Raw genomic sequence first — 109899 nt, 5'->3', positions numbered from 1 at the left:
TGTCGGCGTCGGCGAGTCCGACCGCGAGACGTGGGCGCATGTCACGCAGCCACGCGGCCAGGTGCTCGACGCTGCGCAAGCCGTCCTTGGGGCGGCCTCTCACCGCGTACGAGGTGTTGCCGAGTTCGATGGCCGGCGGTTCGCCCAGGAACGGAGCGCCGCCATCCGCAAGGTGTGCCACTTCCACCCTTCTAACGCTACATCCAGGTTGACAGCGTTATAAAACACACTGCATATTCTAATGGCACAAGAGGTTCGTAGCCGTTAGGAGCAGCTTTCCCGACGAACGGGCAGCCATGCCCGTCACGCAACGCGACCGCATCCACATGGAAGGTTCCGCATGAGCACACCTGCCCTGCAGACCGGGCACGTCGGTCTGAACGTGACCGATCTGGCACGTTCCACCGCCTTCTACCGCCAGGTCTTCGGGTTCGAGATCATGGGTGAGCAGACCGACGGCGACCGCAGATTCGCCTTCCTCGGCCGCGACGGCACCCTGCTGGTCACGTTGTGGCAGCAGAGCGGCGGCGTGTTCGCCACCGACCGGCCCGGCCTGCACCACCTGTCGTTCCAGGTGCCCGACATCGAGGCGGTCCGGCGCGCCGAGGCCATCCTGCGCGAACTCGGCGTGCGGCCCTTCCACGAGGGGATCGTCCCGCACGGCGAGGGCGCGTCCTCCGGCGGTGTCTTCTTCGCCGACCCGGACGGCATCCGCCTGGAGATCTATGCGCCGACCGGCGCCGACACCGCACCGGCCCCCACGAACGGCGCGCCGACGTGCGGCTTCTTCTGACCGATCCGACGGATGCACCTGTGCCCGGGCCGCGCGCCGCGGCCCGGCCCACGACGGGAAGGGATCGCCCATGCTCCACCCAGGCGAACGCTCAGTACAGCGCCGCGCCGGTCTGACCGTCGACGGATGGGGGTCGGCCGGCGCGGGGGCGGCCATCCCGCCGGTGGCGGCGGAATTCCTCGGGCAGCAGCGTCTCGCGGTGATCGCGGCCGCCGATGACACCGGCACGGCGTGGGTCAGCGTGCTCACCGGCCCGCCCGGGTTCGTCACCGCCCCCGACGACCGCTCCGTCGTGGCCGACCGGCTGCCCGGCGCCGGCGATCCGCTCGCGGGCCTCTTCGACGCCGAGCGGCAGGTGGGCATGCTCATGATCGAGCCGGCAAGCCGGAGACGGATGCGGGTCAACGGCCGGGCCCGCCGGCACGGCAGCCGGCTCCTCGTCCGCACCGAACAGGTGTACTCCAACTGCCCGAAGTACATCCAGACCCGCGCCCACGTCGACGACGTGCCCCCGGGAAGCAGGACGGCGCTCGTCACCGGCGAGCTCACCGCCGGCCAACAGCAGTGGATCGGCACGGCCGACACGTTCTTCGTCGGCACGTATGCGGAGGGACTGGGAGCCGATGCGTCACATCGCGGCGGCCACCCCGGATTCGTCACGGTGGCCGGCAGCCGCCGGCTGACCTGGCCCGACTACGCCGGCAACTCGATGTACATGACGCTGGGCAACCTCGAACTCGAGCCGCGCTGCGGGCTGCTGTTCCTGGACTGGGAGAACGGTCACACCCTGCACCTGACCGGACGCGCCCGCGTCGACTGGGACCCGGAGCGGGCGGCAGGGGTGCCCGGCGCCCAACGGCTGATCGACTTCGACGTCGAACGAGCCGTCCAGATTTCCGGTGGCATCCCGCAACGGTGGTCCTTCGGCAAGTACTCCCGGTTCAACCCCACAGCTGAGAAGGACTCATGATGCGTGTCCGTGTCGACATGGCCTTGTGCCAGACCCACGCCCAGTGCGTGTTCGCCGCCCCGGAGGTGTTCGCCCTCGACGACGATGACGAGCTGGTGTACGAGGCCACGCCTTCCGACGCGCTGCAGCCCGCCGTGGAGGAGGCGGCTCGCGCCTGCCCCGTGCAGGCCATCCTGCTGGACGACTGACCGGCGCGGCGCATCGCGATCGCCCCCGGTCCTTGCCCGCCTCCGCTAGCCGGGGAAACCGCGGTCCGTCATCTCGTCGAGAAGGCCGTCGAGGAGCCCACTCGGCGTTCGGTGTGGTCGGCGATCGCGATGAGGACCACGCTCAGGTCCAGATCAGGCATGCGGGCCTGTAGAGCGCGCAGGCCCGGCCAACCTCCTCCGTGGCGATAGACGCGATAGCCGGCGTGCGATCGGACCCTGCCCAGCCCGATCCGGTCAGCGGCGCAGCTGCTCGTTCCTGATGAGGGACGGCCCCTGACGCCACTCCTCGGCAGGCGTGCTCACCGCTTGGGCGGCTTGCGGTATGTGATCGGCTTGTCCCCCTTGCCGGGGAACGCCATGATCAGCAGGCGCTGGCCGCCGCCCTCGTGCGGTCCCTGCCACCTGAACCAGTCGTAGTGCACGCGGACCCGGTAGTGACCCGCGCGGCCGTCGAGCGACAGGTCGGGGAACTTCGTCCCGCTCATGTCGTCCCTGAGCACGATCTCGCCGGTGGGGCTTTCGTAGCCGACCTCGACGACCTGGTCCCAGCCTTTGGTCTCCACCGGCGGACGGCGGCTGTAGGTCTCCACCGTGACGCAGAGACGGTAGTCGGAGTGCGTGCGGATCATGAGGCGGCCGGGGAGGGCGGTCACCAGGCCGTCGGCCCCGGCCTGATCGAGCGAGTCGTCCTCGAACGGGTCCCCGCCGTCCTCGGTCGACTCGTACGTCTCCACGACCCCGTAGTCCGTCCACTGGGGCTCCTTCATGCGGATCGCCGTGGCCGGCTTGACGAGCGGGCGGTGGCGCGGGCTCGAGTCGCACATGCGCTGCGCGTCGGCCTGCCACTCCCGCACCTCCCGGTCCTGTCTGGCGGCCGCGGCCTCGACCGCGGTGCGGGCGCTGGGGCAGATCTCCGCGAGCGGGTGGGTCAGGGCGTCGCGCTTCAGCCCCTCCGTCGCCTGAAGGCGGGCGATCTCCTGGGGATCGTTGCGGGTGTAGATGCCGCACAGCCGGCGGGCGTGGGCGAGGATCACGGCGTCGGGCGTGGCGGCGGCGAACGTGATCAGGTCGGCCTGCCGGAGGGAGCACACGAATCGCTGGTCCCGGGTGAGCTCGGGCCGCTTGGGCTCGCGCGCCCACGTCTCGCGCGGATCACAGTCCTCGGCCGCGGTGACCGGGCCGCGAGCCTGGTCGGCCACGGGCACGAAACCGAGCGCGACCAGTGTGGCGAGCCCGGCCGGCAGCACGTGGTGGCGTACGCGCCGGGCGGGCGCGGCCGGGTACAGCGACAGCAGGAGCAGGGCGGAGGCGAGCAAGGCCGCGCTGTACCACGACGGGGAGATGCCGAAGAAGAGCTCACCATCCTCTCCCTGGGAGAACAGCCCCTCCGGATAGATCTGCGTGCCTTCGTAGAAGAAGTCGCCGAACTCTCCTGACACCGGCGTCGCCGTGAGCGCGCTGACGAAGCCCACGGCCGCGGCGATGGTCAGCGCCAGCGCCGCGATCCGCACGACGTGGCGGGTCCGGCGCAGGACGGCGGCCAGGATCAGCAGCGCCGGGCCGCCGACGCCGACGAAGACGTCCAGGACGAGCCACATCAGGGCGTTCCCGCTGCCCCCGTTCAGGCGGACGGTCTCCTCGACGACGCCCCTCGGGCCGATCCAGAGATACCTGCCGTGCGCGAGGTTGACGGCGGCGGGGATCAGCGGGAGCACCATCGCCACGGCGGGCAGCGGCCACCGCCTGGCCGCCGGCCGCGCCGGCGCCTGCCGGGATACCGGCGGTGGAAGGGGGTTCGCCAGCTCGTGGGCGGTCCGGGCGTCCCACACCAGCCCGAAGACGCTGACAGCGCCGAGGAGCGCATAGACCCTGAAGATGTCGGGGAACCCGCCGCCGCCGAAGGAGACGACCCCGTTCGGCTGGAGAACGGCCAGCACCTGCGCGATGACGCCTGTCCGGACGGTCGCCGCGCTCCAGCGGGGATCCCTGGCCTGGGCTGCCAGGATCGACACGGACCACGCCAGCCAGACATAGCCGTACCCATCGGCAAGAGCGAAGATCCTCGCGACGGAGTACAGGTCGAAAACCCCCGTGATCTCCTGGCCGATGCTGCTCACGCCGGCGACGGTCCCGACGACGAGCGAGAACAGCCGCGGCCCGCGGGAGACGGTGTCACGGAGCACCAGGAAGAACAGCCCCACGATGGCCAGCTGCACGAGACCGGAGACGATCCCCGTCACCGACCAGAACCAGTGAATCTCCCAGGCGAGAACCAGCGGAGCGCTCGCGATGCCGATCAGGCCGTTGCCGACGCCCAGGTACAGGGCGAGCCGCAGCAGGCCGACCGTCCCGCCCCGGGGCGCCGGTTCGCCGCGGGCCCGCCCGCGCAGCACCTGCCACAGGGCCCACGCCTGAAGTGCCCCGATGAGGATCAGGACGACTGCCGGCCCCCACGAGACGCTGATTGTGTCCTCGCCGAGGCCGGGGAACCAGCTCATACCGGAGTCGCGGGTGACGACGTTCCAGAGAAGCTCGCCCCGGCCGGTGGTCAGCGCGAAGGCGCCCAGCACCATGACTGCGGCCAGGTAGCCGAGCGCGATCAGGGCGGCGATCCTGCCGAAACGGTGGCGACGCATGGCCATCTCTTGGGGGGCGGAGCCGTCAAAGCGCCCAAGACTAGCGAGCCACCAAGAAGTTGATCAAGTCGTGGCGGGTGCGCGGCCGGCCGGCCGGCTCAGCGGACCCGGTCGTAGACCATGGCGATCTCACCCAGCTCGCCGGTCTCCTGGTGGGTGAGGGTCCACTTCGAAGCCGGCAGGCCGTCGTCGAACAGTCGCTGCCCGCCTCCGGTGATCTCGGGGCAGATCATGAGGTACAGCCGGTCGAGCAGGTCCGCCGACAGGAGCGGCTTGATGACGCTCGGGCTGCTGTTGACGAGGATGTCGCCCGCACCGGTGGTCCTGAGGTCGGTGACGACGTCCGCGGCGGGGGCGTTGACCACGCGGGTGCGTTCCCACGGGGCTTCGGTCAAGGTGGTCGAGAGGACCACCTTCTCCGTGTCGACCAGCCACGTGGCGTATCCGCGATCACGCGGATCGGCGTTCTCGTCGGCGGCGACCGACGGCCAGAACCCCATGAACCCCTCGGCGTTGATCCGGCCGAGCAGCGCCGTCGTCGCGCCCTCCCAGATGCGGTTCATGTGGTTTCGCGCGACCTCCGTGATCACATACGGAGCGAACGCCCCGAAATCGCTGGGCCCGCCGGGACCGTGGTAACGCCCGTCGAGGGAGAGGCTGAGGTTGGCGGTCACCCTGCGACCGGTCGGGTTGGTCATTGCGTGCTCCTTGTATCGGTGTCGTGCTCGGTGTCGCGCAGGTGCGCGGCGAGGGTCGCCGCGAGCTTGTCGAGGCTCTGGCCGAAGCCGATCTCGATGCCTGCGATGAAGTCCGCGGAGCCGACGGTGCTGCCGGTGATCCGCCAGTGGACGTCCAGGTCCGTGCCGGTGCTGCTGGGCCGGAGGTCGAGGTCGACGTGCGAGGTGAAGGCGAGGCTCCCGTCGGGCAGCAGCGGGGAGAGCCGGTACGCGAGGCGCTCCCCCGGGCGTACGTCGTCCACGACGCCCTCCGCGCGCCCGGCGACCACGTCGGAGCCGTCGGCGTCCTCGGCGTCGCGGTACTCGTGGATGATCCGCCCACCCGGTCGCGCCTCGAACACCAGCTCGGAGACGCGCAGGTCGTCAGGCGTCCACCAGCGGACGAGCAGGGGCGCCTCGGTGAGGTGGCGCCAGACCAGCTCGGGGGGTCCCGTCAGCGACCGGGAGAACCGGAACGAGCGGCCGTCGGCCCATCCCGGCTCCTTCGCGGCGAACCGCTCCGCGTCGAGGCTGAGCCCGTAGCGGTCGTACGTCTCGCGCGGGCCGCCGGCCTGGTCGGCGGTGTCGGCGAGCCGGCCGAGGGCGGCCGCCAGGTCGCGCAGGGGGGCGGGCTGGAGCGCGTAGACGCGGCGCCGGCCGGTGCGGTGGGAGGTGACGAGGCCGGCACGCTCAAGGGTCTGTAGGTGCTTGGTCGTCTGCGGCTGGCGCGCCTGGGCGAGCTGGGCGAGGACGCCGACCGGCCGGGGCCGCTCGGCCAACAGGCTCACGAGCCGCCAGCGGGCCGGGTCGGCCAGTGCGGTGAGGAGTGCGTCCATGCAGAGAAGTATTCTCCACAACGAATATTCGTGTCAAGGAATATCTAGAGCCGGCAAGTGTCCGGTGGCGCATCTGGCGCGACGCGGGCAGGCTGGGGCCGCGGGACGATGTCCGGAACGGCGACTCGGCTCCGACGTCCCTGCTGAGAGAAGGGAAACCGATGAAGTACATGATCCTTTCGTACGCCTCCCAGCAGGACTACGACGCCATGTCGGGCAAGGACACCGGCAAGCCGGCCTGGGCGCAGGAGGACGTGGCGGCCATGGTGGAGTTCATGGAGACGGTCAACCGGGAGCTGGAGGAGTCCGGCGAACTGGTCGAGACCCGTGCGCTGGCGGCGCCCGTACACACCCGCAGGCTCGGATCCCGCGGCGGCGCCGGCTTCGTCACCGACGGCCCCTACGCCGAGACCCAGGAGGTCCTGGCCGGTTACTGGATCGTCGAGTGCGAGAGCTTCGACCGGGCCACCGAGATCGCCGGCCGCCTGGGACAGTGCCCGTACCCGGGCGACACCTACAACGACGCCTACGCCGACATCCGGCCCGTCAGCGAGTCCGCCGGAGACATGGGGTTCTGATCGACGCCGCCGCGGCCGAGAACCTGCTGCGCGAGCTGGCGCCGCAGGTCCTCGGCGCGCTCGTACGCCGGTACGGGCATTTCGACATTGCCGAGGACGCCGTCCAGGAGGCACTGCTGGCCGCCGCCACGCAGTGGCCCGAGGAGGGCCTGCCGGACGACCCGCGGGCCTGGCTGATCACAGTGGCCGCGCGCCGGCTGACCGACCTGCTCCGCAGCGAGCAGGCTCGCCGGCGCCGCGAGGACGCGATGGCCGCCAGGGCACTGCCGGGCGACTGGCTGGCGCCGGCTGCCGACCAGCCGCTCGCCGCCTCGGACGACACGCTCGTGCTGCTGTTCATGTGCTGTCACCCGTCGCTGTCGCCGACGTCCCGGATCGCGCTCACGCTGCGGGCGGTCGGCGGCCTGACCACCGCGGAGATCGCCCGCGCGTTCCTGGTCCCCGAAGGCACCATGACGCGCCGCATCACCCGCGCCAAGCAGCGCGTCAAGGACAGCGGCGTGCCGTTTCGCCTGCCACGCGCGTCCGAGCGCGCCGAACAGCTCGGCGTGGTGCTGCACGTGCTCTACCTCGTCTTCAACGAGGGATACGCCAGCACGTCGGGGCCCGATCTGCAGCGGGCGGAGCCGGCCGCGGAGGCGATCAGGCTGACCCGCATGGTCCACCGGCTGCTGCCGGACGACCCCGAGGTGGCCGGGCTGCTCGCGCTCATGCTGCTCACCGACGCCCGGCGGCAGGCACGCACCGGTCCTGACGGGGCGATGATCCCGATGGCCGAGCAGGATCGCAGCCTCTGGAACTCCGCCCAGATCGAGGAAGGCGTCGAGCTCGTCACCGCGGCACTCACTCAGGGGCCGCCGGGACCGTATCAACTGCAGGCCGCCGTCGCGGCTCTGCATGACGAGGCGCGGAGCGCGGAGGAGACCGACTGGCCGCAGATCACGGCGCTGTACGAGCTGCTGATGCGGATGTCGGACAATCCCATGGTGGCGCTCAACCACGCCGTCGCCGTGGCCATGTCCCGCGGCCCTGAGGCCGGCCTCGAACGCCTCGAAGGACTTCGCTCCGACGGGCGCGTCGCGGGTGATCACCGAATGTACGCCGTCCGCGCGCACCTGCTGGAGATGGCCGGCGACCTGGCGGCGGCGCGGGACGCGTACGAGGCGGCGGCCAGGCGCGCCATGAGCTTTCCCCAGCAGCGCTACCTGCATGCCAGGGCCGCCCGGTTGCGGGACTGACGGGCCTGTCGTGAGCGGCTCCGGCTTGTGACGGCGGCCGGCGGCCGAGCTCGCCGGGCTGCCTGCGCGTCAGCTGTGGCCGGCCGGGTCGTCCGTGGGACGGGCGCCGCCGGGCCCTTCGGAGGCGTACTCCGCGGGGATGTCGAGGATTTGCAGGACGGCGCAGGCCAGGGTCTTGCCGGCACCCACCCCGATGAGCAGCACGTAGTCGCCGGGGGCCAGCGCCCCGTCGGCCAGCAGGTGGTCGAGGGCGACGAACTGGTCGCTGACCCCGAGATGCCCGATGCCGGCGCCGTAGTCCCAGGTGGTGTCGGCCAGGGTCAGCCCGAACCAGCTCGCCCGCTCCTCCACGTTGTCCCAGCGCCCGTGCGGGAACGCCACGCGCTCCACCTCGTCGAGCGTGATCCCCGCCTCCTTGAGCGTCCGTTCCACCAGCTCCATCAGCGCCCTCTGCATCGCCAGCATGACGCCGGCGCCGTCGCGGGCCAGCAGTCGCTTGCGGAACTCACGGTGCCGGGCGGCGAAGTCGAGCGGCCGGCCCACGGTCGCGTCCGGCGGGAACATCGGCACCCCGCCGTCGTTGACCGACTCGGCTTCCGGCAGCACGGTCACGTTGACCGACCGCACCTGCGCGAAGCCCGGGTCCGTGGTGACCAGCAGCGCGCACCCGGCGTCGCCCACCACGTAGCCCTCGATCATGCGCCACCGGTCGACCAGCGGGCTGCCGTGATTGTCGGCCCCGACCAGCAGCGCCGTGCCGCCCGGCCGCAGGTACCCGGCGGCGAGCTGCAGCGCGCCGAACATCCCGCAGCATCCCTGCCGCAGCTCGACGGCCAGGACGTCGCCGCCGACCAGGTGCTGCTGGAGGTAGTACTGCGGCTGCCAGCCCTCCGGCCCCTGATGCCAGACGTCGGCGTACAGCATGAGGTCCAGGTCGCGCGGCGACATCCCGCCGGAGCGCCCGAACGCGTGCCGGGCGGCCCGCAGCGCGAGCTCCGGAGCCGGTACGTCGCCCGCCACCGCCGCACCGCGCAGGCGGAAGTACTCCATCTCGCCGGCCGGATAGCGGCCCTCGGCGACGGCCGTCTCGATGCTGACCACCGGTGGCAGATGAACGCCGATACTGCGCAGGTAGATGTCGGATGTACGCATCCGTCCTCCTTCAGCGCGGCATGCCGCGGCGCGGACGTGGTGGAACGAACAACCCTCCGCCGGGAAGGACGAGCCTGCTGGAAGAGCTGCCGGGTTGCCGGTCACGGGCCGGCGGTACGTGTGACGGCCTCGCGACCTGAACGTTGACAGATGTGTCCTGGGCGGTCAGCGCCGATGGTAGTCGGAGAGATCATCCATGACCAGTGGTGTCATTCTTCGGGCGAACCATGGATAATCTTCACCGCCGATGATCACCGGCGTGCCGGAGCGGAGACAGCGATCGCGGGCCAGGTCTGTCGGGCGGCGTGCCGACACAGTGGTGCCACCGGCCGGAAGCACACCGGCCGGCTCATTCTTGTGCTCGCGGGCCTCACCGCGGTCGCTCCCCTGGCCGTCGACATGTACGCGCCCGGCTTCCCCGGCCTGGCCAGAGCCTTCGGCGCCCCGGCCTCCTCGGTCCAGCTGTCCCTGACGGCCTTTCTCGTCGGGCTCGCCGCCGGGCAGCTGCTCCTGGGCCCGGTCAGCGACGCGGTGGGCCGCCGCCGCGTCCTGCTGGCCGGCGCCGCGCTGTTCACGGTGCTGTCGCTGGCCTGCGCCGTCTCCCCCAGCATCGAGATCTTCGACGCCGCGCGGCTGTTGCAGGGTGTCGCCGGGGCGGCGGGCATGGTGGTCGCCCGGGCCGTGCTCACCGACCGCTTCCACGGCACCCCGGAGGCGGGTCGTCGCTTCGCGACCCTGTCCGCGATCGTGTTCATGGCCCCGGTGGCCGCGCCGGTGCTCGGCGGAGCCATCCTCGGCATCGGCTCCTGGCGCCTCGTCTTCACCGCGCTGGCGGGCTTCGGCGTCCTGCTGATCGCGGGGCTCCTCGCCTGGGTGCCGGAGAGCCTGCCCGCCGCCCGCAGGCGATCGGGCGGGGTGAGCGGCGTGGTCAAGGCCATCGCGATGCTCGCCGGGCGGCCCGCCCTCGTGGGGTACGTGCTCGCCTCGTCCTTCAACGGGGCCGCGCTCTTCACCTACATCGCCGGCTCGACGTTCGTCTTCCAGGACGTCTACGGCCTCTCGGCCACGCGGTACAGTCTCGTCTTCGCCGCCAACGCCCTCGGCATGCTGGCCTCCAGCGTCCTGTTCGGCCGCCTGTCCGCCCGCGTCCGGGCAGGCACCCTGTTCGTCGCGGGGCTGGCCGTGTCCGGCACCGGTACGGCGGCCCTCGTCGCGTCGCTGGCCACGACCGGCGGTTCCTTCGCCGTCACCTGGGCCTGCCTGTTCGTCACCGTCGCCGGCCTGGGCACGGCGCTGCCCGCCACCACGACCATCGTCCAGTCACTCGGCCACGACGCTCCAGGAGCGGCCTCCGGCCTGCTCGGCGGCAGCCAGTTCATCCTCGGCGCGGCCGCCTCCCCCCTGTCGGGTCTCCTCGGGAACGGCCGCACGGTCTCCATGGCGGTCATCATGCTGGCCGCCTTCGGCCTCGCCGCGCTGTCCCTCAGCCTGGTGCACGGGGCTCGGGGGCGTGCGGCCTCCTGGCGGCTTCGCCACTGAAAGGCGGGCCGCTGCGGAGTTCGTACGGCTTGACACATCTTTCGGAATGTGGGCGTAATAGCCGCCGCGTCGCGTGTCGCCGCCGGGAGGACGGACGGAGGCATGGAGGCGCCGAATCAAAGGGGATGACACCGTGGCCACTCACACCGTCGGTCGTGCCTGAGCACACCGCGCCCGCGCGTCGTCCCATGCCCCTTGCGGTGTCGTAGCACCCGCTCGCCTCGGCATGCCCGTGCGGGTCTCCCATGTCGTCGACACCCGCAACAAGGAGCCGGACTCAGCATGCCCATGGACTTCAACCAGCAGATCATCGACGAATACCGCGCCAACAAGGGCCAGGTCGGCGGCCCCTTCGAAGGAGCCCGCCTGCTCCTGCTGACCACCGTGGGCGCCAGGACCGGCGCCGAGCACACCACTCCGCTCGGCTGCCTGCCCGACGGCGACCGCATGCTCGTCATCGCCTCGGCCGGCGGCTCGCCCCGGCATCCGGCCTGGTATCACAACCTGCTCGCCAACCCGCAGGTCACCGTGGAGGACGGCGTCTGGACGTACCAGGCCAAGGCGGTCGTACTAGAGGGCGAGGAACGCGAGCGCGTGTTCGCCCGCGCCGTCGAGGCGGACCCGGGGTGGGGCAGGTACCAGGAACAGTCGGGCCGTGTCCTGCCGGTGGTGGCGCTGATGCCGATCGCCTTCCGGCCGCCCGCCGGCGCTCTCGGCGACGCGCTGATCACCATGCACGACGGTTTCCGCCGCGAGCTGGCCCTCATCCGCGCGGAGGCGGCCCGGTCGGGGCCCCGCGTGGCCGCGCAGCTGCGCGTCAACTGCCTGACCATGTGCCAGGGTCTGCACGGCCACCACTCGAAGGAGGACGCGTACATGTTCCCGGACCTGGAGAGCCGCCATCCGGAGCTGGCCGCGGTGATGGCACGGCTGCGAGCCGAGCACGAAGTGGTCGCACGGCTGCTCGACGAGCTCCAGGCGCTGCTGGCCGCCGACGATGTCGCCCCTGAGACCCTGCTGAGCGGGGTGAACCGGCTCACCCAGGAGGTGGAGGCCCACCTGGACTACGAGGAGGAGCAGCTCGTACCGCTGCTGAACTGATCTTCGGGAGTGCCGCGGAGGCCGGCTCCGGCTGCTGCAGCCGCTCGCGCAGGTCGGCCTGCTCGCCGAGGTGTCGCGGCTACGGTCGCGACCCCGGCAACGCGCGCCCAGGGCCTCACCCCGCCCTCCGAGCCATCCGGGAATCCGGTGTGCCTGGTCAGGCCCGACATCGAGCGTCTCACCGGCCGGCCGGAGCGCGGTCGCCGGTGGCCACGGCCGCCGGCTCACCCCCGCTGCCGGAGATCTCCTCGCCGCCGTGGCAACGCACCCCTCACCGCTGCGCCATATCACCGTCAGTGATCGTCACGTTACGTTCGGTGCGCAGGACGGTGGTGATCGCCCAGTCCCGGGACGACCCCCGGGAGCAGAGCGAAGGTGAGGTGGCCGAGATTCATCTGACTCCGCACGAACAGGAACGCCTGCTGATCCATGTGGCCGCGGACGTGGCCCGCAAGCGGAAGGAGCGGGGAGTTCTCCTCAACTACCCGGAGGCGGTCGCGCTGATCACGGCGCATGTGCTTGAGGCGGCCCGGGACGGCAAATCAGTTCACGAGCTCATGACCGCCGAAGAGAAGATCCTCTCCCGTGACGACGTCATGGAGGGCGTCCCTGAGATGATCACCGACATCCAGATCGAGGCGACGTTCCGCGACGGCACCAAGCTGGTCACCATCCGTGCCCCCTTCGCCGAGGCGGAAGCGGAGACGCTGGTCCATCCGGGGAAGATCGACCATCCTGAGGGCGCCGCGGAGGTGGCCTTCAACGAGGGTCGCGAGATCACGACGGTGACCGTCACCAACAGTGACGACCGTCCCATCCAGGTGGGCTCGCACTACCACTTCTACGAGGCCAATCCCCGCCTCAGCTTCGACCGCTCCGCCGCCTACGGCAAGCGCCTGCACATTCCCGCCGGCAGTTCCATCCGGTTCGAGCCCCGATGCACCCGGACGGTGCAGCTCGTGCCCATCGAGGGCAGGCGCATCGTCGCCGGCCTGCGCGGCGAGGTCGGAGGGCGGCTCGATGGATGAGTCCCTGACGGACACATCGGCGGACCAGCCCGCCGAGCCGGTGGCGGAGGCATCGTCGCGGGACGGCGGGCCGGGACCGGAGATCCCGCCGATAGAGCAGCCCCTCACCCGGACGCAGTACGCCGACCGGTTCGGCCCGACCGTCGGGGACCGCATCCAGCTGGCAGACACCAACCTGCGGATCGAGATCAGCGAGGACTGGTCGGGTGGCCCGGGACGCAGCGGCAACGAAGTCATCTTCGGCGGCGGCAAGGTGATCCGCGAGTCGATGGGGCAGTCGTGCGCGCCGCGCGACTCCGCGAAGTTCGGCGCCCCGCAGCCACCCGACACCGTCATCACCGGCGCGGTCATCCTGGACCATTGGGGCGTCGTCAAGGCCGACGTGGCCATCCGCGACGGCCGGATCGTCGCGCTCGGCAAGGCCTACAACGACGAGACCATGGACCGCCTGCACGACGGGCACGAGCGGGCCACGGACTTCCTGATCGGCCCCGAGACCGAGGTCGTCGCGGGCAACGGCAAGATCCTCACCGCGGGCGGAATCGACACCCACGTGCACTTCATCTGCCCCGAGCAGGTCCGCGAGGCCCTCGCCGCGGGGGTCACCACCCTGATCGGCGGCGGCACGGGCCCCGCCGAAGGCAGCACCGCCACCACCGTCACGCCCGGCGCCTGGCACATCGCCAGGCTGTTCGAGGCGCTGGACGCCTTCCCGGTCAACATCGGGCTGCTCGGCAAGGGCAGCACCATGTCCACCGAATCCCTCTACAACCAGGTGGAGGCCGGCGTCCTCGGGTTCAAGATCCACGAGGACTGGGGGGCCACCCCGGCCGTCCTGCGCCGCTGCCTGGAGGTATGCCGGGCGACCGGCGTCCAGCTGGCCCTGCACGCCGACTCGCTGAACGAGGCGGGCGCGGTCGCCGACACCATCGAGGCCATCGGCGACCACCCGATCCACGTCTTCCACGTCGAGGGCGCCGGCGGCGGCCACGCCCCCGACATGATCACCATGGCCGGCCTGCCGAACGTGCTGCCCGCCTCCACCAACCCCACCCGCCCCTTCACCGTCAACACGGTCAAGGAGCACATCGACATGGTGATGGTCTGCCATCACCTCAACCCGCTGGTGGAGGAGGACCTGGCCTTCGCCGAGTCGCGGATCCGGCCCTCCACGATGGCCGCCGAGGACATCCTGCACGACCTCGGCGCCATCTCGATCATGTCGTCGGACGCCCAGGCGATGGGACGCATCGGCGAGATGATCATACGGACGTGGCAGACCGCGCACGTGATGAAGGCCAGGCGCGGCCCGCTGGAGGGCGACCGGGCCGGCGACGCCGGGGCCGACAACCACCGCGCCCGCCGCTACGTCGCCAAGTACACGATCAACCCGGCCATCGCGCACGGCATCGATCACGAAGTGGGCTCGGTCGAGGTGGGCAAGCTCGCCGACCTGGTGTTGTGGGAGCCGAAGTTCTTCGGCGTCAAGCCGCATCGGGTCATCAAGGGCGGCCAGATCTCCTACGCGCAGGTGGGCGACGCCAACGCCTCCATCACCACCCCGCAGCCGGTCCTGCCCCGGCCCATGTGGGGGGCCACGGGGCGGGCGCCGGGCGCCAACGCGGTCAACTTCGTCACCGAACAGGCCATCAGGGCCGGCTTGGCCGAACGGGTCAAGGTGAGCAAGGAGTTCAAGGCGATCCGCGACACCCGCAAGGTCTTCAAGGCCGACATGCGGGAGAACAACGCCTGCCCCGCCATCCGCATCGATCCCGACACCTTCGAGGTGGAGATCGGCGGAGCGGAGGCCAAGGACGTCAAGGCCGAGATCGACGACCAGCTCGTCGACGGCAATCAGTTCGCCGACACGCTGCCCATGGCCCAGCGGTACTTCCTCTTCTGATCACCGCCACCGGATCGACCGCCGTGACAGCCCCATGACGGGTGACCCACGAGGATCGACCGACGTGAACGAAAGGTGAGCCACGCACGATGAGCCGCGCCGCCCTGCTCGTCCTGGCCGACGGCCGTTTCCCCGCCGGGGGGCACGCCCATTCCGGTGGGGCCGAGGCGGCCGTCACCGCGGGACGCGTGCGTGACGTGGCGAGCCTGCAGGAGTTCTGCCGCGGCCGGCTGCACACCAGCGGCCTGGTCGCGGCAGGGCTCGCGGCCGCGGCCGCGGCCGGGTACGACCCGCTGTTGCTGGAGGAGGCGGCCGACGCCCGCACGGCCGCCCCCACCCTGCGGCAGACGTCGCGCAGGCTCGGGCGGCAACTGCTGCGGGCCTCCCGGGCCGCCTGGCCCTGCGCCGAGCTCGACGCCCTCGCCGCGGCACGGCCGCGGGGCGCTCACCAGCCTGTGGTCCTCGGCGTGGCGGCCCGCCGCGCGGGACTGACCCCGCTGGACGCCGCGTACGTGGCGGCGTACGAGAGCGTCGGCGGCCCGGTCACCGCGACCGTCCGCCTGCTGCGGCTGGACCCCTTCGACGCCGCCGCCGTCCTGGCCCGCCTGGCCGCCGACGTCGACCACGTCGCGGCCCGGGCGGCCGAGGCCGCACAGCGCGTCCACGCCGACGGGCCCGCCGCGCTGCCGGCCGTCTCGGCGCCGCTGCTCGACATCGCCGCCGAGCAGCACGCCGCCCGCCCCGTCCGTCTGTTCGCCTCCTGACCAAGCCTTCGACCCTCCGGGAGCAGCCATGCATCTCCACCACAGCGGTACCTTCCCCGAAGGCCACGTCCACGGCCCCGGCGGCTCCTTCGAGCGTCCCGGCGGCCGCCGTCGCGCCATGCGCATCGGCCTCGGCGGGCCGGTCGGCTCCGGCAAGACCGCCACCGTCGCCGCCCTGTGCCGGGCGCTGCGCGAGGAGTTGTCCATCGCCGTCGTGACCAACGACATCTACACCCGCGAAGACGCCGAGTTCCTGCTGCGCGAGGCCGTCCTGCCCGCCGAGCGCATCACCGCGGTCGAGACCGGCGCCTGCCCGCACACCGCCATCCGCGACGACATCTCCGCCAACCTCGAAGCCGTCGAGGACCTGGAGGACCACCTCGGCCCGCTCGATGTGATCCTCGTCGAATCGGGCGGCGACAACCTCACCGCGACCTTCTCCAAGGGCCTGGCCGACGCCCAGATCTTCGTCATCGACGTCGCCGGCGGCGATGACATCCCCCGCAAGGGCGGCCCCGGCCTGACCGCCTCCGACCTGCTCGTCATCAACAAGACCGACCTCGCCCCCCACGTCGGCGCCGACCTGGCGGCCATGGCCCGCGACGCCAAAGCCCAGCGCGGCGACCTGCCCACTGTCCTGACCGCGGTCAAGACCCCGGGCGGCATCACACCCGTGGCCGACTGGGTCCGCCGGCGCCTGGCCGATTGGAGCGGTGGCCCCGCATGACCCTCGCGCCCTCTCCGCCCGCAGCGGCCCAGCGCACCGCGCCCGGCGTCCGCGCCACCGCCCGCATCCGGGCGACCCGCGCGCGCGACGCCACCGTCCTGCCCGTCCTCGCCGGTGACGGCCCCTTCGACCTGCGCCGCGCCCGCCCGCACGGCAACCAGGCACGAGTGTGCATCCTCGGCACCATGAGCGCCCCCCTCGGCGGCGACCGGCTGCGCATCGAGGCCACCGCCGAACACGACGCCCACCTGCACATCACCACCGCCGCCGCCACCATCGCCCTGCGCGGCCCCACCACCGAGCACGCCGCCTACGACGTGCGCCTGGCCGTGGCCGAGCGGGCCAGCCTGCACTGGCTGCCCCGGCCGCTCATCTCCGCCGCCCGCAGCAACCTGCGCCAGAGCTGCACCATCGACCTGGCCGCGACCGCACGACTCCTCCTGCGTGAGGAAATCGTCCTCGGCCGTGTCGGCGAGCCGCCGGGCCGGCTCGCCACCCGCCTCACCGTCCGCCGCGACGGACGCTCCCTGCTGGAACAGCACACGATGTACGGCGCCGGCGCACCCGGCTGGGACGGCCCCGCCGTCCTTGCCGGCCACCGCGCCGTCGGCCAGATCCTCGTCGTCGACCCGGCTTTGGACCGGCAACCGCCCCACGCCCGGCTGCTCGGCGAGGACCCGGCAACCGGCCAGGCCGTGCTGGCCCCCCTGGCGGGCCCCGCCATCCTCGTCACGGCTCTGGCCCCCGACACGCTGCACCTGGGCCGCCTGCTGGACGCGGCGCAGCAGGTCTTGCGAGCCGTCGCCCCGTCTCCGCAGCCGGCCACGGCTGACCAACACAGCGCGGAGGCGTGCTCGCCGGCCCGTCCGGTGTGAAGGTGTGAACAGGTGAACGCCGCCGCGCTCGGGTAGCAGGCCCGTCAGCAACGGCCTCCCTCATCAACGGCTTTCAGGCGCGGCGGCTCTTCGACGGCGACTCGGCCGGCTTCCTGGCCCGGAACCGGTCAGGGAGCGGCGACGTCGATGTTCTTGGCCTGCATGTCCTTGTTGTTCAACATTCTCCTGCCCATGGCCCTGCCCACGCCCGGCATCCGCATCACGCGCATCATCCCCGCACGCAGGAGATGCTCCTTGCGGTCGTGCGGGGTGAAGATGCGGCGTCCGGGCAGGGCACTGTCCTGCTGGAGGTGGATGAAGGGCCTCATCTGTGTCTCCCAGGCCCGTAGCGCGCCGGGCACGTCGCCGGGGTGGCGTTGCAGCATGGTGCCCAGCAGTTCGCCGCCGGCAAGGCCGCTGGAGGCGCCCATGCCCGCGTACAGGGTGACGCACCAGGCGGAGTCGCCGATCAGGACGGTCCGGCCCCGGTGCCAGCGCGGCATCTTGACCTGGTGCACCGAGTCGAACAGCGCGTCGGGGGCCTGCTCATAGCGCGTCAGCAGCCCCTCCAGCAGCGGGCCGGTGGGTTCGGGGCCGAAGGCGGCGCGGATGGACTCGATCGGCGGGCGGCGGAACTCGGCGTCGATGTCGTGGGTGCGGTAGGAGAACAGCAGGCTCGGGGCATGATCGGCGAACGGGAAGGCCCACACCGAACGGCCCGGCTCGGCCAGGGTCAGGCCCTCGCGCGGGCCGAAGCCGTCGACCGGGCCGTCCAGCACCGTGGCGCCGACCATGTAGTTCAGCGGGTGCAGGTACTCCTCGGGGCCGAAGACGAGATCGCGCACAGTGGAGCGCATCCCGTCGGCGCCGATCACCAGGTCGAAGCGCTCGGTGACGGTGGTGTCCGCGGCGGTGTCGTGCAGGGTCACCTCCGCCGCGGAGTCGTCCTGGGCGATGTGGGTGGGCACGGTGGAGTAGCGGATCTCCACATCGTCCGGCAACGCCGCGAACAGTGCCCGCTCCACATCGCCGCGCAACAGCGGGCGGGGGCCCGCGGCCATGGCGAAGGGGTTCATCCCGGGACGGCGGCGCCCCCTGCGGTCGACGTCGTAGGAGACGACGCCGGGGCCGCCGCGGTCGCCCATGGCCTCCAGCACGCCCAGCCGCCGGGCCGAGGCGATGCCGGCGCCGAACAGAGCGATGAAGTATCCGCCTGAGCGGCGCGCGGGCGCCCGTTCCACCACCACCGGCTGCCATCCGACCTGGCACAGCCGCAACGCGGTGGCGATGCCGGCGACCCCGAGTCCGACCACCAGGGCCCGCCCGCCCTTGCCCGCCTCCGTCATGACGACTCCTCTCCTAGGCTCCCCGCCATGCTATACGGCAAACTGACCGAAACGGTCCAATCGGTCAGTCATCTCGGCAGTCCGTTCCGGGCCGGGGAGATGACCGGCCCAGGGCAGTTCGAGATGCCGCACGGAAACCCGCGACCGAAGATCGCTAGGCGTCGCGGCGCAGCGTGAACCAGAAGGTCGGCACCGGGTTGGTGCCCGGTGTGACGTCGAGCAGCTCCCAGCCGGTGAACCTGGCGCGGAGTTCGTCGGCTGTGACGCCCGCCGCCCACGACTTGACCTCGGGGATCGGATTGCCGAGCGGCTCGGGGCCGTACCCGAACATCAGCAACCGAGCCCCGGGAGCGGCGCGGTGGGTGAGCCCGGCGGCGTAGGCGTCACGGCGGTGCAGCGGGATCCCGCAGTAGCAGCTCAGATCGAAGAACAGGTCGAAGGGGCCGGGCACGTCCAGCTCGCCGAGGCGGGTGGCGTCTCCGTGCAGGAGGCGGACCGCCACCCTCGCCGCCTCGGCCTTCTCCCTGGCCTGATCGACGGCGCTGTCGATCAGGTCGACGGCCGTCACCTCCCAGCCGTGCCGTGCGAGGTAGATGGCGTTGGTCCCCGTGCCGCAGCCGAGTTCGAGGGCGCGGCCGGGCGGCAGCGCGCCGTGCCCCTCCACCAGGGCGACCAGTTCGGGCGGCGTCACGCCGGTGTCCCACGGTGCCTTTCCGGTGCGGTAATAGGCCTCCAGCGCGCGGTGGACGGACTCCTCCTCCTGGTCTCGCTGCGTCGGGGCCACGTCCAGGTCGGGCCTCTGGGCGGCGGCGGGCTGGTCCATCGTCGCCGCCAAGTTATTAGAGTTGAACTCTAGTGTCATGCACTAGAGATACACTCGCCGCATGGATGGAGTCAAGCGGACGGACAAGCGAGCCGAGCGCTCACGCCGCACCCGCGAGAAGATCGTCGAGGCGGCTCGCGAGCTGTTCGTCGCGCAGGGTTACGGGGCGACGAGCCTGCAGGAAGTGGCGGACCGGGCGGGCGTGGCCGTCCAGACGGTCTACTTCGTCTTCCACAACAAGCGCACGCTGTTCAAGGACGTGGTCGACATGTCCATCGCCGGGGACGCCGAGCCGGTCGCCACCATGGATCGTGAGTGGTTCCGCGCCGCGTGCGCCGAGCCCACCGCAGCCGGGCAACTGCGCGCGCACGTCCACGGCACCCGCGAGATCCTGGGCCGGGTCGCCCCGATCATGCCGCTGATCGCTGCTGCCGCGGCCACCGACCCTGAGATCGCCGCGCAATGGCCGGACGGCCCCGACCCGCGTTACACCGTGCAGTACGCAGCGGCCGAAGCCCTGGCCGGCAAGCCCGACGCCCGTCCCGGCCTCTCCGTCGAGATGGCGGCGGACCTGCTGTTCGGCCTGCTCAGCCCGCAGCTCTACCTGATCTTCGTCCGCGACCGCGGCTGGTCACCGGACAGGTGGGAGGAGTGGGCCCGCACCGCCTTGACCTCCCAACTCTGCGCCGATCCCGGCTGAGCAGGCGGACGTTTCACGATCGTCCGCCAGCCGCGATGCCGGCGACCGACCACCGGGCCGACCTCCCGCGGGCCGGGGCCTGCCTGATGCACCGCTTTAGTACTATCGGGCATAGTTGTCAGCACTCGACGCCCGTGACGGGTGGTCGGTTTCTCGAACACCGGGCAGCGGCAGCGGGAGGAGGGGGCACATGGGCGGATCGGCCCGGCGCCTGCCTCTTTCCTGGCTGCGATGGCTGCTGCCGGTCGTTCTCGCGCTGGGCGTGTGGGGCATGCACACGCTGGGGCACGTGTCCTCGCACCACGGCCAGGCCACCACTTCGAGTTCGCACGCTCCGGCGGACGCGGACAAGGCGGCGAGGACGGCGCCCGGCGAGACGATGCCGATCCACCGCACCACCATCGAGCCGATCCCGTCCGCCGACGCGTCCGGCGGACTCTCGGCCGGTTCTGGATCACCGCCATGGCTCGATCCGACCGTCGTGTGCCTGGCCGTGCTGTCCTCGGTCGTCGTTCTGCTGCTCATGGCGGCACAGGCGGCGGCCTGGCGGTGGACGCGGAAGATCGCCGGCAGCACAACCTGGGCCGGCGGGGTGGCCAGGTCGCCCCCGCGCCGCCTGGCACCGCCCCTGGCGAGCCTCTCGGTGATGCGTACTTAGGCCGAGCCATCCCCGGACGACCTGGCGGTCGACCGGGACGCAGGCTCATGTACCTCGTTCACCGGAGAGAGCACCATGTTCATCGACATCAGGAAGAACTTCGCTGCCGTGATCACGTCGGGAGCCGTGCTGGCCCTGCTCACGGCGTGCGGAGGCACGGACAACGGCTCCATGGGCGGACACGACGCCTCCACCATGTCCAGCAGCGCACCCGCCACGACCTCGGCGAGCGCGCGGCCGGAGGCCGTGGCCAACGACGCGGACGTCATGTTCGCGCAGATGATGATCCCGCACCACCAGCAGGCCGTCGACATGGCCGACCTGGCCGGCACCCGGGCCGCGGACAAGGCGGTCAAGGACCTGGCGGAGAAGATCAGAGCGGCCCAGGATCCGGAGATCCGGACCATGCAGGGCTGGCTCACCGCCTGGGGCAAGCCGATGCCCTCCGGCGGCATGAGCCACGGCATGCCCGGAATCATGTCCGAGGAGGACATGACGAAGCTGGAGAAGGCCAGAGGCACCGCTTTCGACAAGCAGTTCCTTCACCTGATGATCATGCACCACGCAGGGGCGATCGAGATGGCACGCACCGAGCAGTCACAGGGTTCCGACCCGGAGGCGAAGGAGCTCGCCGAGACCATCGAGACCGCCCAGCAGGCCGAAGTCGAGCAGATGAGGGAGATCCTCGCCCGGCTCTAAGCGTGAACATCGGCTGCCCGGGTTGCTCCCGGGCAGCCGGCGGGCCTGTCGCCACAGGGAATCGGCAGGTCAGAGCGTGAGGAGCGAATGGCAGTGGTGGGCGAGGAAGGAGCTGAAGCCGGGCACCAGCGCGACCGTCGCCGGGCCCACGAGCAGCATCGCCACCGTCAGCAGCCCGGCGACGCGCTCGCGGCGGCCGAGCGGCGCTTCGGGGTTCAGCATGCGGCGCACGCGCGTGAGCGCCGTCTCGCCGCCCGCGCCGAGCGTGGCGGCGGGCACCCGGCCGGTGGCCAGGCGGACCAGGGCGGCGGCGAGCTGCGCGCGGGGATGACGGCGGGCGGCGACGTCGTCGGCCAGCAGCTCGATCAGCCGGGCGATCTCCGTCCTGCCCCGCTCGAACAGCGGCACGCCGGGAAACGCCCTGGCCAGGGCCTCGGCACCGGCGAGCGCGAGGTGGTGGCGGCCACGCAGGTGCGCCCGTTCGTGCTCCAGCACCGCGGCGACCTGCTCGGGCGCCAGCGTGCGCAGCGCACCGGTGGTGATGACCGCCTGGGCGCGCCTCCCGGGCACGCAGTACGCCAGCCTCTCCTCGTGGTCGATCACGATCGCGTCCAGGCCGGCGTCGCGCCGGCCCAGCAGGGCGAGCAGCGCCGCGTGCTCGCGACGCTCCATCCCGGCTCGGAGCAGGACAACCGCACCGCAGCAGGCCACCCTTGCCGGCACCGCACCCGCCACGAGCAGGACCGCCACGCCCCCCGCGCTCAGCCCGGAACCGTCGTTCAGCATGGCGGCACACACCTCGAACAGCCCGGCCAGACCGTGCCCCACCATGTCGGCGGGAACGGCGAAGGCCAGCGCGGCGAGCACGGCGGACGCGACCACCGACACGCCCGCCGCCTGCCACAACACGATCGCCAGCCGCGGCGCCCGGTCCGCCCAGCTCGCGACCCAGCCGGGCCTGGGCAGCCAGATCGCGGCCACGATCGTGTAGAGCGCCAGGACCACGGCGGCGCTCATGCCGGCCGCCCCTTGGGCGGGAAGACCTGCAGCGCCGCCTCCAGCGCGGCGGCCTCCTCGGGTGTGAGCCGCTCGAGGAAGTGCACGAGCGTGGCGGCCTGGTTGCCGCCGCCCGCGAGCACAGTGCGCATCAGGTCGGCGGTGTACGCCTCCTTGGAGGCGACCGGCTCATAGACGTAGGCCCGGCCGACCGGCCGGCGCTTGAGCAGACCCTTGGTGTGCAGCTTGTCCATCACGGTCATCACGGTGGTGTACGCGATCGTCCGCTCCTGCTTGAGGTCCTCGAACACCTCGCGGACGGAGGCCGGCCGGCGTCGGGCCCACATCCGATCCATGATCGCGGACTCGAGCTCGCCCAGACCTCGTATCATGCCGCCGATGCTACCGGCGATCGTAGACGTGGCTGTCGCGGTGGCCCGGGCGGCGCCGTGCCTACGTGGAGGGGAGCCCCGATCAAGGATCGACTCGGTGCTCAGCCGGCGACCACCTCGTAACCGGCCTCTTCCACGACATCCCTGATCCGCTCGTCGTCGAGCGGGCCATCCGAGGTCACGGTCACCTGGCCGGTCGCCAGTTCGACATCCACCGAGGAGACCCCGGCGACCTTGCCGATCTCGGTCGTCACCTTGCCGGCACACCCGCCGCAGGTCATCCCGGACACCTTGTACGTGCTCGTGCTCATCGCCATGCCTCCCTGTTCATACCCCTACCGGGTAGTGGTCATGCGAGAGGGTACGCCGCGATGATCGCGGAGGCAAGGGGCAGGCGGCGGGGACCTGGGAGACTCAGGTCACATTGCGAGACATATACCCCGTATGGGTATTGTCGAGTCATGAGCGGACTCGACAGGATCACCATTGTCGGCGCATCCCTGGCGGGCCTCCGGGCCGTGCAGGCGCTGCGCCGGGAGGGCTTCGAGGGCGACGTCACACTGGTCGGCGCCGAGACGCATGTGCCCTACAACCGCCCGCCGCTGTCGAAGAGCGTGCTGCGCGGCGACGACGACGTCACACTCCCCGGCGCAGAGGAACTCGGGGACCAGTGGCTGCGTGGGCGGCAGGCCGTACACCTTGACGTCCGAAGCCGGACGGTCACGCTCGACGACGGCGCCGAGCTCGGCTACGACGGCCTGGTCATCGCCACCGGCGCACGCCCGAGACAGCTCGACGGGGTGCGCCGGCTCCGCACCATCGACGACGCGCTGGCACTGCGAGCGGAGCTGGAGTCGGGACATGAGCATGTAGTGGTCATCGGCGGCGGGTTCATCGGTGGCGAGGTGGCCTCCACCGCTCGGCAGCTCGGCCGGAAGGTCACCCTGGTCGACGCCGCGCCGTATCCCATGCATGCCGGGCTGGGTGAGGAGGCCTCGCGCTGGCTGGCCGCGCACCATGAGCGCAACGGCGTCGAGCTCGTCTCCCAGGCGCGGGTCACCGCCGTGGACGGTGGCCTGGTACTGCTCAGCGACGGCCGTTCCCTCGCCGCGGACCTGGTCGTCGGCGGCATGGGCGTGGTGCCGAACACCGAATGGCTGGACGGCGCCCTGGCCGTGAACGACGGCGTGCTGTGCGAACCGACGCTGTTCGCCCAGGGCACCGAGAACATCGTGGCGGCAGGGGATCTCGCACGCTGGCCGCACGGTCTCTTCGGCGGGGAGATGGTGCGCGTCGAGCACTGGTCCAACGCCAACGAGCAGGGCGCGGTCGCCGCCCACAACCTCCTGGCCGGACCGGAGAACGCCCAGCCATTCCTGGAGGTGCCGAACTTCGCCACCCATGTGCACGGCGCCCGCATCCAGACGGCCGGACTGCCGCATCTCGCGGACTCGGCGAGCATCGTCACCGGCTCACCGGAAGAAGATCGCTTCGCTGTGGCGTTCACCCGGGACGGTGTACTGGTAGGCGCCGTCGCCGTCAACTCCCCCAAGGAGCTGATCAAGCTCAAGCGGGCGATCACGGCACGCGAAACCGCCGCCCGCGACGCTTAGGAGGCCGCGCCGGAACTACTATGCCCTATAGGAGGAGGCGATCATGCCGGCCCAGCCCTGAACCGCCGTGACAGCCGACTTGTGTCATCACTCACCCACTTTCCTTATATACCCCGTACTCGTATGATGCTGACTCCACTACTAAGGAGCATCATCATGGACCACAGTGGTCACCAGTCCCCGGAACCCGCTCTCCCAGCGGAGCACGATCACCACACCGCGCCCACGGCCACCTGGGCGATGGCTGCGCAGGCGACGCTGCACTGCCTGACGGGGTGCGCCATCGGCGAGGTTCTGGGCATGGTCATCGGCACCGCCGCCGGCCTTTCCAATCTCGCCACCGTGGTTCTGTCCGTGGCGTTGGCCTTCGTGTTCGGCTATGCACTGACCATGCGCGGCGTGCTGCGGGCCGGGGTCGACTTCCGCACCGCGTTGAAGGTGGCGCTGGCCGCGGACACCATCTCCATCGCGATGATGGAGATCCTGGACAACGGGGTGATGCTGATCGTGCCTGGCGCCATGGACGCGGGCCTGGGCAACTGGCTGTTCTGGGTGGCGCTGGCCGGGTCGTTGCTCGTGGCCTTCGTGCTGACCACACCGGTGAACAAGTGGCTGATCTCCCGCGGCAAGGGTCACGCGGTGACACACCAGTACCACCACGGCCGCTGAGGACCGCCTCACGCCATGCGCGCCCGTAGAACGTCGGCGTGCTCCTGGTAAAGATCCGTACCGGCTCGTCGCCAGGATGCTCGACATGCGAGGATGCCTCATGAGCAAACTGACCGGACAGCAGATCGCGGACGAAGGGCTGGACGGGTGGGCATACCTGCTCGGCGGCCTGCAGGCCCGTATCCACACCAAGAACTTCGCGGCCGGGCTGTCGGTCGTCAACGCCATCGGCGCGGCAGCCGAGGAGATGGATCATCATCCCGATCTCAACCTGCGCTACACCCACGTAGACGTTCGGCTGACCAGTCACGACGAGCGCGCGGTCACGGACCGCGACATCCGGTTGGCCCGCGTCATCTCCTCCATCGCCGCCGACGCCGGGGCTCAGTTGGAAGCCTCGAACGTCTCCAGGCTCGAGCTCGCCCTCGACACCGCGGCCCGAGAGGAGATTCTGCCGTTCTGGGCCGCGGTGCTGGCGATGGAGCATCTGTCCGGCCCCGGCTTCGGCGACGAGCTCCGCGACCCGGCCGACGTTCTGCCGACCGTGTGGTTCCAGACGTCCGACAGCGAGGAACCTCGCCAGCGCTGGCATCTCGACGTGTGGGTGGATCCTGCGCAGGTCCAGCCACGCATCGACGCGGCGCTCGCGGCCGGCGGCACGCTGGTCAGCGACGCGGAGGCGCCGAGCTTCTGGGTGCTCGCCGACCCCGAGGGCAACCGGGCCTGCCTGTGCACCTGGCAGGCCCGTCGCTGAGAGCAGCCGGCATCGCTGCCGGCGATACGTCCGGGAGTGCGGAACGAACAGGCGGCCGTCGGCGCTGACCTTGCATGACGGGTCGACGGAAGCGCGCGCCCACCGCTGTCAGAGGCCGGCCTGTGCCAGGACGTTCGCGAGTCCAGATGCGTCCAGCCTGGTCGAGACGTACCAGGCGGTGCCCGCGCCTGCCCGGTGCCGGGTGACCGCCGGGCCGCCGCCGGCGTAGGTCACGGTCGCCGTGGCGCCGGTCAACTGGACGGTCTCGCTCCAGAAGGCGCCGGCCGTCCCGTCGGACAGCGCGACGGGGCTGGCCAGGGGGTGAAACTCCTCGACGCGGACGCCGAGCAGGTCGCGCAGCGCGCCGGGGTAGCCGCCCAGCCGGACGCGGGTGTCGGGGTCGGCGATGCCGCTGAAGTACGACACGATCAAGGTGCCCCCGCCCTCGACGTACGCGGTGAGGTTGGCGACGGCCTCGTCAGAGATCAGGTACAGGGACGGCATCAGCACCGCCCGATAGCGCGAAATATCGTGAGAAGGGTGGACGAAGTCGGTGGCGAGACCCCGCTGCCACAGCGCCCGGTGCGCCTGCTCCACCGAGGCGCGGAAGTCCATCCCGGTCACGGGCAGGGCCGGGTTCCGCAGCGCCCAAGCGGCCTCGTCGTCCCAGAGAATGGCCACCTCGGCCTCGGCGGCCTCGGCGGGCTCCGCAGGCGGAAGGGCGCTGAGCGTCCGGCCCAGGTCGGCGATCTCGCGGAAGACCCGGCTGTCGGCGCCCGCGTGCGGGACCATGCCCTGGTACCACTGCTCCGCCCCGCCCTGGGAGGCTCGCCACTGGAAATGCAGCACGCCGGTGGCCCCGCGGGCCACGTACTCCAGGCTGCGCCGCGCGTGCTCTCCCGGTTCCAGCGGGAGCGTCCCATCAGGGGTGTACATGGCCGCGACGCCCTGCTCCATCAGCAGCCACGGCTTCCCGCGCGCCCAGGAGCGGGCCAGGTCGGAGGCGAAGGCGACCTGGGCGAGCCCGCCGTCGCCGGGCTCGTCGGTGTAGTGGTCGATGCCCACGAGATCGACCTCGGCCGACCACTTCCAGTGGTCCAGCGGCGTCCACCCCGCCATGACGTAATTGGTGGTCACCGGCTGCCGCCCATGGACGCGCAGGATGTCACGCTGCTCGCGGTAGTGGGCGAGCAGGGCGTCGGAGCAGAAGCGGCGATAGTCGAGCAGGTGGGCGGGGTTCGACCGGTACTGGGTGGCCCGCGGTGGCATGATCTGCTCCCACGCCGAGTAGTGCTGGCTCCAGAACGCCGTGGTCCACGCGTCGTTGAGCGCGTCGAGGGACTCGTGCCGGTCACGCAGCCAGGCGCGGAAGGCCGTCGCGCAGTGATCGCAGTGGCAGTTCGTGCCGTACTCGTTGTGCACGTGCCACATGGCGGTCGCCGGGTGGGCGCCGTACCGCTCGGCGAGCACCGTCGCGATGCGGCGCGAGGCCGCCCGGTACGCGGGCGCGTTGACGCAGTAGGTGTCACGGCTGCCATGGGTGAGCCGGGTCCCGTCGGCCCGCACCGGCATCGCGTCCGGATGGGCCAGGCCGAACCAGGGCGGCGGAGAGGCCGTCGGGGTCGCCAGGTTGACCTGGATGTCGTTGTCGTGCAGCAGGTCCATGACGCGATCGAGCCAGCCGAAGTCGTGGACGCCCTCCGACGGCTCAAGCCGGGCCCAGGAGAAGACCCCCACGGTGACGAGGTTGACCTTCGCCTCCCGCATCAGCCGGACATCCTCCGGCCAGACGTCCTCCGGCCATTGTTCGGGGTTGTAGTCTCCGCCGAAATACATGCTCTCTCCAACTGGGGGTGTCGCGGCCGCTGATCAGTCGCTGCCGGTTACGTAACTCTGGATGGCCACGACCGCGCCGCCACGGGCCCATTCGCGAAAGTCGTCCACCTCGATCAGCACGTCGACCGAGTTCGCCTGGCCGCGCCGGTTCTCGCTGAGCGCCCGGTCGAGACCGTCCTTGGCGACGCGGGCCAGCTCCACACCCTCACCGGCCACGATCACCGTCTTGACCATGGAGAACGTCGCGACGTGGGCGATGAGCCTGCCGAGCGCGTCCGCGGCTTCGGTGACGACGCCGAGACACACCTTGTCCCCTTCCGTGGCCAGGCGCATCACCTCCTCGTACGTCACCGGCCGCCGCAGCCCCTGCCCGGCGGCGGTCACGATGGACCCGCTGGCCAGGTAGGCGGAGGCGCAGCCGCGGTGGCCTTCCCCGCACATCGGCCCGCCCGCGTTCAGCACCAGGTGGGCGAACATGCCGAGGTCCGACTCGGCCGCCGTCACCAGATGATCGTGTACGACCAGGGCGTAGCCGACTCCCGCCCCGATCGAGACGAGCGCGAAGTCGCGCAGCCCACGGGCCGCCCCGAACCAGTGATGCTGGTGACCGAGCGCCGCCACGTCGTTCTTGACCACGCACGGGATGCCCAGAGCCTGCTCCAGCAGTGACTTGAGCGGGACCTGCCGCCAGCCGAGAAACGACGAGTCGACCAGCCGCTCACCGCCGAGCTGGACCGCCGAGCGGGCGTCGCCGCCGAGCGTGACGCCGGCCCCGACCGGCGTCCGCTCGCCGCCGGCCAGCTCATCGAGCAGCCCTCTGATCTGGCGGCACACGGCCTGGGGGCGGTGGTCGGAGATCGGCTCGTCGCGGGCCGCGACGATCTGGGCGCGCAGGTCGGTGACGACCGCGTGGACGCGGTCCGCGGTCAGCTTGACGCCGAAGAAGCAGTGCTCGCCCGCGGCCACGTCCAGCGGGCGGGTCGGGCGGCCGTTGACCGGGTCGTGGACCACGTCGCCTTCGACGAGGAGCCCGGCGTCGACCATGGGCTTGGTCAGCCGCGTCAGGCTGCCGGTGGACAGGCGCAGCGTCCTGGCCAGCGCGGTCCTGGACTGCGGACCGTGGATGATGAGCTCCTTGACGATGGAGCGTGCCGCGTCGGGCAAGACGTCCCACATGCCGCACCATCCTTGGGGCTCCACCCGCATCAGCGCCAGCCCCTCTCACTTGATTTCGCGGCAAAACTAGCATGTCCACCACGTCACGAAGCGTTCACATAACACTCCGGAAATCTATGCACAAGTAGTGACATGCCTCTCACCTTCTCCCTAGGTTGGCTCTGTTGCAAAGCTCGTCCGCTTTGCAGGAAGAAGGCACGGATGCGTATCACGAGGCTCGCCGGCTCGATCGCGGTGCTCAGCACGGCTGCCGTCCTCGCGGCCTGCTCGTCGGGCACGTCGGGGAGCACCAGCACGCCGGCAGCGGCCACTGGGCCGGTCACGCTGGAGTTCTGGTGCTGGGGCACCACTCAGAAGCCCAAGGTCGAAGCGTTCAACAAGTCCCACCCGGACATCCAGGTCAGGCACACCGACGTGGGAGGCGGCACGGACACCGCCGCCAAGCTGCTCACGGCGACCCGGGCGGGCAACGGCCCCGACGCCGCCTGCATCGAGTACGACACCCTGCCTTCCATGATCGTGGCCGGTGCGCTGGCCGACATCTCCGCCCACACCGGCGACGTCAAGACCGCCTTCAGCCCGGAAGTGTGGAACCTGACCAGCTTCGACGGCGCCGTGTACGGGGTGCCGCAGGACGTCGGCCCGATGGTGCTGGTCTACAACAAGAAGCGCTTCCAGGAGCTGAAGATCGAGCCGCCGGCCACGTGGCAGGACTTCGCGAAGGTCGCGGCGGACGTACGCAAGAAGGACCCGGAGACCTACCTCGCGACCTTCGCACCCGCGGAGTTCGGCAACTTCGCCGGGCTGGCCCAGCAGGCCGGCGCGTCCTGGTGGAAGGTCCAGGACCGGACGTGGACCGTGGGGATCGCCGACCAGGCCTCCCTCGCGGTGGCCGACTTCTGGCAGGGGCTCATCGACAAGGACCTCGTCAAGGCCCAGCCGCTGCTCACCCCGGAGTGGAACAACAAGCTGAACAAGGGCAAGATCCTCACCTGGCCGAGCGCGCTGTGGGCGCCGGGCGTGCTGTACGGCATCGCGGAGAAGCAGGCGGGCGACTGGGCCATCGCGCCACTCCCTCAGTGGAAGGAGGGCGACGACCGGGTGGCCTTCCAGGGCGGGTCCGCGCTGGCCGTCACGAAGACCTCCAAGCACGCCGAGGCCGCGGCCACGTTCGCCAAGTGGATGAACACCGACAAGGCGGCGAACGCCGTCCAGATCGAGCTGGGCGAGTACCCGGCGTCGCTGGCCGGGCAGGAGGCCGCGAGAACCAGCGCGCCGCCCAAGCTGACGGCGAACCAGAAGGACTACTGGGACATCGCCACGAAGGCGGCCCAGCGCACGATTCCGCACATCAGCTGGGGCCCGAACGTCAGCACCGCCAGCAGCGCCTTCCAGGACGCCGTCGCCACCGCGGTCCGTGACCACACGCCGCTGCGGGACGCGCTGACGAAGACGCACAACCTCGTGGTGGCGGACATGAAGACCACCGGCTTCAAGGTCGCCGGCCCATGACCGCCCTGCCCAGGGCGGAGCGCAGGTCCCGGGCTCCCTATCTCTTCGTGGCGCCCGCCGTGCTGCTCTTCGTCGCCTTCCTGGCGGTCCCCATCGGCTACGCGATCCACCTCAGCGCGCGCGGCCTGAGACTGACCGGCAAAGGCATCTTCGGCACGCGCGAAGAGGTCTTCGTCGGGCTCGACAACTACGTCAAGACGCTCACCGATCCCGAGTTCTTCGCCGGCTTCGGCAGGCTCGCGATCTACGGCCTGATCAGCGTGCCGCTCACGCTCGGGCTGGCGCTGCTGTTCGCGCTGCTCCTCGACCACGCCGGTTCGCGGGCCAGGAGGTTCTCGCGCACGGCGATCTTCGTCCCGTACGCCGTACCCGGCGTGACGGCTTCGCTGCTGTGGGGCTTCATGTACCTGCCCTCGACCAGCCCGTTCAGCTACCTGACCCGGGAGCTGGGGCTGGGCGAGATCCCGTTTCTCGGGGCGGGCGGCATCTACCCGTCGCTGGCCAACATCGCGGTGTGGGGCGGCGTCGGCTTCAACATGATCATCATCTTCACGTCGCTGCGCGGCATCCCGCCGGAGCTGTACGACGCGGCGCGCATCGACGGCGCCTCCGAATGGCAGATCGCCTGGCGGATCAAGATTCCGCTGGTGGCGCCGGCCCTCGTGCTCACCGGGCTGTTCGCGCTGATCGGAACGCTGCAGGTGTACGGCGAGCCGACCACCGTGAAACCGATGACGCCGGAGATCTCCGGGGACTGGGTGCCCTTGATGCACATCTACCGCGACGCCTTCGTCCGCGACGACCTGGCGCTGGCCTCGGCCGCCTCCGTCCTGCTGGCGGTGGGCACGCTCGTGGTCTCGGTCGTGCTCCTGAAGGTCACCCAGAAGCGCGCGTTCGGAGGTATGCGATGAGCGCCGCCAACAGCGTGCTCACGCACCGGCGCGCCCAGATCCTGCCCACCGTCGTCCTGCTTCTCGGCGCGATCTACTGCCTGGTGCCGGTCGCCTGGGTGCTGGTGGCCTCGACCAAGTCGAGCGGCGAGCTGTTCTCGACGTTCACCTTCGCGCCAGGAACGGGCCTGCTGGACAACCTGCGCGACCTGTTCACCTACGGGAACGGCCTCTACCTGCGGTGGACGGCCAACAGCGCCCTGTACGCGGTCGCCGGCGCCGCGGCCTCGACCCTGATCTCGGCGCTGGCCGGGTATGCCATGGCCAAGTACGAGTTTCGCGGCCGGAGCGTCCTGTTCTACGCCATCCTGGCCGGCGTCCTCGTGCCCGGCATGACGCTCGCCATCCCGCAATATCTGCTCATGTCCGAGCTCGACCTGGTGGGCGGCTACTGGTCGGTCCTGCTGCCGAGCCTCATCTCCCCGTTCGGCATCTACCTGGCCAGGGTCTACGCGATGGCCTCCGTCCCGGACACGACGATGGAGGCGGCCAGGATCGACGGAGCGAGCGAGTATCGCATCTTCGGCTCGATCGGGCTGCCCATGATGGTGCCCGGCATGGTGACGATCTTCCTGCTGCAGTTCGTCGGGAGCTGGAACAACTTCCTGCTGCCCTACATCATGCTGTCGGACGAGACCAAATTCCCGATCACCGTGGGCCTGTACACCGTGCTCAGCAAGGGCTCGGGCCAGCCCACCCTGTACGGCATCGCCATCGTGGGCGCCGCCGTGTCGGTGATCCCGCTCATCGTCCTGCTGCTGACCCTGCAGCGCTTCTGGCGGCTGGACCTGCTCAGCGGAGGACTGAAAGGATGAAACCGCCGTCCATGGAGATTCTGCACTTCAGAGCCGCCGGCGTGTCCGTGGTGATCGAGTGCCCGCCCGATGCCCTGCCCGCGATCCTGCACTGGGGTCCGGACCTGGGCCCGCTCGAGGACGCGGCACTGGCCCACCTGGCGGCCGATCTCCGTCCGCGGCTCGACGCCGGCGTCGACGTGCCGGTACGGGTCCCGCTGGTGCCCGAGGCGCGTACCGGCTGGATGGGCCTCCCCGGCCTGTCCGGGCATCACCTGGGACAGAACTGGTCCCCCGCCTTCACCAGCGTCGTCTACCGGCGGACCGGGCGGACCCTCACCGCCACCGCCAGGGACGAGCACGCCCTCCTCTGCCTCACGATCGTCATCGAACTCGGCGACTCGGGCCTCCTGCGGGCCCGCGCGGACCTGCGCAACCAGTCCGAGTCCCCCTACAACCTGGACACGCTCAACCTCGCCTTCCCCGTACCCGGCACCCCCACGGACCTGTTCGACCAGGCCGGGCGGTGGGCCAAGGAACGCATCCCGCAGCGCCGCTCCCTCACCACCGGCATCCACCTGCGCGAGAACCGCCGCGGCAGGACCGGCCCCGACGCCGCCACCGTCCTGTTCGCGGGCACCTCCGACCTCGGCTTCCGGCGCGGCGAGGCCTGGGGCCTGCACGTCGGCTTCAGCGGCAACCACCGCCACTACGCCGAGCGCACCTCCAGCGGCCGGACCATGCTGGGCGGCGGCGAGCTGCTGCTGCCCGGCGAGATCATCCTGGCGCCGGGTGAGAGCTACGAAAGCCCCTGGCTCTACGCCACCTACGGGCGCGGCCTGGACGCCGCGGCCCGCCGCTTCCATGAGCATCTGCGCGCCAGGCCCGCGCACCCGTCCGGGCCCAGGCCCGTGATGCTCAACACGTGGGAGGCCGTCTATTTCGAGCACGACCTCGACCGCCTGCTGGAGCTGGCCGGCCGGGCCGCCAGGGTCGGGGTCGAGCGGTTCGTGCTGGACGACGGCTGGTTCCACGGCCGCCGCGACGCCCGGGCCGGGCTCGGCGACTGGACCGTGGACGCCGCCGTCTGGCCGGACGGGCTGACGCCGCTGGTCAAGCGGGTCAGGGAGCTCGGCATGCAGTTCGGGCTCTGGTTCGAGCCAGAGATGATCAACCCGGACTCCGACCTGGCCCGTGCCCACCCCGGCTGGATCATGCAGACCGGCGACCGCCTGCCGCCGCTCGCCCGCGATCAGCAGGTGCTGGACCTGACCAACCCCGAGGCGTACGCGTACGTCAGGACGCGGCTGCTCGCCTTGATCGGCGAGTACGACCTCGACTTCATCAAGTGGGACCACAACCGCGATCTCGTGGACGCGGGCTCCCCGGCGAGAGGCGGCCGGGCCTCCGTCCACGCCCAGACGCACGCCGTCTACCGGCTGCTCGACGAGATCAGGGCCGAGCACCCGCGCCTGGAGATCGAGTCCTGCTCGGGCGGCGGCGGCCGGGTGGACCTCGGCATCCTGGAGCGGACCGACCGCGTCTGGGCCAGCGACTGCATCGACCCGGCCGAACGCCGGCAGATCATGCGCTGGACCGGGCAACTGCTGCCGCCCGAGCTGATCGGCAGCCACATCGGCGCCGGCCGCTCCCACACCACCGGCCGCCGCCACGATCTCGCCTTCCGGGCCGCCACCGCGTTCTTCGGTCACTACGGGATCGAATGGGACCTCACCACGCTCACCGACGGCGAGCTGGACGACCTGGCCTCGTGGGTCGCCCTGCACAAACGGCACCGCCACCTGCTGCACACGGGCGTGGTGGTCCGCGTGGACGACGCCCCCGAGAGCGTGCAGGCCCATGGCGTCGTCGCCGCCGACGCCTCCGAGGCCGTCTATGAGATCGCCATGCTGGACCGCCCGTCCACCTGGCCGCCGGGCCGGCTCCGGCTGCCCGGGCTCGACCCGGCGACCGTCTACTCGGTCCGCCCGCTCATGCCCGTGGCCTCGCACGGGACCGCCCCGGCCTGGACGACCGGCGACTTCGCCCTGGCCGGCTCCGCGCTGGCCGGCTCGGGCATCGCCGTGCCGCCGCTGTTCCCCGACGAATCCGTGCTGGTCCACGTCGTCGCCAGGAGCCGCTGATCAGGTCGCAGGCGATCCGAGCCGCCCGGGCGTGCGAGCACGACGCCCGCCCGGCTGCCGAGGTGGTGTCTCGCCGTCGCCCTCCTGCTCAGAGGAGGCCGGCATCGCGGACTTTCATCGCGACCTGGACGCGGTTGTCGGTGCCGAGCTTGGCGAAGATACGGGTGATGTTGGCCTTGACCGTGGCGACGCTCATGTAGAGCTGCTGCGCGATCTCGGTGTTGGAACGGCCCTTCGCCACCTCGACGGCGACCTGCCGTTCGCGGTCGGTCAACGTGGCCAGCTCGCGCTGGGCCTCCTCGCGGCGCGGCTCGTGACCCCCGGTGGCGGCGGCGATCACCTGGTGGGTGACACTCGGCGACAGCACCGGCTCGCCGGCGGCCACGGCGCGGACCGCCGCGACCATCCTGGCCGGCGGGGTGTCCTTGAGCAGGAACCCGGCGGCACCGATGCGAAGCGCCCGCAGCACCATGTCGTCGGCGTCGAAGGCGGTCAGCACGAGGATCCGCGGCGGCTCCGGCCAGGACAACAGCGTCTCGGTCGTGGCCAGGCCGTCCTGGCCCGGCATACGGATGTCCATCAGCACGACGTCGGGCCGCAGCTCGCGGAGCACGCCGGTCGCCTCACGGCCGTCGCCCGCCTCGCCGATGATCTCCATGTCGGACTCGCCGCCCAGGATGAGGCGCAGGCCCGTCCGCACCATCGGGTCGTCGTCGACGATCACCACTCGGATCACGGGGTCAAGCCTTCCACGGCAGCTGGACGTCGAGGACGAAGCGCCTGTCGTGGTGGGCGTGCGCCATCGTGCCGCCCGCCATCCGGACCCGTTCGCCCAGGCCCACCAGGCCGAGCCGGCCACCGGGACCGGCGGACGCGCCGTAGGGCGTCGGGTTGGTCACGCGGATACGCAGCGCGTCGCCCGGCCGTCCGTCGAGCTCGACCACCACGCTGCTCCCTGGCGCGTGCTTGCGCGCGTTGGTGAGCGCCTCCTGCACAACCCGGTACGCGTTGCGCCCGGTCTGCGTGGGCAACAGGTCGCGCTGCTCGACGGTGTCGGCCACGACGACCTTCTGCCCGGCGGCCCGTACCTCGTGGAACAGCTCCCGCAGATCGGCCAGGGTCGGCTGCGGCGGCGCGGTGGCGCCGTCGGAGCGCAGGGTGCCGAGCACGGTGCGAAGCTCGTTCAGCGACTGGTGGGCGTTCTGCTGGATGGCCTGCGCGGTCTGCCGGGTCTGCTCGGGGTCGAGGTCGGTGCGGTAGGCCAGGCCGCCGGCGAGCATCGCCAGCAGCGACATGCGATGGGCCAGGGCGTCGTGCATCTCCTGGGCGATCTTCATGCGTTCGGCCAGCTTGGCCTGCGCGATGCGCTGCTGCTCCGCCAGTTCGGCGGCCAGGTCCGCGTCGCGCAAGGAACGCAGGTAGAGGCCGAAGACGGTCAGCCCGCCGAGGATCGCGGTGCTCGTCGTCAGGCTGATCACGGCGTGCTGCGCTGTGCCGCCCACCACCGATTGAAGACACATGCACGTCCAGAGCAGGACCGCGAGCGGGATGATCTGCCGCCGGCGGCGGTGCGTGCACAGGGACACGTACGCCACCAGAGCCGGGCCGGTCGCCATGCTGGACAGGGCGGTCAGCAGCGCGGTCACCGCGGCGATCTGCCACGGCCACCGGTGTCGCCACCGCAGGAGGACCAGCCCCAGCACGCTCGGCCCCGCGTCGAGCAGGGCGCGCGGCAGCCGCTCCGGATCCTTCATGACGACCCAGACCCAGATCGCGCCGAAGAAGAGCATCGGCACCAAGGCCGCGAGATAGCGCAGCGCGCTGCCCCACCGGTCGAGGGGCGGTCGATGGTCGGGGCAGTCGTGCACGCACCCAAGCCTAGGAAGGCCGCGGCAGTGCCCCTAGCGACCCGGGTCGATCGCCGTACCACCCTGGGTCTATCCGATCGTCGCCCTGCCTCCGATGAGGCAGCCGCCCTTCTCGCGATGCACTTGGTCACGTGATCGAGTTCAACCATGTCACCAAGAGCTACAAGGACGTGAAGGCGCTCGACGACGTGTCCTTCACCGTCGAGCCGGGCAGCGTCACGGGATTCGTCGGTCCCAACGGCGCGGGCAAGTCCACCGCGCTGCGCATCCTGGTGGGGCTCGGCCGGGCCACCTCCGGGTCGGCCACCGTGTCCGGGCTCCCCTACCACCAGCTGGAGCGTCCCGCCCGCCAGGTCGGCACGCTGCTCGACGCCGGCGCCCTGCACCCGGGCCGCAGCGGGCGCGAGACCCTGACTCTCGGCGCCATCGCGCTGGGGCTGCCCCGGTCGCGCGTCGGCGAGATGCTCGACCTGGTCGGCCTGACCCGCGCGGAGGCACGGCGCGCCGTCGGCTCCTACTCCCTCGGCATGCGACAGCGGCTCGGCATCGCGCACGCGCTGCTCGGCAAGCCCGGCGCGCTCGTCCTGGACGAGCCGGTCAACGGCCTCGACCCGCAGGGCATCCACTGGATGCGCGCGCTGCTGCGCGACCTGGCCGACGCGGGCTGCGCCGTCCTGCTCAGCTCCCACCTCCTGCACGAGGTGGAGCAGGTGGCCGACCACATCGTGGTGATCGGCCGCGGCCGGGTCCTCCTCCAGGGCACCGTCGCCGAGCTCAACCGCGGCCGCGGCCTGGAACAGACCTTCCTCGAGTTGACCGCGAACGCCGATCGGAGCCTGGCATGACCGTCCCCTTCCACCGCCTGCTGGCCGTCGAGACCCGCAAGCTCTTCGACACTCGCAGCGCCGTCATCCTGACCGCGGTCCTGCTCTGCCTGACGGTCGCGGCGATCGCCGGGCGCGGCCTGTACGCCGGCCCCGATCTGCGACGGCTGATCTGGACGGCCGGCATCGGCTACACCACCCTCCTGCCGGTGCTCGGGATCCTGACGGTGACGAACGAGTGGAGCCACCGCACGGCACTCACGACCTTCGCCCTCGAACCCCGCCGACGGCGGGTGATCGCCGCCAAGGTGGTCCCGCCGGCACTCGCCGCCGTGGTGGCCAGCCTGCTCGCGATGCTCGTCGCGGTTCCGGCGACCGCGCTGACCAGCGCCGTGCAGCACGTCCCGGCCCACTGGAACGCCACGCCCACGACGATGGCCGGCTGGACGGCCGCCAACGTGCTCTTCACCCTGATGGGGGTGGCCCTGGGCACGCTGCTGCTCAACGCCCCGGCCGCGATCGTCGTCTACCTGGCGAGCACCGGCGTGTGGAACGCCGTCGCCATGCTCGGAAGCGCCGGCGAGACGCTCGCGCAATGGCTCGACCTCAACAGGACCATCGCGCCGCTCGCCACCGGCGACTGGGCGGACATCTCCCCCGCCCGCCTCGCCGCCTCGGCCGCCGTGTGGATCGTCCTTCTTCTGCTGCTCGGCACTGCCCGTGTGTCGCGCAAGGAAGTGAAATGACAGCACATCAATGATGAGGGCACCTCCCGGCTCACGGGGTACGTCCCCGGGCATGCCGGAAGGACATCTCATTCACCGTCACGCCGCTGAACAGCGGGCGGACCTGGCCGGGCGAGCGGTGCGCGTGTCAGGGCCGCAGGGGCGGTTCGACGCGCGGCCGTGGGACGGGCGGATGCTGACGGAAGTGGAGGCGGTCGGCAAGCACCTGCTGTACCACTTCGAGGACACCCCCACCGTGCACGTGCACCTGGGCATGCGGGGGATCTTCCTGCGGTACGACGGTCCGGGCACATCGCCGCGGCCCGGGACGCGGTTGCGGTTGGCCACCGACGAGGTGGCCTACGACCTCATCGCCCCGTCCCGCTGTGAGGCGTTGGCGGCGGCGCAGGTGGCGGCGCTGCGGGGCTCGCTCGGGCCTGATCCGTTGCGCGCGGACGCCGTTCCGGAGCAGGCCGTGGCCCGGTTGACGGCCTTCACCGGGCCGGTGGGCGCGGCCGTGCTCGACCAGAAGGTGTGGTCAGGGATCGGGAACGCGTGGCGGGCCGAGTTGCTCTTCCTCGCCGGTCTGCACCCGAACGCCCGCGGCGTCTCCCCGGAAGCCGCCGGGCGGCTCTGGGACACCGCGGTCACGTACCTCGCTCTCGGCCGGGACGCCGGGCAGGTGGTGAGCGACCCGGACGCGCCTTCGGAGCGCTGGGTGTACCGGCGCGAGCACTGTCGCAGGTGCGGCGCACCCGTCCTGACCTGGCAACTCGCTTCCAGGACCGCATATTCTTGTCCCATGGAACAGCAGGAGTGCCGTTGACCGGCCTCCTCGACATCCGGCGTGTCTACGTCGAGCCCGAGGCGGCCGTCCTGCCGCGTGGGCGGGAGGTCCTCGCTCGATTCCCCGGCGCCGAGGTCGTCGAAGTGGAGAGCCACCACCGCATCCCGCAGTTGTACGGCGACGAGGCGAACGTGGCCCGCTGGGTGCGGATCAAGACCGAGGCGCTCGTGCTCGGCGTCAAGAAGTCGCTGACCGCCCGCCCCAACGGCCGTTCGGCCGACTTCATCGCGCCGTCCACGGCCAACGGCTGCGCGATGGCGTGCGCCTACTGCTATGTGCCGCGCCGCAAGGGCTACAGCAACCCCATCACGGTGTTCGCCAACATCGACAAGATCGCCGGCTATCTGCGGCGGCATGCCGGTCGCCAGGGCGACAAGCCCGAGCCCGATCAGGTCGATCCCCGTCTGTGGGTGTACGACATCGGCGAGAACTCCGACTGCTCGGTCGACGCCATGATCTCCGAGAACGTACGGGACCTGGTGGAGCTTTTCCGTGACCTGCCGAACGCCAAGGCCAGCTTCGCCACCAAGTACGTCAACCGCGACCTGCTCGACTGGGACCCGCGGGGGCACACGCGCATCCGCTTCAGCCTCATGCCCGCCGCCGACTCCAAGCTGCTGGACATCCGCACCTCCCCCATCGCCGAACGCATCGACGCGATCAACGACTTCGTGGCGGCCGGTTACGAGGTCCACGTCAACCTGAGCCCGGTGGTGGTCCGGGACGGCTGGCTGGAGGACTGGGCCGAGCTGCTGGACCGGCTCGACGACTCGGTGTCTCCCGAGGCCCGTGCCCAGCTCGCCGCCGAGGTGATCTTCCTGACCCACAACGACCGGCTCCATCAGGTCAACCTGGGCTGGCATCCCAAGGCGGAGGAGGTGCTGTGGCAGCCGGAGCTCCAGCAGGCCAAGCGCTCCGAGACGGGCGGCTGGAACGTCCGCTACCGCAACGGTCACAAAGGGCGCTATGTCACCGCCCTCACCGACCTGCTCGCCGCCAAGCTCCCCTACTGCCGCATTCGCTACGCCTTCTGAGAGCCAGCGCAACGCACACAGGTGTCGTTCCTCAGTCGAGCCGGGAGACCTGGTAATGGGTGATGAGCCAGCCCTCCCCGATCCGCCGCACCAGCACGCTGAGGTAGACGTGGAGGGTGGGGCGGTCCCGGAAGGAGAAGTCGACGGCCAGGTAACCGAGGACGAGGTCGTCAGCGGGGGCCCTGGTCTCCAGGATGCGGTACGCGGCCGTCAAGCCGGGTGGCTGGGAGGCATAGTAAGCGGCGATGCCCGGCCGCCCGACGTTGTAGGGGTGCAGCCCCTGGAAGATCGCGTCCTCGGTGAACAGGGCCGCGACCTGCTGGGGTTCGTGCGCGTCGATGCCGGCCTTCCACCGGTCGAGGATGTCGCGGAGGACCGTTTCCCGGTCCTTGTCACTGGTCATCAGGCTTCTCCTGTCGCTGGAACGGAACTCACATGGTTGGGCTCGGCGAGTGGTCCCCGGTCAGTGGCCGGCGCTCATGCCGCCGTCCACGTGGAGGATTTCGCCGGTGACAAAGGGGGCGTTCTCCAGGAAGACGACCGCGTCCACGATGTCCTTCGTCTCACCCATCCGGCCTGCCGGGTGCAGCGCCGCGAGGGCCTCGTGGGTCTCCTGTGCATGCATGGGGGTTTTGATGGTCCCCGGTGAGACGGCGTTGACGCGGATGCCGCGCGTGGCGTACTCGATGGCGAGGGACTTGGTGGCGGCCTGCAGGCCGCCCTTGGTCAGCGAGGCCAGCACGGACGGGACCCGGGAGTCGGGGTTGTCGACCAGGCTGGTGGTGATGCTGACGACGTGGCCGCCGCCCTGGGTGAGCATGCGCGCGATGGCGAGCTGGGTGAGGTGGAAGAAGCCGTCGAGGTTCACGCCGGTCACCACGGCGTAATCGTCGAGGGTGTAGTCGGTGAACGGCTTGGCGACGAAGATGCCCGCGTTGTTGACCAGGGTGTCCACCCGGCCGAATCGCTCGACGGCCGCGGCTGTCGCACGCTCGGCGGTGACACGGTCGGCGATGTCGCCCTGGACGGTGACGACGCCGGGGTCGTCCGAGGGAGCGATGGTGCGGGAGACAGCAACGACGGCGTAGCCCAGGTGGCGATATGCCTCGACGATGCCGGCCCCGATGCCCTGCGACGCACCGGTGATGATCGCGACCTTCTGACCGTGGTTGTTCATGATGACCTTCTCTGGTGGTCGAGGATGCTTCCGGACGAACTAGCCGACCGGTCGTCTATGACGGTAGACGACCGGTCTACAATCGTCAAAGTGAGCCGGCGCACATCCGTCCAGGGAGTGGCCCCAGCCTTTCGGTCGCATGCGACGAACCTTTTGACCTGCACCTCTCCACCATCGATGGTAATAGGCGACCGGTCTAGTAAAAGTAGATGACCGGTCGTACACTAGTAATGTGGGACGAACGAGTGACGCCAAGGAGAGAATCCTCAGCGCCGCGCAGATGCTCATCGAGCTGCGTGGCTACTCCGCGTTGGGTGTGGCCGAGATCTGCAAGGCGGCGGGCGTGCCGAAGGGTAGCTTCTACTACTTCTTCAGCTCCAAGGAGGACCTCGCCCTGGCCGTCATCGACGAGCACTGGGCCGCCCAGCGCAGCAACTGGGACCGTATCCTGCGCAGCGATGACCCGCCGCTCCAGCGCCTTCGGCAGCTGTTCGAGGCGACCCAGGCCGACCAGCGCGCCGGGCAGCAAAGCTGCGGCACCGTCTCGGGCTGTCTCTTCGGCAACCTGACCCTGGAGATGAGCAACCAGACAGAAGCCCTCCGTGTACGCCTGCAGCAGATCTTCGACGCGCAGGTCGACATGGTCGACAAGGTCATCGCTGAAGCCCGGGAGCGCGACGAGGTCATCGTCGCCGACACCCACGAGGCGGCACGATCCGTCGTCGCCCAGCTTGAGGGCCAAGTGCTCTTCGCCAAGCTCTACAACAACACCCAACGCCTCGACGCTCTGTGGACCAACTGCCTGGCCATTCTCGGCGCCACCGCATCCGTCGGCGGTCAGGAGGCGCCGGTGACCCCGGCGCGGTGAAGAACCTGCACCCGCCGAGGAGCACGCCTCCTCAGCGGGGTCGTTGAGGAGACGTTCGACCTGTTCGGAGTCCAGGGTCGCCATCGCTGCGCCGTTCGCGGCGACCAGGATGTCCAGTGGCTCGACGCCCTGCCGGAGCACGCCGTCCCGAACCCCCGCCTCGCCCTCCCCAGGCAAGAAGCTCCGAGCTGCGGGCTGCCATCCCGGGAGTTCCCGGCCGCAGCACGGGCTTCACGGCGACCATCATCACGCCCGAGAGCTCACGAGTCAGCGCCACGCCAAGGTTGTGACACAGGCACTCAGCCGGCCGATCAGGACAGGGCGGCGCCTGAACGCACAGGGACTTGGAGATACGGCTTTGCCCCGCGTTGAGGTAGGGCGCAGGCCCACCGGGCAGGCTGCGGGGGTGCACGGGGTCGATGCATGGCAGGGGGTCCCGGTCGCCGGCAGCGGATACGCCGGTGGCGCTTGCCCTGACCGTTCGCGGCGACACCGCAGGCGGTGGCCGCTGGTCCTCCGCCACCTGGCACGCCCAGCGGCAAACAGCGAAAGGAACACCGTGATGACTTCTGTGAGGGCCGACGCGTCCGGCCGATTCATGATCGGCGATGCTCTCCCCGTCAACCGCCTCGGCTACGGAACCATGCAGCTGACCGGCCCCGGCGTATGGGGACCTCCGGCCGATCCGGACGGGGCTGTGCGGGTGCTGCGCCGGGCGGCGGAACTCGGTGTGACTCTCTTCGACACCGCCGACTCCTACGGCCCGTTGGTCGCCGAGCCGCTGCTCCGCCGCGCCCTCGCCCCGTACGGCGAGGACATCGTCATCGCCACCAAGGCCGGGCTCACCCGGCAGGGCCCCGACAAGTGGACACCTGTCGGTAGGCCGGCCTATTTGCGCCAGCAGTGCGAGATGAGCCTGCGCATCCTCGGAGTCGACCACATCGCGCTGTTCCAGCTGCACCGCGTCGATCCAGAAGTGCCCCTGGAAGACCAGGTCGGCGAGCTGAAAGCGCTGAAGGACGAAGGGAAGATCGCGCACATCGGCCTGTCGGAGGTGAGCATCGACCAGATCGAACAGGCCCGCGCCATCGCCCCGATCGCTTCCGTGCAGAACCTGTACAACCTGGCCAACCGCACGGCCGAGAACGTGCTCGAGTACTGCGAAGACCATCACATCGCCTTCATCCCGTGGTTCCCGCTGGCCACCGGCGGCCTGGTGAAGTCCGGCGGACCGTTCGAGGAAGTCGCCTCCCGGCTGTCGGCCACGCCGTCACAGCTCGCGCTCGCGTGGCTGCTCCACCGCTCACCGGTCATGCTGCCCATTCCTGGCACCTCGTCGGTGGAGCATCTCGAGGAGAACGTGGCAGCTGCCGGCCTCCAGCTGACCGATGAGGATGTCGCCGAGATGACCGCGGCCGTCACGTCGCCGAGCTGACCCCTGGCGGCATAGAGATCATGCGCAGGGTGGTATGTGACCAGGCATTTCTTGACTCTGTGGATGGTAAGAACAAGCTTGTCAGCCATAGTTCTCACTGTCCGAGGCAAGGGGCAGAGCCATGTCTCAGGCGTATGACCCCCGCCACACGGCGGTTCTGCTGGTCGACCCTTACAACGACTTCCTGTCTGAGGGCGGCAAGGTCTGGCCGCGCGTGGAGTCCGTAGCGCAGCAGGTCGGGCTGCTGGATCACCTGCGCTCTGTGATCGCGTCCGCCCGGGAGACCGGCATACGGGTGGTGATCGTTCCGCATCGGCGCTGGGAGCCTGGTGACTACGAGACATGGGATCACCCCAACCCCACACAACGCGCCATCATGCAGCGGCACAGCTTCGCCCGCGGGACCTGGGGCGGGGAGTTCCACCCCCACTTCCAGCCGCAGCCCGGCGACGTCGTGGCCCGGGAGCACTGGGCGCAGAGCGGGTTCGCCAATACCGACCTTGACTTCCAGCTCAAGCAGCACGGCATCACCCATGTCGTGCTCGTCGGCCTGCTGGCGAACACCTGCATCGAGTCCACCGGCCGCTTCGCCATGGAACTCGGCTACCACGTCACGCTCGTGCGTGACGCCACCGCGGCGTTCCTCCCCGAGATGATGCACGCCGCGCACGAGCTGAACGGCCCCACCTTCGCCCACGCCATCATCACTACCAGGGAGCTCACCTCCGCATTCGAGGAAGCGGCCCCGTCCGTGCCGCGGACGCCGCCACAAGCGCAAGCGGGAAGCTTCGATGAGTGAGCGCCGCCACATCCGCCGTCCGACGCCCCGCCGGAACAGGTCGTCCCTGCTCAGCTGTCAGCCCTGTTGAGGATCGCACCTACGGGCCTCGGTGCTCGCGAGCGACGCATCCTGTCTTGGACGGCCACGGAGTTTCCCCGGGGCGACCCCAGGGCAGGATGCACGAATCTCATCATGTCGGCCTTGCTATGAGCACAGGGGGCGCAGGTCATGGACATGAAACTCGAAGTCGTCGTGGTGCCGGTCGCCGATGTCGACCGGGCCAGGGACTTCTACACGGGGCTCGGCTGGCGGCTCGACGCCGACATCTCCACCGGCGAGGACTTCCGGGTGGTGCAGGTCACTCCGCCCGGCTCCCCGGCCTCGATCATCTTCGGCACGTCGGTCACGTCCCAGACACCGGGCTCGGCCCAGGGCATCCATTTGATCGTGGACGACATCGACGCCGCCCACGCGGAGCTCAAGCGGCTCGGTGCCGAGCCGAGCGAGGTGTTCCACGACGCCGGCGGCGTCTTCCACCACGCGGGTGCCGACGCCCGGGTGCCCGGCCCGGATCCGCAGCGTACGAGCTACGGCTCGTTCCTGTCGTTCAGCGACCCGGACGGCAACGGCTGGATCCTGCAGGAGGTCACCGCCCGGCTCCCCGGACGGGTGGACCCATCGATCACCAGCTTCGCCTCGACGGCGGACCTCGCGGCGGCGCTGCGCCGCGCCGCTGCCGCGCACGGCGAGCACGAGGCGCGCACCGGCGCCGAGGACCCGAACTGGCCGGACTGGTACGCCGACTACATGGTGCGCGAACAGGCCGGAGGCGAACCGCCGTCATGAGCGCGGCCACCTACCGCGCCATCACGGTCACACCGGCCGGCGATCGGTACGAGCCGGCTCGACCAGCCCTTCACCGGCTGGTCCATCCGCGAACTGCTCGACCACCCGCGCCGGCGTGACGCCCACGCCCGCCACACGTGCCGGCCGCCCAGCGCCGCGAGCGCGCCCGCGTCCGAAGCGAGAAGGGCATTCGCTGGGGCCGCCGGGCCCTGGTCTTGCAGCCTGAAATCCTCCTGCTCACAGCACTGGGGACGCCGCTTCGGCTGTCGCCGTACGAGCCGGTGCACTGATGGGGCTCGGTTCATCCGGTGATGCTCATGCGGGTTCTTCCAGTTTGCGGGCGATGCTTTCCAGGGCGGACAGGTCCGCGGGCGAGAGCCGGTCGATGACGTGGCGGCGGACCGATTCCAGGTGGGCCGGGGCGGCGTCCTCGAGCGCCTCCAGGCCCTGCTCGGTGAGGACGAGATAACAGCCCCGGCCGTCGTCCGGGTCGGGCTCGCGCCGTACGAGACCGCGGGTCTCCATGCGGCTGGCGTGCCGCGACAGGCGGCTGCGCGACCAGCCCATCTTGGCGGCCTGCTCGCGCAGCGTGCTGGCGCGGCCCGGGCGCTCGGAGAGCGTGCTGAGCACCTCGTAGTCGGGGTCGGACAGGCCGATCGCGGCCAGGTCTTGGGCGGTGCGCGACTGGATCGCGATCATCATCCGCCGCAGGGCGCGCCAGGCGCGTTCCTCGTCCGCGTCGAGCCAGCGCACCGTCTCGCCGGACCATGTCTTTGACATGTAAACAAGTTACCAGCTAAGTTCGTTTCCATGTCAACGAAACCTGTGCGGGTCCTTGCCCTCGTGTGCAGCACCCGTCCCGGCGCTCTCGGCCCGGTGGTGGGCCAGTGGCTGATCGACACCATCGCGCCACGGGCCGCGGAGCTGGGCGTGGAACTCGTGCCGGTGTCCCTTGGCGACCTCGCCCTGCCGTTCCTCGACGAGGAGGACGTGCCGGCCGCCGGCGTCCACCGGCACGAGCACACCAAGCGGTGGAGCGCGATGGTGGACGCGGCGGACGGCTTCATCGCGGTCACGCCCGAGTACAACTACGGCATGCCGGCGGCCTTCAAGAACGCCCTCGACTACCTGGGCCGGGAATGGGCGTGGAAGCCGATGGGGTTCGTCAGCTACGGCAACACCTCGGCGGGCACCCGGTCGGTCCAGCACGCCAAGCAGGTGGTGACCACGCTGCGACTGGTGCCGCTGGGTGCCACGGTCGCCCTGCGCATCGCCGACACGGTGGACAGCGGGCGGCTCCGCCCGGACGCCGGCCGCGGCCAGGCCGCCATCGGGGTCCTGGACGAGCTCGTCCGCCTCGCCCACGCTCTGCGGCCGATGCGCGAGCGAACCCGCTCAGGTTCGGAGGCGACGCCGCTGCCGGGGTCGTACGTGAGAGCGCTGACCCCGGACGACGCTCCGGAGGTTCTGGTGCTCCAGCGCTGCTGCTGGGTGGAGGAGGCGCTGGCGAACGACACCCTGGCCCTCTCCGCCCTGGAGGAGTCGCTGGAGCAGGTACGCGCATGGCTGGCCACCTGGCAGGCCACGGGCCTGTGGCGGGACGGCCGGCTCCTGGGCATGGTGCGCACGCGACGCGTGGACGACGACTGGCACGTGGGCCGCCTCGGCGTCGTCCCCGACCTGCGCGGCCAGGGCGTGGGGCGCTGGCTGCTGCGCGAGGCCGAAGCCGCGGTCGACGCCGGGTGCCGCCGCATCGTGCTGTCCACCGGCGCCCGGAGCCGGCACAACATCCGCCTCTACCACGCCCAGGGTTACCGCACGGAGTCGTCCGACGGCGCGACTGCCTCCCTCACCAAGCCCGTGCCCGCGGATGGCGGCGTCGGCGTTCCTGACGAGGAGCTGACAGGGGCGGGATGACGAGACCGCTGCCCCAGGCGAACCCTGCTGGAGCCGCGGTCGACCACGCCGTCGCCGAGCCGACGTGGAACGTCCGGTGCTGCCGCTCGCGGCTCAGGCGCGTGGTCCGGCGCCGTGCAGCAGGGTGTCGATGATGCGGGCGGCGAGGGCGTCCGGGTCGGCGCCGTCCGCGTTGCCGTGCAGGGATTCACCGATGAGCGCGTAGTAGACCCGGCGCACCCAGTCGAGGTCGGCCGCCTGGTCGATGAGCTTGTCGTCCTGGGCCCGCTTCAGCACGGCGGTGCAGCTGCGGGCGATGTCCTGGTGGAGGGCGGCGGCCTCGCTGCCGGGGTCTGCCGGCAGCCCCAGCGCGAACGCCCAGGCGCCCTTGATCTCGAGCACGTTGGCGGTGATCCGGTGCATCGCCACCAGCGGCGGCGCGGTGTCGGGCCGGCCGTCGTCGACCGCCTGGGCGAGCTGGCGGGCCGCGGACGAGGCCAGCGCATCGACCAGCGCCTGCCGGCTGGCGAACCGCCGGTGAATGGTCGTGCGGGCCACTCCCGCGGCTGCGGCGATCTGCTCCATGGAGGCGCCCGGCTCCTGAGCGAGCACCCGCTCGGCCGCCTCCAGGATCGCGCGCACGCTGCGCTCCGCGTCCGCCCGCAACGATCGTGCTGCCGTCTCACCCATCACGCCTCCTGTTCGACCACTTATCCAGAAACACATTACATCGTTGATGCCGTCACCCAGTTATCTGCATCAGCTCTGTTGCAAATCGAAGGTTTGCTGGTACATTCTGCTTCCAGTTGACGCCGACTCAGGTGTCACCGGCCAAGGAGAACCACGTGCACAGCACCGCCCTCATCACCGGAGCGTCGTCCGGCCTCGGCAAGGAATTCGCCACCCAGCTCGCCGCCCAGGGCCACGACGTGATCCTGGTGGCGCGCTCCGGCGACCGGCTCACCGCCCTCGCCCAGCGCCTGACCGCCGAACACGGCGTCCGCGCCCATGTGCTGGTCCAGGACCTCACCGAGCCGGACGCCGCCCGCCGCGTCGCCGACCAGCTGACCACCCGCGGTCTGGACGTCGACCTGCTGATCAACAACGCCGGCTTCGGCACCTGCGGCCGCTTCGAGGAGATACCCGCGGCCCGCGACCACGACCAGCTGATGGTCAACGTCGTCGCACTCGTCGACCTCACCCACGAGGTGCTGCCCGGCATGCTGGAGCGCGGCCGCGGCGCGATCGTCAACGTCGCCTCCAACGCCGCGTTCCAGCCCTCCCCGTACTTCGCCGTCTACGGCGCGGCCAAGACCTTCGTGCTGAACTTCGGCCTCGCCCTGCGACAGGAGTATCGCCGGCGCGGCATCCGCGTGCTCACCCTGTGCCCCGGCCCGGTCGAGACCGCCTTCTTCGAGACCATCGGCACCCGCAACGCGGCCGTCACCGGCTCCATGACCACCCCCGAGCCCGTCGTCCGCGCAGCCCTGCGCGCGCTGGAGCGAGACCGCGGCTACGTCGCCCCCGGATTCAGCAACGCCCTCACCGCGCACCTGACCCCCCGCCGCCCCCGGACCCTGGTCGCCGCCATCGCCGAACGCATCACCCGCAAGGTCCTCACCCCCTCGGCTGCCGCCCCTTCGACCGTGGTGAAGCACGTCGCATGAGACCCTCCGCCGCCCCCGTCGGCGCGGCCTCGGCGATGCTGCTCGTCGGCACCTCCACCGCGGTCTCCGCCACCATCGCCGACTACCCGGTCTTCACCGGCCAGGCCCTGCGCTATGCCATCGCCGCGGCCATCCTGCTCGCCGTCGTAGGCCATCAGCGCCTGCCCCGCGTCCGCCTGACCGCACGTGACATGCTGCTCCTGATCGCGCTGGCCGCCACCGGCCTGGCCGGTTTCAACCTCTTCCTCGTCGAAGCCACCCGGCACGCCGGCCCCGCCATGATCGGCACCGTGGTCGGAGCCGTCCCCCTCGTCCTCGCCCTCGTCGGACCCCTGATGGAACGCCGGCGCCCGGCCCCCCGCACCGTCGGCGCCGCGCTCGTGGTGGCACTCGGCGCAGCCGTCGCCGCCGGCCTCGGCTCGGGCAGCCTGACGGGCCTCCTGCTGTCCTTGGGCGCGCTCGCCGGCGAGGTGGCGTTCTCCCTGCTCGCCATCCCCCTGTTGCCCAAACTCGGCCCCCTGAGGGTCGCCGCCTATCCCGCCGCCCTGTCCGTCCCCATGCTGCTGGCCGCAGGGCTCGCCCTGGACGGCACGGCCTCCCTGCGGCTGCCCACACCCGGCCAGGCAGCCGCCTTCGGCTACCTCGGCGCGATCGTCACCGCGGCCGCCTTCTTCCTCTGGTACGACGCGCTGCGCCGCCTCGGCGCCGACCGCGCGGGCCTCTTCGCCGGCCTCGTACCGGTAGGGGCGCTGCTCACCACCCTCGCGCTCGGCCTCGGCCAGGCAGGCCCCGCCGACGTCACCGGCACCCTGCTCGTCGCGGCAGGCGTCGTCCTCGGCCTGCGGCGACCGAAGGGCCGGTCACGGGATCGCCGCCGGGCCACGGACGCGGCCGAGCGAACGATCCCGGCTCCATCTCCATGAGGGCGCCCTCAACGAAAAGGGACATCAACTCGCGAAATGCCCTCTCAGCCCGGCGAAGAGGGCTTCGAGAACGCGGTCGACGTAGGCATGTGTCAGCTGTTCGTTGGTGATCAGGTATCTGAAGTACAGAGGTCCCGACAGGATCGCCATCGCCAGGTCCAGGTCGAAATCGGGTGAGATCTGCCCCTGCTCGCGCGCCCTTTCCAGCCTGGCCACGGTCTTGGCCTCCTGCGGGGCGATGAAGCGCTCGCTGAGCGCGGCGGCGACCTGGGGATCGTACTGGGCCTCGCCCACGAGCGCCCGGACCAGCGGGCCGAACGGCGGCCGGCCCAGCAGGTCGACGGCCGCGTGGATCTGCGTGCGCAGGTCGGCGACGATGTCGCCGGTGTCGGGGTAGTCCAGTCCCGATTCGTTCAACGACATGAGGGAATCGAGGAACAGGGCTCCCTTGGACGACCAGCGGCGGTAGATCGTGTGCTTGCCGACGCCGGCGCGGGCCGCCACCGCCTCGATGCTGAGTTTGGCGTAACCGATCTCCTGGCCCAGCTCCAGCGTGGTCCGCATGATCGCTACGGTCCGGTCGGCGCTCTTCTCCCTCATTTTCGCCACCATAGCAGCACGGCACGTGCCGTATTGACAGCTTTGACGCGACTCCTCCTTGTACGGCACGTGCCGTACCGGATAGGACTGGTCGGCCCCAACGGCGCCGGCAAGACCACCTCGTTGTCGATGGCGGTGGGCCTGCTCCGGCCGGATGCGGGCCGTGCCGAGATCTTCGGTGCCGACGTGTGGACGGACGCCGTACGGGCCAAGAGACTGATCGGCGTGCTGCCCGACGGGCGGCGATGCCCGAACGGCTGACCGGCCCGGAACTGCTGCGCTTCACGGGTCTGCTGCGCGGCATGGAGCGTTCCGAGGTCGATCGCCGGGCGGAGGAGCTGCTGGACGTCCTCGGGCTGGAGACGGCCGGCCGGGCCCTGGTGATGGAGTACTCCACCGGCATGCGCAAGAAGATCGGCCTTGCCTCCGCCCTGCTGCACGCGCCGAAGCTGCTGGTACTCGATGAGCCGCTGGAAGCGGTCGACCCGGTGAGCACGGCGACCATCAAGGTGACTCTGCAGCGGTTCGTGCGCGGGGCGGGACGGTGGTGCTGTCCAGCCATGTGATGGCCCTGGTGGAGCAGCTGTGCGACCACGTCGCGGTGATCGACGCGGGCCGGGTCGCCGCCTCGGGTCCGTTGGAGCGGGTGCGGGGCGGGCTGAGCCTGGAGGAGCGGTTCGTGAGCCTGGCCGGTGGCCGGCTGCCCGAGGTGGAGGAGCTGGCGTGGTTGGCGTCCTGATCCGGATGAAGCCGGCCGTCCAGCGCCATTCGATGAGCGGGCCGCGTGCCGCTCAGATGGTCTTCGGTGGTGTGGTGGGCCTGGCGCTGGCGGGCGCGGTCGTGCTGCTCGCCGGTCGGGACTATCCGGTGGCGTCGCTGCGGCTCGACCTGCTCGGTGCCGCGCTGGCGCTCTGGACGGCCGGCTGGCTCGTGGGGCCCGCCCTGTTCGGTGGCGGGGACGAGACCCTGCGCCCCGAGCACTTCGCCCTGCAGGCGATGTCCCCGCGCGCGTTGACCGCCGGCCTGGCCGCCGCCTCCTTCATCGGCGTCGCACCGGCGGTGACCCTGGTGGCGCTGGCCGGACTGGTGGTCGTGGCGACCGGGCTCGGGGCGACGGTGGTCGCCGTGGTGGCGGTCGTCCTCCAACTCGTCCTCACCGTGATCGCCTCCCGGCTGGTCACCGCCGCCCTCGGCCAGGTCATGCGATCGCGCACAGGCGCCGCGCCGGCGGCGCTGGTCAGCGCGACGGTGCTGGCCGCCCTCCACTCCGGCTGGGTGCTGTCACCCCTGGCCGGTACGGCGCTGGACACCGGGCGGTCCCCGCGATCATGCTCTCGACCGGGGAGATCAACCGCTCGTGGTTCCTGGCACTCCACCTGCCGGGGCGCCTTCAATGGCCGACGATCATCACAATGGTCGTCATCGGACTTGTCCTGCTCACCACGGGTCTGGGGATCGGGCTCCCCTACCTGGTCAGATCACGCCGATCTGTCGCCCAGCGCGACCCGTCAGAGCACCTCTGGTGTCGTCAGGCGACCGATTCCACGGCAGGGCCTAACGCTCGCCCGGAGTGACAACGCCGGATTCGTACGCCAGCACCACCGCCTGGACCCGGTCGCGCAGCCCGAGCTTCGTCAGGATGCGCCCCACGTGGGTCTTGACCGTGGTCTCCGACAAGAACAGCTCGACCCCGATCTCGGCGTTGGACGCGCCTCGGGCCAGGCTGAGGAACACTTCACGCTCACGCTCCGTGAGCACCTTGAGCACGGCGTCCGGGTCGGTGTCGGCCTTCGCGACGAGCCGCCCGATGAGCCGCCGGGTCGTGGCGGGCGCGATGATCGAGTCGCCCCGGTGCACGTGCCGGATCGCCGCGATGATCTCCTCTCCCGGCGCGTCCTTCAGCATGAACCCGCTCGCACCGGCGCGCAGCGCGGCCAGGGCGTGCTCGTCCAGGTCGAACGTGGTCAGCACCAGCACCTTCGGCGGGTCGTCCAGGCGCTGGATCTCCCGGGTGGCGGTGACACCGTCCATCCGGGGCATGCGGATGTCCATCACGACCACGTCGACGCGCCGCGACTCCAACGCCTTCAGGGCCGCCAGGCCGTCAGCGGCTTCGGCGACCACCTCCACGTCGGGCTGGGACCTGACGACCATGGCCAGGCCGTTGCGCAGCAACTCCTGGTCGTCGACGATCATGATCCTGATGATGGAAGACTCCTCGGCTCATAGGGCACGGTGGCCGACAGCTCGAAGCCGGCGCCGGGGCGTCTGCCTGCCTCCAGGGTGCCTCCCACCATGCTGAGACGTTCGCGCATCCCGGTCAGCCCGACGCCGGCCTCCTCGGCGGGCGGCCCGGCGCCGTCGTTGGTGATGGTGATGTGCACTCCGTCCGGACGCCACGCCAGCGTCATGTCGGCGGCGGCCGTCTCCCCCGCGTGCTTGATGACGTTGGTCAGCCCCTCTTGGATGACGCGATAGGCGGTCAGGTCGACGGCGGGGCGTAGCGGCCGGGCGTCCCCGACCTGCTGTACGGCGAGGCGTACGCCCGCATCGCGCACATGGTCCAGCAGGTCGGACAGGTCGCCGAGGCCCGGCTGCGGAGCGGTGCCGCCGTCGGCGCGCAGCACGCCCAGCAGCCCGCGCATGTCGCGCAAGGCATCGCGCCCGACCTCGGCGATGGTGGCGAACACCCCCGCCCCGGGCGAGTCCGGATCGGACAGCCTGCCGCCCTCCGCCTGGCTGACCATGACGGCGAGCGAGTGGGACACCACGTCGTGCATCTCGCGGCTGATGCGGTCGCGTTCCGCCCGCGCCGCCTCCTGCCGCTCCCGCGCACGGTCGGCCTCGGCGCGCTCGGCCTTCGCTCTGAGCTCGGACAGGAACAACACCCGCATCCGGCTGAGACGCCCCAGCGACCAGAGACACGCCGCCGCGGCGACCAGGCCGACCGACAGGCCGATGCGCCACGCGACCAGCTCGTAGGAGCCCGACGAGCCGCCCCACGAGGCCGGGTCCCACAGGCGCGCCAGAACCAGGGCCACTCCGGCCACGGCGACGGCCAGGCAGACCAGGCCGGGCACCAGTTCGAGCCGGCCGGACGCCGTGTACAGCAGCAGCCCGAAGACCAGCGTGCTCGGCAGCAGCACCGCCGGATAGTAGGCGCCGCCCGGGTCGTGCAGGGGCGGCAGCGCCACCAGCAGCAGCATCGCCGCGGCGGCCAGCGCGTACGCCGGCAGCGGGCGCAGCCGACGCAGGACGACGCAACCATGCAGGAGGAGCAGGCCGGCACCCGCGAGCAGGCGCGGCGACAGAGGACTGTCCGACGCCCGGAGCAGGCTCAACGAGACCAGGCCGAGCGGCAGGAGGAGCAGGACGGCGAGCACGGCATCGGCACCCACCTGATGCCGGTTGAGAAACGAGTCCACTGCGGCGCCGGCAGGGGACGAGGACTCTCCCACGCCCACCATTATGGTCGGCGTGCGTGGGCGAGGTGCCGGCGGCGGGCGAGGTAGGCCAGGGCGGCCACCGCCAGGGCCGGCCCCCACAGCGGCCACAACATCTCCGGCAGCCAGGCGCCCAGCTCCGCGCCCGCGCCCGTCGGGCCGATCTGCTCGCCGGTGAGCTTCTTGCGGACGTACATCAGTCCGGCGGAGGTGATGGGGAGGGAGGCGGCCAGAGCCGAGTAGGCCGGGAACCGCGCCGGGATCGGCCGCCCGCGCAGGAACGGCACCCAGCGCGGCCAGATCTCACCCCACGGCCGGACCAGGCCGACGGTCAGGACCGCGCCGACGAGACCGAGCGTGCTGAGACCGGCGCCGATCGGGGTGATCTCGGCGATGTAGGCCAGGAAGTGGTCGCTGATACCGACGGGCACGCCCAGGAGCCAGCCGAAGCGGGTGACGGCGTAGACGACGGGGACGGCGACCGCGACAGCGGTCGCGTACCGCCCGATCCGTAGCGCGCCGGCGGCGCTGCCGGACCGACCGGGCCCTCCGATCAGCGTGCGCGTCCCCAGGACCAGCAGGCTGACGCCGGCCGCCATCAGGATGAGCAGGTTGACGCTGGGCCACGTCAGCATGGTCGCGATCAACGAGAACTCGACCTGGCCGGCGAGCGCGGCGGCCAGCATCACCGGCAGGTACCCGGCGCTCATCATGATGCGCACGTCGGGCAGGAGGACCGCCAGGCCGACGCCGGCCACGACGGCCACGACGGCGGGGGCCCGGTTGAGCGGACCTCTGGCGGCGAGCACCGCGACGACGGCGGCCACCAGCGCCGTCATCGCCAGCACACCCCCGCCGGCCGCCGCCGGAAGAGGGTCGAGCAGCGTGCTGCCCGGACCAGCACGGCCGGCGTCGAACGGATAGCCGGGCCCGCCGAGAGCCCAGAGCAGGCCGAGGACCAGATAGCTCACCGACCAGACGGCGACGATCAGGACCGGCACGATCGTACGGCGGCTTCGTGGAGAAGAGGTGTTCACCCGGCCCAATCTGCCGCCGCGGCGGTGCCCCGCACATCGTCACCGGGTCTCGGCCGGCTCCTCCGGAGGTCGCGACGGCGTCGTCCCCGAGGAGGACCCCTCAGCCGCGGTGACCCCTCGGTTGCAGACGCAGCGGGCACCTGACGGTGTCAGTGAGATCGGCGCGCTCGCATCGGTGCCGGACCGTGCTGCCCCCGTCCGGGTGCCGTTGCAGCGACAGAGGATCATCGAGCAGGTCACGCCGCTGACGGAACGCGAAGGGGTTCAGAAGCAGGCATGAGAGTGTCAACGGCCAGGTGCGTGTCGCCGCTGGTGGCCATGCGAAAGTCTCTCCATTCGGACATCATCCTCGGAATGGGACTCTTCAGTTTCGGGATGATCATGATCGTGTCCGTATTGCTGGCCGGTGCCGGCGGATGCTCATCCCCAGCGGCCGTGCGCGCGGCTGACCTGGCAGAGGAAGCGAGGGCGTGATGAGTGTCGAGATCTTTCCCTTTGATCCGGACAAAGCTTCTGACGTCGAGCTCCGTGGTCAGTACGGCCTGGCGATCGCCGCGTTCTCGGTGGATCGACCCGACGCGCCCAAGCCCGGCTACGACACGTTCGTGGGCCGGTTGCGTGCCATTCCGCCGGGCGTGGGCAGGCAGCGGCTCTGGGCGGCGCGCAGGCAAGGTCACCTGGCGGGCCTCGCGATCACACAGGCGTCACGGTCGGAGGACGACAACAGCATTGTCGTCGACGTCCGCGTCCATCCTGAGCTGCGCCGGCAGGGGATCGGGACGGCGCTGCTCCGCCGAGCGCTCGGCGGCTCATCCGCCGAAGGCCGTGAGCTCATCGTGGGACGAGGCGTGACCGCCGGCGGCGACGGCGAGCAGTGGATCCGCGCACGGGGCTTCACCGTCGTGCAACGGGTGGCCCTACAGGTGCTCAGGGTTCCTGAGGTGGACCCGGCGCTCTGGGAGGTCCCCGTGCCGGCCGGTCACCGCTTGGAACAATGGACGGGAGCCGCACCCGACACCCTCGTGGAGTCCTTCGCACGAGCGCGCGGCGCCATCCATGACGCCCCCGTCGGAGACTCCAGCCACCGTCACCCGCACTGGTCCGTACCGCGAGTGCGGCAAGCCGAGCACGACGCGCGCCGGCGCGGCGTCGAACACCGGGCCGTCGCGGTCGTGCACGAGGCGAGCGATGCCGTGGTCGGCCTGACAGAGCTGGAGATCTTCCCCGGCATGCCCGACACGGCCGTCCAGCAGGACACGGCCGTGCTACCCAGGCACCGGGGTCGCGGGCTGGGCCGCACCGTGAAAGCCGCCATGATGCGGTGGCTGCTGGCCGAGCGACCGGAAATCTGCCTGGTGGTGACGAACGTGGACGCGGGCAACGACTACATGACGCGCGTCAATCATCAACTGGGTTATGTCACGACGCGGATCATGCTCACCGCCGAAGCAGCTCTCGGCGCACTCGAATCCCGGCTCAGCGCACTGGCATGGGAACGCGGCATTCCGTGACGGCTTGGCTGCGGCCGCAGTTCCGGTGGCACGACTCGCGACGGTAATCCGCATCACGGTGATCCGTGCCGTTCGCCCCGCAGGATGGAGAAAGGCCGCTCTATCAGGCCGGAGCCGCTCTGAGCAGCCATCTGTCCGCCGGCTGGTCCCCAGGTCAGAGATCGCGAAGGAGACTGCGATCACGACTACGACAACGAGAAGGGCCGGCCTACCTGGGCTTTCACCCAAGCCGACCGGCCTTGTGTCACCGTCGGGACGACAGGATTTGAACCTGCGACCCCTTGACCCCCAGTCAAGTGCGCTACCAAGCTGCGCTACGTCCCGGTGTGTGTCCGTCCCTGTGGGGCGAGACGTCATAACCTTAGCGCACATCGGAGGTGCCCGTGCACAGCGCGGGCGGGAGCGGAGGCGGCCTTGGGGCGTAGGGCGGCGATCGATCGCGGGGAGCTGGCGAGGCTCGTGGCCGAGGGGTGGAGCGTGCGGGAGATGGCCGCGCACTTCGGCGTGAGCGAGTCCGGGGTGCTCCAGGCGAAGCGCGCCGCCGGGCTGGTGAAGCCGACCCTGGATCATGGTCGTGCCGTGCCGTGGAAGGTGTCCCGGGAGCACATCCAGTCGGGTCCCGCGACGAACCTGCGCAACCTGTCCGCCGCCGCGCAGGGCAAGCCGCCCGCGTCCGAGCGGCTGAACACCGCCCTGCGGTGGGCGCAGCGGCTCGTCGACGCCGGGCTGGATGTGGCGTACGACCCTGTGGCGGGGTTCCGGGAGGTGCCCGTGGGGGCTGGTCGTTCGCATGTTGCCGCGGTGCTGGCGGAGGCCAGGGAGGCGCTGGAAGCCGGGTGATCCTGTCCCGGGGGCAGGGGCGGGTTCCGCGGTCCCGGAAAGCGCGGCCGGCAGGGGGTTGCGGCCCGTTCCCGAGCGTTTCGGGAGCCGGTTCGGGGGCAGGCGCTGGTCTCAACACAGAGACCGGAGGCGAACATCATGTCCACCTTGATCTGGGTGGCCGTCGTCGTGGTCGCGGTGGTGGCGCTCGCCGCAGTCGGCTACGTGGTGCTCCAGCAGCAGCGCCGTAGCCGCCTCCGCGCCCGTTTCGGCCCCGAGTACGAACGCCTGATGGCCGAGCACGACAACAAGAAGGAAGCCGAGCAGGAGCTGCTGGCCCGGGAGCAGCGGCACGCCGAGCTCGACATCCGCCCCCTGTCGGAGGAGACGCGCAACAGCTACGCCAAGCGGTGGACCGAGGTGCAGGAGCGCTTCGTGGACGCGCCCGGGTTCGCGGTGACCGAGGCGGACCAGCTCGTGACGTCCGTCATGGCCGACCGCGGCTATCCGACGGAGAACTTCGAGCAGCGACTGTCCGACTTGTCCGTGGTGCACGCGTCGACGCTCGACCACTACCGCAGGGCGCACGAGATCAGCGGGCGCGCGGCCCGTAAGGAGGCTTCCACGGAGGAGCTCCGGCAGGCGATGGTCCACTACCGCGCGCTCTTCGAGGAACTGCTGGAAGAGACGACGCGAGGACGGTGAGGGACGTGGGTGACGAGATGAGAGTGCCGCCCCAGCGGGCCGACGAGCGGCCCGGTGACGAGCACGTGGGTGGCGAGCACGTGGCTGACGGGCGCCCGGGCGGCGGGCACTGGAGCGGGGAGCGGCGGGACCCGGCGAACGACCACCGTCACGGTGCGCTGGACGACGTGCGCGGCGACGACGACGTGCGGGCCGCGCGGCCCGAGGACGACGATCTGCGCATGATCGTGGACGACGACCGCGACCGCGACGGCGGCCGGGCGGCCCTGGGTGACGAACCGGCGGGCGGCACGGGTGACGACGTCCTGGTGCACAGCGGCGGCGACGGTGACGGCGCCCGCGGAGGACGCGACGGCCTCGACCACGGCGGCATCGGGCGTGACGGGCTGGATGACGAGGACGACGTACCGGGGCCGAACGACGACGGCGTGCGGCGGGAGCCGTACGCGACCGGCGTCTCCACCGGACCTGGTCCGGCGGTGGACGAGGACGTGGCGGGAGCGGACGGCGGTGCGGCCCCGTCCCACGCGGCGCCGGCCGAGATCGTGCTGTTCGACCAGGACCCGGCCGAGGTGCAGGCGCGCTGGCGCGAGCTGCAGGCCGGCTTCGTGGACGACCCGAACGAGGCCGTCAAGCGGGCCGACGGGCTCGTCGGCGAGGTCGTCGAGGCGCTCACGAGCGCGCTGACGTCCCGCACGGGCGAGCTGCGCCGACGCTGGAACGACTCCGACGGGAACGGCGGCGGGCGGACCGACACCGAGCAGCTCCGCCTGGCGCTGCGCGAGTACCGGACCGTGCTGGAACGGCTGCTGGCCCTGTCCGGCGGCGGCACCACGGCGACGCCCGGCGCCACCACGGCATCGCCCGCCACCACGACAACGCCTACCACCACAGGGACGAGGTGAGCGGCTCATGCTGGCGATCGTCGCGGCCATCGTGTTCGGGCTGGGGTTCCTGCTCGACCTGGTCAACGTGCGGATACCGGGCGGCATCTCCGGTACGACGTTCATGCTCCTCGGTCTGATGTTCCTCGCGCTGCACCAGGCCGGTGTGGGGACGGCCAGCGTCCGCAGCAACAGCGGCTGGCGCGGGCGGACCAGGAGGTAGGACCGGCCGGCATGACCGGCCAGACCCCCGGACGGCAACGGTCCGGGGGTCTTTCGCATGAATCACTTGGCGGGGAAGCGCATGATGACCGTGCTGCCGCCGGCGCCCACCCGGAGGTCGAGGTCGGAGGAGAGCATGCGGGCGACCCACAGTCCCATCCCGCCGACCGAGCCGGGCATGGGGCCGGGCTTCCAGGCGCCGCGGTCGTGCACCTCCACCAGGACGTCGTCACCGTCCGCCCACATCCGCGCGCGGGCCTCGACATGGCCGTGGGTGACGGCGTTGGTGGCGACCTCGTTCACCGCGATGACGAAGTCGCCGACGGCCTCCTCGGGCATGCCGGCGCCGCGGGCCTCGGACTCGGCGAGCTCCCGGACCCGTGGCAGGTCCTGCAGCCGGAAGGTGATGTTCCTGATGGGCGTGCCGGGTGGCGGGCCCGTCAGGCCCGCGTCGTGAGGATGCCTGTCCTCGTGCACCCGGCGTTCCGCCCTCTCAGCCGACAAGCTCGGCGCGCAGCTGGTCGAGGACCTTGCGCAGGATCCGGGACACGTGCATCTGCGAGATGCCGAACTCCGCCGCGATCTCGGCCTGCGTCATGTTGCCGAAGAAGCGCAGGAGCAGGATGTGCTTCTCGCGGGAGGGCAGGGCGTCGATGAGCGGCTTGACCGCCTCGCGGTCGACCATGGTGCTGAGGGTGTCGTCGTCCTCCGGGATGACGTCGCCGAGCGAGGCGGCGTCGTCGTCGGTGCCGAGCGGCGCGTCCAGCGACAGCGTGCTGTAGGCGGCGGAGGCGTCGAGCGTGAGCAGGACGTCCTCCTCGCTGATGTTCATCTTGGCGGCGAGCTCGGCGACCGTCGGCGAGCGGCCGAGCGTCTGGCTGAGATCGGCGACGAGCCGGTTCAGCTCGGAGCGGCGCTCCTGGTAGAGGCGGGGGACGCGGATGGCCCAGGTGCGGTCGCGGAAGTGGCGCTTGACCTCGCCGGTCATCGTGACGACGGCATAGCCGCGGAAGGCGTGGCCGAGGGTCGGGTCGAAGCCGTTGATGGCCTTCATCAGACCGACGTACGCGGCCTGGAGCAGGTCCTCCAGCGGCTCGCCGCGGTAGCGGTAGCGCCGGGCGATCTCCATGGCCAGCGGGCGGTGCATCTCCACGATGCGCTCGCGCAGCCGTTCCCGCAGACTGTCGGGGGTGTCGATCCTGACCATCTCGGCCAGGAGCTCTTCGGCGGTCAACTCCTCGAGAACGAGTTCCTGCAGGGCCATCGCTGCTCCTCATATGAATCGCAGGGCGGCCTCCACCGAAAAAAGCCCATGCAGAGGCACGCCTCGCGTCTAACTTCGAGACGAAAGCCCTCTGCTGGACTTCAGCTTCCAGTATGCCTCATCCCGCGGGGCGTATGCCTCCCCACCGCGGTGACAGTAGGGTTGCCCCGTGACAATGCCGGAGAACGGTGAGGGCTCTGTGGCCGCTCTGAGCCTGACGTCGTCGACCGTGAACGAGATCACTGTGGTCAAGGTCGACGGGGTGCTCGACGCGACGACGCGCGAGCAGTTCGCCGACTACCTGTCCCTGTCGGGCCCGGATCTGATCCTGGACCTGGCCGGAGTGACGTTCATGGACTCGCGCGCCCTGGGGCTGATCGTGCACCAGTGGCAGACAAGCCTGGCCGCCAGTTCCAGGTTCGCCCTGGTGGGGGTCGAGTACTCGAAGTCCAAGGTGATGTGGATCACCGGCCTCGCGCAGCGGCTGCCGCTGTACGACACGCTGGACGACGCGCTGGCGGCGTTCGGCTAGCCGGGTGGCGCCCCTCGGCGGCGTGACCATCAGCGGCGTGACTTCCGCTGGTGCTCGTCCACGAGCAGCCTGGCCAGGTCGGCCACCTTGACCTGGTGGTGCTGGGAGATCCGGCGCAGCTCCTCGAAGGCGGCCTCGGCGGTGCAGCCGCTGGTCTGCATGATGATGCCCTTGGCCTGGTCGATGACGGCCCGGCCGTTGAGCGCCTCCTGGAGCTGGGCGGCGTCGGTGCGGACCTCCTCGAAGTCCCACATGTTGGCCATGGCGACGCCGACCTGCTGGGTCAGCATCTCGGCTAGCGCGTGCGCGGCCACCGGGGAGAACGCGCCGGGCCGTACGGAGTAGAGGCCGACGAGCAGCAACGCGGGGGCGACCTTGATGGGCAGGACGAGGACCGAGCGGACCCCCCAGCGGTTGGCCAGGGCGGCGTAGCGGGGCCAGCGGCCCTCATCGAGCACGTCGCCGACCACCACCTGGCCGGCGGTGCGGCGCGCGTCGGCGGAGGGCCCCTCCCCCAGGCGGCGCTCCTCCTCGGCCAGCGTGATCAGCTCGCTGTGCGAGCCGGAGACGAGGACGCGCTGGTCGCGCCAGTGCTCGGCCGAGCTGCCCGAGCAGCCGGGCACGCCGTCGGCCAGCGCCGTGGTGAGGCCGCGCAGCACGCTCTCGGTCGAGGTGGCCTCGTCCAGGCGGCCGAGTGCCGCGAGGTCACGCGCGAGGCCGGGGGTGATCATCGTCACGGTCGATTCCATAGCTTCGCCTCCCTACCCCTTATAGCTAGCATTATCCCGCGTGGCGTAGCGTCAGAGCATGACTGTGCCGGACCTCGAACACGCTCTGGACGCGCTCTCGGCGCGCGTCACGTCTCTGCGTGAGGCGAGGACGGCCTACCCGTCCGAACTCGCCCCTACCCTGGACGCCGCGCTCGCCGAGCTCGACACCGCGACCGAGCTGCTGGCCGAGGCGCGCGCCGAGCTGAGCAGGGCCTCCGACAGGCGGCAGGGCGGCAAGAAGGACGGCCCCCAGCGGGAGCTGAAGCTGCTGCGGCAGGTGTTCCGCGCGTTCCCGGTGCCGGTGATCGTGCTGGACGGCGGCGGCGTGGTGCGGCGCGTCAACGGCGAGACCTCACGGGTGCTGGGCAGCCCCGACGGCTATCTCGTGGGCCGCTCGTTCCCGCTGCTGGTGGACGTGTCGCGGCGGGCCGCGTTCCGCTCGCACCTGACGTCCGTGCTGCAGACCGGGCAGCCGGCCGCGTTCGAGACGCGGCTGGCGCACCAGGGACGCACGCACACCGTCCAGCTCGCCCTGACCCGGCTGACGATGCCGGGCGAGCCGCAGCAGATGGTGGCCGCCGTGGCGCTGCCGACCGAGGTGCAGCTCCCGGGCCCGGCGGCGGAGCGGCCGGAGCAGTCCGACGGCGCGCTGCTGATGGCGGCGGCCCGGCGGCAGGACCTGCTGGCCCGCATGGGCGCGCTGCTGCTGGACGAGGAGGCGCTGCGGCAGCCGGTCGCGCTCCCCCGCGCCACGCGGCTGCTGGCGGCCGGCTGGGCCGACTGGGTGATCGCCGACGTCGTCCGCGACGGGCTGCCGCGTCGCTCGGTCGTGGTGGCGCCCAAGGACCATCCTCTCGGCGGGCTGGTACGGCAGGTCGAGGGCGCGGAGCCGGCGGCCGCCCAGGTGGTGGCGCAGGTGCTGGCGCGCGGCTCGGGCGTCGTCCACGAGATGGTGGACGACGAGACGCTGCTCGGCTTCTGCGCGGACGGGCCGCTGCTGACCGCGATGGGCGCGGGCTCGCTGCTGTGCGTGCCGATCGGCACCGGCGACGGCGCGCTGACGCTGGTGCGCGAGCACCACCGGCCGCCGTTCACGCTGGCCGATCTGGGGGTCATGCAGGAGGTGGGGCTGCAGCTCGGGCTCGCCGTACGGGCGCAGCGAAGCTTCCAGCGGCGCTCGCGGGCGGCGGACGCGCTGTCGGCCAGTGTCGCGCCGCGCAACCTGCCGGACGTGCCGGGGTACGAGGCGAGCGCCATCTACCATCCGGGCGCCTCGGTGGGGGCGGAGTTCTACGACGTGTTCCCCGTGGAGGGCGGGTGGGGGTTCGCCCTGGGCGGGGCCGTCGGCAAGGGCGAGGAGGCCGCCTCGGTCAGCGCCCTGGTCAGGGGCGGGCTGCGGGTGCTGAGCGCCTGGGAGTCCGACCCCGACGTGGTCGTGCGCAAGGTGAACGAGGCCCTGATGAAGCAGGGCTCGGGCATGTTCGTCATGGCGGTGGCGGGGTTCGTGCAGGGGCGGCGGATCCGGCTGTCGTCGGCCGGGCACCATCCGGCGGCGCTGATGCAGCCGGACGGGAGCGTGCGGTTCGCGGCGGGCGGCGGCGTTCCGCTGGGCATCTCACCCGCGGCCGAGACCGCGGTGGAGGAGATCACGGTCGGCATGGGCCAGACCCTGGTGCTCTACTCCGAGGGGCTGGTCTCCTCCCGCAACGAGGCCGGTGAGCCGTACGGCGAGGAGCGGCTGGCGGACGTGCTGGGCCGGTGCGCGGGGCAGTCCCCGGCGACGGTGGTCAAGGCCGTGGAGGCGGACCGCAGCGCGTTCTCGGGTGGCCAGGTGTGGGACGAGATCGTCGTCCTGGCGCTGCGCGGCGTCTGACCTCGCGGTTTCCGCCGGAGCCGGTCCCGGCGTGGGCGGAATTCTTGGAGCTCCAGCGGGTAGTACGCGGTATTTGGGCGAGAAGTCGGTTCTGTCGGGGTTTGCGCGTGGGCCCGTTCCGGGTAAAGTCTTCAGCACAGATATCCGTGCCTAAGACGCAGGCACACCTTGAAGGCTGTTCTTTGTGCTTTCCACCTGAGGTGTGCCATGAATATCGCGATCGTCGCTTCCGTCAACGGCAGCAAGCGCCACCAGATCCACGCCGTAGCCCGCGAGCTGGGGCGTGAGCACCACGTCACGATCTACTCCCGCCGGGACAGCGCCGAGGGCAAGCCCAGGACGCGGGTGGCCCCGGGGGTCACGGTGGAGCACATCGACGTGGGCCCGGCCCAGGACCTGCGGCCGGACGACGTCATGCCGTACCTCAACGAGATCGGCCGTCACCTGACCAATCGCTGGAGCCAGGAGCGCCCGGACGTGATCCACGCCCACTCCTGGACCGGCGGGCTGGCCGCCGTGGCCGGCGCCAAGAGCCTGGACGTGCCGGTGACGCAGACCTTCCACTCGGTCGACGCCGCCCACATCAAGCTGGAGCGGGCGCTCGGCCGCCGCGCCAACGCGGTCATCGCGGGCTCCAACGACGAGGAGTCGGCGCTGATCCGGCTCGGCGTGCCGCGCAACAACATCGCCATCGTCCCCTACGGCGTCGACACCGAGCGCTTCCACCGCACCGGCCCGGCCGCGACGCGCGGCTCGCACAAGCGGCTGCTGCACGTCGGAGCCCTCGCCCCCGACCGCGGCGCGCACACGATCATCCGGGCCCTGCAGGGCCTGACGGACGTCGAGCTCGTCATCGCCGGCGGGCCGGACCCCGAGCAGCTCGGCGACGACCGGGAGGCGCGCCGCCTGCGGGCCCTGGCCGAGCAGCTCGGCGTGGCCGACCGCGTGACCCTGCTCGGCCAGGTCAAGCGGACCGCCGTCCCCAAGCTCATGCGCGGCGCCGACGCCGTGGTGACCGTCCCCCGCGAGTCCACGACCGGCATCGTCGCCCTGGAGGCCATGGCCTGCGGCGTTCCGGTGATCGCCTCCGCCGTGGGCGCCCACCTCGACTCCGTCATCGACGGCGTGACCGGCCTGCTGGTGCCGCCGGACCGCCCGGCCCAGACCGCCCGCCTGGCCCGCGAGCTGCTCGCGGACGGCACGCTGCGGACCGCGCTCGGCTACGCCGGCGCCGACCGCGCCCGCTCCCGCTACTCCTGGGAGCGCGTCAGCCAGGAGCTCGTCCGCGTGTACGAGGCCGCCTGCGCCTGATCCCCGGGCCGGACCCGCTCCCCGGGTCCGGCCCTACGGGACATATGATCCCCCGCATGCTGATTCACCCCTGGGACGCCGGCGACGAGAAGCAGTCCCTCGCCTACGTCAGGGCCAACCCGTTCGGGCAGCTCATCGCCGCCGGCCGGGGCCGCGACCTCCCCGTGGTGGTCCCCACCCAGTTCCTCCTGTACGACGACCGGACGGTTCTCCTCCACCTGGCCCGGCCCAACCCCGTCTGGGCGGCCGTCGAGGAGAACCCGAAGGTGCTCCTGTCCGTCGCCGGCCCCTGGGCGTACATCCCGGGCTCGTGGCGGGCCGAGCCGGGCACCGACCCGGCGCTCGGCGTCCCGACCACCTACTACTCGGCCGTCCAGCTCGCCTGCCACGCCGAGATCGTCGCGGACCCCGAGGGCAAGCTGGAGATCCTCCGGGCCCAGCTCGGCGACCTCGACGCGGAGGCCGGGGACCCCGCCGCCATGCCACGGCTGCTGTCGGGGCTCCAGGGGCTGCGGCTGACCGTCGAGGAGATCCGCGGCAAGTTCAAGTACGACGGCCACAAGGACGCCGGGCACCAGGGGCGGGTGGCGGGGCTCCTGGCCGCGCGGGGCGGCCCCGGCGACGCCTCGGCCCTGCGCCACCTGTCCTGAGAGCCTCGCCGAGGAACCCGCCCTCAGACGAGCCGGGCGGCCTTGAGGCCCAGGTGGACGGCCAGGCGGTCGTCGCCGTCCGACAGGTCGCGGCCCAGCAGCCGCTCCGCCTTGCCCAGCCGGTAGTAGAGCGTCTGGCGGTGGATGCCCAGCTCGGCCGCCGTCTTCTGGGCGTGGCCGCCGAGGTCGAGGTACGTCTCCACGGTGTGGCCCAGCTCCGGGTCCAGCACGGCGGTCTCGGCCGCCAGCTCCGTCAGGTCGGCCTGGCCGAGGCGGGCCAGCAGCCGGTGCGCGCCCAGGTCCTCCCAGCGGGCGACGGGCGCGAAGCGCGGGAAGTGCTCGGCGATGCGCAGCGCCTGCCGCGCCTCCCGCCAGCTCTGCCACGCCTCCCCCGGGTCACGCCGGGTCGCCCCGATGCCGGCCGCCGTGCCGTACGCGGCCTGGACCGTGCGCGCGACCTCGGCGGCCAGGTGGGCTGGGGCGAGCAGCGCGACCGGCGAGCCGGGACGGGCCAGCACGCCGCGCGGCAGCGTCCACAGGGCCGCCACCCGCTCCTCCGACTCGCGCACCGCGATCGCCGCGACCGGGCCGAGCACCTCCAGCGAGGCGCCCGCGCGCTCCTCGGGGTCGGCCGAGAGCAGCGCCCGCAGGTCGCGCCCGGCGTCGCGGCGGCCGCGGGCCTCCTGCGCCAGCGCGGCGGCGGCGCGTCCCACCAGCGGCTCGGCCCGCCTCAGCACCTCGTCGGTGAGGCTGCCGGAGTCGAGCAGCCACAGGTAGCCGTAGGTGACGTCCTGGTGCCGCAGCGGCCAGCAGACCCGGGCCAGCACCTTGAGGTCGGCGTCGGCCGGGATGCGCACCGGGTGGCCGGCGCGGGCGATGCCGTACCGTTCGAAGTAGTCGCGGACCTCCGGCGTGGCGCGCCGGCGCAGGATCGACTCCTGCCGCACGGTGTCGATGTCGCCGTGCTGCGCGCCGTACGCGAGCAGGCGGAACGAGCGGTCCTCCAGCGTCGCGGAGGCCCCGAGCAGGCGGGCGAGCTCATCGACGATGTCCTGCAGATCAGCCGAGTTGTCCATGTGTATGACAGCCTGCCACATTGGGCGTTACGAGTGTGGATGGCCCCGGTTGAGCTGCGGTTTTAGGCTGATTACATGCTCGGTCAAGTATTGCTCGCCACGTCCCGGAGCGCGCTGGTGCGCCGCTCCGTGTCCGGTTTCCCGCTCACGCGGAAGGTCGTCGACCGGTTCGTCGCCGGCGAGAGCGTCGAGGAGGCCCGTACGGCCATCCAACGGCTCACCGACGCGAAACTGACCGTGACCGTGGACCATCTCGGCGAGGAGACCCGCGACGCGGGCGCCGCCGCCGCGACCGCCAAGGCGTACGTCACGCTCCTGGAGTCCCTGCGCCCCCTCGGCCTGGGCCCGAGCGTCGAGGTGTCCGTCAAGCTCTCGGCCGTCGGCCAGCGGCTCGACGACGCGATGGCGCTGGACCACGCCCGAGAGATCTGCGCCGCCGCCGGCGCCAACGGCTCGACCGTCACCCTCGACATGGAGGACCGCACCACCGTCGACTCGACGCTCGGCATCCTGCGCGCGCTACGCGAGGACCACCCGTCGACGGGCGTGGCGATCCAGGCGTACCTGTTCCGCAGCGTCCAGGACTGCCGCGACCTGGCCGTCGAGGGCAGCCGGGTGCGGCTGGTCAAGGGCGCCTACCGGGAGCCCGCCTCGGTCGCCCACCAGAGCAAGGGCGACGTCGACCGGGCGTACGTGCGATGCCTGCGGATCCTCATGGCGGGGAAGGGGTATCCCATGGTGGCGACGCACGACGACCGGCTGATCGCCGTCACCGAGCTGCTCGCCGACCGGTTCGGCCGCTCCGTCGGGGACTACGAGTACCAGATGCTCTACGGCATCCGGACCGACCGGCAGGAGGCCCTGGCGGGGGCCGGCCACACGGTCCGCGTCTACGTCCCGTACGGCGACGACTGGTACGGCTACTTCATGCGCCGCCTGGCCGAGCGCCCGGCCAACGTCGCCTTCTTCCTTCGTGCCCTTGGGGGTAAGTAAATGGACGCCATCACCAACGTGCCCACGCCGGCCAACGAGCGGGTGTACTCCTACGCGCCGGGCAGCGCCGAGCGCTCCACGCTGGAGAACCGGATCAAGGAGCTGTCCGGGGCGTCGATCGACCTCACGATGACGATCGGCGGCCGGCAGCGGATGGGCGGCGGCGCCCCGATCGACGTGGTGCAGCCGCACAACAAGGCGGCCGTGCTCGGCCGCACCCACGACGCCACCGTCCAGGACGTCGAGGAGGCCGTCTCCACCGCGCTCGCGGCCGCCCCCGCGTGGCGGGCGCTGTCGTTCGACGAGCGGGCGGCGATCTTCCTCAAGGCCGCGGACCTGCTGGCCGGGCCGTGGCGGGCGACGCTGAACGCCGCGACCATGCTCGGGCAGTCCAAGTCGGCGCAGCAGGCGGAGATCGACTCCGCGTGCGAGCTGATCGACTTCCTGCGGTTCAACGTGGCGTACGCGCGGCAGCTGTACACCGACCAGCCCGCGTCGTCGCCGGGTGTGTGGAACCGGATGGAGTACCGGCCGCTCGAAGGCTTCGTGCTGGCGATCACGCCGTTCAACTTCACCGCCATCGCCGGGAACCTGCCGACCTCCGCCGCCCTCATGGGCAATGTCGTCGTCTGGAAGCCGTCGCCCACGCAGCAGTTCGCGGCGCACTTCACGATGCGGCTGCTGGAGGAGGCCGGCCTGCCGCCCGGTGTGATCAACATGGTCACGGGCAACGGCCAGGCCGTCTCCGAGGTGGCGCTGGCCCACCCCGCCCTCGCGGGCATCCACTTCACCGGCTCGACCGCGACGTTCCAGCACCTGTGGAAGACGGTCGGCACGAACATCGGCTCCTACCGGAGCTACCCGCGCCTCGTCGGCGAGACCGGCGGCAAGGACTTCGTGCTCGCCCACCCGTCGGCCGACCTCGGCGCGCTCCAGACCGCGCTGATCAGGGGCGCCTTCGAGTACCAGGGCCAGAAGTGCTCGGCCGCGTCGCGGGCGTACGTGCCGCGCTCGCTCTGGACGCGCATGCGCGACGAGTTCGTGGCCGTGGCCGAGTCCCTCACCGTGGGCGACGTCACGGGCGACCTGTCGACGTTCATGGGCGCCGTGATCGACGAGCGGGCCTTCGCCAAGCACAAGGCCGCCATCGACCGCGCCCGCCAGGCGTCCCATGTGGACGTGCTCACCGGCTCCTACGACGACTCCGCCGGCTACTTCGTCAAGCCGACCGTCATGGAGTGCGCCGACCCGACGGACGAGGTCTTCGTCAAGGAGTACTTCGGCCCGATCCTCGGCGTCCACGTCTACGACGACGGCGACTTCGACCGGGTGCTCGACCAGATGGAGTCCGTCTCGCCGTACGCGCTGACCGGCTCGCTCATCGCCCAGGACCGCTACGCGATCGCCTCGGCCTCGGAGCGGCTGCGCTTCTCGGCGGGCAACTTCTACGTCAACGACAAGCCGACGGGCGCGGTCGTGGGCCAGCAGCCGTTCGGCGGCGCCCGCTCCTCGGGCACCAACGACAAGGCCGGCTCGATCTTCAACCTGATCCGCTGGGTGAACGCCCGCACGGTCAAGGAGACGTTCGTGCCGCCGGTCATCACCGGCCCGTACCGCGGCGACGTCCCGCAGTCGGGCGCCGAGCAGCCTGACCTGAAGCGCCTCGGCTACTAGCACAGCGTCGGTCTCCAACAGGCTCGGCTGCGGATCGGCCTGCCCCGACGCCGTCAGCCGACAATCCCCGGGACTCGTCCACCGAGTCCCGGGGATCTCTCTTTCCAGCGGTCAGGGCCTGGGCAGGGGGATGATCCTGCGGAACTTGGCGCCGGGTGACCGCTGCGGCGGTTCGCCGGCGCGTTCGAGGGTGATGTCACCGGCCTTGTGCTCGGTGAGCAGCCGGGTGATCTCGTCGCGCACGGTCTCCCACACGCGGTCGGTGTCGGCGGCGTCGCCGGACCGCAGGCGGACGCGCAGGGTGGTGTCCGCGGTCTGGAGGATCTGGAACTGGCCGACGCCGGGTATCCGGTCCAGCAGAGCGCCGAACAGCATGGGCGAGAGGCTGACGTGCTCGCCGCGCTCGGTGGGGAAGGTGAGCAGGTCGGCGGCGCGGCCCTGCACGCGGATGGCCGGGAGCGGGCTGCCGCACGGGCAGGGGTCGGGGCGGAGCAGGACGCTGTCCCCCAGGTCGTAGCGCAGGATCGGCTGGACCCGGTTGGCGAGGTTGCTCACCAGGACCGTGTGCGACTGAACACCCGGCGGGACAGGCCGGTGGTCGGCGTCGACCGGCTCCAGCACGGCCCAGTCGCTGTTGACGTGGTACCAGCCGTGCGCGCAGCCGGAGCTGAGGAATCCGCACTCGGTGGAGGCGTAGGCGGCGCGCACCTTGGCCTGGAACGCGGTGGCGATCCGCTCCCGGGCCCCCGGGGTCAACGTCTCGCCGCCGGGGATGACGATCGCCGGGCGGACGTGCAGACGGCCCGCCTCCTGCTCCCCGGCCAGCAGCGTGAGCATGCCCGTGAAGCCGGCGATGCTCGCGGGGTCGTACCGGTTGAGCTCGTCGACCAGCCCCGCCATCGGCTGGTCGATCGAGAAGATCCGCATCATCCGCCCGAGCCACGGCCGGTCCAGGCCGAACCGGACCGTCGCCGCGACGGTGGAGAAGTGGCCGCCGGGCGCGGTGACGACGGCGGTCCGCCCGGCGCGGGCGAGGGTCCGGACGACATCGCGGGCCGACAGCCCGCCGACGCGCACGCCGAGCGCGGTGCGCACGGCCAGGTCGCGGTCGTCCATCACGAAGAGGCCACGCAGGCCACTGGTGCCGGAGGTGGTCGCCACCAGGTACCGGCCCTGGAACCGCTGCCCCACGAGGCCGGGGTCGGCCACGAACGCCTCCACCCGCTCCAGGGTCACCTCGCGGTCGGTGACCCAGTCGTCGAAGGCTGCCATCAGCGTCTTCTTGCCGGTGACCGGCAGCAGCGCCGGGTCGTCGACGTGCTCCGGCAGGTCCTGGTACAGCGCGCGGTAGTAGGGCGAGCGGGCGCGGGCGTGGGCCACCATCCGGGCCAGGCGGTCGCGCTGCCGCCGCGCGATCTCCCCGGGGCCGTCCCGCATGACGCGCCGTGCGTCGCGGGCGAGGTGCCGGATGCTCTCTTGTCCGTCCATGACGAGCCGATCCTCTCTCGTGCCTGGTCTCATGGGTGCCCGGTGGGCTGCCGCACCGAGAGCAGGCCGTGCTTGGCGAGGTCGAGGCCCTGACCGGCGGCCTCCCACAGCTCCTCCTGCGAGCGGCCGAGCCGGACACTGGTCAGGCTCGCCTGCTGGATCGCGCCCATCACGGACCCGATCATCGCCGCCGCGGTGATCGGATCCAGTCCGGGGAACGCCTTCAGCAGCTCGCCGGCGACCCGTTGCTGCAGGTCCTGCAGCAGGTAGAGGCCCTTGGCCTGCAGCGCCGGCGTCGTCAGGGCCAGCCGGGCCGCCGCCGGCAGCTCCTCGGGCTCCCTGAGCGGAGCCTTGGGCCGGCGGTGGGCGGCGTACTCCTGGAACCCCCTCGCCAGCACCTCGCCCGGGCTCTCGTGTGGCCGGCGCCGCGCGATCGCCTGGAGCAGCACGTCGAAGTCCTGTCCGATGTCGACGAACAGGACGTCGTCCTTGGTACGGAAGTAGTTGAAGAACGTCTTGGGGTCCACGTCCGCCGCCGCGGCGATCTGCGCCACCGTGGTCCGCTCGTACCCCTGCTCCTCGAACAGCCTGATGGCGGCCAGGACGATCCGCCGCCGGGTCTCGCGCTTCTTCCGTTCACGCCGCGACTCCTGCATGGCGCCAATGTACGCCCGATGGAAACTTCCAGCAACTGGAAAATTCTAGTTACTGGCCTCACCGCGTGGCCGCTCCTGGCAGGAACAAGATCGCGTCAAAAGTTCGCCGGTCGGCCGGTGTCACGTCCCGGCCGGTCGTCCCGCCGGGCGAACCTGCCATGCGGTGCCAGTGCCGGTGGCCCGGCGCTGGTGGACGGAGGCGGTTTCCGCCCGACGAGAGGAACATCACCATGAGGCACATCCGCGGGATGTGTTACCCGGTCGCCGCGCTGGCGGCGATGGCGCTGCCGCTGACGCTGTCCCCTGCGGTGCTGGCCGACACCGTGCCGGCGGCCAGCACCCACGCCGGCCCGGCCCGGGTGGCCGCGCCGGATCCGGCCTCCTGCCCCGAGCGGGTGGCGTTGGTCGACGGCGGCTTCGAGCAGCCCGTCATCACCGGCGCGTCGTGGCTCCAGTTCCCCGACGCCACGCAGAACCGCCCGAACTCGGTGCCGGGCTGGCGGACGACCGCCTCCGACCACCTGATCGAGCTCTGGAGCACCCGGATGGGCGTCCCGCCCGTCGAGGGGGGCCAGTTCGCCGAGCTGAACGCGACCCAGGTCGCCACCCTGTACCAGGACCATGCGACCACGCCGGGGCAGAAGCTGTACTGGCGGCTGTCCCACCGCGGGCGCTCCGGCACCGACACGATGGCACTGGACATCGGCGATCCGGCCGGCCCGGCGCAGCAGGCGACCATGTCGGACGGCACCACGAAGTGGGGCACCTACTCCGGCGCCTACACCGTGCCCGCCGGCCAGACGACCACCAGGTTCGCCTTCCGCTCCCTCTCCGCCGCCGGAGGGAGCCGTAGCGTGGGCAACTTCCTCGACGACGTCTTCTTCGGCACCGCGCCGTGCGTCATCGTGACCAAGACCGCGAGCCCGCAGGGGCCGGTCGACGTGGGCGACGTGATCACCTACCGGCTGACCGCGGTCAACAAGGGCGGCGGCGTGGCCGAGGACGTCCGGCTGAGCGACGCCGTCCCGCCGGGCACCTCCCTGGTGCCCGGCTCGCTCCAGGTCGTGAGCGGCCCGAACGCCGGCGCCAAGACCGACGGGGCCGGCGACGACCAGGCCGCGTTCGACCCGGGCACCGGGAAGATCGCCTTCACGCTGGGCAACGGCGCGACGGCCACGGCCGGGGGCAGCCTGCCCAACAGCGACATCCTGCCCGGCGGCACCACCGTGGAGTTCCGGGTCAAGGTCGGCGTGGCCGCCGCGGGCAAGCGGGTCACCAACCAGGGCACGGTCACCTACGACAACCGGCTCGGCCCCCAGCCCGAGCCGCTGACCTCCACCAGCGGCGACACCGTCACCGAGGTCTATCCGGCCGTCGACCTGAGCGTGGTCAAGTCGGCCGAGCAGGTCCGGGTATCCGTCGGCGGGATGGTCGCCTACCACGTGACCGTCCGCAACGCCGGGCCGAACGACGCGACCGGCGTCGTCGTCAAGGACGCACTCCCGGCCGGGCTCGCCCTCCTGTCGGCGACGCCGTCCACCGGCGCGTACGCCGGTGGCGCCTGGACGGTGGGCACGCTCGCCGCCGGCGCCACGGCCACCCTGGTCGTCCAGGCCAAGGCCACCACGGTCGCCGAGACCGTCAACACCGCCACGGCCGGCAGCAAGGAGACGGAGCTCGACCCGTCGAACAACAGCGACTCCGTCAAGGTCTGCGTCGACCCCGCGCCCGCCTGCCCGTACTGCAACCCGGAGAAGGAGAAGGAGCAGAAGGCCCAGGGCTGAACCGCTGACGCCGGCCTGGCCTACAGGTCCAGGACGACCTCCTCGCGCGGCCGGGAGCAGCAGATGAGCGCGTCGCCCTCGGCGGGCGCGTCGAGCGGCTCGGGCGAGTAGGCGACGCTTCCGGCCAGCAGCCCGCTCTCGCAGCTGTGGCAGACGCCTGTCCGGCACGACCAGCGGGTGGGCACGTCGCAGGCCTCCGCCAGCTCCAGCAGGCTCGCGTACGCGCTGCTCCAGCTCACCGTCAGGCCGCTGCGCGCGAAGGAGACCACCGGCCCGTCACCCGGCGGGCCGGTGGGCGGGTGGACCGGCCGCTGCGAGGCGGCCGCGACACCCGGCGTCAGCGCGGGGCCGGCGCCGAAGACCTCCGTGTGGACGTGGGACGGCGCGAGGTCCGAGGCCGCGAGCGCGCCGGGGAGCTCGCGCATCAGCGCGGGAGGGCCGCACACGTAGGCGTCGGCGCCGTGTGGCACGCCGAGGTCGCGGAGCAGGCCGGCGGAGATCCGGCCCTCGGCGTCGTAGTCGCGCCCCTGCCGGTCGCCGGGCGCCGGGCGGCTGTAGGAGACGTGCCGGTGGGCGTTGGCGAGCCGGCCCAGCAGGGCGCGGCTCTCCTCGGCGAAGGGATGCTGGGTGCCGTCTCGGGCGCCGTAAACCCACCACACCTCCCGCGTGGAACGGCCGGCGGCCAGCGCGTGCAGCATGGCGAGGACGGGCGTGACGCCGATGCCGGCCGAGATCAGCAGGACGGGGCCGTCGCCGGCCGTGAGGGTGAAGGCGCCGCGCGGGGCGGCGCAGTCGAGGAGGTCCCCGGCCCGCAGACGGGCTCGCAGCCATCCGCTGGCGGCCCCGTGCGGTTCCCGCTTGATGCTGAGGCGGTACTCCCCGCGGTCCGGTGGGCCGGACAGCGAGTAGCTGCGGACGAGCGCCGGCCCGCCGCCGGGCCGCAGCCGGACGGTGAGGAACTGGCCGGGCAGCGCCGCGGGGACCGGCGTGCCGTCGGGGGCGGTCAGGGTCACGGAGAACACGCCGGCGCTCTCCACGTCGATCCGCCTGACCCGGAGCGGCCGGAATCCGGTCCAGGCCGGCGGCGGGGCGGCGGCGGGGGCCAGCCCCGCGTTGCCGGCCGGCGCGCCGGAAGCGCCGGCCTGGTCGAGCAGCGCCCGCAGCGACGCCTTCCAGCCGGGGCTGAGCGCGGGGATGCGCAGCGCCCGGACGAGGTCGTCGCGGGGGTGGCCCGGCAGGTACAGGAGCGCGTCGATGTCCGCGACCGTCATCTCCTCGGGGCCGGAGGCGACCTTGACGATCTCCTGCCCCGCCTCCACCCGCCCCTCGGCGAGGACCTTCAGGTAGAAACCGGGACGCCGGTGGGCCACCAGCAGGGCGGCCATCCGCGGCTCCCCCATCCGCAGCCCCACCCGGTAGCAGGTGACGCGCGGCTGGGTGACCTCGAAGAGCGCCTCCCCCACCCGGAACCTGTCGCCGATGCGGACCTCGTCGTCGGGCAGCCCCTCGACGGTGAAGTTCTCGCCGAACTGCCCGTAGGCGAAGTCGTCGCGGCGCAGGTGCTCCTGCCAGTGGCGGTAGGAGTCGAGCTGGTACACCAGGACGGCGCGGTACTCGCCGCCGTGCCCGGCGAGATCGCCCTGCCCGTCGCCCTCGACATTGAGCCGCCGCACCATCCGGGGGCCGGTCACGGCCCGCTTCCACACGCCGGTGCGCACCGTCCTGCCCTGCCAGGCGACGTCCTGGGGAAGGCCCACGTTGACCGACACCAGCGTGGCCATGGCTCTCCCTACTTCGCCCCCGCGGCGTCCTCGATCGTCTTCGCGACCGCGGCGGGGCGCGAGAGCATCACGACGTGTGAGGCTCCCTTGACCTCGACGGTCTCCTTGGCGCCGGCCCGCTTGGCCATGAACGCGTGGACGGCCGGCGGGATGTTCTTGTCCCGCTCCCCGTAGACGAACCAGGAGGGGATCGTCTTCCACGCGGGCGCGCCGGTTGCCGGCTCGCCGAGCGCGGCCTCCGTGACGGGGCGCTGGGCGACGGCCATCAGCCTGGCCTGCCCCTCCGGCAGGTCGGCGGCGAACTGCTTCCAGAACCTGCTCTGCCGGATGTAGAGGTCGGCGCCGCCGCCGGGGATCCGCACCGGAGGCGTCAGCGCGGGGCCGAGCGTGCTGCCGGGGAACCGGCCCGACAGCTTCACGGCGCTCTCCCCGGCGGCCGGGGCGAAGCCGGCCACGTAGACGAGACTCTTGACGTTCTTGGCGCCGGCCGCGGCCTGAGTGATCACCATCCCGCCGTACGAGTGCCCGACGAGCACGACGGGGCCCTTGACCGTGCCGAGGACGGAGGACACGTAGGCGGCGTCGCTCTTGACGCCGCGCAGCGGGTTGGCGACGGCGATCGCCGGATAGCCGTCCGCGGCCAGCCGGGACACGACCTCGTTCCAGCTGGAGGAGTCGGCGAACGCCCCGTGGACGAACACGATGGTCGGCCGCGCGGGCTGACGGCCCTCCGCCGCGGCGTCGGCCGACGCCGCCGGGACGAGCGCGGAGCACCACGGGAGGAGGAGAGGGGCGACGGCCGTCGCGATGAGCCACGGGATGCCGCGGCGGGGAGTCGTTGTGCCGGGGACGTCGTGGTGCTCCATGGGTCGCTCCTCTTCGGTTCCGGGTGGGGTGTCGAGGGCCCAAAACCGAACGTACAGAACGTATGGTCATAAAACGGTTAGCTCATCGCCGGGAGGGCGGGCATCGAGATCCCCGGCACCCGTCCGGCGGGTTCCGAGGATCTCGTGCGCTCGGTGCGCCGGACGAGCTAGACGGCGCCCTGCACCATCTCGCGGAGCTGGGCCTCCTCCTCGTGGCTGAGCGACGTCTGGAGGACGTTCCCGCCGAAGGGCTTGATCTCCGGGATGACCTTGTCCGGGGTGCTCCGTACGACCAGGACGAAGAGCGCGGCCATGCCGGGCTCCAGCCGCTCGGAGACCTGGCGCATGAAGTCGTCGTTGACGCCGACGTCGGCCATCGCGCCGCCGGCGGCACCGGTGGCGGCGCCCAGGGCCATGCCGAACAGCGGCATGAAGAACAGCATCCCGATCAGGCCGCCCCAGAGGGCGCCGCTGGCCGCCCCCATGCCGGCCGTGCTGCGGGCCTGATGCATCTTGATCTTGCCGTCCCGCCGGCGCTCGACGACGGCCACGTCCTCCATCGTGATCAGGTTCTGACGCTGGAGGTCGAGCAGGCGATCACGCACCGCTGTGGCGGTGGCGACGTCGGGATAGGAAATGACGATGAGATTGCTCATGATTCATCCTTTGAACGGCTGCCTGGGAAGCTTTCCCGACGCCGTCTCGGTATATAGCCATAAAGAGGTAAAACGACCCAATTGGTGCCATGCGCCGAACTTCCCGGCCGATAGAGTTTTTTGCATGTCGTGCGGAATTCGACGGAGGCGTCACCGGGGGGACTGAGCGGCCGATGTGCAGATGGATGGCGTACTGCGGAGATCCCGTTCTCGCCGGGGCCCTGCTGTTCCAGCCGGTTCACTCGCTCATCGAGCAGAGCTTGCGCTCCCGGCTCGGGCACACGACCACCAACGGCGACGGTTACGGCATCGGGTGGTACGGCGAGGGGTCGACGCCCGCCGTGTTCAAGAGCATCCTGCCGGCCTGGAACGACGAGAACCTCCGGGAGATCGCCGGGCAGATCCGCACACCCCTGCTGTTCGCGCACGTCCGCGCCTCGACCGGCAGCGCCGTGCAGCGCAGCAACTGCCATCCGTTCGCGTACGGACGCTGGCTGTGGATGCACAACGGGCACGTGGAGGGATTCCCAAAACTCAAGCGCGATCTGTCGCTGGCGGTGGACCCTGCGCTCTATCCCGAGATCGAGGGCTCGACCGACTCGGAGCTGCTGTTCTTCCTGGCCCTCACGTTCGGCCTGGCCGACGACCCGCCGGGCGCGGTCGCCCGCGCCGTCGGCCTGGTGGAGGAGCTCGCCCGTCGCCACGGCATCCTCCAGCCGGTCCAGATGACCGTGGCCACGAGCGACGGCGAGTCCGTCTGGATCTTCCGTTACTCCAGTGAGGGACACACCCGGACGCTGTTCTACTCCACCGACATCTCCCACCTCCGGGAGCTCCACCCGGAGCTGGCGAGCCTGCGGCGGCTGGCGGCCCAGGCGCGCTTCGTCGTCTCGGAGCCGCTGCTCGACCTCACGGGCGCGTGGAACGAGCTGCCCGAGAGCTCCTGGGCGCTGATCCGCGACGGGCGGTACGAGATCAGCCCCTTCGACCCGGTGGCCGGCCTGTAGAACCCGCCTGTAGAACCCGGTCGTCAGCCTGTGGAGGCGTCGAGCTGCTCGTCGAGGGCGATGGCCGCGGCGATCAGCGCCAGATGGGTGAAGGCCTGCGGGAAGTTGCCGAGCTGCTCGCCGGACGGGCCGATCTCCTCGGCGAACAGGCCGACGTGGTTGGCGTAGGTGAGCATCTTGTCGAAGGCGTAGCGCGCCTGCCGGACCCGGCCGGCGCGGGCGAGGGCCTCGACGTACAGGAAGCTGCACAGGTTGAAGGTGCCCTCGGAGCCGCGCAGCCCGTCCGGGGAGGCGGCGGGGTCGTAGCGGTAGACGAGGCTGTCGCTGACCAACTCCTGGTCCATGGCGTCGAGAGTGCTCAGCCAGGCCGGGTCGCGCGGCGAGACGAAGCCGACCCGGGGCATGAGCAGCAGCGAGGCGTCCAGGACGTCGGTGGTGTAGTGCTGGACGAACGCCTGCCGTCGCGGGTTCCAGCCCCGGTCGATGATCTGGTTGAAGACGGCGTCACGGGTGGTCGTCCAGCGGACGACGTCGGCGGGACGGGAGTAGGTGGTGGCCATGCGGATGCCGCGGTCGAAGGCGACCCAGGTCATCAGGCGGCTGTAGGTGAAGTCCTGGCGTCCGCCCCGGGTCTCCCAGATGCCCTCGTCCGGGCGGTCCCAGGTGTCGGCGAGCCAGTCCAGGACGCCGACGAGAGCCCGCCAGCCGTGGACGCCTCCGATGTCCTGCGCCTGGGCGAGGGCGTCGGCGGCCTCGCCGTAGATGTCGAGCTGGATCTGGTCCGCGGCCGCGTTGCCGGCCCGGACCGGGGCGGACTTCTGGTATCCCTCCAGGTGGTCGAGGACCTCCTCGGTCAGGTGGGGGTCACCGTCGATCCGGTACATGATCTGCAGGGGCTCGCCCGACGCGGTGCCGCCGGCCTCGAGGCGCTCACGCAGCCATCCCCGGAACGCCTGCGCCTCGTCGGTGAAGCCCAGGTCGATCAGCGCCCTGACGGACAGGGATGCGTCGCGGATCCAGGTGTAGCGGTAGTCCCAGTTGCGCTCCCCGCCGATCTGCTCCGGCAGGCCCATGGTCGCGGCGGCGATCGGCGCGCCGGTCGGCGCGTACGTGAGCAGCTTGAGGGTGATCGCCGAGCGGTTGACCATCTCCTGCCAGCGGCCGTGGTAGCGGGAGGAGCGCAGCCACCGGAGCCAGAAGTCGTGGCAGCCCTCGATGCTGTCGCGCACCTCGCCGGCGGTCAGCGGCGTCATGGTGTGGTTGCCGCTGTCGGCGCTGGTGAGGGCGACGGCGGCGGTGTCTCCGGCCCGGAGGGTGAAGTCGGCGACGATGTCGTCGCCGTCCCGGCGCAGGGCGATGGGCTCGGTGGCCTGCAGGTGCAGGTCCGTGCCGGGGCCGCGGAAGAGGGCCGAGCCGTCGTCGAGGAGGGACAGGGCGTGCGGCGCCCGCCCGTAGTCGAAGCGGGGGCGGCAGACGAGCGTGAAGGGCAGGCTGCCGCGCACCACCCGGGCGACCCGCAGCAGGCGGTGCCGGTCGGTGGGCGTGGAGGAGGTGTTCGGCTCCATGAAGTCGGCGACCTCACCGACACCGCTGGGGGCCATGTACCGGGTGACGAGGATGGCGGTGTCCGGCAGGTAGAGCTGCCGGACGCTCTCCCCGGCGATGCGCTCGACGTCGGCCGCGAACCGGCAGTGGCCGCCGCGCTCGCTGTCGAGGATGGAGGCGAACAGGCTCGGCGAGTCGAAGCGGGGGGTGCACCACCAGTCGACGGTCCCCGTCCCGGAGACGAGTGCGGCGGTCTGCAGGTCCCCGACCATGCCGTGGTCCGCGATCGGCGGATAGTCGTTCATGGATGTCCCCGTCCTCACGCAATACCCGTGTCGAGAGGCATACCCCCACCAGAAACGGACACAACACCACATATCGCAGCTTCTGCGGGTGAGGCGGGACCCGCAGTGCCGACCACGCTCGCCGACCGGCTCCTGTCGCAAGGGGAGGACCGTGGAACGAGAGCAGGACGGCCACCCCGCGTGGCACGAGGCCGACACCACGACGGTGATCCGGGAGCTCGACGTCCGCTTCGACCGCGGGCTCAGCCCCGAGGCCGCCCGCGAGCGCCTGCGGACCCACGGCCCCAACAGGCTGGAGACCGCGAAGAAGGAGTCCGCCATCCAGGCGTGGCTCCGCCAGTACCGGGACTTCATGCAGATCGTGCTGCTCGCCGCCGCGGTGATCAGCCTGGTCGTCACGCGCGACGTCGGGACGTTCGCCGTGCTGGCGGGCCTCACCGTCTTCAACGCGGTGATCGGGCTGCGCCAGGAGGCGAAGGCGGAGGAGAGCGTCAAGGCGCTCTCCCGGATGATGAAGACGGTCGCCCGGGTCCGCAGGGACGGCCAGGCCGTCGAGATCGACGCCGAGGAGCTCGTACCGGGTGACGTGGTGCTCGTCGAAGCCGGCGACCGGATACCGGCGGACGGCCGGATCTGCGTCGCCGCCTCGCTGGAGATCGAGGAGGCGGCCCTCACCGGCGAGAGCCTGCCGGTCGCCAAGAGGACCGATCCGGTGCCGGGCAAGGACGTGCCGCTCGGGGACCGCACCTGCCTCGGCTACATGAACACCTCCGTCACGCGGGGGCGGGGCGAGATGGTCGTCACCACGACCGGGATGGGGACCGAGATCGGCCACATCGCGGGGCTCCTCGCCGGCACGGAAGCCGAGAAGACGCCGCTGCAGAAGCAACTGGACTCCCTGTCGAAGATCATCGCGACGATCGCGGGGATCGCCCTCGCCCTGGTGGTCGTGCTCGGGTTGCTCCAGGGCAAGCCGTTCGACGTCCTGTTCATCACGGGGGTGGCGCTCGCGGTCGCCGCCATCCCGACGGGCCTCCCCGCGGTCGTGACGGCGCTGCTGTCGATCGGCACCCAGGAGATCGCCCGCCGCAACGCGATCATGAAGCGTCTGCCGGCGGTGGAGACGCTCGGCTCCACCTCGGCGGTCTGCTCGGACAAGACGGGCACGCTGACGCTCAACAAGATGACGGCCCGCGAGTTGGTGATCCCCGGTTTGAACCGGTTCACCGTGTCGGGCGAGGGCTACGGCACGGCCGGCGAGATCAAGCACGTCGCCGGCGCGCACATCGACCTCGACCCGTACCTGCTGCCGATGATCCTGTGCGCCGACGCCGTGCTGGACGGCGACACCCTGATCGGCGACCCGACGGAGGGCGCGCTGATCGTGCTGGCCGCCAAGGGCGGCCTCGACGTCGAGAGCACGCGCGGCACCTACCCGCGCGTCGGGGAGGTCCCGTTCGACGCCGACTACAAGTTCATGGCGACGTTCCACCAGATGACCGGCGCGAACGGTGAGCCGGTCGTCCGTTGCTACGTCAAGGGGGCGCCGGACGTGCTCATCTCCCGGGGGACGTCCTACCGCTCCCCCGACGGAACCCTCGTCACGGTGACGGACGAGAACCGCCCGCTCGCGTTGGAGGCCAACGACCGGATGGCACGGGCGGGCGAGCGCGTCATGGTGGTGGCCCAGCGTGACCTCGCCCCGGCCGCGTTCGACCCCGGCGCGGACCTCATCGACCTGGTACGGGACCTGACGCTGCTCGCGATGGTGGGCATCGTCGATCCGCCGCGGTCGGAGGCGAGGGCCGCGATCGCCGAGTGCGCGCAGGCCGGCATCCGGGTACGGATGATCACCGGCGACCACGTGACGACCGCGGGCACGATCGCCGCCGAGCTCCGCATCCCCGGCCGGGCGATCACCGGGGCGGAGTTCGCGTCGCTGAGCGACGAGGAGCTGCGCGGGCAACTGGACGACATCGGCGTCATCGCGCGGGTCTCGCCGGAGGACAAGCTGCGCCTGGTCCGGCTGCTCAAGCAGGACGGCAACGTGGTGGCCATGACGGGCGACGGGGTGAACGACGCCCCCGCCCTGAAGGCGGCGGACATCGGCGTGGCGATGGGCATCACCGGCACCGAGGTGTCGAAGGAAGCCGCCGTGATGATCCTCACGGACGACAACTTCGCGACGATCGTCGGCGCCGTGGAGTACGGGCGTTCGCTCTACGACAACCTGCTCAAGTACCTCCGCTTCCAGATGTCGACCCTCGTCGCCTACATCGCGATCTTCATCGGGGCCGCCGCCCTGGGCGTCGCCGGCGGCATCCCGCTCACCCCGCTGCAGATCCTGTGGGTGAACATGCTGGTGGACATCCCGGTCGCCGTCGCCCTGGGCTTCGACGAGCCGACGCGCGGCCTGATGAGCCGCCCGCCCCGGCCGGTCGGCGCGCCCGTCCTGTCCCGGGCGAACTGGGTCAGGCTGTGCTTCCAGGGGTTCGTCATGACGGCCGGATCGCTGGCCGCGTACCAGATCGGCGCCCGGCAGGGTGGCGCCGCCGTGTCGTCCACCATGCTGCTGACCACGCTCTCGCTCTTCCACGTCGCGGCCGGGCTGCTGGCGCGCGACCAGACGAACACGATCTTCTCTCGGGCCGCCATACCGGGCCCGACCCAGCTGCGCCGGTACGCCCTCGCGCTGATCCTCATCATCGCGGTCACCGGGATCGGGCTCCTGCAGCGCGTCTTCGGGACGACCGAGCTGAGCGGCGGCCAGTGGGCGGCGTGCGCCGGGCTCGCGGCGAGCCTCGTCCTGGTCGAGGAGCTGGTCAAACTCGTCCTGCGGCACCGCCGGCCCAGGGGCCGGGTGCTCTCGCGCGCCCCGCGGGCCGTGTCGCTGACGCCCGGGAGCTAGCGGTGAACGGGACCTCCGGCTCCGCCGCCTCGTCGCGGAGCATGCTGGCGCCCCTCGCGCTCGCCCAGTTCATCTGCAGCTTCGCGGGCTCGAACATGAACGTGATGATCAACGACATCAGCGAGGACCTGGACACGACCGTGAAGGGCGTGCAGATCACCATCACGCTGTTCCTGCTGATCATGGCCATCTTCATGATCCCCTGCAGCAAGCTGACCGACCGCTGGGGGCGCAAGCGGTGCTTCTTCGCCGGGCTCACGCTGTACGGCGCCGGGGCGCTGCTCAGCATGGTCGCGCCCGGCCTCGGTGTGCTCATCCTCGGCAACTCGGTGCTCGAAGGGGTGGGTACGGCGCTGCTGATCCCGCCCGTCTACATCTTCGCGACGCTGGCCTACGGCGACACCGTGTCGCGGGCGCGGGCCTTCGGCGTGATCAGCGGGATGGGCGGCATCGGCGCCGCGGCGGGTCCGCTGATCGGGGGGCTCATCACCACGGCGATCAGCTGGCGGGCCGCGTTCTTCTTCCAGGTCTGCGTCATCGCGGCGATCATGGTGCTCGGCCGCCGGATCGTCGACCCGGTGGAGCCGGATCCGACGCGCCGCTTCGACACCGTGGGGGCGGTCCTGTCGGCGACCGGCATGTTCTTCGTCGTGTTCGGGATCCTGCAGGCCGACACCAACGTGGTCCTGATGACGGTGTCGCTGGTGGTCGGGGTCGCCTTCCTGCTCTGGTTCCTCACGCACGTCCGCTCGCTGGAGCGCGCGGGCAGGGAGCCGCTGCTGTCGACCTCGCTGTTCCGGGACCGGACCTCCAACATCGGTCTGGTCACGCAGAACATCCAGTGGGTGATCCTCATGGGGACGTCGTTCGTCGTCGCGGTGTTCCTGCAGACCGTACGCGGCTACAACGCGATCGAGACGGGGGTCATCTTCACCCCGGCGACCGTGGGTGTCCTGATCTCGTCGCTGGCCGCGGAGCGCCTCGCGGCGAGACGTTCGCAGAAGACCCTGATCGTGACGGGCTTCGTCGTGGCGGTGGCCGGGATCGTGGTCCTGCTCGCCCTGGTGCGGGTCTCGTCGAGCGTCATCGCGTTCGGGCCGGGGCTGCTGCTGATCGGCCTGGGCCTGGGCGGGATGCTGACCCCGTCGGTCAACATCGTGCAGTCCAGCGTCCCGGAGAGCATGCAGGGCGAGATCTCCGGGCTGTCGCGCAGCGTCTCCAACCTCGGCTCGTCGTTCGGCACGGCCATCGCCGGCACGATCCTCGTCTCCGGCCTGGCGACGGGAAACCGGGCCTACGCCCTGGCGATGGCCACGCTCGGCGTCTTCGCCCTGATCGGTCTCGTCGCCGCCACGCGCCTTCCCCGGTCCAAGCAGCCTTCAGGACCGGCGCACCTGCCCGGTTAGCCTTGGCCTCCAGGGTGATGCCCTGGCAGGCCAGGGTGATGATCGGTCAGGCCAGGGTGATGATCGTGACCCCGATGACGAGGTCCACGACCGCGCACCACTCGGCGTAGCCGCGCGGGACGACGCGGCGGGTGACGAAGTGGGCCGCGTCCCAGGCGGCGTGGGCCAGCCAGCCGGCGCCGATCAGGTAGCGGGCCGTGTCCGGGTCCGCCGCGAGCGCCGCCACCGTGAGGGCGGCGTACCCGGCCAGGCCGGCGAGCTGGAGCGCGACGACGCCCGGGCCGCGCAGCGTGCGGCGGAGCAGCCCGATCGCCAGGTACGCGCCCGGCAGCACCAGCAGGATCGGCGCGGGCGTGACCGCCGGGTCCAGCCAGCAGCCGACCGTCATGACCAGGCCGAGCAGCGTCGGCCAGCGCCGCGCCAGCGCCCCCCGCGAGCCGGTCGGGTGGTGGTGCGCGGCGCCGTACTCGTCCCGGCGCCGCAGCATGACCAGCAGCATGGCCGGGAGCATGAGCACGTGGCCGCCGATCATCAGGGCGTCCCCGGGCAGCAGACCCATCCAGTACGGCACCAGCAGGACGGCGAACGGGACGTACATCGCCGCGCCCATCTCGGCGATCGGGGCCCAGCCGTGGCCGCGGTAGCGCATCCACAGGGACATGCCGATGGTCATGTCCGTGGCCATCGCCAGGGCGCCGGCGTCGGGGCGGGCGAGGAGCGCGGGGCCGCCGGGCAGCGCGTTCCAGACCGGGTCGAGGAGCAGCATCCCGGCCAGCATCGCGACCACCATCTCGGCGAAGTGGCCCAGGAACCGCCACCGGCTCGCGGGAGCGTGGGCCCCCGCGTCGCCGTGGGGAGAAACGTGAGTCGTCATGTCCACACTGTCGGCCGCCCCGGGGCCGCACCGGCGCCCGTGGGCACGGCTGGTCCGGAAACTTGGGGAAATGGGCTGTCTGCCCTACATTCCTGGCATGGACGTCCGGCGGGTCGTGGTCGTGGGATACGAGGCGGCGGAGCTCCTCGACATCGCGTGCGTCACCACGCCGCTGATCGTGGCGAACGTGGCGGCCCCGCCGCCGCCGTACCAGGTGGAGCTGGTCACGCCCGGGGGACGGCCGGTCACGTGCGGCACCGGGCTGACCATCCACGCCCAGGGAGCGCTCGAACGCGTCACCGGTCCCCTCGACACCCTGCTCGTCACCGGGGGCGTCGGCCACGAGGGGGCGGCGGCCGACCGCGGCATCGTGGCGCACGTGCGCCGCCTGGCCCGCGAGTGCCGCCGCGTGGCGTCGGTGTGCACGGGCGCGGGCGTCCTGGCGGCCACGGGCGTGCTGGACGGGCGGCGCGCCACCACCCACTGGCAGTGGGCGCGGGCGTTCGCCGTGCGCTACCCGGCCGTCTCCTTCGACCCGGATCCGATCTTCGTCAGGGACGGGCGGGTGGCCACCGCCGCCGGCGTGACCAGCGCGCTCGACCTGACCCTGGCGTTCATCGAGGAGGACCACGGCGGCGAGGTGGCCAGGGTGGTGGCCCGCGAGCTGGTCACGTACCTCCAGCGGCCTGGCAACCAGGCGCAGATGAGCATGTTCACGGCGGCGCCGCCGCCGGGCGACGGCGTCGTGCGGCGGGTGGTGGAGCACATCACGAGCGACCCGGGCGGCGACCTCGCGACGGCGGCGCTGGCGCGGCGGGCGGGGGTGAGCGAGCGGCACCTGTCGCGGCTGTTCCTGCGGCAACTGGGCGTCACGCCGGGCCGGTTCGTCCGGCGGGCCCGCACGGAGGCCGCGGCCCAGCTCCTCACGACCACCCGGCTGCCGATGGCGGCCGTCGCGGCGCGCTGCGGGTTCGGCAACGCGGAGACGCTCCGGCAGGCGTTCCTGGACCACTACGGCGTGCCGCCCTCCCACTACCGCTCGACCCAGTCCGCGCGCTCCTCCTGAGAGCGGCGATTTCCCGCACGGGCCATGGCAGATCTCTCCTTTGTTCGGCCCGCCGATTTGTCAGCTTCGCAATAATCCATTTCGCCGCACCGGCCATACTCGGGGGACGCGGCCGCATTAACCGGGGTCGCATCTCGCGATGGTGGCGATGGGCCAGGATGCGGCGGCCATGGCCGGGGCTCCCCACGGCCGGCCTGGATCGTTCCCACGGCCGCGTGACGGCGTCGCCCGCCCGCGGCCTGCCGTTCACCTGGCGCCACACGGTCCGACCGGGGGCGAAGAGGGCAGAGACCGCCCCCTATCCCTCACCCACAGAAGGCCTATCGAACGTGAAACTTCCATGCGTCTTTTGTGAGATCTTCATGTGCCGATATGTCGGATACACGCTTTTGTGGAGGATATGTCCTTAACATGGTCAGAATGGTGAAGTCCCACCCGGCGGGTCGAGGCGAGAGAAGCCCCGCCAGATCGTGACCGAATTTCCGAGAGCACGTTAAGGGGGACGTTCTCCCAATGGAAGTCAAGCTGTTAGGACCACTCGTCGCGTACCAGAACGGGATGTCGATCACTCCCATCCCACGCAAGCCCCGGCAGGTCTTCTCACTGCTGGCGCTGCACGCCGGCACCGTGGTCACGGTGTCGTCCTTCGTCGAGGAGCTGTGGGGGATGCACCCGCCCACGAGCGCGCTGTCCACCCTGCAGACCTACATCCTCCAGGTCCGCCGGGGGATCGCCGCGGCGCTCGGCGCCAACCGCACGGACGCGGCGAAGACCGTCCTGCGGACCTGCTACGGCGGATACCTGCTCGACATCGACCCGGGTGACGTGGACGTCCACCGGTACGAACACCTCTCCGGCGCCGGCAAGCAGGCCTTCGAGGCCGGCCGGTGGGAGGCGGCCTCCGAGTTCTTCCGCGAGGCCCTGGGCATGTGGCGCGGCGAGGCCCTCGTCGACGTGCACGCGGGGCTGCGGATCGGGGTCGAGGTCGCGCGACTGGAGGAGAGCCGGCTCGGCGTGCTGGAGGCGCGCATCGAGACCGACCTCAGGCTCAACCGGCACGTCGGGCTGCTGGCCGAGCTGTCCGCGCTGACCGCCCGGTATCCGATGCACGAGAACTTCTGGGCCCAGTTCATGATCGCGTTGCACCGGTCCGGCCGTAAGAGCCAGGCCCTGGAGAACTTCATCAAGCTGCGCACCACGCTGGTGAGCGAGCTGGGAGTCGAGCCGTCGGCCCGGCTCCAGCACCTCCAGCAGGCCATCTTGCGCTCGGACCCGAAGCTCGACCTGGTCAGGATCGCCGGATAAGGAGAGCCCCATGTCAACCTATGTGTGGAACTATCTGCAGGAGTATCACGAGGAGCGCGCCGACATCCTGGACGCGGTGGAGACCGTTTTCGAGTCCGGCCAGCTCGTGCTCGGCAAGAGCGTGGAGGCGTTCGAGCGGGAGTTCGCCGCCTACCACGGCCTGCCCCATTGCGTCGGCGTCGACAACGGCACCAACGCCATCGTGCTCGGTCTGCAGGCGCTCGGGATCGGCCCCGGCGACGAGGTGGTCACCGTGTCCAACACGGCGGCGCCCACGGTGGTGGCGATCGACGCGGTGGGCGCCACGCCGGTGTTCGTGGACGTCAGGGCCGAGGATCACCTCATGGACACCCGGCAGCTCGAAGCGGCGATCACCCCGCGTACCCGCTGCCTGCTCCCCGTCCACCTGTACGGCCAGTGCGTCGAGATGCGCCCCGTGCTGGAGCTGGCCGAGCGGCACGGGCTGCGGGTGCTGGAGGACTGCGCGCAGGCCCACGGCGCCCGTCATCACGGCGCGCTGGCCGGCACCATGGGCCACGCGGCGGCCTTCTCCTTCTACCCGACCAAGGTGCTGGGCGCGTACGGCGACGGAGGCGCCGCCGTGACCCGGGACCCGGAGGTGGACGCGAACCTGCGCCGGCTGCGGTACTACGGCATGGAGCAGCAGTACTACGTCGTCAGGACACCCGGCCACAACAGCAGGCTCGACGAGGTGCAGGCCGAGATCCTGCGCAGGAAGCTCCGGCGGCTGGACGCCTACATCGCCGGGCGGCGTGAGGTCGCCCGGCGCTACGAGGAGGGACTGGGCGGCATCCCGGAGCTGGTGTTGCCCTCGCTCGCCGAGGGCAACGACCACGTCCACTACGTCTACGTCGTCCGGCACCCGGAGCGGGACCGGATCATCGAGGCGCTCGACGCTTACGACATCCACCTGAACGTCAGTTACCGGTGGCCGGTGCACACCATGACCGGCTTCGCCCACCTCGGCTACGGCGAGGGGTCGCTGCCGGTGACGGAGCGCCTGGCCGGCGAGATCTTCTCGCTGCCCATGTACCCGTCGCTGCCCGCCGAGACGCAGGACAAGGTGATCTCCGCCCTGCGCTCGGTGCTGGACGTGTGAGCCACGGTGAGCCCGTGACCCGTGATCCGTGACCCGTGACCGGGCCCGGCGGGGACGGCTCAGGCCGTTTCCGCCGAGGCCAGCCACATGGCCCGGATCGACTCGCGCGGCGCGATGCGCGGCCGCCACCCCAGGCGCTCGCGGGCGCGCCGGATGTCGAGCCGGGTCCAGTCCCCGCCCTTGCTGCGCACCTCCTGGTCGAGGTGCTTGATCCGGTCGTGGGGGAAGGCCGCGGCCTCGATCAGCCACTCGACCAGGGACCCGATCGGCAGGGCCTCCCCCCGGCCGATGTTGATCACCTGGCCGCCCACCGGCGCCCTGGCCGCCCGCTCGACGGCGTCGGCGACGTCGCGCACGTCGACGAAGTCCCGCCGCGCGTCGGCGACGCTCAGCTCCAGCGTGTCGCCGGTCTCCAGGGCCCGGTGGATGCGCGCCACCAGGGCGGCGAGGAAGCTCTCCTGCGGCGGGTACGGCCCGGACATGTTGGCCGCCCGCAGGACCACCGCGTCGATCCCGTGCTCCCGCGCCGCCGACAGGACCGCCCGGGAGGTGGCCAGCTTGGCCCGCGCGTACGGGGTGACGGGCGCGGGGTCGACGTCCTCGGTGAGCAGCGTGCCGTACGGCACCGGACCGTACTCGTGCACCGATCCCACGTGCACCAGCCGCGGCCGGCCGGAGGCCGACGCGAGCCCCTCCAGCAGCCGGTCCACCAGCCTGATGTGCGAGTACGTCATCTCCTCGGTGGTGTCGCCCCACCCGCCGGCCGCGTTGACGACGGCGCGGGCGCGCGAGAGCAGCTCGGCGACGCGCCGCGGCTCCGTCGCGGTGACGTCCAGGGGCGCGAACGGGTACGGCTCCAGGTGCGGGGCCCACCGGCGGGCCACCGCGAGCACCTCCCAGCCCCGGGCGGCGAAGGTCTCGCACACCTGCCTGCCGACGCTGCCCGAGCCGCCGAGGACCACCACCCGGCCGGGCGCCCCCTCCCCGTTCACCGACCGGACCACAGCGCCCGCTCCACCGCCCGTGAGGCCGCGTAGTCCGGCAGCAGCCCCGCCGTCCTCGCCTCCTCCAGCGTCGGCGCCGCCCGGTCCCGGGGCGAGACGACCGGCTCCCCCAGCTCCTCGGGGATGGGCAGGCCGAGCGCCGGATCCAGGGCCGACAGCGCCAGCTCGTGCTCGGGCGAGTACGCCTGGGAGAGCATGTACGACATCACGGTGTCGTCCTCCAGGGCGACGAACGCGTGGCCCACGCCCACCGGGAAGTACATGCAGCGGAAGTCCCGGGGGTCGAGCAGCACCGCCTCCCACCGGCCGTAGGTCGGCGAGCCGGTCCTGACGTCCACGATGATGTCCAGCGAGCGCCCCTGCGGGCAGTAGACGTACTTGGCGGTGCCCGGCGGGGTGACGGTGTAGTGGATGCCGCGCACGACGCCGCGCCGCGAGCGGCTGTGGTTGGTCTGGTGGACGGGGAAGAGCGGGTGGCCGACCGCCGCCTCGAAGGCGGCCTGCTGGAACGGCGAGACGAACAGCCCCCGCTCGTCGGGGAAGATCTCCGGGACGAACTCGTAGGCGCCGGCGACGGCCAGCTCGCGGGCCTTCACCGCAGCGCCTGGCCGCTCAGGTAGTCGACCGCGTCGGCGTGGTTGTAGGGGTGCATGAAACCTCCTGCCCGGACGTCCCGGTACAGACGCGACAGCGGGTGCGAGCCCGTGTAGGCGGCTCCGCCGACCACGGTCATGCAGTCGTCCACGACGGCCACCGCGTGCTGGTTCACCAGGAGCTTGGCGTACTGGAACGGGGTCATCATGGCACGCCCGCGCTCGCCGGGGTCGCCGCTGTGGTCCTCGGCCAGCCGGTCGGCCTCGCCCAGCGCGTCCGTGACGGCGCAGCGCAGCGCGTACAGGCGGGCGTCGACCTCGGCGAGCAGCGTCCGCACGCCCGCCTGGGCCTGGCCGCGCCTGCGCACGGCGGCCACCGCCAGGTCGCGGGCGGCCTCGGCGAGGCCCACGTAGATGCCGAGCATGGTGATCGAGGACACGGTCTGGCCGGCCAGGGCGGCGTCGCTGGGCTCGTCGAGCAGCCCGCGCGGCAGCACGTTCTCCTCCGGTACGGGGCAGTCGCGGAAGACGATGTCCACGCTGCCGGAGGAGCGCATCCCCATGCCGTCCCAGTTGTCCTCGACGGTCATGCCGGGGCTGTGCCGCGGGACCACGGGGGCCGCCAGCCGTACCGGCCGGCCCTTCTCGTGGAGCTGGGCGGAGATCACGAAGTGGGTGGCGATCTGGGCCATGCTGACCAGCGTCTTGCGGCCGGTCAGCCGGTACGTGCCGTCGTCCGCCCTGGTGAGGGTCGTCACCTGCTTGGTGTCCTTGACCGCGCCGCAGACCACGGCCTCGCCCGCGGCCATCTGGCGCAGCATGTCACCGGCCAGCCGCCGGGCGTTCGGGGCGCCGTGCTTCCACTCGTAGGTCATCGTCAGGCCCCGGCTGAGCTGCATGTGCAGGGCGAGGGCCACGCCCGCGTCGGCCTGGGCCAGCTCGCGCAGCGCCACGGCGACGTCGTGCATCCGCGTGACCCCGACCCCGCCGAGCTCGCCGGGTACGGTGGCGCCCATGATGCCGTCCTTGCGCATCCGGGCGAAGACGTGCGCGGGCAGGGTGGCCGCGCGGTCGTTCGCCGCCGCCTCCGCCTCGAGGATGGGCAGGTAGGGGCGCAGGAGTTCGAGCAGGCGCCGCCCCTCGGCGGACACCGGTGTTCGCAGATCAGCTGACATGGTCGCTCCGTGGCTCGTCGGGTGGACCGTTCTCGTCGGGTGGACCGCTGAGGCCAGCGTGCTGATCGTCACCTCAACGTCACTGGAGAAGCGCTTCGGCCCGTTTGGTCCACCCGCGCTCCAACCGCCCTCCAGGGTCCGCCGGTGTGCTCGTAGACGACGATCCCGCTGGTCCGCGGGACGGGCCGCTCATGGGCGGCGGGACAGGCGGCAGGGAGGCATCGGTGCGGTTGGTCGACATCAGCAGCGCGGTGGACGCGGCGGCGTGGGAACCGGATCCGGTCGAGCACGAGATCCTCACCCCCGCGGAGGGGGCCGCGCACATGGCCGAGGAGATGAAGGAGCACTTCGGCGTGCACTTCGACCCGGCCGAGCTGCCCGACGGGGAGTTCCTGTCGCTCGACCGGATCAAGCTCACCTCGCACACGGGCACGCACGTGGACGCCCCCTCCCACTACGGGTCGCGCGCGGCCTACGGCGACGGCAGGCCGCGCGACGTCCACGAGCTGCCGCTGGAGTGGTTCTACGGCCCGGGGCTGCTGCTCGACCTGACCGGCTGCGAGACGTCGGTGGCCGGCGTGGCCGAGCTGGAGAAGGCCATGGAGCGGGCGGGGCGGCGGCCCGCGCCGGGCGACATCGTGCTGCTGAACACCGGCGCGTCGGCGTGGGCGGGCACCCCCCGCTACTTCACCGAGTTCACCGGGCTGGACGGTCCCGGCGTCCATCTCCTGCTGGACCACGGGGTGCGGGTCATCGGGACCGACGCGTTCAGCCTGGACGCGCCGTTCGGAGACGTGATCGCCCGCTACCGGGCCGGCGGCGACCGCTCCGTGCTGTGGCCGGCGCACGTCATCGGCCGCAGCCGGGAGTACTGCCAGATCGAACGGCTGGCCAACCTGGACGCGCTGGAGCGGCCGTACGGCTTCCAGGTCGCGTGCTTCCCCATCAAGATCACCGGCGCCGGGGCGGGCTGGGCCCGCGCGGTCGCCATCTTCGCCGAGTAGAAAGAGCCCGATGTGACCAGATGCCGTATCTGTGGTGGCCAGGTCAGGAAGTTCTTCGACTTCGGCAGGCAGCCGCTGTCCGACGACTTCCGCGCCGAGGAGGACGTCGCCGGCGCGTACTACTTCCAGCTGGCCGTGGGAGCGTGCGCGTCGTGCTCCATGGTGCAGCTCCTGGAGGAGGTGCCCCGGGAGCGGATGTTCAACTACGACTACCCGTACCACTCCTCGGGCTCGCAGCGCATGCGCGAGCACTTCGCCCAGACCGCGCGCGACCTGCTCGCCGCCGAGCTGACCGGTCCGGACCCGTTCTGCGTGGAGATCGGGTCGAACGACGGCGTCATGCTCGGCGTGGTCAAGGACGCGGGGGTGCGCCACCTCGGGGTCGAGCCGTCCGGTGGCGTCGCCGAGCTGGCCAGGAAGGACGGTGTGCGGGTACGGACCGACTTCTTCGAGGAGTCGACCGCGGCCCAGATCGCCGCCGAGGAGGGCCGCGCGGACGTCATCTACGCGGCCAACACGATCTGCCACATCCCCTACCTCGACTCGGTCTTCCGCGGCGTCGACGCCCTGCTCGCGCCGGACGGGGTGTTCGTGTTCGAGGACCCGTACCTGGGCGACATCGTCGAGCGCCACACCTTCGACCAGATCTACGACGAGCACTTCTACCTGTTCACCGCGACGTCGGTGCGGGACGTGGCGCGGCGGTTCGGCTTCGAGCTGGTCGGCGTGAAGCGGCTGCCGGTGCACGGCGGGGAGGTGCGCTACACCATCGCCCGCGCCGGGGCCAGGCCGCCCGCGCCCGAGGTGGAGGCGCTGATCTCCGAGGAGGCCCGGCGCGGGCTGCACGACCTCGACACGCTGAAGGGGCTCGGCGCCGGCATCGACCGGATCTGCGACGACCTCGTCGCGCTGCTGCGCGACCTGCGCGAGCGCGGGGCCCGCGTGGCCGGCTACGGGGCGACGGCCAAGAGCGCCACGGTGCTCAACTACGCGGGCATCGGCGCGGACCTGCTGCCCTGCGTCTACGACACGACGCCCGCCAAGATCGGCCGGCTGATGCCGGGCTCGCACATCCCGATCCGGTCCGCGGCGGAGTTCGGCCGGCCGTACCCGGACTACGCGGTGCTGTTCGCCTGGAACCACACCGAGGAGATCGTGGCCAGGGAGGCGGAGTTCACCGCGCAGGGCGGCCGGTGGATCGTGTACGTGCCGAGCGTGCGCATCCTCTGACCTCAGGGCCTTTCTCACTCAGGGCCTTCTCGGGGCCGGGACGCCGGGCGGCAGCGGGCCGCCCGGCGTCCTGCCGTCCGCTACGCGCCGGGCGGGCGCACCGACAGCGCGTGCCGGAACACCTCGCGCGGGTCCCAGCGGCCCTTGACCTCCTGCAGCCGCGCGTAGTTGCCGCGGAAGTACAGGCGGTGCCACGGGACCCCGCTGCGGTTCAGCTCCGGGTCGGTGAAGTCGGCGTCGGCGTAGTTGACGAACGCGCCGCCGTACCCGCGGCCCGGGTCGGGCACGCCGCCGGCGTCGGCGAACAGCTCGTGGTAGGTCTCGCGGATCCAGCCCAGGTGGACGTCGTCCTCGCGCTCGTCCCACCAGAACACCGACCCGTACGCCTTGAGCACGGCGTCGCGATGGGCCATGGCCGTCTCCCCCTCCCCCACCGCGTTGATCGCGCCGCCGTGGGAGAGCAGGTAGAACGCCGCGGCCGGGTGGTGGTAGCCGGACCGGTCGGTGAGCCGGCGGTACAGCCGCGCGACGGCGTCCTCGTCCCAGCAGGCGCGCAGGAACGCCGCCTTGGACTTGAACCGGCCCTTCACCCCGGCGAACTCGTCGGGCACGAGAGTGGCCGCCAGGAAGGGCCGCGTGTCGGCCGCCACCTCGGGCGTCGTCCCGGCGGCCCGGCAGACCTCGGCGATGAGGGCGTCGGCCTGCTCGGCGGCGTCCGGGCGGCCGGCGTCCACGGCCGTCTCCAGGGTGATCTCGCCCCCGCCGGCCCGGGGCAGGGTGAGGCTGTTGTCGAGCTGGGCGCCCGGGTCGCCGGGGGCGCTGTTGCGCTCGTGCCACCGGCCGAACGCGCGGACCAGCGCCACGAAGCGGGTCTCGTCGAGGTCGTCCCACGACCAGCGGACGGTCTTCTTCGTGACGGCGGCCGGCGCCGGCGGGAGCACCCTGCGCCCCTCGGCCTCCTCGGAGCGGAACAGGTAGCGGGTGACGATCCCGAAGGCGCCGGCGCCGCCGCCGGTGTGCGCCCACCACAGGTCCCGGTTCGGGTCGCCGGGCTCCCTGGTCGCGGTCACGAGCCGGGCCCGGCCGGAGCCGTCCGCGACCACGACCTGCACGCCGTAGAGGTGGTCCACGGACAGGCCGTACCGGCGGGACAGCGCGCCGCCACCGCCGCCGGGCACGTGGCCGCCCACGCCGATCTCCGGGCAGCGGCCGGCCGGGACGGTGACGCCCCAGCCGAGGAAGAGCGTCCGGTACAGGGCGCCCAGGCTCGCGCCCGGCTCGACGGCGAAGGCCCGCGTCTCCGGGTCGAAGCCGACGGCCTTCATCTCCGACAGGTCGATCACCACGTCCACCTCGGGGTGGTCGACGAGCGACTCGAAGCAGTGCCCTCCGCTGCGTACGGCCAGCCGCCGGCCCGTGTCCACGGCGTCCTGGACCAGCCGGACCACCTGGCCGGCCGTGGCGGGCAGGCCGATCGCGGCCGGAGCGGCGGGGAAGCGGGCGTTGACCCCCCGGCCCACCAGGTCCGGGTAGCGCGGGTCGGCCTTGTCGACGGTCACGGGCTCCGGCCACGGGCCGGGGGCGGTGCGGGTGTTGTCGTCCACGGAACTCCTCATCGGTGTGGGGGGGAGGGGAGGTCAGGACCACCAGCCGGGGTGGGCGGCGTACCAGCGGACGGTCTCCGCCAGCCCCGTCTCGAAGTCGATCTTCGGGGCGAAGCCCAGCGACCTGAGCCTGGTGTCGTCGAGGGAGTAGCGCCGGTCGTGACCCTTGCGGTCCGCCACGAACTCGACCCTGTCCCAGCCGGCGCCGCAGGCGGCCAGCAGCCGCCCGGTCAGCTCCCGGTTGGTCAGCTCGGCCGTCCCGGCGACGTGGTACACCTCGCCGGGCTCGCCGGCCTCGGCCACCAGCCGGACGGCCGCGCAGTGGTCGTCCACGTGGATCCAGTCGCGGACGTTGCCGCCGTCGCCGTACAGGGGGACCTTGCCCCCGCCCAGCAGCCGGGTGACGAACAGCGGGACGACCTTCTCGGGGTACTGGCGAGGGCCGTAGTTGTTGCCGCACCGGGTGACGCAGACGGGCAGGCCGTGGGTGACGGCGTAGGCGCGGGCCATCAGGTCGCCGCCCGCCTTCGAGGCCGCGTACGGCGACCGGGGCGCGAGCGGGGCGCCCTCGTCCCAGGAGCCGGTCTCGATCGAGCCGTACACCTCGTCGGTGGAGACGTGCACCACCCGGGGCGTACGCGCGTCCAGGCACGCCTGGAGGAGCGTCTGCGCGCCCAGCACGTTGGTGCGCGCGAACTCCCCCGCGTCCGCGATCGAGCGGTCCACGTGCGACTCGGCGGCGAAGTTGACGACCAGGTCGTGGCCGGGCACGACCGCCGCCAGCAGCGCGGCGTCGCAGATGTCGCCGCGCACGAACGTGTGCGGCACGCCCGCCAGGTTGGCGGGGTTGCCCGCGTAGGTCAGCTTGTCGAGGACCGTCACCTCGGCGCCGTCACCGGCCGCCGTCCGGGCGAACGCCGAGCCGATGAACCCCGCGCCGCCGGCGACCAGGACCCGGGAGAAGGTCATGAGCTCATCCGGACTCTGCTGTGGTCGCCGAGCACGAGGCGGTGCGCCCGCGGGGCGCCGGACGCGGGCGTCACCTGCACGTCGTGGCCGATCAGGGACCCCTCGACCCTCGACACGCCGGTGATCGACGAGCGCGGCAGCACGATCGAGTACTCGATCTCGCTGTCCACGATCGCGCAGTCGTGGGAGATCGAGGTGAACGGCCCGACATAGCTGCCCGACACCAGCGAGCCCGCGCCGATGATGGCCGGGCCGAGGACCCGCGAGCGCTCCACCACGGCCCCGTCCTCGATGACGACGCGGCCGATCAGCTCGCTGTCCCCGTCCACCCGCCCGTCCGTGCGGGCCTCCAGCGACTCCAGCACCAGCCGGTTGACCTCCAGCATGTCCGTGACGTTGCCGGTGTCCTTCCAGTAGCCGGAGACGACCAGCGACTCGACCCGCCGCCCGTCGTCGATGAGCCGCTGGATCGCGTCGCTGATCTCCAGCTCGCCGCGCGCCGACGGCTTGAGGTCGGCCACGACCTCGTGGATGTCCGGGGTGAACAGGTAGACGCCGACCAGCGCCAGGTCGCTCTTCGGCTCGCGCGGCTTCTCCTCCAGGCCGATCACCCGGCCCGAGCCGTCGAGCTCGGCGACGCCGAACTGCCGTGGGTCGCCGACCCGGGTGAGCATGATCTGCGCCGACGGCCGGTTACGGGTGAACCGGCCGACGATGTCGCCGATGCCGCCGAGGAGGAAGTTGTCCCCCAGGTACATGACGAAGTCGTCGTCGCCCAGGTAGTCGCGGGCGATGAGCACCGCGTGGGCCAGCCCGAGCGGCGCGTGCTGGTGGAGGTAGGTCACCTCGACGCCGAAGCGCGAGCCGTCGCCGACGGCCGCCTCGATCTCGGCGTGGGTCTCCCCCACGATGATGCCGATCTCGGTGACGCCGGCGGCGGCGACGGCCTCCAGGCAGTAGAAGAGGACGGGTTTGTTGGCCACGGGAACGAGCTGTTTGGCGGAGGTGTGGGTGATCGGGCGCAGTCTGGTGCCGGACCCCCCGGCCAGCACGAGCCCCTTCACGGAATGCGTCCTTCCTCCACGTGGTCGTCCAGGAAAGGCATGAAGGGTCGCCATTCGTACCGATGGAAAAGGTCCATATCTCTCCTCGGACTCCTTGACATGATTTGACAATGCGGCCATAAGGTGGCCGCGTCGCGTGACACGATGCGGGCATGGCCAACACGCCGTTGCGCATGCTCCGCCTGCTGTCGTTGCTGCAGAACTGCCGGAACTGGTCGGGTCCCGAGCTGTCCGAGCGGCTGGAGATAAGCCCGCGCACCCTGCGCAGGGACATCGACCGGCTCCGCGAGCTCGGCTACCCGGTGCACGCCACGCCAGGGGCGCACGGCGGCTACCGGCTGGAGGCGGGCACCGCCCTGCCGCCGCTGCTGCTCGACGGGGAGGAGGCGGTCGCGATCGCGATCAGCCTGCGCACGGCGGCCGGCGGCACGGTCGCCGACATCGAGGAGACCTCCGTGCGCGCGCTGGCCAAGCTGGAGCAGGTGCTGCCCGGCCACCTGCGCAGGCGGGTGAACGCCCTGCAGACCTACACGGTCCCCGTCGTCGCGACGGGCCCGACCGTCGACCCCGAGTTCCTCACCGTGCTCGCCCAGGCGTGCCGCGACCGCGAGCGGCTCCGCTTCGGCTACAGCACGCGCGAGGGCGCCGAGAGCAACCGGCACGTCGAGCCGTACCGGCTGGTGTACGTCACCAGGAAGTGGTACCTGATGTGCTGGGACCTCAAGCGGGAGGACTGGCGCACGTTCCGCGTGGACCGGCTGTCCTCGCCGTACGCGACGGGCGAGCGCTTCAAGCCGCGCGAGCTGCCCTCGGAGGACGTCGCCGCCTACGTCACCGAGGCCATCACCTCGTCGCTGGCCCGCCACCGCGCGCTGGTCACCCTGCACGCCCCGGTCTCGGTGATCGCCGAGCGCATCCGGCCGAGCGACGGCGTCCTCACGGTCGTGGACGACCGGACCTGCATGCTGCGCACCGCGGCCGACTCGCTGCAGTGGCTGGCCCTGACCATCGGCATGTTCGACGTCGAGTTCGAGGTGCACGAGCCGCCCGAGCTGAGGGAGTACGTCCGGGAGCTGTCCGGCAGGCTCGGCCGGGCGGTGACGCCGTCCTCTCCGGCCCAGCCGGTCCCGTCGGCGCAGCCCGTCCCGTCGGTGCAGCCGGTCCAGCCGGTTCCGCCGGTTCCCTGGTGACGGCGCGGTGACCGGCTCAGCCATGTGCGCTCCTCGCCGGCACCCTGGCCAGCACCTGGTTCAGGACGGCGCGGAAGGCGGCGTCGTGGCCCGCCGGCCCGCCAGGCGTCACTCCCGCCCGCCCGGCTTCCGCGGGCTCGCCTCCCTCGGGCCGGCCTTCCGCGGGCTCGCCTTCCGCCCGCCAGGCGACCACGCCGTCGGGGCGGACCAGGCTGGCGCCGGCCGGGCCGAGCCCGTAGGCGCTCATCAGCCGGCCCGTGGGATCACGCAGGTCGCGACCCAGCGTGTGGACGTCCAGGCGGACGCCCAGGTCGCGGGCGGCCCCGGCGGCGGCCGAGGCCCACGCGCCGCCCTCGGGCCCGGCGATCAGCACCCAGCCGTCCCCGTACAGCTCGATCGTGGACACGCGGGCTCCGTCGCGCTCCACCCAGACGTGCGGGGCGCGGAAGCCGGGGCGGCCCGTGGGGCGCAACGGGTTCTCGACCGGCTCCGGGTCGTCGTCCTCGGCGACCACCGCGCCGGAGCGGTAGCGGAACCCCATGAGCACCTCGGCGGTCCCGCGCCCGCGCGGCAGGACGCCGGCCAGGTGCGGGGCCATGCGCTCGGCGTAGATGCCGAGCGACTCGTCCACCACCAGCCAGGCGACCTGCGCGCGTTCGAGGCCGTAGCTGTCCAGCAGGCCCTCCCCCGCCTCGCCGGCCACCACGGCGGCGAGCTTCCACGCCACGTCGAACCCGTCGCCTATGGCGGTGTTGCCGCCCATCCCGCCGGTCGGCGGGGTGACCTTGGCCGCGTCCCCCACGAGCAGGATCCGGCCGTCGCGCCAGCGGTCGGCGATGTAGGCGGCCATCTCCCACGTCTGCACGTCGAGCAGCCGCAGCCGCAGGTCCGGCGCGTTCACCGCCAGGCGGATGAGCTCCTCGCAGCGCCGCGGCGGGAAGTCCTCGGGGCGCTCGCCGTGCTCCGGGTCGTACCGGACGTAGAAGGTGTGCCGGTCCGGGCGGTCGGTCGGGCCGAACGTGCCGGTGAAGGCGGGGTTCTGCAGGTAGTACCAGCCGGTGGAGCCGGGGGGCAGCACCGCGGACAGGTCGGCCTCGAAGATGATGCCGACGAAGTGGGCCAGCGAGCCGTGGCCGTGCCGCGGGATGCCGAGCCGTTCCCGGACCTCGCTGCGCGGGCCGTCGGCCGCCACGAGGTAGCGGCCGCGGACCGTGGTCTCCGCGCCGCCCGCCACGGTGCGCAGGCGTACCGTGACGCCGTCGTCGTCCTGGGCGAAGTCCGTCAGCTCCGTGCCGAAGCGGATGTCGGCGCCGTGCTTCTCCGCCTGAGCCAGCATGATCGGCTCGACCCGGTCCTGGGAGGCCAGGGCCCACGGCATGGGCGTGCAGTCCTCGGTGGCGCCCACCAGCTCCTCGAAGCTCTCGGCGAAGGTGCGCAGCGTCCGGCCGCCCACGGTCTCGGCCACCCTGACGGTGAAGTCGCCCTGCCGGCCGCGGATGTCGGTGGCCGCCATGACCTCGCCGGCTATGCCGCCGATGCGCAGCAGCTCCATGGTGCGCGGGTTCTGGCCGGCCGCCTTGGGGTAGATCGAGGTGCCCTCGTGCCGCTCGGCCAGCAGCACGCGCACGCCGCGCCGGGCGAGGAACATCGCCGTGGACAGCCCGCCGAGCGCGCCACCGACGATCACCACGTCAACGTCCGGTTCCATCACTGGGGTCTCCTTGACTCGTGCGGAATTTCATGGTCCGAGGCGCGAATCAAGTAATCACTGAGAACGGCTGGACAATTTCCCGCTCCGCGGCCAATGCGGTCAGGAGGTGACCGCGCTGCTGGTTATCGTCCTGGCCATGAGGAAAAACGGCGGGAACGACGGGAGCCCACGATGAGCTCCCCACCCACACTCGCGATAGAGACTTCCGATCTGCGGAAAATGTACGGGCAGACGAAGGCCGTCGACGGGATCGATCTGCGCGTGCCCCCCGGGATCGTCTACAGCGTCCTCGGGCCCAACGGCGCCGGGAAGTCGACGCTGATCCGCATGCTGGCCACGCTGCTGCGCCCCGACGGGGGCAAGGCCACGGTGTTCGGCCACGACGTGGTGCGCGAGTCCGACGCGGTGCGCCGCCGCATCAGCGTGACGGGGCAGTACGCCTCGGTGGACGACGCGCTGACCGGGATGGAGAACCTCGTCCTGATGGGCAGGCTCCAGGGCTACTCCTGGCCGAAGGCCAGGGAGCGGGCCACCGAGCTGCTGGACGCCTTCGGCCTGGTCCACGCGGCCGGGCGGCTGGTCAGCACGTACTCCGGCGGCATGCGGCGGCGGCTGGACATCGCGGCCAGCATCGTCGTCACCCCTGACCTGATCTTCCTGGACGAGCCCACCACCGGCCTCGACCCGCGCAGCCGCAACCAGGTGTGGGAGATCGTCCGGGCGCTGCTGGCCGGCGGCACCACGATCCTGCTCACCACCCAGTACCTCGACGAGGCCGACGAGCTGGCCGACCGCATCGCGGTCGTCGACCAGGGCAAGGTCATCGCCGAGGGCACCACCGACGAGCTCAAGGCGTCGGTCGGCCAGGTCGCCCTGCACGTCCGGCTGCGCGACCCCGGCCTACGGGGCAAGGCGGAGGAGCTGCTCGTGCGCGAGCTGGGCGTCCCCGTGCACATGGAGGGCGACCACGCCGAGCTGTCGGCCCGGGTGGAGGACAGCTCCCGGGTGGTCCAGGCGCTGAGCGCGCTGACCGGCGCCGCCGTCGAGCCGGCGGAGTTCTCCATGACCCGGCCGAGCCTCGACGAGGTCTTCCTGACGCTCACCGGCCACAAGGCCGACGACCAGTCCGCCGCCGCGGCCGATGAGGAGGATGCCGCATGACCTCGTCGATCGAACGCGTGGACGACCGGGTGATCTCGGCCGTGTCCACGCACGACCGGCCGCCGAAGGCGAGCGCGCTGGCCGCGACGACCACCCATCTGTGGCGCGGGCTGATGGCGTTCAAGCACTTCCCCGCCCAGCTCATCGACATCATCCTGCTGCCGGCGATCTTCCTGCTGCTGTTCACCTACCTGTTCGGCGGCGCCTTCGCCGGCTCCCCCGGCCGCTACCTGCAGTTCTTCCTGCCGGGCATCGCGGTGCAGAGCGTGATCCTCATGACGGTCTACACCGGCACCGCGATCAACACCGACATCAACAAGGGCGTCTTCGACCGTTTCCGCACGCTGCCGTTCTGGCAGCCCGCCGCCATCGCCGGCAACCTCGTCGGCGACGTGCTGCGCTACGTGATCGCGCTGACCATGACCATCGGGCTGGGCCTGGCGCTCGGCTTCCGGCCGGGCGGCGGCATCCTCGGCGTGCTCGCGGCCATGGCCGTGCTGATCGTGTTCGCGTTCAGCGTGAGCTGGATCTTCGCCGCGATCGGCGTGGTGGCGAGCGTCCCCGAGCGGGTCTCCGGCACCAGCATGATCGTGATCTATCCGCTGCTGTTCATGAGCAACATCTTCGTGCAGCCGGAGACCATGCCGTCGTGGATGCAGGTGCTGGTGCGGATCAACCCGATGAGCCACGCCGCGACCGCGTCCCGGACCCTCATGCACGGCACGGCCGGGTTCTGGGACGTGATGTGGGCGCTGATCACCTCGCTGATCATCACCGTCGTGTTCGCGCCGCTCGCCGTCCGCCTGTACCGGAACAAGAACGCGCACTGACCGGCGGTCGCCGCCCATCATTCCAGCGCCTCATCGCAGATATTTTCGATGAGGCGCTGCACACGTTAAGTAAGCGATCACTTACATCGTAGCACTTGCGCGTTACCGGTTGGGGTTGACAAAGGACACAGAGCATATTTAGCCTATCAGAGAAAGCTGAGGACGATTCAATGTTGAATCGTCTTCTTTCGTGTGTGGCAGGAAAGAAGGAACGACCGAGACAATGGAGTGACAATGACTGGACCTCCGCTTTCCTCGTCCTCCTTGGTGTCGCGGACCCGGCCCGCGGACGTCCGGCACCGCATCGACACGCTGACCGACCCCGACTCCTTCGTGGAGTTCGGCAGCCAGGCCCGGCACAGGGTCACGGCCTTCGGCATGCACGCCAGACGGCCCGCCGGTGACGGCGTCGTGACCGGGCACGCCACGATCGACGGCCGGCCGATCGGCGTGTTCGCCCAGGACCCCTCCGCGCTCGGCGGCTCGCTGGGCGAGATGCACGCCGCCAAGATCGAGGCGGTCCTCCGGCAGGCGGAGCGCGCCAGGATGCCCGTGGTCGGGCTGCTCGACTCGGGGGGCGCCCGCATCCAGGAGGGCCTGGCGGCCCTCGACGGCTACGGCGCCATCTTCCGCGCCAACGTGCAGCTCTCCGGCCGGGTCCCCCAGCTCAGCCTCATCCTCGGGGCGTGCGCCGGCGGCGCGGTCTACTCCCCGGCGCTCACCGATGTGATCATCATGCTGCGCGAGAACGCCCACATGTTCCTGACCGGCCCCCAGGTGGTCAAGGCCGTCACCTTCGAGGACGTCAGCCCGGCCGACCTCGGCGGCAGCGAGGTGCACACCCGCCGCTCCGGCGTCGCCCACCTGGTCGCCGCCGGCCCCGCGGAGGCCATGGACCTGGCCCGCCGCGTCCTGTCCTACCTGCCCGACTCGTGCTGGGACGAGGTCCCGATGGGCGTCCCGGCGCCCGCGGGCCCGATGCCCCGCCTCCCGGACAGCCCCCGCACTCCCTATGACGTCCGGCAAGTGATAACGGGAATCGTGGACTCCGACAGTTTTCTCGAGCTCCAGCCGCGTTTCGCGCGCAACCTGGTCATCGGATTCGCGCGGATCGAGGGCCGCCCGGTCGGCGTGGTGGCGAACCAGCCGATGGCTCTCGCGGGGGTTCTGGACATCTCCGCCTCCGAGAAAGGGGCGCGTTTCGTCCGGCTCTGCGACGCGTTCGGATTGCCGTTGGTGACCCTGGTGGACACCCCGGGTTTTCTGCCCGGAACCAAACAGGAAACAAATGGGGTGATACGCAAGGGCGCGAAACTTCTTTACGCGTTCTCCGAGGCGACCGTGCCGCGGCTGACCGTGGTGCTGCGCAAGGCGTTCGGCGGCGCGTACATCGTCATGAATTCCAAGTCGTTGGGAGCGGACGCCGTGTTCTGCTGGCCGAGGGCGCAGATGGCAGTGATGGGCGCGGAAGGAGCGGTCGACATCGTCTACCGGCGTGAGTTGCGCGAGAATCCGGGGGTCCGCCCGGACCTCGTGGCGGGCTACGAGCGCGAGGTGATGGCCTCGCACCTGCCGGCCGAAAGGCTGTCCGTGGACGAGGTCATCGAGCCGGAGCAGACCAGATCCGTGCTGGCCGCGACCTTGCGGACGCTGGCCAGGGCGATCCGGCCCCGGTTCCGTCACGACAATCTCCCCCAGTGAAGGCGGCGTTCCCCGCTCGGGTCTCCTCCACCGAGCCGGGAAACGGGACGATCCGCGTCGTCATCGCCGAGGACATGGACATGGTGCGCGGCGCGCTGGTCGCCCTGCTCAACCAGGAGGCGGACATCCAGGTGGTGGGCGCCGTGTCCGACGGCAGGCAGATCCTGGCCACCGCGCGGAGCGGTGCGCCCCACGTCGCGGTCATCGACGCCGACCTGTGCTGGAAGGACCGGTTCGCGGCGGCCGTGGAGCTCAAGGAGACCCTGCCCGGCTGCGACACCCTGCTGCTCAGCAGCCTGGCCCGGCCGGCCACCGTGCGCCAGGCGCTCTCGGCGGGCGTGGGCGGCCTGATGCTGAAGACCTCGCCGCCCGAGCAGCTCGCCGACGCCGTCCGGCGGGTGGCGGCGGGCTACCGGGTCTTCGACGCGGATCTCGCGCTGGTCGCGTGGGGCTCCACCGCATGCCCACTCACCGACCGCGAGCTGGAGGTGCTCCAGCTCGCCGCTGAGGGCGACGAGATCAAGGAGATCGCGAGCGCGCTCTTCCTGTCGCCGGGGACCGTACGCAACTACCTGACGGTCGTGGTGAGCAAGCTGAAGGCCCGCAACCGCATCGACGCGATCCGCATCGCCCGCAAGTCCGGCTGGATCTGCTAGGACTCCCCGCCGCGGCCGGGGCGCGCCTCGCGGTGTCACGGCCCGGCGGGCGCCACGGCACGGGCCGGGGTCACGGGACGAACCGCCCGAAGCGTCCCTGGTGGTAGAGCAGCGGGCAGCCCTTCTCGTCGACCCACGTGCCGGTCACCAGGCCGACGACCAGGATGTGGTCGCCGATGTCGTCGGTCCGGTACGGGGTGCAGGTCAGCTGAGCCGTGGCGCCGTCCAGCAGGGGCGTGCCGAACTCGTCCGCGCTCCACCGGGTCGGCGGCGCGAACCGGTCGGCGCGGGCCCGGGCGAAGCGGGCCGCGGTCTCCCCCTGGTCCCCGGCCAGGACGTTGACCGCGAAGCGACCGGCCTCGCGCAGCCACGGCCAGGTGGAGGAGGACCGGCCGATGTAGAACGACACGAGCGGCGGGCGCAGGCTGACCGAGGAGAAGGAGGTGGCCGTCACCCCGACCGGGACTCCCCCGACCGAGGCGGTGACCACCACCACCCCCGCCGCGTGCCCGGCCAGCGCGCGGCGGAACTCCTCCTCGCCGACCGCCCGATCGGGGTACGCCCGGCTCATCGGCGCGCGGCCACCGGGCCGGACAGGACGCCGCGGTGCGCCGCGGTCAGGTCCTCCAGCGTCGGCACGACCTCGTTGGGGGTGGGACAGTCGAGCATCTCCTCCCGGATCCGGGCCGCGCCGTCGCGGAACGACGCGTCGCCCAGCAGGTGGGCCAGGCCGTCCCGCACCGCTCCCGGCCGGCGGGCGGGGCCCGGGGGGAGGTACATGCCGGCGCCGAGCTTCTCCAGGCGCAGCGCGCGGAACACGTCGTCCCACTGCCAGGCGAGGGCGAGCTGCGGGACCCCGTACAGCGCCGCGCCGGCCCACGTGCCGGCGCCGCCGTGGTGCACGACCGCGTCGCAGGTCGGCAGGACCACGTGCAGCGGAACGCTGTCCACCACGCGGACGTTGCCGGGCAGCGGCCGCATCCGCTCGCCGGCCTTGACGGTCGCGATCACCTCGACGTCCAGCTCGGCGACCGACTCCAGCAGCTCGGCGACCGCCTCCAGCCCGGAGAAGCCGGTCGTGCGCTCGGTCATGCCCTGGGTGACGCACACCCGCGGCCGGTACGGGTCGATCCTCGTCCACGGGGGCACCACGGCGGGCAGCGGCCCGTTGTAGGGGATGTAGCGCATCGGCACGAGCGGCTGGTCCAGCTCGAAGCGCACGCTCGGGGGCATCTGGTCGATGGTCCACTGGCCGGTGACCACCTCGGGGGCGAACTCGGCGCCGAAGCGGCCGAGCGTCCAGGTCAGCCAGTCGCGCACCGCGTCGTCCCTGCGGTCGGCGGGCAGCGGCGCGAGGAGCCGCTGGAAGCGCTGGTACACCTGGAGGAACAGGTCGGGCCCCCACAGCAGGCGGGCGTGCGCGGCGCCCGTGACGTGGGCGGCGACGGCCCCGGCGAACGTGAAGGGCTCCCAGATCACGAGGTCGGGCCGCCACCAGCGGGCGAAGGCCACCATCTCGTCGACCATCGAGTCGTTGTTGATCTGGGCGTAGAACATCGCCGTGAGCATGGTGGTGGAGCTCTCCAGGAAGTCCAGGTCGAGCAGCTCCGGCCGGCCCTCCAGGTAGTCGGGGTTCTGGTGCAGGGTGAACACGCCGGGGGCGGCGGCGGCCATCGCCCGCTCCACCTGATGGTCGTCGCCCACGGGCACGGCGGTGAGCCCGGCCCGGGCGATGCTGGGGGTCAGCGCGGGCTGGCTGGCCACCCGGACCTCGTGCCCCGCGGTGCGCAGCGCCCAGGCCAGCGGCACCATGCCGTTGAAGTGGGCGTCCATGGCGAAGGACGTGACCAGCACGCGCATCGTCGAATCTCCTTACGACACAGGTCTCCGGACGGCACAGGTCGTTCACCGGCGCACGTCTCCGGACAGCACGGGAAGTTCACCGGCACAGGGGGAGCCTGACCACGGCCCGTACGACGGGCGAGCGCATGCGGCGCACGACGGCTCCGTCCGCGCGCAGGCCGGGCCACCGGGCGGCGGCGACGCGGACGATCTCGGTGGCGACCACGCGGGCCAGCGGCGCGACCAGCTCCTCGTATCCACCGCCGGTCAGGGAGAGGCGGGGCGCCCCCGCGTGGGCGAGGTCGTAGCGGTCCGGGTCCGGGAGCCCGGCGAGGTCGCGGTTGGCGGCGTCCACGACGATCACGACGTGGCCGTCGGCGTCGATCTCCTGACCGTGCAGGGCGATCGGCTCCTGCGCGATCCTGCTGACCAGCCGCACCGGCGGCGACCAGCGCAGCGTCTCCTCGACGGCGTCCGCGGCGAGCTCCGGCGACCGGCACACGGCCGCCCACTGGCCGGGGTGGTCGAGCAGCGCCACGAACGTGTCGGCGGCGACGGCCGCCGCGATCTCCGCTCCGGCCACCAGGTGCAGCAGGCAGACCGCCGCCACGTCGGCCGGGCCCAGGCCGGTGGCGAGCATCGCGCTCACCGCGTCGTCCCCCGGCTCGGCCGCGCGCTCCGCCACGAGGTCCCGGACGAGGTCCCGGGCGCGGGCGACGGCCTGCTCCAGGTCGTGGGCGACGGGCAGCCGCGGCGGGCACAGCACGGCGTCCAGCGCGACGCCCAGCCTGGGCAGCAACTCCGCCACCTCCCGCCCGGCGGCACCGACCGCACCGGCCTGCGGGGAGGGGGAGGGTGAGGACAGGCCGAGGACGCGGGTCAGGGACTCGGCGACCGCGGGCCCGACCAGGTCGCCGGCCAGGTCGAACGCCTCGCCGAGCCCGCCCGCGATCCGGTCGGCGGCCCGCCGGACGTCCTCACGCCACGCCCCGGCCACCACCGGGCCCAGCACGGGCCGGTTGACCCGGTCGAGCCGCCGGTAGTCGGCCAGCGGCAGCGTCAGCAGGGCGCCGTCCATCGGCGTGACGTGGCAGGTGCGCCAGGTCTCCCACAGGTTCTCGCCCAGATGCTCCCGGTCACCGCCCGGGTGGCGGACGTCGAGGCGGGGGTCGCGCAGCAGCTCGGCGGCCGCCTCACCGCCGGCCACCACCCACGTGCCGAGGTCGCTGCGGTAGAGGGGGCCCTTGCCCCTGATCTCGTCGCCGAGCGCCGCCGCGTCGTCGCCCTCGCCGCGCAGGAGCCGGGCGTACGGGTCGCCCAGCGAGCCCAGCACGAAGTGGAAGCCGCGGATCGTGAGCAGGTGACGGCCGAGCTCGCTGGGGGTCACGGTCGAGGACTCCGGCGCGGACGCGGCGACCGGCTCTGAGGCCGGCCGCGGGTCCGGCGCGGGGCTCGACGCTGGAGCCGGCACCGGGGTCGGGGCTGTGGTCTGCGGCGTGGTCGGCATCGTGGTGCTCCTCAGGTCGTGACGCGACGGGGCGTACGGAGGGTGTGCGAGCAGATCGCGGCGGCCAGCGGCTCATGGACGGCCGAGGTGAGCGCGTGTCCCATCCCGGCCAGCTCCACGACCTGCGCCCCGGGGATGAGGTCGGCGACGTGCCGGGCGTGCGGCGGCGGCGCGGCGGGGTCGCGCATCGCCTGGATCGCCAGCGTGGGCACGCTCACCCCGGCCAGCCCCGCGGCCCGCGAGACCGGCGGCTGCGGGATCATGTGGTGGTTGATCGGCTCCTGGAAGGCGCCCGCGTGCGCGATGGCGCGCAGCTCCAGACGGCGGAACTCGTCGGCGTCGAACGGCTGGTCCTCGCCGTTGAGCAGCCGCCACTTCTCCACCCGCCGCTCCAGCTCGGCCTCGGGCCCGTCCACCGGCTGCGACATCAGGGTGATGACCTCCAGGAAGCGCCGCGTGGGCAGCGGCAGTCCGTCCTCGGACGGCCCGCCGCTCATGGCGCGCCCGATGTTGGCGTCGAAGTCGACGTCGAGCGCGCCGCCGAGCATGAGCGTGAGGCTCAGCAACCGGTCGGGGTGGTCGATGGCGAGCAGCTGCCCGATGGTGTGGCCCAGGGACATGCCGACGACGTGCGCGGCAGGGACGTCCCACCCGTCGAGCACGGCCAGCGCGTCGGAGACGAGCTCGTCGAAGCCGTACGGGCGTCGCTGGAAGTCGGTCATGGTGGAGCGGCCGGTGTCGCGGTGGTCGTACCGGATGACGTGGTGCCCCCGCTCGGCGAGCCGCGCCACGAACGTGTCGGGCCAGGACTTGGCCGACAGGTTGCCGCCGGCGACGAGCAGCAGCGGCGGGGCGGCGGGGTCGCCGAAGTCCTCGCTCCACAGGGACACGTCGCCGTTGGCGATGACACGGGCCGTCACGAGACCTCCTGGGCCGGCGCGAGCACGAGCAGGGACAGCTCGAAGGGGATCGTCGGGTTGGGCAGGCGGCGCACGGACTCCACGACCAGCCCGGCGCGGGCGGCCAGTCCGGCCCAGTCGTCGCGGGTGCGCAGCCGCCCGCCGAGGAACACGAGCATCCGCAGGTCCAGCTCGGTGAACCGCTCGTTGCCGCAGTTCTCGGCCAGGTCGTCGCGCTCGTGGACGAGGATCCGGCCGCCGGGGTTCAGCGACTCGGCGCACCGGGCGAGGATCCGCGCGGCCTCCTCGTCCGGCCAGTTGAGCAGCACGAACGACAGCAGCATGACGTCGGCCTTGCAGGGCAGCGGCTGGAAGAAGTCGCCCTCGATCACGTCGGCCCGGTCCGCCAGGCCCTCGGCCGCCAGGTGGTCGCGCGCGGCCTGCGCGGTGCCGGGCAGCTCCACGACCGTGGCGGTCAGGTGCGGCGCGGCCCGCGCGATGGCCGCCACGAACCCGCCCGTGCCGCCGCCGACGTCGCACACGTGGCGCACGCCGCTCCAGTCGTAGGCGGCGGTGGGCGCGTCGTAGGCGACGTGCTGGTCGCAGGCCATCAGCGTCTCGAACGACTCCCGCAGGTGCGGCTGCGCGGCCAGGTCGTCGTAGAACGGCTTGCCGTAGACGTCGGCGTACGTGGGCCGGCCCGTGCGGACGGCGTCCAGCAGCCGGGTGAAGCCGACGTCGGCCCTGGCCACGATCTCGCCGAGGTCGTGCCAGGCGCGCTGGGCGGCGGGATGGTCGTCGGCGAGGACCCTGCCGACCGCCGTCGGCGCCAGCCTCCCGGGCTCCGGCTCCTCCAGCACGCCGACCGCGACGAGGTGGCGCGCCAGCCGGGCCAGCGCGTCCGGGTTCGTGCCGGTCCGCTCGGCCAGCTCACGGGGGCTGGTGGCGCCGGCCTGGATGTGGTCGACCAGGCGGAGGGTGGCCGCCACGCGCACGGCCATCGGGGTGTGCAGGCTGCCCAGGCGGATCAGCGTCCACAGCGCGTCGTCGTCACGGGGCCCGGCCATCAGGGACGCCAGCCGCCGTTCGCGGGCCAGGGCATGTCGAGCTGCCGGTACGTGCCGAGGTAGTCGGGCCAGTCGCGGTGGTCGCGGATCTTGCCGTCCACGATCCGGATCAGGTGGATCTGCTCACCGGAGAACCTGCGGCCGGTGGGCGGCATCCCGACGAGGTCGCCGACGTGGCGGCCGTAGAGCACGAGGCGGGCGCGCACCCACTCGCCGTTCTCCTCGTAGCCGATCTCCTCCAGGTGGGCGTCCTCGGAGAAGGCGTACTTCAGCCACTTGACCGCGCCCGCGAACGCCTCGGGGCCGCGCGCGTCGGGATGGTGCTCCAGCGCGCCGGGATTCAGATATTCCGGATGAATGTACTCCTCGACGTCACCGGTTTCGCCGCTGTTGTACGCCGCCACCATGCGGCGGACCGTTTCGATCTGCTTGCTCATCGGCGCTCCACTGAAAGGGTGAGTGTCCGCGTTCGATTGCTCGCTTCGATTGTTCGCTCGGGGCCGTGCGCGGGACAAGCGGTAAGGGCGGGGGTGAACCCGTTCTCGACCCGTTCTCCAGAGGCGCTCGAATACTGGTGATTGTGCAGACGGGAGGGCCTATGGACAGCTCGGCGTACAAGCGACAGGTCGCGGTGGTCTTCGACGACTCCGCCGCGCGCTATGACCGGATGGGGGTGGAGTTCTTCACCCCGATGGGCCGCCGGCTCGTCGAGCTGGCGGCTCCAGCCGCAGGTGAGAGGGTTCTCGACGTGGGGTGCGGCAGGGGCGCCAGCCTCTTCCCCGCGGCGGAGCGGGTGGGTCCGCGCGGCCGCGCCCTGGGCATCGACCTGGCCCCGGCCATGGTCGCGGAGGTGGACAGGGAGATCGCCGCCCGGGGCGCGGCCAATATCGAGGCGCGGGTGATGGACGCGGAAAATCCGGAGCTGCCGGCCCGCGCTTTCGACGTGCTGCTGGGCGGTTACAGCATCATTTTCCTGCCCGACGCTCCGGGAGCGCTTTCCCGATATACGGAATTGCTGGCGGACGGCGGCCGGATCGCATTCTCCAGCCCGGTTTTCCGGGCCGGGACTTTTCCGTTCCTGCCGCCGGAGTTCACGCCGCTCATTCCGCCCGCGCTGCTGGATCACCTGCCGCCGGAATGGCGGCCGGAGGCACTCGTACGGCGTTTCAACAGCTGGCTGGAGGACGCCGGCGACCTGGCGAGGACGCTGGAGGGCGCCGGCTACGGCGAGGTGCGGGTGCTGGACGAGCCGGTGCTGATGACCGCCGAGTCGCCCGAGCGATGGGTGGAGTGGTCCCACACCCAGGGCATGCGGCTGCTGTGGCAGAACCTGCCCGCCCCGCAGCGCGAGGATCTGCGCGAGCGGCTCGTCGAGGGGCTCGATCGGCTACGCGGTGGGAGCGGGTCGCTGGCCATCGAGGTCCCGGTCCGCTTCGTCACCGCGCGCGTGGCCCGGTAGCCGCTCCGGCGGCGCGTGGCCCGGCAACCGTTCCGGCGGCGCGTCGCCGGTCAGCCGCTCCGGCGGCGCGTCGCCGGTCAGCCG

At 71.6% G+C, this 109899-nt stretch carries 106 protein-coding genes, 1 tRNA gene and 1 pseudogene (1 of these 108 only partly in view); 60 read left to right on the top strand and 48 right to left on the bottom strand.

What is annotated here, in order from left to right:
* Nucleotides 1-187 carry the start of a CGNR zinc finger domain-containing protein gene (locus ABZS51_RS07430; protein WP_355437403.1) on the bottom strand. It extends 416 nt beyond the left edge of the window, so the window shows 187 of its 603 coding nt (coding positions 1-187); it begins with the start codon at nt 185-187; the stop codon falls past the left edge of the window.
* Between the two features lie 153 nt (nt 188-340).
* On the opposite strand from ABZS51_RS07430, the gene ABZS51_RS07425 reads away from it, so the two are divergent.
* The 3 genes from ABZS51_RS07425 to ABZS51_RS07415 all read left to right on the top strand — a co-directional run bounded on the left by ABZS51_RS07425 (nt 341) and on the right by ABZS51_RS07415 (nt 1951).
* Nucleotides 341-793, top strand: coding sequence for a VOC family protein (locus tag ABZS51_RS07425; protein ID WP_355437401.1), 453 nt, complete (start codon nt 341-343; stop codon nt 791-793).
* Nucleotides 794-863: 70 nt separating this feature from the next.
* The gene (locus tag ABZS51_RS07420) at nt 864-1763 is read left to right on the top strand and encodes a pyridoxamine 5'-phosphate oxidase family protein (RefSeq protein WP_355437399.1); all 900 of its coding nucleotides are present in this window, start codon (nt 864-866) and stop codon (nt 1761-1763) included.
* The gene (locus ABZS51_RS07415) at nt 1760-1951 is read left to right on the top strand and encodes a ferredoxin (RefSeq protein ID WP_355437397.1); all 192 of its coding nucleotides are present in this window, start codon (nt 1760-1762) and stop codon (nt 1949-1951) included. Before ABZS51_RS07420 ends, ABZS51_RS07415 begins: the two co-directional genes overlap by 4 nt.
* Before the next feature lie 320 nt (nt 1952-2271).
* Here the strand turns inward: ABZS51_RS07415 and ABZS51_RS07410 are convergent, their stop codons facing one another.
* From ABZS51_RS07410 to ABZS51_RS07400, 3 genes are all read right to left on the bottom strand, one after another.
* The gene (locus ABZS51_RS07410) at nt 2272-4608 is read right to left on the bottom strand and encodes a hypothetical protein (RefSeq protein ID WP_355437395.1); all 2337 of its coding nucleotides are present in this window, start codon (nt 4606-4608) and stop codon (nt 2272-2274) included.
* A 98-nt stretch (nt 4609-4706) separates the two neighbouring features.
* Nucleotides 4707-5306, bottom strand: coding sequence for a dihydrofolate reductase family protein (locus ABZS51_RS07405; protein ID WP_355437393.1), 600 nt, complete (start codon nt 5304-5306; stop codon nt 4707-4709).
* Nucleotides 5303-6160 (bottom strand): metalloregulator ArsR/SmtB family transcription factor, encoded by an 858-nt coding sequence (locus ABZS51_RS07400; protein WP_355437391.1) that lies wholly within the window; start codon nt 6158-6160, stop codon nt 5303-5305. The genes ABZS51_RS07405 and ABZS51_RS07400 overlap by 4 nt, the downstream gene beginning before the upstream one ends.
* Before the next feature lie 161 nt (nt 6161-6321).
* On the opposite strand from ABZS51_RS07400, the gene ABZS51_RS07395 reads away from it, so the two are divergent.
* Together ABZS51_RS07395 and ABZS51_RS07390 are read left to right on the top strand one after the other, a co-directional pair.
* Nucleotides 6322-6738 carry a YciI family protein gene (locus ABZS51_RS07395; protein WP_355437389.1) on the top strand — a complete coding sequence of 139 codons (417 nt, stop codon included), beginning with the start codon at nt 6322-6324 and terminating at the stop codon, nt 6736-6738.
* A complete protein-coding gene (locus tag ABZS51_RS07390) occupies nt 6738-7976 on the top strand; it encodes a sigma-70 family RNA polymerase sigma factor (protein ID WP_355437445.1) in 1239 nt (412 codons plus the stop codon). The genes ABZS51_RS07395 and ABZS51_RS07390 overlap by 1 nt, the downstream gene beginning before the upstream one ends.
* A 69-nt stretch (nt 7977-8045) precedes the next feature.
* Here ABZS51_RS07390 and ABZS51_RS07385 read toward each other — a convergent pair whose 3' ends face one another.
* Nucleotides 8046-9128, bottom strand: a complete 1083-nt coding sequence (locus ABZS51_RS07385) for a ketoacyl-ACP synthase III family protein (protein ID WP_355437387.1) — start codon at nt 9126-9128, stop codon at nt 8046-8048.
* Between the two features lie 150 nt (nt 9129-9278).
* Between ABZS51_RS07385 and ABZS51_RS07380 the strand changes: the two genes are divergently transcribed.
* From ABZS51_RS07380 to ABZS51_RS07350, 7 genes are all read left to right on the top strand, one after another.
* The gene (locus tag ABZS51_RS07380; protein WP_355437385.1) at nt 9279-10667 is read left to right on the top strand and encodes a multidrug effflux MFS transporter; all 1389 of its coding nucleotides are present in this window, start codon (nt 9279-9281) and stop codon (nt 10665-10667) included.
* Between the two features lie 282 nt (nt 10668-10949).
* Complete coding sequence (locus tag ABZS51_RS07375) at nt 10950-11768, top strand: nitroreductase/quinone reductase family protein (RefSeq protein ID WP_355437383.1); 819 nt, start codon at nt 10950-10952, stop codon at nt 11766-11768.
* Between the two features lie 149 nt (nt 11769-11917).
* Nucleotides 11918-12796: an urease subunit gamma gene (locus tag ABZS51_RS07370; protein WP_355437381.1), complete on the top strand. Its 879-nt coding sequence runs from the start codon at nt 11918-11920 to the stop codon at nt 12794-12796.
* Nucleotides 12789-14699: an urease subunit alpha gene (locus tag ABZS51_RS07365; protein ID WP_355437379.1), complete on the top strand. Its 1911-nt coding sequence runs from the start codon at nt 12789-12791 to the stop codon at nt 14697-14699. Before ABZS51_RS07370 ends, ABZS51_RS07365 begins: the two co-directional genes overlap by 8 nt.
* An 89-nt stretch (nt 14700-14788) precedes the next feature.
* On the top strand, nt 14789-15463 hold the full coding sequence (locus ABZS51_RS07360; protein ID WP_355437377.1) for an urease accessory UreF family protein: 675 nt from the start codon (nt 14789-14791) through the stop codon (nt 15461-15463).
* Between the two features lie 118 nt (nt 15464-15581).
* Nucleotides 15582-16190: an urease accessory protein UreG gene (ureG, locus tag ABZS51_RS07355; protein WP_355437443.1), complete on the top strand. Its 609-nt coding sequence runs from the start codon at nt 15582-15584 to the stop codon at nt 16188-16190.
* Nucleotides 16187-17065 carry an urease accessory protein UreD gene (locus ABZS51_RS07350; RefSeq protein ID WP_355437375.1) on the top strand — a complete coding sequence of 293 codons (879 nt, stop codon included), beginning with the start codon at nt 16187-16189 and terminating at the stop codon, nt 17063-17065. Before ureG ends, ABZS51_RS07350 begins: the two co-directional genes overlap by 4 nt.
* A gap of 128 nt (nt 17066-17193) precedes the next feature.
* Here ABZS51_RS07350 and ABZS51_RS07345 read toward each other — a convergent pair whose 3' ends face one another.
* Both ABZS51_RS07345 and ABZS51_RS07340 read right to left on the bottom strand, forming a co-directional pair.
* A complete protein-coding gene (locus ABZS51_RS07345; RefSeq protein ID WP_355437373.1) occupies nt 17194-18411 on the bottom strand; it encodes an FAD-dependent monooxygenase in 1218 nt (405 codons plus the stop codon).
* A 154-nt stretch (nt 18412-18565) separates the two neighbouring features.
* A complete protein-coding gene (locus ABZS51_RS07340; RefSeq protein ID WP_355437371.1) occupies nt 18566-19273 on the bottom strand; it encodes a class I SAM-dependent methyltransferase in 708 nt (235 codons plus the stop codon).
* Nucleotides 19274-19295: 22 nt separating this feature from the next.
* Here ABZS51_RS07340 and ABZS51_RS07335 point away from each other — a divergent pair, with 22 nt between their 5' ends.
* The 3 genes from ABZS51_RS07335 (at nt 19296) to ABZS51_RS07325 (ending at nt 21291) form a co-directional block, all read left to right on the top strand.
* Nucleotides 19296-19934, top strand: a complete 639-nt coding sequence (locus ABZS51_RS07335; protein ID WP_355437369.1) for a helix-turn-helix domain-containing protein — start codon at nt 19296-19298, stop codon at nt 19932-19934.
* Nucleotides 19935-20124: 190 nt separating this feature from the next.
* Nucleotides 20125-20592 carry a DUF6153 family protein gene (locus ABZS51_RS07330; protein WP_355437367.1) on the top strand — a complete coding sequence of 156 codons (468 nt, stop codon included), beginning with the start codon at nt 20125-20127 and terminating at the stop codon, nt 20590-20592.
* Between the two features lie 75 nt (nt 20593-20667).
* Nucleotides 20668-21291, top strand: coding sequence for a DUF305 domain-containing protein (locus tag ABZS51_RS07325; RefSeq protein WP_355437365.1), 624 nt, complete (start codon nt 20668-20670; stop codon nt 21289-21291).
* Nucleotides 21292-21360: 69 nt separating this feature from the next.
* Here ABZS51_RS07325 and ABZS51_RS07320 read toward each other — a convergent pair whose 3' ends face one another.
* The 3 genes from ABZS51_RS07320 to ABZS51_RS07310 all read right to left on the bottom strand — a co-directional run bounded on the left by ABZS51_RS07320 (nt 21361) and on the right by ABZS51_RS07310 (nt 22990).
* The gene (locus ABZS51_RS07320; protein ID WP_355437363.1) at nt 21361-22308 is read right to left on the bottom strand and encodes a M56 family metallopeptidase; all 948 of its coding nucleotides are present in this window, start codon (nt 22306-22308) and stop codon (nt 21361-21363) included.
* Complete coding sequence (locus ABZS51_RS07315; RefSeq protein WP_355437361.1) at nt 22305-22679, bottom strand: BlaI/MecI/CopY family transcriptional regulator; 375 nt, start codon at nt 22677-22679, stop codon at nt 22305-22307. The genes ABZS51_RS07320 and ABZS51_RS07315 overlap by 4 nt, the downstream gene beginning before the upstream one ends.
* A 101-nt stretch (nt 22680-22780) precedes the next feature.
* Nucleotides 22781-22990 (bottom strand): heavy-metal-associated domain-containing protein, encoded by a 210-nt coding sequence (locus ABZS51_RS07310; protein WP_310711797.1) that lies wholly within the window; start codon nt 22988-22990, stop codon nt 22781-22783.
* Nucleotides 22991-23140: 150 nt separating this feature from the next.
* Between ABZS51_RS07310 and ABZS51_RS07305 the strand changes: the two genes are divergently transcribed.
* From ABZS51_RS07305 to ABZS51_RS07295, 3 genes are all read left to right on the top strand, one after another.
* Nucleotides 23141-24292: an FAD-dependent oxidoreductase gene (locus tag ABZS51_RS07305; protein ID WP_355437359.1), complete on the top strand. Its 1152-nt coding sequence runs from the start codon at nt 23141-23143 to the stop codon at nt 24290-24292.
* A 156-nt stretch (nt 24293-24448) separates the two neighbouring features.
* Nucleotides 24449-24961 carry a DUF4396 domain-containing protein gene (locus ABZS51_RS07300; RefSeq protein WP_355437357.1) on the top strand — a complete coding sequence of 171 codons (513 nt, stop codon included), beginning with the start codon at nt 24449-24451 and terminating at the stop codon, nt 24959-24961.
* A 100-nt stretch (nt 24962-25061) separates the two neighbouring features.
* Complete coding sequence (locus ABZS51_RS07295; RefSeq protein WP_355437355.1) at nt 25062-25715, top strand: 4a-hydroxytetrahydrobiopterin dehydratase; 654 nt, start codon at nt 25062-25064, stop codon at nt 25713-25715.
* A gap of 108 nt (nt 25716-25823) precedes the next feature.
* Here ABZS51_RS07295 and ABZS51_RS07290 read toward each other — a convergent pair whose 3' ends face one another.
* Nucleotides 25824-27551 carry a beta-galactosidase gene (locus ABZS51_RS07290; protein ID WP_355437353.1) on the bottom strand — a complete coding sequence of 576 codons (1728 nt, stop codon included), beginning with the start codon at nt 27549-27551 and terminating at the stop codon, nt 25824-25826.
* A 33-nt stretch (nt 27552-27584) separates the two neighbouring features.
* On the bottom strand, nt 27585-28727 hold the full coding sequence (locus ABZS51_RS07285; protein ID WP_355437351.1) for an ROK family transcriptional regulator: 1143 nt from the start codon (nt 28725-28727) through the stop codon (nt 27585-27587).
* Nucleotides 28728-28928: 201 nt separating this feature from the next.
* Between ABZS51_RS07285 and ABZS51_RS07280 the strand changes: the two genes are divergently transcribed.
* Genes ABZS51_RS07280 through ABZS51_RS07265 form a run of 4 tightly spaced genes read left to right on the top strand, consistent with a single transcriptional unit; the run spans nt 28929 to nt 34127 of the window.
* Entirely contained in the window at nt 28929-30239 is a 1311-nt protein-coding gene (locus ABZS51_RS07280; protein ID WP_355437349.1) for a sugar ABC transporter substrate-binding protein, read from the top strand.
* Nucleotides 30236-31150, top strand: coding sequence for a sugar ABC transporter permease (locus ABZS51_RS07275; protein ID WP_355437347.1), 915 nt, complete (start codon nt 30236-30238; stop codon nt 31148-31150). Before ABZS51_RS07280 ends, ABZS51_RS07275 begins: the two co-directional genes overlap by 4 nt.
* Nucleotides 31147-32004: a carbohydrate ABC transporter permease gene (locus tag ABZS51_RS07270; RefSeq protein ID WP_355437345.1), complete on the top strand. Its 858-nt coding sequence runs from the start codon at nt 31147-31149 to the stop codon at nt 32002-32004. Before ABZS51_RS07275 ends, ABZS51_RS07270 begins: the two co-directional genes overlap by 4 nt.
* A gap of 11 nt (nt 32005-32015) precedes the next feature.
* Entirely contained in the window at nt 32016-34127 is a 2112-nt protein-coding gene (locus ABZS51_RS07265) for an alpha-galactosidase (RefSeq protein WP_355437343.1), read from the top strand.
* Nucleotides 34128-34215: 88 nt separating this feature from the next.
* Here ABZS51_RS07265 and ABZS51_RS07260 read toward each other — a convergent pair whose 3' ends face one another.
* Both ABZS51_RS07260 and ABZS51_RS07255 read right to left on the bottom strand, forming a co-directional pair.
* Nucleotides 34216-34863, bottom strand: coding sequence for a response regulator transcription factor (locus ABZS51_RS07260; protein WP_355437341.1), 648 nt, complete (start codon nt 34861-34863; stop codon nt 34216-34218).
* 4 nt (nt 34864-34867) lie between these two features.
* Nucleotides 34868-35995, bottom strand: a complete 1128-nt coding sequence (locus ABZS51_RS07255; protein ID WP_355437339.1) for a histidine kinase — start codon at nt 35993-35995, stop codon at nt 34868-34870.
* 131 nt (nt 35996-36126) lie between these two features.
* Between ABZS51_RS07255 and ABZS51_RS07250 the strand changes: the two genes are divergently transcribed.
* The 4 genes from ABZS51_RS07250 to ABZS51_RS07235 are packed head-to-tail and all read left to right on the top strand — an operon-like array spanning nt 36127 to nt 39425.
* Entirely contained in the window at nt 36127-36840 is a 714-nt protein-coding gene (locus ABZS51_RS07250; RefSeq protein ID WP_355437337.1) for an ATP-binding cassette domain-containing protein, read from the top strand.
* Nucleotides 36837-37565 (top strand): ABC transporter permease, encoded by a 729-nt coding sequence (locus ABZS51_RS07245; protein WP_355437335.1) that lies wholly within the window; start codon nt 36837-36839, stop codon nt 37563-37565. The genes ABZS51_RS07250 and ABZS51_RS07245 overlap by 4 nt, the downstream gene beginning before the upstream one ends.
* Nucleotides 37566-37575: 10 nt before the next feature.
* On the top strand, nt 37576-38370 hold the full coding sequence (locus tag ABZS51_RS07240) for a DNA-formamidopyrimidine glycosylase family protein (RefSeq protein ID WP_355437333.1): 795 nt from the start codon (nt 37576-37578) through the stop codon (nt 38368-38370).
* Entirely contained in the window at nt 38367-39425 is a 1059-nt protein-coding gene (locus ABZS51_RS07235) for a spore photoproduct lyase family protein (protein ID WP_355437331.1), read from the top strand. Before ABZS51_RS07240 ends, ABZS51_RS07235 begins: the two co-directional genes overlap by 4 nt.
* Nucleotides 39426-39456: 31 nt before the next feature.
* Here the strand turns inward: ABZS51_RS07235 and ABZS51_RS07230 are convergent, their stop codons facing one another.
* Nucleotides 39457-39828 (bottom strand): nuclear transport factor 2 family protein, encoded by a 372-nt coding sequence (locus ABZS51_RS07230; RefSeq protein ID WP_355437329.1) that lies wholly within the window; start codon nt 39826-39828, stop codon nt 39457-39459.
* A gap of 60 nt (nt 39829-39888) precedes the next feature.
* Complete coding sequence (locus ABZS51_RS07225; RefSeq protein ID WP_355437327.1) at nt 39889-40602, bottom strand: SDR family oxidoreductase; 714 nt, start codon at nt 40600-40602, stop codon at nt 39889-39891.
* A 232-nt stretch (nt 40603-40834) separates the two neighbouring features.
* Between ABZS51_RS07225 and ABZS51_RS07220 the strand changes: the two genes are divergently transcribed.
* From ABZS51_RS07220 to ABZS51_RS07205, 4 genes are all read left to right on the top strand, one after another.
* The gene (locus ABZS51_RS07220; protein ID WP_355437325.1) at nt 40835-41470 is read left to right on the top strand and encodes a TetR/AcrR family transcriptional regulator; all 636 of its coding nucleotides are present in this window, start codon (nt 40835-40837) and stop codon (nt 41468-41470) included.
* A 562-nt stretch (nt 41471-42032) separates the two neighbouring features.
* Nucleotides 42033-42905, top strand: coding sequence for an aldo/keto reductase (locus tag ABZS51_RS07215; RefSeq protein WP_355437441.1), 873 nt, complete (start codon nt 42033-42035; stop codon nt 42903-42905).
* Between the two features lie 121 nt (nt 42906-43026).
* Nucleotides 43027-43704, top strand: coding sequence for an isochorismatase family cysteine hydrolase (locus ABZS51_RS07210; protein ID WP_355437323.1), 678 nt, complete (start codon nt 43027-43029; stop codon nt 43702-43704).
* Nucleotides 43705-43920: 216 nt separating this feature from the next.
* A complete protein-coding gene (locus ABZS51_RS07205; protein ID WP_355437321.1) occupies nt 43921-44532 on the top strand; it encodes a VOC family protein in 612 nt (203 codons plus the stop codon).
* Nucleotides 44533-44847: 315 nt separating this feature from the next.
* On the opposite strand, the gene ABZS51_RS07200 is transcribed toward ABZS51_RS07205, so the two are convergent.
* Nucleotides 44848-45312, bottom strand: a complete 465-nt coding sequence (locus ABZS51_RS07200) for a MarR family transcriptional regulator (protein ID WP_355437319.1) — start codon at nt 45310-45312, stop codon at nt 44848-44850.
* 30 nt (nt 45313-45342) lie between these two features.
* Here ABZS51_RS07200 and ABZS51_RS07195 point away from each other — a divergent pair, with 30 nt between their 5' ends.
* On the top strand, nt 45343-46449 hold the full coding sequence (locus ABZS51_RS07195; RefSeq protein WP_355437317.1) for a bifunctional NAD(P)H-dependent oxidoreductase/GNAT family N-acetyltransferase: 1107 nt from the start codon (nt 45343-45345) through the stop codon (nt 46447-46449).
* Nucleotides 46450-46542: 93 nt separating this feature from the next.
* On the opposite strand, the gene ABZS51_RS07190 is transcribed toward ABZS51_RS07195, so the two are convergent.
* Entirely contained in the window at nt 46543-47118 is a 576-nt protein-coding gene (locus ABZS51_RS07190) for a helix-turn-helix domain-containing protein (protein ID WP_355437315.1), read from the bottom strand.
* Between the two features lie 155 nt (nt 47119-47273).
* Between ABZS51_RS07190 and ABZS51_RS07185 the strand changes: the two genes are divergently transcribed.
* Complete coding sequence (locus ABZS51_RS07185; protein ID WP_355437313.1) at nt 47274-48095, top strand: SDR family oxidoreductase; 822 nt, start codon at nt 47274-47276, stop codon at nt 48093-48095.
* Entirely contained in the window at nt 48092-49018 is a 927-nt protein-coding gene (locus ABZS51_RS07180; protein ID WP_355437311.1) for a DMT family transporter, read from the top strand. Before ABZS51_RS07185 ends, ABZS51_RS07180 begins: the two co-directional genes overlap by 4 nt.
* 24 nt (nt 49019-49042) lie before the next feature.
* Here ABZS51_RS07180 and ABZS51_RS07175 read toward each other — a convergent pair whose 3' ends face one another.
* A complete protein-coding gene (locus tag ABZS51_RS07175; protein WP_355437309.1) occupies nt 49043-49618 on the bottom strand; it encodes a TetR/AcrR family transcriptional regulator in 576 nt (191 codons plus the stop codon).
* A gap of 84 nt (nt 49619-49702) precedes the next feature.
* Here ABZS51_RS07175 and ABZS51_RS07170 point away from each other — a divergent pair.
* A pseudogene (locus ABZS51_RS07170) lies at nt 49703-50357 on the top strand (ABC transporter ATP-binding protein); the annotation flags it as partial.
* 121 nt (nt 50358-50478) lie between these two features.
* Here ABZS51_RS07170 and ABZS51_RS07165 read toward each other — a convergent pair.
* From ABZS51_RS07165 to ABZS51_RS07150, 4 genes are all read right to left on the bottom strand, one after another.
* On the bottom strand, nt 50479-50928 hold the full coding sequence (locus ABZS51_RS07165; protein ID WP_355437307.1) for a hypothetical protein: 450 nt from the start codon (nt 50926-50928) through the stop codon (nt 50479-50481).
* A 244-nt stretch (nt 50929-51172) separates the two neighbouring features.
* Entirely contained in the window at nt 51173-51814 is a 642-nt protein-coding gene (locus ABZS51_RS07160; RefSeq protein ID WP_310711824.1) for a response regulator transcription factor, read from the bottom strand.
* On the bottom strand, nt 51811-53016 hold the full coding sequence (locus tag ABZS51_RS07155; protein WP_355437305.1) for a histidine kinase: 1206 nt from the start codon (nt 53014-53016) through the stop codon (nt 51811-51813). Before ABZS51_RS07155 ends, ABZS51_RS07160 begins: the two co-directional genes overlap by 4 nt.
* A 68-nt stretch (nt 53017-53084) precedes the next feature.
* Nucleotides 53085-54062, bottom strand: a complete 978-nt coding sequence (locus ABZS51_RS07150) for a hypothetical protein (protein ID WP_355437303.1) — start codon at nt 54060-54062, stop codon at nt 53085-53087.
* Between the two features lie 509 nt (nt 54063-54571).
* On the opposite strand from ABZS51_RS07150, the gene ABZS51_RS07145 reads away from it, so the two are divergent.
* Nucleotides 54572-55609, top strand: a complete 1038-nt coding sequence (locus ABZS51_RS07145) for a GNAT family N-acetyltransferase (protein WP_355437301.1) — start codon at nt 54572-54574, stop codon at nt 55607-55609.
* 250 nt (nt 55610-55859) lie between these two features.
* Here ABZS51_RS07145 and ABZS51_RS07140 read toward each other — a convergent pair.
* Nucleotides 55860-55933: transfer RNA gene (locus ABZS51_RS07140), tRNA-Pro, on the bottom strand.
* A gap of 90 nt (nt 55934-56023) precedes the next feature.
* On the opposite strand from ABZS51_RS07140, the gene ABZS51_RS07135 reads away from it, so the two are divergent.
* The 4 genes from ABZS51_RS07135 to ABZS51_RS07120 all read left to right on the top strand — a co-directional run bounded on the left by ABZS51_RS07135 (nt 56024) and on the right by ABZS51_RS07120 (nt 58240).
* Complete coding sequence (locus tag ABZS51_RS07135; RefSeq protein ID WP_355437299.1) at nt 56024-56449, top strand: hypothetical protein; 426 nt, start codon at nt 56024-56026, stop codon at nt 56447-56449.
* Between the two features lie 138 nt (nt 56450-56587).
* Nucleotides 56588-57133: a hypothetical protein gene (locus tag ABZS51_RS07130; RefSeq protein WP_310711830.1), complete on the top strand. Its 546-nt coding sequence runs from the start codon at nt 56588-56590 to the stop codon at nt 57131-57133.
* A 5-nt stretch (nt 57134-57138) separates the two neighbouring features.
* A complete protein-coding gene (locus ABZS51_RS07125; protein ID WP_355437296.1) occupies nt 57139-58038 on the top strand; it encodes a hypothetical protein in 900 nt (299 codons plus the stop codon).
* A 7-nt stretch (nt 58039-58045) separates the two neighbouring features.
* Nucleotides 58046-58240, top strand: coding sequence for a hypothetical protein (locus ABZS51_RS07120; protein ID WP_355437294.1), 195 nt, complete (start codon nt 58046-58048; stop codon nt 58238-58240).
* A 62-nt stretch (nt 58241-58302) separates the two neighbouring features.
* On the opposite strand, the gene ABZS51_RS07115 is transcribed toward ABZS51_RS07120, so the two are convergent.
* A complete protein-coding gene (locus ABZS51_RS07115; protein ID WP_355437292.1) occupies nt 58303-58716 on the bottom strand; it encodes an ATP-binding protein in 414 nt (137 codons plus the stop codon).
* Nucleotides 58717-58732: 16 nt separating this feature from the next.
* Nucleotides 58733-59503 carry a SigB/SigF/SigG family RNA polymerase sigma factor gene (locus ABZS51_RS07110; protein ID WP_355437290.1) on the bottom strand — a complete coding sequence of 257 codons (771 nt, stop codon included), beginning with the start codon at nt 59501-59503 and terminating at the stop codon, nt 58733-58735.
* Between the two features lie 175 nt (nt 59504-59678).
* Between ABZS51_RS07110 and ABZS51_RS07105 the strand changes: the two genes are divergently transcribed.
* Nucleotides 59679-60035, top strand: coding sequence for an STAS domain-containing protein (locus ABZS51_RS07105; protein ID WP_310711942.1), 357 nt, complete (start codon nt 59679-59681; stop codon nt 60033-60035).
* A gap of 29 nt (nt 60036-60064) precedes the next feature.
* Here ABZS51_RS07105 and ABZS51_RS07100 read toward each other — a convergent pair whose 3' ends face one another.
* Entirely contained in the window at nt 60065-60784 is a 720-nt protein-coding gene (locus ABZS51_RS07100) for a GAF and ANTAR domain-containing protein (protein WP_355437288.1), read from the bottom strand.
* 58 nt (nt 60785-60842) lie between these two features.
* Between ABZS51_RS07100 and ABZS51_RS07095 the strand changes: the two genes are divergently transcribed.
* The 3 genes from ABZS51_RS07095 to ABZS51_RS07085 all read left to right on the top strand — a co-directional run bounded on the left by ABZS51_RS07095 (nt 60843) and on the right by ABZS51_RS07085 (nt 64639).
* Nucleotides 60843-62678: a SpoIIE family protein phosphatase gene (locus ABZS51_RS07095; protein WP_355437286.1), complete on the top strand. Its 1836-nt coding sequence runs from the start codon at nt 60843-60845 to the stop codon at nt 62676-62678.
* 207 nt (nt 62679-62885) lie between these two features.
* Entirely contained in the window at nt 62886-63989 is a 1104-nt protein-coding gene (locus tag ABZS51_RS07090; RefSeq protein WP_355437284.1) for a glycosyltransferase, read from the top strand.
* A gap of 56 nt (nt 63990-64045) precedes the next feature.
* A complete protein-coding gene (locus tag ABZS51_RS07085) occupies nt 64046-64639 on the top strand; it encodes an FMN-binding negative transcriptional regulator (RefSeq protein ID WP_355437282.1) in 594 nt (197 codons plus the stop codon).
* Nucleotides 64640-64662: 23 nt separating this feature from the next.
* Here the strand turns inward: ABZS51_RS07085 and ABZS51_RS07080 are convergent, their stop codons facing one another.
* Nucleotides 64663-65715, bottom strand: a complete 1053-nt coding sequence (locus ABZS51_RS07080; protein ID WP_310711839.1) for a helix-turn-helix domain-containing protein — start codon at nt 65713-65715, stop codon at nt 64663-64665.
* 75 nt (nt 65716-65790) lie between these two features.
* On the opposite strand from ABZS51_RS07080, the gene ABZS51_RS07075 reads away from it, so the two are divergent.
* Complete coding sequence (locus tag ABZS51_RS07075) at nt 65791-66708, top strand: proline dehydrogenase family protein (RefSeq protein ID WP_355437280.1); 918 nt, start codon at nt 65791-65793, stop codon at nt 66706-66708.
* On the top strand, nt 66709-68382 hold the full coding sequence (pruA, locus tag ABZS51_RS07070) for an L-glutamate gamma-semialdehyde dehydrogenase (protein WP_310711841.1): 1674 nt from the start codon (nt 66709-66711) through the stop codon (nt 68380-68382).
* A 111-nt stretch (nt 68383-68493) separates the two neighbouring features.
* On the opposite strand, the gene ABZS51_RS07065 is transcribed toward pruA, so the two are convergent.
* Together ABZS51_RS07065 and ABZS51_RS07060 are read right to left on the bottom strand one after the other, a co-directional pair.
* Complete coding sequence (locus ABZS51_RS07065) at nt 68494-69870, bottom strand: hypothetical protein (RefSeq protein ID WP_355437278.1); 1377 nt, start codon at nt 69868-69870, stop codon at nt 68494-68496.
* 29 nt (nt 69871-69899) lie between these two features.
* Nucleotides 69900-70526 (bottom strand): helix-turn-helix domain-containing protein, encoded by a 627-nt coding sequence (locus ABZS51_RS07060; protein ID WP_355437276.1) that lies wholly within the window; start codon nt 70524-70526, stop codon nt 69900-69902.
* A gap of 230 nt (nt 70527-70756) precedes the next feature.
* On the opposite strand from ABZS51_RS07060, the gene ABZS51_RS07055 reads away from it, so the two are divergent.
* Entirely contained in the window at nt 70757-72310 is a 1554-nt protein-coding gene (locus ABZS51_RS07055) for a hypothetical protein (protein ID WP_355437274.1), read from the top strand.
* Nucleotides 72311-72330: 20 nt separating this feature from the next.
* Here the strand turns inward: ABZS51_RS07055 and ABZS51_RS07050 are convergent, their stop codons facing one another.
* From ABZS51_RS07050 to ABZS51_RS07040, 3 genes are all read right to left on the bottom strand, one after another.
* On the bottom strand, nt 72331-74091 hold the full coding sequence (locus ABZS51_RS07050) for an MOSC and FAD-binding oxidoreductase domain-containing protein (protein WP_355437272.1): 1761 nt from the start codon (nt 74089-74091) through the stop codon (nt 72331-72333).
* An 8-nt stretch (nt 74092-74099) separates the two neighbouring features.
* Nucleotides 74100-74957, bottom strand: coding sequence for an alpha/beta hydrolase (locus tag ABZS51_RS07045; RefSeq protein WP_355437270.1), 858 nt, complete (start codon nt 74955-74957; stop codon nt 74100-74102).
* Between the two features lie 167 nt (nt 74958-75124).
* Nucleotides 75125-75613: a DUF1269 domain-containing protein gene (locus ABZS51_RS07040; protein ID WP_355437268.1), complete on the bottom strand. Its 489-nt coding sequence runs from the start codon at nt 75611-75613 to the stop codon at nt 75125-75127.
* Nucleotides 75614-75798: 185 nt separating this feature from the next.
* Between ABZS51_RS07040 and ABZS51_RS07035 the strand changes: the two genes are divergently transcribed.
* Nucleotides 75799-76620: a class II glutamine amidotransferase gene (locus ABZS51_RS07035; RefSeq protein WP_355437266.1), complete on the top strand. Its 822-nt coding sequence runs from the start codon at nt 75799-75801 to the stop codon at nt 76618-76620.
* Between the two features lie 23 nt (nt 76621-76643).
* Here ABZS51_RS07035 and ABZS51_RS07030 read toward each other — a convergent pair whose 3' ends face one another.
* Nucleotides 76644-78470, bottom strand: coding sequence for a glycoside hydrolase family 15 protein (locus tag ABZS51_RS07030; RefSeq protein ID WP_355437264.1), 1827 nt, complete (start codon nt 78468-78470; stop codon nt 76644-76646).
* A gap of 151 nt (nt 78471-78621) precedes the next feature.
* Between ABZS51_RS07030 and ABZS51_RS07025 the strand changes: the two genes are divergently transcribed.
* Nucleotides 78622-81378, top strand: coding sequence for a cation-transporting P-type ATPase (locus ABZS51_RS07025; RefSeq protein WP_355437262.1), 2757 nt, complete (start codon nt 78622-78624; stop codon nt 81376-81378).
* 2 nt (nt 81379-81380) lie between these two features.
* Complete coding sequence (locus ABZS51_RS07020) at nt 81381-82784, top strand: MFS transporter (RefSeq protein ID WP_355437260.1); 1404 nt, start codon at nt 81381-81383, stop codon at nt 82782-82784.
* 46 nt (nt 82785-82830) lie between these two features.
* Here ABZS51_RS07020 and ABZS51_RS07015 read toward each other — a convergent pair whose 3' ends face one another.
* Nucleotides 82831-83658 (bottom strand): hypothetical protein, encoded by an 828-nt coding sequence (locus ABZS51_RS07015; protein WP_355437258.1) that lies wholly within the window; start codon nt 83656-83658, stop codon nt 82831-82833.
* Between the two features lie 97 nt (nt 83659-83755).
* Here ABZS51_RS07015 and ABZS51_RS07010 point away from each other — a divergent pair, with 97 nt between their 5' ends.
* The 3 genes from ABZS51_RS07010 to ABZS51_RS07000 all read left to right on the top strand — a co-directional run bounded on the left by ABZS51_RS07010 (nt 83756) and on the right by ABZS51_RS07000 (nt 87149).
* On the top strand, nt 83756-84724 hold the full coding sequence (locus tag ABZS51_RS07010; protein WP_355437256.1) for a helix-turn-helix domain-containing protein: 969 nt from the start codon (nt 83756-83758) through the stop codon (nt 84722-84724).
* A gap of 513 nt (nt 84725-85237) precedes the next feature.
* Entirely contained in the window at nt 85238-86029 is a 792-nt protein-coding gene (locus ABZS51_RS07005) for an AfsR/SARP family transcriptional regulator (RefSeq protein WP_310711855.1), read from the top strand.
* Nucleotides 86030-86039: 10 nt separating this feature from the next.
* A complete protein-coding gene (locus tag ABZS51_RS07000) occupies nt 86040-87149 on the top strand; it encodes a DegT/DnrJ/EryC1/StrS family aminotransferase (protein ID WP_355437254.1) in 1110 nt (369 codons plus the stop codon).
* A gap of 59 nt (nt 87150-87208) precedes the next feature.
* Here ABZS51_RS07000 and ABZS51_RS06995 read toward each other — a convergent pair whose 3' ends face one another.
* The 3 genes from ABZS51_RS06995 to ABZS51_RS06985 are packed head-to-tail and all read right to left on the bottom strand — an operon-like array spanning nt 87209 to nt 89921.
* Nucleotides 87209-88141, bottom strand: coding sequence for an NAD-dependent epimerase/dehydratase family protein (locus tag ABZS51_RS06995; RefSeq protein ID WP_355437252.1), 933 nt, complete (start codon nt 88139-88141; stop codon nt 87209-87211).
* Nucleotides 88138-88749 carry a dTDP-4-dehydrorhamnose 3,5-epimerase family protein gene (locus ABZS51_RS06990; protein ID WP_355437250.1) on the bottom strand — a complete coding sequence of 204 codons (612 nt, stop codon included), beginning with the start codon at nt 88747-88749 and terminating at the stop codon, nt 88138-88140. The genes ABZS51_RS06995 and ABZS51_RS06990 overlap by 4 nt, the downstream gene beginning before the upstream one ends.
* Nucleotides 88746-89921 carry an acyl-CoA dehydrogenase family protein gene (locus tag ABZS51_RS06985; protein ID WP_355437248.1) on the bottom strand — a complete coding sequence of 392 codons (1176 nt, stop codon included), beginning with the start codon at nt 89919-89921 and terminating at the stop codon, nt 88746-88748. The genes ABZS51_RS06990 and ABZS51_RS06985 overlap by 4 nt, the downstream gene beginning before the upstream one ends.
* A gap of 224 nt (nt 89922-90145) precedes the next feature.
* Between ABZS51_RS06985 and ABZS51_RS06980 the strand changes: the two genes are divergently transcribed.
* Both ABZS51_RS06980 and ABZS51_RS06975 read left to right on the top strand, forming a co-directional pair.
* Nucleotides 90146-90925 (top strand): cyclase family protein, encoded by a 780-nt coding sequence (locus tag ABZS51_RS06980; protein ID WP_310711860.1) that lies wholly within the window; start codon nt 90146-90148, stop codon nt 90923-90925.
* Between the two features lie 12 nt (nt 90926-90937).
* Entirely contained in the window at nt 90938-92155 is a 1218-nt protein-coding gene (locus tag ABZS51_RS06975) for a class I SAM-dependent methyltransferase (protein WP_355437246.1), read from the top strand.
* A gap of 80 nt (nt 92156-92235) precedes the next feature.
* Here ABZS51_RS06975 and ABZS51_RS06970 read toward each other — a convergent pair whose 3' ends face one another.
* Genes ABZS51_RS06970 through ABZS51_RS06960 form a run of 3 tightly spaced genes read right to left on the bottom strand, consistent with a single transcriptional unit; the run spans nt 92236 to nt 95792 of the window.
* Nucleotides 92236-93759: an FAD-binding oxidoreductase gene (locus ABZS51_RS06970; protein WP_355437244.1), complete on the bottom strand. Its 1524-nt coding sequence runs from the start codon at nt 93757-93759 to the stop codon at nt 92236-92238.
* Between the two features lie 33 nt (nt 93760-93792).
* On the bottom strand, nt 93793-94728 hold the full coding sequence (rfbB, locus tag ABZS51_RS06965) for a dTDP-glucose 4,6-dehydratase (RefSeq protein WP_355437242.1): 936 nt from the start codon (nt 94726-94728) through the stop codon (nt 93793-93795).
* Nucleotides 94725-95792 (bottom strand): glucose-1-phosphate thymidylyltransferase, encoded by a 1068-nt coding sequence (locus tag ABZS51_RS06960; protein WP_310711864.1) that lies wholly within the window; start codon nt 95790-95792, stop codon nt 94725-94727. The genes rfbB and ABZS51_RS06960 overlap by 4 nt, the downstream gene beginning before the upstream one ends.
* A gap of 152 nt (nt 95793-95944) precedes the next feature.
* Between ABZS51_RS06960 and ABZS51_RS06955 the strand changes: the two genes are divergently transcribed.
* Nucleotides 95945-96982, top strand: a complete 1038-nt coding sequence (locus ABZS51_RS06955; RefSeq protein ID WP_355437239.1) for a YafY family protein — start codon at nt 95945-95947, stop codon at nt 96980-96982.
* A gap of 16 nt (nt 96983-96998) precedes the next feature.
* Here ABZS51_RS06955 and rdmE read toward each other — a convergent pair whose 3' ends face one another.
* Complete coding sequence (gene rdmE / locus ABZS51_RS06950) at nt 96999-98690, bottom strand: aklavinone 12-hydroxylase RdmE (protein WP_355437237.1); 1692 nt, start codon at nt 98688-98690, stop codon at nt 96999-97001.
* A gap of 222 nt (nt 98691-98912) precedes the next feature.
* On the opposite strand from rdmE, the gene ABZS51_RS06945 reads away from it, so the two are divergent.
* The 4 genes from ABZS51_RS06945 to ABZS51_RS06930 all read left to right on the top strand — a co-directional run bounded on the left by ABZS51_RS06945 (nt 98913) and on the right by ABZS51_RS06930 (nt 103041).
* Complete coding sequence (locus ABZS51_RS06945) at nt 98913-99854, top strand: ATP-binding cassette domain-containing protein (RefSeq protein ID WP_310711867.1); 942 nt, start codon at nt 98913-98915, stop codon at nt 99852-99854.
* Complete coding sequence (locus tag ABZS51_RS06940; protein ID WP_310711868.1) at nt 99851-100684, top strand: ABC transporter permease; 834 nt, start codon at nt 99851-99853, stop codon at nt 100682-100684. Before ABZS51_RS06945 ends, ABZS51_RS06940 begins: the two co-directional genes overlap by 4 nt.
* Nucleotides 100685-100918: 234 nt before the next feature.
* Nucleotides 100919-102385, top strand: coding sequence for an acyl-CoA carboxylase subunit beta (locus ABZS51_RS06935; protein WP_310711869.1), 1467 nt, complete (start codon nt 100919-100921; stop codon nt 102383-102385).
* Entirely contained in the window at nt 102382-103041 is a 660-nt protein-coding gene (locus ABZS51_RS06930) for a response regulator transcription factor (RefSeq protein ID WP_310711870.1), read from the top strand. Before ABZS51_RS06935 ends, ABZS51_RS06930 begins: the two co-directional genes overlap by 4 nt.
* A gap of 70 nt (nt 103042-103111) precedes the next feature.
* Here the strand turns inward: ABZS51_RS06930 and ABZS51_RS06925 are convergent, their stop codons facing one another.
* The 6 genes from ABZS51_RS06925 to ABZS51_RS06900 form a co-directional block, all read right to left on the bottom strand.
* The gene (locus tag ABZS51_RS06925) at nt 103112-103612 is read right to left on the bottom strand and encodes a flavin reductase family protein (RefSeq protein WP_355437234.1); all 501 of its coding nucleotides are present in this window, start codon (nt 103610-103612) and stop codon (nt 103112-103114) included.
* Nucleotides 103609-104901: an activator-dependent family glycosyltransferase gene (locus tag ABZS51_RS06920; RefSeq protein ID WP_355437232.1), complete on the bottom strand. Its 1293-nt coding sequence runs from the start codon at nt 104899-104901 to the stop codon at nt 103609-103611. The genes ABZS51_RS06925 and ABZS51_RS06920 overlap by 4 nt, the downstream gene beginning before the upstream one ends.
* Before the next feature lie 79 nt (nt 104902-104980).
* The gene (locus tag ABZS51_RS06915; RefSeq protein ID WP_355437230.1) at nt 104981-106270 is read right to left on the bottom strand and encodes a P450-derived glycosyltransferase activator; all 1290 of its coding nucleotides are present in this window, start codon (nt 106268-106270) and stop codon (nt 104981-104983) included.
* A gap of 131 nt (nt 106271-106401) precedes the next feature.
* The gene (locus ABZS51_RS06910) at nt 106402-107310 is read right to left on the bottom strand and encodes an alpha/beta fold hydrolase (RefSeq protein WP_355437228.1); all 909 of its coding nucleotides are present in this window, start codon (nt 107308-107310) and stop codon (nt 106402-106404) included.
* On the bottom strand, nt 107307-108356 hold the full coding sequence (locus tag ABZS51_RS06905; RefSeq protein ID WP_310711876.1) for a methyltransferase: 1050 nt from the start codon (nt 108354-108356) through the stop codon (nt 107307-107309). Before ABZS51_RS06905 ends, ABZS51_RS06910 begins: the two co-directional genes overlap by 4 nt.
* Nucleotides 108356-108793 carry an ester cyclase gene (locus ABZS51_RS06900; protein ID WP_355437226.1) on the bottom strand — a complete coding sequence of 146 codons (438 nt, stop codon included), beginning with the start codon at nt 108791-108793 and terminating at the stop codon, nt 108356-108358. The genes ABZS51_RS06905 and ABZS51_RS06900 overlap by 1 nt, the downstream gene beginning before the upstream one ends.
* Nucleotides 108794-108954: 161 nt before the next feature.
* Here ABZS51_RS06900 and ABZS51_RS06895 point away from each other — a divergent pair, with 161 nt between their 5' ends.
* A complete protein-coding gene (locus ABZS51_RS06895) occupies nt 108955-109815 on the top strand; it encodes a methyltransferase domain-containing protein (RefSeq protein WP_355437224.1) in 861 nt (286 codons plus the stop codon).
* Nucleotides 109816-109899: the final 84 nt, after the last annotated feature.

Origin of the sequence: Nonomuraea sp. NPDC005501 (genome assembly GCF_040605905.1) — a bacterium.
Lineage (GTDB): Bacteria > Actinomycetota > Actinomycetes > Streptosporangiales > Streptosporangiaceae > Nonomuraea.
Note: the sequence above shows the minus strand (reverse complement) of the source record. Positions and strands in the feature narration are given on the sequence as shown.

What these genes read in the sequence shown, in the direction of transcription:
- ABZS51_RS07425 (WP_355437401.1), top strand. Translation starts at nt 341, where the DNA reads ATGAGCACACCTGCCCTGCAGACCGGGCACGTCGGTCTGAACGTGACC.
- ABZS51_RS07420 (WP_355437399.1), top strand. Translation starts at nt 864, where the DNA reads ATGCTCCACCCAGGCGAACGCTCAGTACAGCGCCGCGCCGGTCTGACC.
- ABZS51_RS07415 (WP_355437397.1), top strand. Translation starts at nt 1,760, where the DNA reads ATGATGCGTGTCCGTGTCGACATGGCCTTGTGCCAGACCCACGCCCAG.
- ABZS51_RS07410 (WP_355437395.1), bottom strand. Translation starts at nt 4,608, where the DNA reads ATGCGTCGCCACCGTTTCGGCAGGATCGCCGCCCTGATCGCGCTCGGC.
- ABZS51_RS07405 (WP_355437393.1), bottom strand. Translation starts at nt 5,306, where the DNA reads ATGACCAACCCGACCGGTCGCAGGGTGACCGCCAACCTCAGCCTCTCC.
- ABZS51_RS07400 (WP_355437391.1), bottom strand. Translation starts at nt 6,160, where the DNA reads ATGGACGCACTCCTCACCGCACTGGCCGACCCGGCCCGCTGGCGGCTC.
- ABZS51_RS07395 (WP_355437389.1), top strand. Translation starts at nt 6,322, where the DNA reads ATGAAGTACATGATCCTTTCGTACGCCTCCCAGCAGGACTACGACGCC.
- ABZS51_RS07385 (WP_355437387.1), bottom strand. Translation starts at nt 9,128, where the DNA reads ATGCGTACATCCGACATCTACCTGCGCAGTATCGGCGTTCATCTGCCA.
- ABZS51_RS07380 (WP_355437385.1), top strand. Translation starts at nt 9,279, where the DNA reads ATGTGTCCTGGGCGGTCAGCGCCGATGGTAGTCGGAGAGATCATCCAT.
- ABZS51_RS07375 (WP_355437383.1), top strand. Translation starts at nt 10,950, where the DNA reads ATGCCCATGGACTTCAACCAGCAGATCATCGACGAATACCGCGCCAAC.
- ABZS51_RS07365 (WP_355437379.1), top strand. Translation starts at nt 12,789, where the DNA reads ATGGATGAGTCCCTGACGGACACATCGGCGGACCAGCCCGCCGAGCCG.
- ABZS51_RS07360 (WP_355437377.1), top strand. Translation starts at nt 14,789, where the DNA reads ATGAGCCGCGCCGCCCTGCTCGTCCTGGCCGACGGCCGTTTCCCCGCC.
- ureG (WP_355437443.1), top strand. Translation starts at nt 15,582, where the DNA reads ATGCGCATCGGCCTCGGCGGGCCGGTCGGCTCCGGCAAGACCGCCACC.
- ABZS51_RS07350 (WP_355437375.1), top strand. Translation starts at nt 16,187, where the DNA reads ATGACCCTCGCGCCCTCTCCGCCCGCAGCGGCCCAGCGCACCGCGCCC.
- ABZS51_RS07345 (WP_355437373.1), bottom strand. Translation starts at nt 18,411, where the DNA reads ATGACGGAGGCGGGCAAGGGCGGGCGGGCCCTGGTGGTCGGACTCGGG.
- ABZS51_RS07340 (WP_355437371.1), bottom strand. Translation starts at nt 19,273, where the DNA reads ATGACACTAGAGTTCAACTCTAATAACTTGGCGGCGACGATGGACCAG.
- ABZS51_RS07335 (WP_355437369.1), top strand. Translation starts at nt 19,296, where the DNA reads ATGGATGGAGTCAAGCGGACGGACAAGCGAGCCGAGCGCTCACGCCGC.
- ABZS51_RS07330 (WP_355437367.1), top strand. Translation starts at nt 20,125, where the DNA reads ATGGGCGGATCGGCCCGGCGCCTGCCTCTTTCCTGGCTGCGATGGCTG.
- ABZS51_RS07325 (WP_355437365.1), top strand. Translation starts at nt 20,668, where the DNA reads ATGTTCATCGACATCAGGAAGAACTTCGCTGCCGTGATCACGTCGGGA.
- ABZS51_RS07320 (WP_355437363.1), bottom strand. Translation starts at nt 22,308, where the DNA reads ATGAGCGCCGCCGTGGTCCTGGCGCTCTACACGATCGTGGCCGCGATC.
- ABZS51_RS07315 (WP_355437361.1), bottom strand. Translation starts at nt 22,679, where the DNA reads ATGATACGAGGTCTGGGCGAGCTCGAGTCCGCGATCATGGATCGGATG.
- ABZS51_RS07310 (WP_310711797.1), bottom strand. Translation starts at nt 22,990, where the DNA reads ATGAGCACGAGCACGTACAAGGTGTCCGGGATGACCTGCGGCGGGTGT.
- ABZS51_RS07305 (WP_355437359.1), top strand. Translation starts at nt 23,141, where the DNA reads ATGAGCGGACTCGACAGGATCACCATTGTCGGCGCATCCCTGGCGGGC.
- ABZS51_RS07300 (WP_355437357.1), top strand. Translation starts at nt 24,449, where the DNA reads ATGGACCACAGTGGTCACCAGTCCCCGGAACCCGCTCTCCCAGCGGAG.
- ABZS51_RS07295 (WP_355437355.1), top strand. Translation starts at nt 25,062, where the DNA reads ATGAGCAAACTGACCGGACAGCAGATCGCGGACGAAGGGCTGGACGGG.
- ABZS51_RS07290 (WP_355437353.1), bottom strand. Translation starts at nt 27,551, where the DNA reads ATGTATTTCGGCGGAGACTACAACCCCGAACAATGGCCGGAGGACGTC.
- ABZS51_RS07285 (WP_355437351.1), bottom strand. Translation starts at nt 28,727, where the DNA reads ATGTGGGACGTCTTGCCCGACGCGGCACGCTCCATCGTCAAGGAGCTC.
- ABZS51_RS07280 (WP_355437349.1), top strand. Translation starts at nt 28,929, where the DNA reads ATGCGTATCACGAGGCTCGCCGGCTCGATCGCGGTGCTCAGCACGGCT.
- ABZS51_RS07275 (WP_355437347.1), top strand. Translation starts at nt 30,236, where the DNA reads ATGACCGCCCTGCCCAGGGCGGAGCGCAGGTCCCGGGCTCCCTATCTC.
- ABZS51_RS07270 (WP_355437345.1), top strand. Translation starts at nt 31,147, where the DNA reads ATGAGCGCCGCCAACAGCGTGCTCACGCACCGGCGCGCCCAGATCCTG.
- ABZS51_RS07265 (WP_355437343.1), top strand. Translation starts at nt 32,016, where the DNA reads ATGGAGATTCTGCACTTCAGAGCCGCCGGCGTGTCCGTGGTGATCGAG.
- ABZS51_RS07245 (WP_355437335.1), top strand. Translation starts at nt 36,837, where the DNA reads ATGACCGTCCCCTTCCACCGCCTGCTGGCCGTCGAGACCCGCAAGCTC.
- ABZS51_RS07240 (WP_355437333.1), top strand. Translation starts at nt 37,576, where the DNA reads ATGATGAGGGCACCTCCCGGCTCACGGGGTACGTCCCCGGGCATGCCG.
- ABZS51_RS07230 (WP_355437329.1), bottom strand. Translation starts at nt 39,828, where the DNA reads ATGACCAGTGACAAGGACCGGGAAACGGTCCTCCGCGACATCCTCGAC.
- ABZS51_RS07225 (WP_355437327.1), bottom strand. Translation starts at nt 40,602, where the DNA reads ATGAACAACCACGGTCAGAAGGTCGCGATCATCACCGGTGCGTCGCAG.
- ABZS51_RS07215 (WP_355437441.1), top strand. Translation starts at nt 42,033, where the DNA reads ATGACTTCTGTGAGGGCCGACGCGTCCGGCCGATTCATGATCGGCGAT.
- ABZS51_RS07210 (WP_355437323.1), top strand. Translation starts at nt 43,027, where the DNA reads ATGTCTCAGGCGTATGACCCCCGCCACACGGCGGTTCTGCTGGTCGAC.
- ABZS51_RS07205 (WP_355437321.1), top strand. Translation starts at nt 43,921, where the DNA reads ATGAAACTCGAAGTCGTCGTGGTGCCGGTCGCCGATGTCGACCGGGCC.
- ABZS51_RS07200 (WP_355437319.1), bottom strand. Translation starts at nt 45,312, where the DNA reads ATGTCAAAGACATGGTCCGGCGAGACGGTGCGCTGGCTCGACGCGGAC.
- ABZS51_RS07195 (WP_355437317.1), top strand. Translation starts at nt 45,343, where the DNA reads ATGTCAACGAAACCTGTGCGGGTCCTTGCCCTCGTGTGCAGCACCCGT.
- ABZS51_RS07190 (WP_355437315.1), bottom strand. Translation starts at nt 47,118, where the DNA reads ATGGGTGAGACGGCAGCACGATCGTTGCGGGCGGACGCGGAGCGCAGC.
- ABZS51_RS07180 (WP_355437311.1), top strand. Translation starts at nt 48,092, where the DNA reads ATGAGACCCTCCGCCGCCCCCGTCGGCGCGGCCTCGGCGATGCTGCTC.
- ABZS51_RS07175 (WP_355437309.1), bottom strand. Translation starts at nt 49,618, where the DNA reads ATGAGGGAGAAGAGCGCCGACCGGACCGTAGCGATCATGCGGACCACG.
- ABZS51_RS07160 (WP_310711824.1), bottom strand. Translation starts at nt 51,814, where the DNA reads ATGATCGTCGACGACCAGGAGTTGCTGCGCAACGGCCTGGCCATGGTC.
- ABZS51_RS07145 (WP_355437301.1), top strand. Translation starts at nt 54,572, where the DNA reads ATGAGTGTCGAGATCTTTCCCTTTGATCCGGACAAAGCTTCTGACGTC.
- ABZS51_RS07130 (WP_310711830.1), top strand. Translation starts at nt 56,588, where the DNA reads ATGTCCACCTTGATCTGGGTGGCCGTCGTCGTGGTCGCGGTGGTGGCG.
- ABZS51_RS07120 (WP_355437294.1), top strand. Translation starts at nt 58,046, where the DNA reads ATGCTGGCGATCGTCGCGGCCATCGTGTTCGGGCTGGGGTTCCTGCTC.
- ABZS51_RS07110 (WP_355437290.1), bottom strand. Translation starts at nt 59,503, where the DNA reads ATGGCCCTGCAGGAACTCGTTCTCGAGGAGTTGACCGCCGAAGAGCTC.
- ABZS51_RS07105 (WP_310711942.1), top strand. Translation starts at nt 59,679, where the DNA reads ATGCCGGAGAACGGTGAGGGCTCTGTGGCCGCTCTGAGCCTGACGTCG.
- ABZS51_RS07100 (WP_355437288.1), bottom strand. Translation starts at nt 60,784, where the DNA reads ATGGAATCGACCGTGACGATGATCACCCCCGGCCTCGCGCGTGACCTC.
- ABZS51_RS07095 (WP_355437286.1), top strand. Translation starts at nt 60,843, where the DNA reads ATGACTGTGCCGGACCTCGAACACGCTCTGGACGCGCTCTCGGCGCGC.
- ABZS51_RS07090 (WP_355437284.1), top strand. Translation starts at nt 62,886, where the DNA reads ATGAATATCGCGATCGTCGCTTCCGTCAACGGCAGCAAGCGCCACCAG.
- ABZS51_RS07085 (WP_355437282.1), top strand. Translation starts at nt 64,046, where the DNA reads ATGCTGATTCACCCCTGGGACGCCGGCGACGAGAAGCAGTCCCTCGCC.
- ABZS51_RS07080 (WP_310711839.1), bottom strand. Translation starts at nt 65,715, where the DNA reads ATGGACAACTCGGCTGATCTGCAGGACATCGTCGATGAGCTCGCCCGC.
- ABZS51_RS07075 (WP_355437280.1), top strand. Translation starts at nt 65,791, where the DNA reads ATGCTCGGTCAAGTATTGCTCGCCACGTCCCGGAGCGCGCTGGTGCGC.
- pruA (WP_310711841.1), top strand. Translation starts at nt 66,709, where the DNA reads ATGGACGCCATCACCAACGTGCCCACGCCGGCCAACGAGCGGGTGTAC.
- ABZS51_RS07065 (WP_355437278.1), bottom strand. Translation starts at nt 69,870, where the DNA reads ATGGACGGACAAGAGAGCATCCGGCACCTCGCCCGCGACGCACGGCGC.
- ABZS51_RS07060 (WP_355437276.1), bottom strand. Translation starts at nt 70,526, where the DNA reads ATGCAGGAGTCGCGGCGTGAACGGAAGAAGCGCGAGACCCGGCGGCGG.
- ABZS51_RS07055 (WP_355437274.1), top strand. Translation starts at nt 70,757, where the DNA reads ATGAGGCACATCCGCGGGATGTGTTACCCGGTCGCCGCGCTGGCGGCG.
- ABZS51_RS07050 (WP_355437272.1), bottom strand. Translation starts at nt 74,091, where the DNA reads ATGGCCACGCTGGTGTCGGTCAACGTGGGCCTTCCCCAGGACGTCGCC.
- ABZS51_RS07045 (WP_355437270.1), bottom strand. Translation starts at nt 74,957, where the DNA reads ATGGAGCACCACGACGTCCCCGGCACAACGACTCCCCGCCGCGGCATC.
- ABZS51_RS07040 (WP_355437268.1), bottom strand. Translation starts at nt 75,613, where the DNA reads ATGAGCAATCTCATCGTCATTTCCTATCCCGACGTCGCCACCGCCACA.
- ABZS51_RS07035 (WP_355437266.1), top strand. Translation starts at nt 75,799, where the DNA reads ATGGCGTACTGCGGAGATCCCGTTCTCGCCGGGGCCCTGCTGTTCCAG.
- ABZS51_RS07030 (WP_355437264.1), bottom strand. Translation starts at nt 78,470, where the DNA reads ATGAACGACTATCCGCCGATCGCGGACCACGGCATGGTCGGGGACCTG.
- ABZS51_RS07015 (WP_355437258.1), bottom strand. Translation starts at nt 83,658, where the DNA reads ATGACGACTCACGTTTCTCCCCACGGCGACGCGGGGGCCCACGCTCCC.
- ABZS51_RS07010 (WP_355437256.1), top strand. Translation starts at nt 83,756, where the DNA reads ATGGACGTCCGGCGGGTCGTGGTCGTGGGATACGAGGCGGCGGAGCTC.
- ABZS51_RS07005 (WP_310711855.1), top strand. Translation starts at nt 85,238, where the DNA reads ATGGAAGTCAAGCTGTTAGGACCACTCGTCGCGTACCAGAACGGGATG.
- ABZS51_RS07000 (WP_355437254.1), top strand. Translation starts at nt 86,040, where the DNA reads ATGTCAACCTATGTGTGGAACTATCTGCAGGAGTATCACGAGGAGCGC.
- ABZS51_RS06985 (WP_355437248.1), bottom strand. Translation starts at nt 89,921, where the DNA reads ATGTCAGCTGATCTGCGAACACCGGTGTCCGCCGAGGGGCGGCGCCTG.
- rfbB (WP_355437242.1), bottom strand. Translation starts at nt 94,728, where the DNA reads ATGACCTTCTCCCGGGTCCTGGTCGCCGGCGGCGCGGGGTTCATCGGC.
- ABZS51_RS06955 (WP_355437239.1), top strand. Translation starts at nt 95,945, where the DNA reads ATGGCCAACACGCCGTTGCGCATGCTCCGCCTGCTGTCGTTGCTGCAG.
- rdmE (WP_355437237.1), bottom strand. Translation starts at nt 98,690, where the DNA reads ATGGAACCGGACGTTGACGTGGTGATCGTCGGTGGCGCGCTCGGCGGG.
- ABZS51_RS06945 (WP_310711867.1), top strand. Translation starts at nt 98,913, where the DNA reads ATGTACGGGCAGACGAAGGCCGTCGACGGGATCGATCTGCGCGTGCCC.
- ABZS51_RS06940 (WP_310711868.1), top strand. Translation starts at nt 99,851, where the DNA reads ATGACCTCGTCGATCGAACGCGTGGACGACCGGGTGATCTCGGCCGTG.
- ABZS51_RS06935 (WP_310711869.1), top strand. Translation starts at nt 100,919, where the DNA reads ATGACTGGACCTCCGCTTTCCTCGTCCTCCTTGGTGTCGCGGACCCGG.
- ABZS51_RS06925 (WP_355437234.1), bottom strand. Translation starts at nt 103,612, where the DNA reads ATGAGCCGGGCGTACCCCGATCGGGCGGTCGGCGAGGAGGAGTTCCGC.
- ABZS51_RS06920 (WP_355437232.1), bottom strand. Translation starts at nt 104,901, where the DNA reads ATGCGCGTGCTGGTCACGTCCTTCGCCATGGACGCCCACTTCAACGGC.
- ABZS51_RS06905 (WP_310711876.1), bottom strand. Translation starts at nt 108,356, where the DNA reads ATGGCCGGGCCCCGTGACGACGACGCGCTGTGGACGCTGATCCGCCTG.
- ABZS51_RS06900 (WP_355437226.1), bottom strand. Translation starts at nt 108,793, where the DNA reads ATGAGCAAGCAGATCGAAACGGTCCGCCGCATGGTGGCGGCGTACAAC.
- ABZS51_RS06895 (WP_355437224.1), top strand. Translation starts at nt 108,955, where the DNA reads ATGGACAGCTCGGCGTACAAGCGACAGGTCGCGGTGGTCTTCGACGAC.